This window comes from Oscillatoria sp. CS-180, assembly GCF_028330965.1.
Taxonomy (GTDB): domain Bacteria; phylum Cyanobacteriota; class Cyanobacteriia; order Phormidesmidales; family Phormidesmidaceae; genus Halomicronema.
Genome location: NZ_JAQMUB010000081.1, coordinates 115,344 through 230,686, shown reverse-complemented (window position 1 = coordinate 230,686; position 115,343 = coordinate 115,344). Strand labels below are relative to the sequence as shown.

General features: G+C 49.7%; 83 protein-coding genes and 1 tRNA gene. 30 read left to right on the top strand and 54 right to left on the bottom strand.

The annotated features are described in order from the left end of the window. Positions 1–508 precede the first annotated feature (508 nt). A complete protein-coding gene (hrcA, locus tag PN498_RS20045; RefSeq protein WP_272065096.1) occupies positions 509–1,612 on the top strand; it encodes a heat-inducible transcriptional repressor HrcA in 1,104 nt (367 codons plus the stop codon). A gap of 50 nt (positions 1,613–1,662) precedes the next feature. Here hrcA and PN498_RS20040 read toward each other — a convergent pair whose 3' ends face one another. Continuing rightward, the gene (locus tag PN498_RS20040; RefSeq protein WP_272065094.1) at positions 1,663–2,247 is read right to left on the bottom strand and encodes a rhomboid family intramembrane serine protease; all 585 of its coding nucleotides are present in this window, start codon (positions 2,245–2,247) and stop codon (positions 1,663–1,665) included. A 180-nt stretch (positions 2,248–2,427) separates the two neighbouring features. Between PN498_RS20040 and PN498_RS20035 the strand changes: the two genes are divergently transcribed. From PN498_RS20035 to PN498_RS20025, 3 genes are all read left to right on the top strand, one after another. Further along, entirely contained in the window at positions 2,428–3,021 is a 594-nt protein-coding gene (locus PN498_RS20035) for a DUF4126 domain-containing protein (RefSeq protein WP_272065165.1), read from the top strand. A 255-nt stretch (positions 3,022–3,276) separates the two neighbouring features. Continuing rightward, complete coding sequence (locus PN498_RS20030) at positions 3,277–3,462, top strand: hypothetical protein (RefSeq protein WP_272065092.1); 186 nt, start codon at positions 3,277–3,279, stop codon at positions 3,460–3,462. Positions 3,463–4,092: 630 nt separating this feature from the next. Further along, positions 4,093–6,255 carry a flavin-dependent dehydrogenase gene (locus PN498_RS20025; protein WP_272065090.1) on the top strand — a complete coding sequence of 721 codons (2,163 nt, stop codon included), beginning with the start codon at positions 4,093–4,095 and terminating at the stop codon, positions 6,253–6,255. A 367-nt stretch (positions 6,256–6,622) separates the two neighbouring features. On the opposite strand, the gene PN498_RS20020 is transcribed toward PN498_RS20025, so the two are convergent. The 12 genes from PN498_RS20020 to PN498_RS19965 form a co-directional block, all read right to left on the bottom strand. Then, positions 6,623–6,955, bottom strand: coding sequence for a hypothetical protein (locus tag PN498_RS20020; protein ID WP_272065088.1), 333 nt, complete (start codon positions 6,953–6,955; stop codon positions 6,623–6,625). Between the two features lie 24 nt (positions 6,956–6,979). Beyond that, complete coding sequence (locus tag PN498_RS20015) at positions 6,980–7,399, bottom strand: RusA family crossover junction endodeoxyribonuclease (RefSeq protein ID WP_272065086.1); 420 nt, start codon at positions 7,397–7,399, stop codon at positions 6,980–6,982. 569 nt (positions 7,400–7,968) lie between these two features. Beyond that, complete coding sequence (locus PN498_RS20010; protein WP_272065084.1) at positions 7,969–8,601, bottom strand: ABC transporter permease; 633 nt, start codon at positions 8,599–8,601, stop codon at positions 7,969–7,971. Beyond that, complete coding sequence (locus tag PN498_RS20005) at positions 8,601–9,563, bottom strand: ABC transporter ATP-binding protein (RefSeq protein ID WP_272065083.1); 963 nt, start codon at positions 9,561–9,563, stop codon at positions 8,601–8,603. The genes PN498_RS20010 and PN498_RS20005 overlap by 1 nt, the downstream gene beginning before the upstream one ends. Before the next feature lie 130 nt (positions 9,564–9,693). Further along, positions 9,694–10,614 (bottom strand): glycine betaine ABC transporter substrate-binding protein, encoded by a 921-nt coding sequence (locus PN498_RS20000; RefSeq protein WP_272065082.1) that lies wholly within the window; start codon positions 10,612–10,614, stop codon positions 9,694–9,696. 194 nt (positions 10,615–10,808) lie between these two features. Continuing rightward, complete coding sequence (locus PN498_RS19995; RefSeq protein ID WP_272065081.1) at positions 10,809–11,465, bottom strand: hypothetical protein; 657 nt, start codon at positions 11,463–11,465, stop codon at positions 10,809–10,811. 745 nt (positions 11,466–12,210) lie between these two features. Further along, positions 12,211–13,962 carry a TolC family protein gene (locus tag PN498_RS19990; protein WP_272065079.1) on the bottom strand — a complete coding sequence of 584 codons (1,752 nt, stop codon included), beginning with the start codon at positions 13,960–13,962 and terminating at the stop codon, positions 12,211–12,213. Between the two features lie 5 nt (positions 13,963–13,967). Beyond that, the gene (locus PN498_RS19985) at positions 13,968–15,164 is read right to left on the bottom strand and encodes an ABC transporter permease (RefSeq protein WP_272065078.1); all 1,197 of its coding nucleotides are present in this window, start codon (positions 15,162–15,164) and stop codon (positions 13,968–13,970) included. A gap of 3 nt (positions 15,165–15,167) precedes the next feature. Continuing rightward, positions 15,168–16,520 (bottom strand): efflux RND transporter periplasmic adaptor subunit, encoded by a 1,353-nt coding sequence (locus PN498_RS19980; RefSeq protein ID WP_272065077.1) that lies wholly within the window; start codon positions 16,518–16,520, stop codon positions 15,168–15,170. 400 nt (positions 16,521–16,920) lie between these two features. Then, a complete protein-coding gene (locus PN498_RS19975; protein ID WP_272065075.1) occupies positions 16,921–17,679 on the bottom strand; it encodes an ABC transporter ATP-binding protein in 759 nt (252 codons plus the stop codon). A gap of 173 nt (positions 17,680–17,852) precedes the next feature. Further along, the gene (locus PN498_RS19970) at positions 17,853–18,503 is read right to left on the bottom strand and encodes a hypothetical protein (RefSeq protein WP_272065074.1); all 651 of its coding nucleotides are present in this window, start codon (positions 18,501–18,503) and stop codon (positions 17,853–17,855) included. A gap of 51 nt (positions 18,504–18,554) precedes the next feature. After that, positions 18,555–19,520: a glycosyltransferase family 9 protein gene (locus tag PN498_RS19965; protein ID WP_272065072.1), complete on the bottom strand. Its 966-nt coding sequence runs from the start codon at positions 19,518–19,520 to the stop codon at positions 18,555–18,557. Positions 19,521–19,723: 203 nt separating this feature from the next. Between PN498_RS19965 and ispD the strand changes: the two genes are divergently transcribed. From ispD to PN498_RS19950, 3 genes are all read left to right on the top strand, one after another. Then, positions 19,724–20,413, top strand: a complete 690-nt coding sequence (gene ispD / locus PN498_RS19960; protein ID WP_272065071.1) for a 2-C-methyl-D-erythritol 4-phosphate cytidylyltransferase — start codon at positions 19,724–19,726, stop codon at positions 20,411–20,413. A gap of 1,087 nt (positions 20,414–21,500) precedes the next feature. Then, positions 21,501–31,763, top strand: a complete 10,263-nt coding sequence (locus tag PN498_RS19955) for a cadherin-like domain-containing protein (RefSeq protein WP_272065070.1) — start codon at positions 21,501–21,503, stop codon at positions 31,761–31,763. A 926-nt stretch (positions 31,764–32,689) separates the two neighbouring features. Beyond that, complete coding sequence (locus PN498_RS19950) at positions 32,690–39,496, top strand: cadherin-like domain-containing protein (protein ID WP_272065068.1); 6,807 nt, start codon at positions 32,690–32,692, stop codon at positions 39,494–39,496. 152 nt (positions 39,497–39,648) lie between these two features. Here the strand turns inward: PN498_RS19950 and PN498_RS19945 are convergent, their stop codons facing one another. Next, complete coding sequence (locus PN498_RS19945; RefSeq protein WP_272065066.1) at positions 39,649–40,716, bottom strand: 3-deoxy-7-phosphoheptulonate synthase; 1,068 nt, start codon at positions 40,714–40,716, stop codon at positions 39,649–39,651. Between the two features lie 478 nt (positions 40,717–41,194). Here PN498_RS19945 and PN498_RS19940 point away from each other — a divergent pair, with 478 nt between their 5' ends. The 3 genes from PN498_RS19940 to PN498_RS19930 all read left to right on the top strand — a co-directional run bounded on the left by PN498_RS19940 (position 41,195) and on the right by PN498_RS19930 (position 45,005). Next, positions 41,195–42,055 carry a phosphatidate cytidylyltransferase gene (locus PN498_RS19940; RefSeq protein ID WP_272065163.1) on the top strand — a complete coding sequence of 287 codons (861 nt, stop codon included), beginning with the start codon at positions 41,195–41,197 and terminating at the stop codon, positions 42,053–42,055. A gap of 103 nt (positions 42,056–42,158) precedes the next feature. After that, positions 42,159–43,199: a class II fructose-bisphosphatase gene (gene glpX, locus PN498_RS19935; RefSeq protein ID WP_442951434.1), complete on the top strand. Its 1,041-nt coding sequence runs from the start codon at positions 42,159–42,161 to the stop codon at positions 43,197–43,199. A gap of 510 nt (positions 43,200–43,709) precedes the next feature. Continuing rightward, positions 43,710–45,005, top strand: coding sequence for a glutamyl-tRNA reductase (locus PN498_RS19930; protein WP_272065065.1), 1,296 nt, complete (start codon positions 43,710–43,712; stop codon positions 45,003–45,005). Positions 45,006–45,115: 110 nt separating this feature from the next. Here PN498_RS19930 and PN498_RS19925 read toward each other — a convergent pair whose 3' ends face one another. The 3 genes from PN498_RS19925 to PN498_RS19915 all read right to left on the bottom strand — a co-directional run bounded on the left by PN498_RS19925 (position 45,116) and on the right by PN498_RS19915 (position 55,756). Further along, a complete protein-coding gene (locus PN498_RS19925; RefSeq protein ID WP_272065063.1) occupies positions 45,116–50,728 on the bottom strand; it encodes a PAS domain S-box protein in 5,613 nt (1,870 codons plus the stop codon). A gap of 307 nt (positions 50,729–51,035) precedes the next feature. After that, entirely contained in the window at positions 51,036–52,391 is a 1,356-nt protein-coding gene (locus PN498_RS19920; protein WP_272065061.1) for a (Fe-S)-binding protein, read from the bottom strand. 176 nt (positions 52,392–52,567) lie between these two features. After that, positions 52,568–55,756, bottom strand: a complete 3,189-nt coding sequence (locus PN498_RS19915; protein WP_272065060.1) for a DEAD/DEAH box helicase — start codon at positions 55,754–55,756, stop codon at positions 52,568–52,570. Between the two features lie 45 nt (positions 55,757–55,801). Here PN498_RS19915 and PN498_RS19910 point away from each other — a divergent pair, with 45 nt between their 5' ends. The 3 genes from PN498_RS19910 (at position 55,802) to PN498_RS19900 (ending at position 58,146) form a co-directional block, all read left to right on the top strand. Further along, positions 55,802–56,347, top strand: a complete 546-nt coding sequence (locus tag PN498_RS19910) for a GNAT family N-acetyltransferase (protein ID WP_272065058.1) — start codon at positions 55,802–55,804, stop codon at positions 56,345–56,347. Positions 56,348–56,492: 145 nt separating this feature from the next. Then, positions 56,493–57,107, top strand: a complete 615-nt coding sequence (locus PN498_RS19905; protein WP_272065057.1) for a hypothetical protein — start codon at positions 56,493–56,495, stop codon at positions 57,105–57,107. 145 nt (positions 57,108–57,252) lie between these two features. Then, positions 57,253–58,146 carry a S66 peptidase family protein gene (locus PN498_RS19900; protein WP_272065056.1) on the top strand — a complete coding sequence of 298 codons (894 nt, stop codon included), beginning with the start codon at positions 57,253–57,255 and terminating at the stop codon, positions 58,144–58,146. A gap of 123 nt (positions 58,147–58,269) precedes the next feature. On the opposite strand, the gene PN498_RS19895 is transcribed toward PN498_RS19900, so the two are convergent. Beyond that, positions 58,270–58,476, bottom strand: coding sequence for a hypothetical protein (locus PN498_RS19895; RefSeq protein ID WP_272065054.1), 207 nt, complete (start codon positions 58,474–58,476; stop codon positions 58,270–58,272). A gap of 276 nt (positions 58,477–58,752) precedes the next feature. Between PN498_RS19895 and PN498_RS19890 the strand changes: the two genes are divergently transcribed. Together PN498_RS19890 and PN498_RS19885 are read left to right on the top strand one after the other, a co-directional pair. Further along, positions 58,753–59,118 (top strand): hypothetical protein, encoded by a 366-nt coding sequence (locus PN498_RS19890; RefSeq protein ID WP_272065052.1) that lies wholly within the window; start codon positions 58,753–58,755, stop codon positions 59,116–59,118. A gap of 84 nt (positions 59,119–59,202) precedes the next feature. After that, positions 59,203–61,668 carry a glycoside hydrolase family 9 protein gene (locus PN498_RS19885; protein ID WP_272065051.1) on the top strand — a complete coding sequence of 822 codons (2,466 nt, stop codon included), beginning with the start codon at positions 59,203–59,205 and terminating at the stop codon, positions 61,666–61,668. 112 nt (positions 61,669–61,780) lie between these two features. Here the strand turns inward: PN498_RS19885 and PN498_RS19880 are convergent, their stop codons facing one another. The 3 genes from PN498_RS19880 to groES all read right to left on the bottom strand — a co-directional run bounded on the left by PN498_RS19880 (position 61,781) and on the right by groES (position 64,573). Beyond that, positions 61,781–62,005, bottom strand: coding sequence for a DUF2283 domain-containing protein (locus PN498_RS19880; protein ID WP_272065050.1), 225 nt, complete (start codon positions 62,003–62,005; stop codon positions 61,781–61,783). Between the two features lie 447 nt (positions 62,006–62,452). Then, entirely contained in the window at positions 62,453–64,084 is a 1,632-nt protein-coding gene (gene groL / locus PN498_RS19875) for a chaperonin GroEL (RefSeq protein WP_272065048.1), read from the bottom strand. A gap of 177 nt (positions 64,085–64,261) precedes the next feature. Beyond that, positions 64,262–64,573 (bottom strand): co-chaperone GroES, encoded by a 312-nt coding sequence (groES, locus tag PN498_RS19870; RefSeq protein ID WP_272065047.1) that lies wholly within the window; start codon positions 64,571–64,573, stop codon positions 64,262–64,264. Positions 64,574–64,790: 217 nt separating this feature from the next. On the opposite strand from groES, the gene PN498_RS19865 reads away from it, so the two are divergent. After that, the gene (locus PN498_RS19865; protein WP_272065046.1) at positions 64,791–67,658 is read left to right on the top strand and encodes a two-partner secretion domain-containing protein; all 2,868 of its coding nucleotides are present in this window, start codon (positions 64,791–64,793) and stop codon (positions 67,656–67,658) included. 24 nt (positions 67,659–67,682) lie between these two features. Here the strand turns inward: PN498_RS19865 and PN498_RS19860 are convergent, their stop codons facing one another. The 10 genes from PN498_RS19860 to PN498_RS19815 form a co-directional block, all read right to left on the bottom strand. Next, positions 67,683–67,937, bottom strand: a complete 255-nt coding sequence (locus PN498_RS19860; RefSeq protein WP_272065044.1) for a type II toxin-antitoxin system VapC family toxin — start codon at positions 67,935–67,937, stop codon at positions 67,683–67,685. Further along, complete coding sequence (locus PN498_RS19855; protein WP_272065042.1) at positions 67,922–68,062, bottom strand: hypothetical protein; 141 nt, start codon at positions 68,060–68,062, stop codon at positions 67,922–67,924. Before PN498_RS19855 ends, PN498_RS19860 begins: the two co-directional genes overlap by 16 nt. Next, positions 68,059–68,295 carry an AbrB/MazE/SpoVT family DNA-binding domain-containing protein gene (locus PN498_RS19850; protein ID WP_272065041.1) on the bottom strand — a complete coding sequence of 79 codons (237 nt, stop codon included), beginning with the start codon at positions 68,293–68,295 and terminating at the stop codon, positions 68,059–68,061. Before PN498_RS19850 ends, PN498_RS19855 begins: the two co-directional genes overlap by 4 nt. 33 nt (positions 68,296–68,328) lie before the next feature. Next, on the bottom strand, positions 68,329–68,619 hold the full coding sequence (locus PN498_RS19845) for a type I restriction-modification system subunit M N-terminal domain-containing protein (RefSeq protein ID WP_272065040.1): 291 nt from the start codon (positions 68,617–68,619) through the stop codon (positions 68,329–68,331). A gap of 672 nt (positions 68,620–69,291) precedes the next feature. After that, positions 69,292–69,364, bottom strand: a tRNA-Thr gene (locus tag PN498_RS19840). Between the two features lie 185 nt (positions 69,365–69,549). Further along, a complete protein-coding gene (locus tag PN498_RS19835) occupies positions 69,550–70,197 on the bottom strand; it encodes a response regulator transcription factor (RefSeq protein ID WP_272065039.1) in 648 nt (215 codons plus the stop codon). Positions 70,198–70,475: 278 nt separating this feature from the next. Further along, a complete protein-coding gene (locus tag PN498_RS19830; RefSeq protein WP_272065038.1) occupies positions 70,476–70,907 on the bottom strand; it encodes a (2Fe-2S) ferredoxin domain-containing protein in 432 nt (143 codons plus the stop codon). Between the two features lie 2 nt (positions 70,908–70,909). Further along, positions 70,910–71,317 (bottom strand): cell division topological specificity factor MinE, encoded by a 408-nt coding sequence (minE, locus tag PN498_RS19825; protein WP_272065037.1) that lies wholly within the window; start codon positions 71,315–71,317, stop codon positions 70,910–70,912. Between the two features lie 45 nt (positions 71,318–71,362). Continuing rightward, positions 71,363–72,163, bottom strand: coding sequence for a septum site-determining protein MinD (minD, locus tag PN498_RS19820; RefSeq protein WP_272065035.1), 801 nt, complete (start codon positions 72,161–72,163; stop codon positions 71,363–71,365). Positions 72,164–72,447: 284 nt separating this feature from the next. After that, positions 72,448–73,275, bottom strand: coding sequence for a queuosine precursor transporter (locus tag PN498_RS19815; RefSeq protein ID WP_272065033.1), 828 nt, complete (start codon positions 73,273–73,275; stop codon positions 72,448–72,450). Between the two features lie 181 nt (positions 73,276–73,456). On the opposite strand from PN498_RS19815, the gene PN498_RS19810 reads away from it, so the two are divergent. From PN498_RS19810 to PN498_RS19800, 3 genes are all read left to right on the top strand, one after another. Further along, a complete protein-coding gene (locus PN498_RS19810) occupies positions 73,457–73,996 on the top strand; it encodes an NADPH-dependent FMN reductase (RefSeq protein WP_272065031.1) in 540 nt (179 codons plus the stop codon). Between the two features lie 512 nt (positions 73,997–74,508). After that, positions 74,509–74,793, top strand: coding sequence for a hypothetical protein (locus tag PN498_RS19805; RefSeq protein WP_272065030.1), 285 nt, complete (start codon positions 74,509–74,511; stop codon positions 74,791–74,793). Between the two features lie 210 nt (positions 74,794–75,003). Continuing rightward, entirely contained in the window at positions 75,004–75,765 is a 762-nt protein-coding gene (locus tag PN498_RS19800; RefSeq protein WP_272065028.1) for a carbon-nitrogen hydrolase family protein, read from the top strand. Positions 75,766–75,789: 24 nt separating this feature from the next. Here PN498_RS19800 and PN498_RS19795 read toward each other — a convergent pair whose 3' ends face one another. From PN498_RS19795 to PN498_RS19770, 6 genes are all read right to left on the bottom strand, one after another. Next, entirely contained in the window at positions 75,790–77,265 is a 1,476-nt protein-coding gene (locus PN498_RS19795) for a CoA-acylating methylmalonate-semialdehyde dehydrogenase (protein ID WP_272065026.1), read from the bottom strand. 44 nt (positions 77,266–77,309) lie between these two features. Continuing rightward, on the bottom strand, positions 77,310–77,723 hold the full coding sequence (locus tag PN498_RS19790) for a DoxX family protein (RefSeq protein ID WP_272065024.1): 414 nt from the start codon (positions 77,721–77,723) through the stop codon (positions 77,310–77,312). Positions 77,724–77,948: 225 nt separating this feature from the next. Further along, the gene (locus PN498_RS19785) at positions 77,949–79,238 is read right to left on the bottom strand and encodes an NAD(P)/FAD-dependent oxidoreductase (protein ID WP_272065023.1); all 1,290 of its coding nucleotides are present in this window, start codon (positions 79,236–79,238) and stop codon (positions 77,949–77,951) included. A gap of 289 nt (positions 79,239–79,527) precedes the next feature. Next, complete coding sequence (locus PN498_RS19780) at positions 79,528–80,847, bottom strand: glycosyltransferase family 4 protein (RefSeq protein ID WP_272065022.1); 1,320 nt, start codon at positions 80,845–80,847, stop codon at positions 79,528–79,530. A gap of 975 nt (positions 80,848–81,822) precedes the next feature. Next, on the bottom strand, positions 81,823–82,371 hold the full coding sequence (locus tag PN498_RS19775; protein WP_272065021.1) for a DUF421 domain-containing protein: 549 nt from the start codon (positions 82,369–82,371) through the stop codon (positions 81,823–81,825). 160 nt (positions 82,372–82,531) lie between these two features. Then, the gene (locus tag PN498_RS19770; RefSeq protein WP_272065020.1) at positions 82,532–83,407 is read right to left on the bottom strand and encodes a hypothetical protein; all 876 of its coding nucleotides are present in this window, start codon (positions 83,405–83,407) and stop codon (positions 82,532–82,534) included. Between the two features lie 160 nt (positions 83,408–83,567). Here PN498_RS19770 and PN498_RS19765 point away from each other — a divergent pair, with 160 nt between their 5' ends. Further along, entirely contained in the window at positions 83,568–84,566 is a 999-nt protein-coding gene (locus PN498_RS19765; protein ID WP_272065019.1) for an SGNH/GDSL hydrolase family protein, read from the top strand. A gap of 348 nt (positions 84,567–84,914) precedes the next feature. Here the strand turns inward: PN498_RS19765 and mutY are convergent, their stop codons facing one another. The 4 genes from mutY to PN498_RS19745 form a co-directional block, all read right to left on the bottom strand. Then, complete coding sequence (mutY, locus tag PN498_RS19760; RefSeq protein WP_334312275.1) at positions 84,915–86,072, bottom strand: A/G-specific adenine glycosylase; 1,158 nt, start codon at positions 86,070–86,072, stop codon at positions 84,915–84,917. 35 nt (positions 86,073–86,107) lie between these two features. Beyond that, positions 86,108–86,449 (bottom strand): DUF760 domain-containing protein, encoded by a 342-nt coding sequence (locus PN498_RS19755; RefSeq protein WP_272065017.1) that lies wholly within the window; start codon positions 86,447–86,449, stop codon positions 86,108–86,110. Positions 86,450–86,640: 191 nt separating this feature from the next. Beyond that, complete coding sequence (locus tag PN498_RS19750; RefSeq protein ID WP_272065015.1) at positions 86,641–86,883, bottom strand: 2Fe-2S iron-sulfur cluster-binding protein; 243 nt, start codon at positions 86,881–86,883, stop codon at positions 86,641–86,643. Between the two features lie 89 nt (positions 86,884–86,972). Continuing rightward, positions 86,973–87,248 (bottom strand): DUF2470 domain-containing protein, encoded by a 276-nt coding sequence (locus PN498_RS19745; protein WP_272065014.1) that lies wholly within the window; start codon positions 87,246–87,248, stop codon positions 86,973–86,975. Between the two features lie 36 nt (positions 87,249–87,284). On the opposite strand from PN498_RS19745, the gene PN498_RS19740 reads away from it, so the two are divergent. After that, the gene (locus PN498_RS19740) at positions 87,285–87,671 is read left to right on the top strand and encodes a hypothetical protein (RefSeq protein WP_272065012.1); all 387 of its coding nucleotides are present in this window, start codon (positions 87,285–87,287) and stop codon (positions 87,669–87,671) included. Between the two features lie 99 nt (positions 87,672–87,770). Here PN498_RS19740 and PN498_RS19735 read toward each other — a convergent pair whose 3' ends face one another. Both PN498_RS19735 and PN498_RS19730 read right to left on the bottom strand, forming a co-directional pair. Beyond that, entirely contained in the window at positions 87,771–88,181 is a 411-nt protein-coding gene (locus PN498_RS19735) for a 4a-hydroxytetrahydrobiopterin dehydratase (RefSeq protein WP_334312274.1), read from the bottom strand. Positions 88,182–88,270: 89 nt separating this feature from the next. After that, entirely contained in the window at positions 88,271–89,455 is a 1,185-nt protein-coding gene (locus PN498_RS19730; RefSeq protein WP_272065010.1) for an NAD(P)H-quinone oxidoreductase subunit H, read from the bottom strand. 227 nt (positions 89,456–89,682) lie between these two features. Between PN498_RS19730 and rsmH the strand changes: the two genes are divergently transcribed. The 3 genes from rsmH to PN498_RS19715 all read left to right on the top strand — a co-directional run bounded on the left by rsmH (position 89,683) and on the right by PN498_RS19715 (position 92,885). After that, on the top strand, positions 89,683–90,558 hold the full coding sequence (gene rsmH / locus PN498_RS19725; protein ID WP_272065009.1) for a 16S rRNA (cytosine(1402)-N(4))-methyltransferase RsmH: 876 nt from the start codon (positions 89,683–89,685) through the stop codon (positions 90,556–90,558). A 210-nt stretch (positions 90,559–90,768) separates the two neighbouring features. Then, the gene (locus PN498_RS19720; RefSeq protein WP_272065007.1) at positions 90,769–92,439 is read left to right on the top strand and encodes a SpoIIE family protein phosphatase; all 1,671 of its coding nucleotides are present in this window, start codon (positions 90,769–90,771) and stop codon (positions 92,437–92,439) included. Further along, positions 92,439–92,885, top strand: a complete 447-nt coding sequence (locus tag PN498_RS19715; protein WP_272065156.1) for an ATP-binding protein — start codon at positions 92,439–92,441, stop codon at positions 92,883–92,885. Before PN498_RS19720 ends, PN498_RS19715 begins: the two co-directional genes overlap by 1 nt. A 226-nt stretch (positions 92,886–93,111) precedes the next feature. On the opposite strand, the gene PN498_RS19710 is transcribed toward PN498_RS19715, so the two are convergent. From PN498_RS19710 to pds, 3 genes are all read right to left on the bottom strand, one after another. Next, positions 93,112–93,813 carry a M15 family metallopeptidase gene (locus PN498_RS19710; protein ID WP_272065005.1) on the bottom strand — a complete coding sequence of 234 codons (702 nt, stop codon included), beginning with the start codon at positions 93,811–93,813 and terminating at the stop codon, positions 93,112–93,114. Positions 93,814–93,854: 41 nt separating this feature from the next. Then, a complete protein-coding gene (gene crtB / locus PN498_RS19705; RefSeq protein WP_272065003.1) occupies positions 93,855–94,784 on the bottom strand; it encodes a 15-cis-phytoene synthase CrtB in 930 nt (309 codons plus the stop codon). A 128-nt stretch (positions 94,785–94,912) separates the two neighbouring features. Beyond that, complete coding sequence (gene pds / locus PN498_RS19700; RefSeq protein ID WP_272065002.1) at positions 94,913–96,337, bottom strand: 15-cis-phytoene desaturase; 1,425 nt, start codon at positions 96,335–96,337, stop codon at positions 94,913–94,915. A 328-nt stretch (positions 96,338–96,665) separates the two neighbouring features. Between pds and glyA the strand changes: the two genes are divergently transcribed. The 3 genes from glyA to PN498_RS19685 all read left to right on the top strand — a co-directional run bounded on the left by glyA (position 96,666) and on the right by PN498_RS19685 (position 99,984). Next, on the top strand, positions 96,666–97,949 hold the full coding sequence (gene glyA / locus PN498_RS19695; protein ID WP_272065000.1) for a serine hydroxymethyltransferase: 1,284 nt from the start codon (positions 96,666–96,668) through the stop codon (positions 97,947–97,949). A gap of 247 nt (positions 97,950–98,196) precedes the next feature. Continuing rightward, positions 98,197–99,255: a glycosyltransferase family 4 protein gene (locus PN498_RS19690; protein WP_272064998.1), complete on the top strand. Its 1,059-nt coding sequence runs from the start codon at positions 98,197–98,199 to the stop codon at positions 99,253–99,255. Positions 99,256–99,525: 270 nt separating this feature from the next. Continuing rightward, positions 99,526–99,984, top strand: a complete 459-nt coding sequence (locus PN498_RS19685; protein ID WP_272064996.1) for a DM13 domain-containing protein — start codon at positions 99,526–99,528, stop codon at positions 99,982–99,984. Positions 99,985–100,357: 373 nt separating this feature from the next. Here PN498_RS19685 and PN498_RS19680 read toward each other — a convergent pair whose 3' ends face one another. Together PN498_RS19680 and PN498_RS19675 are read right to left on the bottom strand one after the other, a co-directional pair. Continuing rightward, entirely contained in the window at positions 100,358–101,440 is a 1,083-nt protein-coding gene (locus PN498_RS19680) for a CIA30 family protein (RefSeq protein ID WP_272064994.1), read from the bottom strand. Positions 101,441–101,909: 469 nt separating this feature from the next. Next, positions 101,910–103,562 (bottom strand): alpha-amylase, encoded by a 1,653-nt coding sequence (locus tag PN498_RS19675; protein WP_334312273.1) that lies wholly within the window; start codon positions 103,560–103,562, stop codon positions 101,910–101,912. Between the two features lie 451 nt (positions 103,563–104,013). Between PN498_RS19675 and PN498_RS19670 the strand changes: the two genes are divergently transcribed. Further along, positions 104,014–104,988: a COX15/CtaA family protein gene (locus PN498_RS19670; RefSeq protein WP_272064993.1), complete on the top strand. Its 975-nt coding sequence runs from the start codon at positions 104,014–104,016 to the stop codon at positions 104,986–104,988. A gap of 54 nt (positions 104,989–105,042) precedes the next feature. After that, the gene (locus tag PN498_RS19665; RefSeq protein ID WP_272064992.1) at positions 105,043–106,035 is read left to right on the top strand and encodes a heme o synthase; all 993 of its coding nucleotides are present in this window, start codon (positions 105,043–105,045) and stop codon (positions 106,033–106,035) included. Here PN498_RS19665 and PN498_RS19660 read toward each other — a convergent pair. The 6 genes from PN498_RS19660 to pntA form a co-directional block, all read right to left on the bottom strand. After that, positions 106,028–107,278 (bottom strand): hypothetical protein, encoded by a 1,251-nt coding sequence (locus tag PN498_RS19660; RefSeq protein ID WP_272064991.1) that lies wholly within the window; start codon positions 107,276–107,278, stop codon positions 106,028–106,030. The two genes, PN498_RS19665 and PN498_RS19660, sit on opposite strands and share 8 nt — an antisense overlap. A 659-nt stretch (positions 107,279–107,937) precedes the next feature. Then, a complete protein-coding gene (locus PN498_RS19655; RefSeq protein ID WP_272064989.1) occupies positions 107,938–109,065 on the bottom strand; it encodes a tRNA (guanine-N1)-methyltransferase in 1,128 nt (375 codons plus the stop codon). Positions 109,066–109,076: 11 nt separating this feature from the next. After that, on the bottom strand, positions 109,077–109,379 hold the full coding sequence (locus PN498_RS19650; protein ID WP_272064988.1) for a DUF2103 domain-containing protein: 303 nt from the start codon (positions 109,377–109,379) through the stop codon (positions 109,077–109,079). 77 nt (positions 109,380–109,456) lie between these two features. Next, positions 109,457–109,783: an ATP-dependent Clp protease adapter ClpS gene (gene clpS, locus PN498_RS19645; RefSeq protein ID WP_272064986.1), complete on the bottom strand. Its 327-nt coding sequence runs from the start codon at positions 109,781–109,783 to the stop codon at positions 109,457–109,459. A 544-nt stretch (positions 109,784–110,327) separates the two neighbouring features. Beyond that, positions 110,328–111,764, bottom strand: a complete 1,437-nt coding sequence (locus tag PN498_RS19640) for an NAD(P)(+) transhydrogenase (Re/Si-specific) subunit beta (protein ID WP_272064984.1) — start codon at positions 111,762–111,764, stop codon at positions 110,328–110,330. 44 nt (positions 111,765–111,808) lie between these two features. Then, positions 111,809–113,413: a Re/Si-specific NAD(P)(+) transhydrogenase subunit alpha gene (pntA, locus tag PN498_RS19635; RefSeq protein WP_334312272.1), complete on the bottom strand. Its 1,605-nt coding sequence runs from the start codon at positions 113,411–113,413 to the stop codon at positions 111,809–111,811. Between the two features lie 1,280 nt (positions 113,414–114,693). Here pntA and PN498_RS19630 point away from each other — a divergent pair. Beyond that, the gene (locus PN498_RS19630; RefSeq protein ID WP_272064982.1) at positions 114,694–115,245 is read left to right on the top strand and encodes a DUF2808 domain-containing protein; all 552 of its coding nucleotides are present in this window, start codon (positions 114,694–114,696) and stop codon (positions 115,243–115,245) included. Positions 115,246–115,343 lie beyond the last annotated feature (98 nt).

Below are 115,343 nucleotides of genomic sequence, written 5' to 3'. Positions count from 1 at the left end.
GCTTAGCGTGGTTTCCTGGAACTGCATACCGAGAAAACGATGAACTTCATGAAAAAATAAGCTGCTTTCACAAAGCCAATGTTCTCGAAAATCCCGGCCTGAGCTTGGTGATCAGGCATTTATGCTGTTTGTGTCAAAAGTTGATAAATTGTTAATTTTTTGACTGATTTTTGTGATTACCCTGTTGCTGCACTGTGCTGAGCGGAAGCTGGGTGAGCTTAGTAAGCTGCTTACAGGCAAAGTTTGTTGAGCAGGACTGACACGTAGTCCCCTTATATCCTCCCGTTAAGAGACGTTGAATCCGGCTTTCTTATACTTGAGGAGCAAGGGGTCGAACCAGATTCAACTGCGTTGAGTCCGTTGAGGATGATCGCCTGGCATGCTTCTGTGGGTGAAAATTTTCGCCCTGAACGTTCACAAAGTCCTACTGTTGTACTCAATTGCGAAGTGAATCTGCTAAGGTAAAATCCAAGATTTCATCTTGTAAAGCGTACGCTTTAATAACTGCATGTTGGCTCCCATTACCTTAAACCCACGCCAGCAACACGTTCTTTGGGCAACGGTCCGGCAATATGTCACAACTGCCGAGCCAGTGGGTTCAAAAGCGCTGACTCGGGAATATGACTTGAAAATCAGCCCAGCAACGGTTCGTCATGCGATGGGAGTCCTTGAAAAGGCAGGACTGCTATTTCAGCCGCACACTTCGGCAGGTCGAGTGCCGTCTGATTTTGGGTATCGACTCTACGTAGATAATCTAATTCATCCCTCTCAGGGCATTGCTCAGCAGGTTGATAGTCAACTATCTGGAACTTTGAACTGGGACGGTTGGAGTCTAGAAGCGCTATTGCGAGGAGCCGCGCAAATTCTCTCAACGCTGAGCGGCTACCTAACGCTGATCACGGTGCCGCAAAAACGCGATGTCACCATTCGCCACATTCAGCTTGTGCTGCTGGATTCAACGCAAATATTGATGTCCGTTGTTCTAGATTCTTTAGAAACCCAATCAATGGTGATTCAACTGCCGTCTCAGCACGAGACAGATGTTCATCAGCTTGATGCTTTGGAGCGGGAGCTCAAGATCCTGTCGAATTTTCTGACAACTCATCTCATCGGTCATCCTCTGATGAAGATTGCGGAGCTTGACTGGGGGAGGCTGGACCGAGAGTTTCAGCGATACATCAACATGTTGCAGGATGCGATTCAAATGCTGGCAGAGCGTAACCAGGCGCTAGAATCGACCCAGTTCGTAGTCAGTGGTTTAGGCGAAGTTCTGAGACAGCCAGAATTTTCTGAAACGCAGCAAGTGCAGGCGATCGTTCAGCTGTTAGAAGAGGAGCAGGATCAACTCTGGTCTCTCGTGTTTGAAACCAATTTATTTGAAGCCAATCCAGAAGACAGTTTGAACCGCCGCGTTAAGGTCCTGATTGGTTCTGAGAATCCATTAGAACCCATGCAGGGCTGTGCTTTGGTATCAGCGACCTATGGCAAAAGCCAAGCTCCTCTGGGAAGTGTCAGTGTTTTGGGGCCAACCCGCATGATGTATGAGAATGCGATCGCAGCAGTTGAAGCCGCCGCGAATTATCTGTCTGATGCGTTTAACGCTATTTTGTAGGCGGTAGGAACGGTCAGAAGTTGGCATTAACGCTGATCAGTGGGCGATCGCTAGCCCCGCTTTGAGCGGGCTAGCAGCCAGGCGGTGAGTGCGCCACCCAAGAAGCCGAACAGATGTCCCTCCCACGAGACGCCAGGCTGGTTTGGTAAGACACCCCACAAAAAGCTGCCATAAAAGACAACAACCAAGACAGACGCCGTGATCGCAAACGCGCTGCGATCAAAATAGCCCCGCAATAGCAGATATCCGAAGTATCCAAAAACGATGCCGCTGGCACCGATGTGCAATGAATTCGGTGCACCGATAAGCCAGGTACCCAAGCCGCTGACTAAAGCGGAAATGACCGTCACACTCCAAAATTCTGAGGCTTCGCCCAGCATAATGAGGCCACCCAAGGTCAGAAGCGGGAGGGTATTGGCAATTAAATGCTGGAAATTTCCATGCAAAAAAGGTGCCCAAAGGATGCCCTGAAGTTCACCAATTTGCCGAGGATAGATGCCATGAAGCACTAACCGCCCTCCCAGTAGCCCGTCATTGATACCCTGCACCGCCCACAGGATGACGATCAATCCACCTAAGGTCCAAATCGGTGGAGGGATGTCTTTCAAATTGTTTTTGTTTATTGGTAGTGCCATAGAGTCAAAAATTTACGATAGCTTTCAATGCTTTCAAACCCTATTCAGCCTTAAGTTTCGGAGAGCTATTGATATGTTTCCAATGGACAACTGTCTGACTCTCCTCCCTTTAAAATTGCGATGTCTTATGTTGAAAGAGATTCTGTACTTCAGCATAACTACCCAAGGGCAAGTGTGATTATCACTGAGTTATTAGCCGTTTTATCCATCTCGGCAGCCGCTGGGTTTAGATTGGCCTTACCGCTTTTGATCATTGGGTTTGTTTCCGGTAATTTGTGGGCCGAAGTACCGATCTTGTCTCAGTTTCCCCCTTCTGTTGTGGTTGGCGCATTGGTGAGTTGGACGCTGATTGAACTGGTGTTTTCAAAGCAGTCTATTGTGCAGCGTTTCATACAAAGCGCAGAAATGTTTCTGAGTCCTGCCGTAGGGGCGATCGCTGGGATTACCGTTGCTCGCACATTTAACGTAGACACTGGGCTAATGTTCCTCTTAGGGGGGCTAGGTGGACTGTTGGCCCTAGTTATCCACCTGGTACAGGTTGGTTGGCTATATCGTCTCAAAAGGCCCTCTCCGTGGCTCATTTTTGCCGAAGACTTCCTCTGTGTCTGTCTCGTTTTGTTCGCTTTTGATGCCCCCCAACAGGGTGGACTCATTGCCTTATTGCTCCTTTGGCTGGCGTTGCGAACGTCTCGTGGGTGGCGGAGATGGTATCAGACTCAGGCAAGTCCTCGCGATCGCAACCACCCAAGGCGTCTGAAGCGAGAACCTGATTAATCATTGCCTTATCGTTTTTCTTATACTTTTGATAATTAATTTTGATATCAAAAAAACTTTGAATTGTCTCGCAAGGCAGGGTTTGAAATCGCTGAGTTTTCCGTGTTTTCCTCAGACTATGGCAGTGAGATGGCCAGAAGCTGTAACAAAATTTCTGAATATCAAAGATCGAGCGCGTGATACTGGCAGTTACCAAATATGAAGACTATATTGATACAGACAGGTTTAAGATGACGTTTTCAAGAATACTTTTGTATGTTTAAGCCTTCAGTGCTATGCAAGCTAGCTATCTGTCGCCGTTTGGTCGTCATTGTTGCGATTTGGAGCGCTTTTCTCATTGGCGCTAATGAGGTGCGCCGAGCTGCCCAAGGTGACAGTGTCGTGTACGAAGATGTGAAGCGACTTGCCGTCTATAGTCTCGCTCTGCGGTTGAATCGTTGATTGATTTGGGGCGCGATCGCATCAGATCATATCTTGCAGTTGAGCTGATGCTGACTGCTTTAACCCTTGCTCTCTAAATTCGAGGATTTTGAGGTCGAAGTTCCCAATCCTAGCTGATTTAAGGGCAAATGTAAGATGTTGTGTTGAATGCGAGATGTCGATAAATGGCTCTTAGCGGTTGTGCCTTGCAGAAGACGGAAGCGATTGGCTGCCTCGACTCATAGCCGTCGCCAGTTCTGTTAGGACAAGACGGCGAGCCGTTTGGCGAGGCGCTAAGGACCTGGATCTAATGGTTGTGCCAGCCTAGATGGCTAAAGTGATATGTCATTCTGGACAACTGCTTTTTATAAAGACGCTAGTGCTTGAAGTTAAGCGCCGTCTGTGGCTAATTCTAGGGCTGAAGAATGAATCAGGATTCCAGACAGGCTAGCCCTCGAATTTCCGGGTTTGTTCCCCCCAGATCTGACTATGCTCTGAAATTGGCTTGTACTGCAAGCAGTGAACGCATAGGGTTTAATGTAGGAAAGATAACAAAATTGAGGTGACAGGCGATCGCGGTTTGGTCCTAGCGGAGTGGCTGGAACGCCTGAGAATCCTTTTTAAGAACGTCTGGTCTTAAAGATTGCCGTAATGAAAGAGCTGCTTTATATAGAGGTGCCAACGCCAAATACAGCCTCTGTTCGTGCTTGGCTACAAAACACGTTCGTAGCGCCAGCAGGCAAAGTCACTGCAACGACTGAAGGCGTTCTGGTTGAGTTTCCCAGTCGAGACAGTCGGATGCCTTTGCCAACTGCTCTGTCCATTTTTGTGTGGTCTTTGCAGCGGACAACGTATCTCAAGGTGTTTCGCTGGAGCGAGCGATCGCTGCCGCAGGAGTCTCGTCTCCTACAGCAGCTTGAGCAGCAAATTCGTCAGGCCTTTCCTCCGGATTACGGGCAGATGCCCGCGTTTCAGCCAGAGCAGCAGACTATTTTTGAAGCTTTAGCAACAAAGTTTCCGAAAACCGTAACTTATTTTCAGCGGATGCCTAATGGTGAAGCTGATCTGGAGCGAGTTTATTGGTGGGAAAAGCGCTGGCGTGATAGCGTGCGATCGCCCAAAAAGCCCAAACAAGTAATTTTTCGAGCAGACAATACCGCCTTAGAGGCCCCTCCCGCTGAGTCAGGTGAGCAATACGACCTCATCTATGTTGGTGGTGCTTTGGGTGTTATCCATGCCGCTGTGATGGCTAATTTAGGGTATAAAGTTCTGCTCATTGAGCGGCTTCCTTTTGGTCGGATGAATCGCGAATGGAATATTTCACGAGTAGAGTTTCAGAGCTTGATTGATCTCGGGCTGTTCACTGCTGAAGAGTTCGAATCGCTAATTGCCCGCGAGTATGAGGACGGCTACAACAAGTTTTTCGACGCAAACAATCCGTCTGTTGCTAAAGCACCTGTCTTGCATACGCCAACGGTTCTTAATATTGCGCTCGATTCGGAAGCTGTCTTGAAGCGCTGTGGAGAAAAACTAACGGCGGCAGGCGGCACCATCTGGGATGAAACTGAGTTTGAGTCAGCCCATGTCAGTGACACAGAGGTCACTGTTCAGGTTCGGCGACGGGGCAGTGGAGACGCTGAGGTGGTCCAGGGCCGTCTGCTTGTAGACGCGATGGGGACGGCATCGCCTATTGCTTGGCAGCTCAATAACGGGCGCGCCTTCGACAGCGTATGTCCTACTGTTGGAGCCTGTGTTTCGGGCGGTTTTGAACCAGAGGTTTGGGATTCAACCTACGGTGATGTCCTCTTTAGTCACGGTGATATTTCACGTGGCCGTCAGCTCATTTGGGAACTGTTTCCCGCGCGAGGAAACGAACTGACTATTTATCTGTTTCACTATCATCAGGTTGACCCTGATAACCCTGGTTCGCTGCTGGCAATGTATGAGGACTTCTTCCATATTCTGCCGGAGTATCGCCGATGCAATATGGACAAACTGACCTGGCGAAAGCCAACGTTTGGCTATATTCCAGGGTATTTCAGCTTGGATAAGGACGATCGCACTGTTGCCTTTGATCGGCTGGTGGCGATCGGCGATGCGGCATCCCTTCAGTCTCCTCTAGTTTTTACTGGGTTTGGTTCTCTGATTCGGAATCTGTCGCGTTTAACGAGTTTGCTAGACGTGGCGCTGCGCTATGACTTGCTCCAGGCTAAGCACCTGAACCAAGTCCGCGCGTTTCAAAGTAATATCGCGATCACGTGGCTCTTTTCCAAAGGCATGATGGTGCCAACGGGCAAGAACATTGCTCCAGCACGCATCAACTCCATGCTCAACACTTTCTTCGGCATTTTGGAGTCTGAAACGCCCGATGTTGCTGAGCGCTTTATCAAAGACAAGGCCAGTTGGAGCGAATTCAATCGTATGGCGCTCACCGCTGCCAGCAAAAATCCCGCTTTGCTGTCTTGGATTTGGGAGCTAGCAGGCACAAAGGATCTCATACGGTGGGTTGGCAGCTATCTAAATTACACGCTGCAAACTTTTTTACTGTGGCTTTTTGGCTGGTTCCCCAACTGGTTAAATCAAAATCAAGCTTGGCTGGAAAGGAACAATCCAGCTCTGTTTTTCTGGATGCTGGCCCAAAGCCATCAACTGACTTATGGCATGGGACGCCCACCGAGTATTCAACGGGTCAAAATTGAGCCTAAATTGCCCCCTGAGCCAAAACCACCGAAGCGAGTTCGTGTGTCAGCTCAGACAGTACCGTCGGGTGCTAGCAGTAGCCCTGTTGCACCACCCGAATCTCCCTCGTCGTGAGGAGTGTCGCCATACGTCAATAGAGCTTTGGCCATCTAGTGGTCTGCCAAGTTGGCAATTGTGAGTGAGTTATCCCTGCAAGTGTTGAGACAGACAATACGCTTCTCTTGGTTCAGCCAATAGCGTGCATTCGCCCCCTAAATTCCCCACTCTGGGGACTTCCGGGGATTGGCTCCCCCGAATGGGGGCTGGGGGCCAAAGCAGTCAGCCTCAACTCAATTGCAAGAGCTGGATTGACTCACAATTTCAATCTTGACGCTGCACTAGGCTAAGGCACCAAATAGCGTTCAGGGGCTTAGTCCATCGCTAGATAGCTTGCCGTTTTGTCCTAATGGAACGGGTGACGGTTATCCAAAGAGTCTGCTCGCTAGGGTGTAGTGCTAATCTCTGGTTCTTTGGGATTACGAGGATTCGTAACGACCAGCTCAAATTGCCAGCCGGGAATTTCAGTGATTTTTGCGGCCATCCGGCGTAAATCTTCTGAGCCGTTCCGAGTCAAGCTTTGACGTGTTCGTACTTCAACCGCAATGACCTGATCGTCTGTTCGGGCAACTAAGTCAAGCGGACATTTTGATAGCGTGTCAGGCAGATCCGCCGCTTCTGGATAAACCGTAACGTCATACCCTTCGCTGCGGTATTCTCTGGCAAGGGTGAGAACCCGACGGTGCTCCAAACTTGATTGGTGGCTGCGGAAACCCATAGAAGCGATCGCCTCAAGAACTCACTACCTCAGATCAGATGGATCTGGAGCAACTTCGATCATAACATGGACAAATTCTTCGCCTTTAATGAAGCCTTCCGCCAAGGTTAAGGAGATTCCTTTAACTCTAAATGAACCGTTCAAATTGCGGCGGCGACTGGTGACATCTGTGACCTGGTAGTCGTACTCATAGACAATGCCCGTTAGGGCTGCCCGTATGGGTTTGACAATGTTGTCGCTGTCTGGGACATTTTCCTCTTTACCGCTGGGAGTATCAAAATAATGGGTCAATTTGATACGCACATTGTCGTCAACAGGATTATCATTCGGCCATGATTGATTAGCTGCCCGACGCACCGCCGCAATCCACACCTGCAGTTTGGATTTATCTTTAGTTTGGTTAGAGATAGGACGACCAGTCAGAATAAACTCGAAGGGCAGCACAGGATTTTACACAAAAATACACCACAGGGTAGAAACAACCAGAGCAGACGGAGGAAGGTCAACAACAGGAAAATCGTGAAAGCGTACGGGACTCAATACTTCTCAGCCAACGAGCTGGCCTGAACGAAAGTGCTTGGAGACCAGCAGGGTTTTACACTTCAAGGGGTAAAAGTTATACCGGCAAGATTTACGCAAACGATCTACAGGCAGGATAGGCAATGCTATCTTATGCTCTCTAGGAAGCAAATAGCTCCATGAATGAGTCCTGACCCACTTAACTCAGACATCAAACAGAGCGGTTTTGTCAGGTTTAGGCGTTTTCTGGCAACGAATATCCCCACGTCGGTTGGTGTCGAGGAACGAGACCCAACATCCTCAAAGCCTCTATTCGTTGGGTTTCCCAATGTCGACCGTAACCTACCGCCTTAGCTTTCTCAGGTCATTTCTTGTTTAGAACTCTCCTTAAAGGATCTGAATAAGGTCCCAATAGTAAAACTGTTCTGCTCAATTCTACTGACGTTGGAAGCTGTCAAAAAGTTCTACACCCTAGTGCGGGCTGGACTGCCGAATTAATGCTTTTCAGCTTTGCGGGTGGGATGACTACGCTGTTCCAGCCAAAGGAGCACACTGTTCACGGCAAAGGCAAGCACTGCAACGGCAATTGAACCCGCCCAAAGTTTGTCAATGCGATTGGTTTGAATTCCGTCAAACAAGAGTTTGCCCAACCCACCAGCGTTAAACTTGGCGCCAATCGTGGCGATCGCGATCGCGACTACTGCTGCAATTCTCACCCCGGCAACAAAAACGGGTAGCACTAGAGGAACCTGCACCCACCACCAGCGCTGCCAGTTGCTCATGCCCATGCCCTTAGCCGCTTCTAAGACTGCTGCATCAATGCCAGATAAACCGACCGTGAGATTGCGAACCAGGATGACCTGTGTGTAGAGCACCATCGCTACAATGACCGACGTTGCATTAAGGCCAAAAATAGGCACCAGAAAAATAATTAGGGCCAGGCTAGGAATCGTGTATAAGATGCCCAGAATGCCAATTACCGGGACGGATAGCCACTGATAGCGAGCAATGAGGAGTGATAAGGGGACAGCTACAAGGACGGCAATCAGGAGTGTGATGCCCGTCATTTGAACGTGTTGGACCAGAAGCGTCAGCACCTCGCCCGGATTATCAAGTAAATACCCCACTAGCGGTTTGCCTCCACCGCGCAGTTACGGATATGGTCTAGGGTCAGCAAGCCGACCGGTTCGCCGTCTTCTAGGACTGACAACTCGGGTGCCCCTGTTCTTAGAATAATCGAGAGTGCGTCTCTTAAGTTGTCCGCAGTTTCAACTGAGGGCTTGTTGCCGTTTTGGTAATGCTCTGGCAGCGAAATCATGGCCGAATTGACGGGTAACAGTCCTAACTGTCGCACCATGTCGTCTGCGCCTAAAAGCTCGTGGACAAAAGGTTCGCTAGGTTGGGTCAGGAGATTAAAGGGGGTATCGAACTGAACGATACGGCCAGCATTCATAACCAAAATGCGATCGCCCAATCGCAATGCTTCATCCACATCGTGGGAAACAAACAAAATCGTTTTTTTCAACTGTTGCTGAAGCCGAATAATTTCGTTCTGGAGAGATGTTCGCGTAATTGCATCGATTGCCCCAAAGGGTTCGTCCATCAGCATATAGTCCGGATCTCCAGCCAATGCTCTAGCGATACCAACCCGCTGCTGCTGACCGCCAGATAATTGTGCCGGATAGCGATCGCGATACTCATTTGGCGGCAGCTTTACCAAATCCAGTAGCTCGTCTATCCGCGCCTGAGTACGAGGGTTCGGCCATCTCAAAAGCTTTGGCACAACAGCAACGTTCTCAGCAACCGTCATGTGAGGAAATAGGCCAGACTGCTGAATGACGTAGCCAATTTTCTGCCTCAGCTTGGTCGGTCTGAGGCGCGTAATGTCCTGTCCATCAATGCAAATCTGCCCCGATGTTGGCTCATAAAGGCGGTTTACCATCTTAAGCAGCGTCGTCTTGCCACAGCCGGATGGGCCTAAAATAACGACCAGCTCGCCAGCCGCAATATCACAGGTAACCTGATTCACTGCGGGCCGAGACATACCTGGAAATTCCAGGGTGACTTGATTGAATTGAATATTACCCATGAGAGTGCAGAAGAATTAACAGATGTTAGGAAAGGGAGAGAGTTGAATGCTGAGTTTTGAATGGTGAATCAACAGCTTCGATTAACAGCTGAAAACTCGCAAAAATTCCGGCTAAAGCCAGGTCACCCTGTTATTCCGCATCCGTCTCTTCTAAGAAACCATTCTCTACCAAGAACGTTTGAGCAACCTCTTCAGGTTCACGTTCCTCTCCGGTGACTGCATAGTTGAGAGTTTGCATCACTTCGTCGGTGATGGCAGGAGACAGTTCATTCAAAATAGTTTCAATTTCAGGTGTAGCGTCCAGAGCCTCCTGGCGTACAACCGGAGCCACTTGATAAGGCGGGAAAAGTTGCTGATCATCTTCTAAGACAACCAGATCAAAAGCGCTGATCTCACCGTCGGTACCAAAAGCTACGGCAACATCTGCTTCCCCGTCGACTAGGCCCTTATACCGTAATCCTTGATCAACAGCTTTGTATTCTTTGAGCTGAAAGTCACCGTATGCGCTTTGAATACCAGGTAAACCATCTTCACGGACTTCGAACTCTGGCGGACCAATTAAAGTCAAATTATTGGCCTGCTCAGCAAATTCGGAAATTGTGGTGATGCCCAGCTCATCCGACCTCTCACGGGTCATTGCCAATGCTTGGGTATTGTTCATTGGGGCGGGTGTCAGCCATACCAGGTTGAACTGTTCCTGATATTGACTTGAAACGGTGTCAAAAACCTCATTCGGGTCACTACTCACAGGTTCTTTCAGAACAGTCAATAGACCTGTCCCCGTATATTCTGGATAGAGATCGATCTCGTTACTTTCCAGAGCGGCTTGCGCGACAGGGGTGCCACCTAAATTGAGTTTGCGCTCAACTGCATACCCTGCGTCTTCCAGCATCAGGGCATACATTTCGCCTAGAATCAGCTGTTCAGCAAAATCTTTCGAACCTACTCGAATAACATCGCCACTGGTATTGCCTCCTGCACAGGCCACAACCGTTGTAGCAGCGCAAATAAACAAAGCGACGAAAGAAAACCATCGACGTACTAATTTCATGAAAGCAGTATCCGCTCGGAATCTGTGTCGAAAATCGTTTGCTTTTGAGAATAACACCTCATCTCAAGGGTTTCCTCTCACCCAATGGAGAAAACCGATCTGAAAAAGTCATAGATTATGCAGCCTAACAAGCGATATCTTTTATTTAAGACGGCGTATCAGAAAACTAAATTGTTCAAAACGGTTTCTTTGCTCTATTCCGGGTCGTAAATATCTTGTGGATATACCTGACGGGTACGTCTAGGAGCGGGTAAAAATTGGCCCTGATAGTAGGGATTAGGGGGGACAGGAACCTCAGTTGAATACACCACTTGGCTAGCCGGTGACTGGCGATTACGAGATTGAAAAGCAACTAAAACAACCAGAATGACCAGGACGATCGCACCGCCAATTAAAACGACAACGACGAGTCCGGCGCCAACCCACAATAAGGAAGACTGAGTGCGATCAGTTTCTTGCTGAACGCCCGCAAACTGTTGTTGTTGAGAGGTCAGTGCGTTAATTGAGGTTTCATGGGTATTGACGCGCGCTACGAGAGCTTGGGCTTCTTGCTGTTGCCACTGAATTTGGGCTTCTAAATCTTTGAGTAGCGCATCTTGCTCAGTAATTTGTTCTTCCAGACGTTGATTGATCTTCTGTTGCTGTTCAAGCTCTTCAAGAACGTCTTCTACCTGAGGTGCAGCAGCAGTAGTTGATGTTGTGGGTACAGGGGCAACTTCTTCGATCGGCAATGCGCTGAGATCTTCAACGATCGGAGGGGATTTTGACACAGTAACGCGCGCTATCAGCAAAATTAACGCTGCAGCGCCAGTCGTTGCACACCCTGCAATAAATGCCGACGAATCGCTCATAGAGATGGAATAATCCTGTAGATCCAGTTACATAAGTGTTGATTTAGACTGTGAAGCTGCGATCTCCAGGAACCTTAGTAGGTTAAGGATAACGCGCAACATTCAACTTAGTGCACTCTGTTGAGACCCAAATTCAAGAAATCGTGCTCTATAATTACAATTCTTTTGCAAAGAACGGGTCACATTTAGGGTGCTGAGGTCACATTTAAGTACATCCTGCTATCGCTGTGTTTGTGCCACACCTAGCTCAGAATTCAGCACGTATTCTGAGCTAATGCACTGAGCCTCATTCGATCGCTCAGTACATAGTCACAGGTTCAGTGCCGTGTCCTCACAGAATTGATGTTCATGAATCTCTTCGAAATGCTCTTCCTCAAAGGGTTCTGGCGATTTGCCCAAATTGAAGAGCTGAACTTTTGGTGAGAACACCTGAATTTAACTGAACTTTTCCATATTGTTTGCGTAAAGCGTCTAGGCCACTATGTAGGCATCCTGTAGACTCGCGTGTGCTCCTTGAGCACGAGCTGAGCTGGAAGTTCGTTAGAAGGACCAGCTCAGCTTTTCGTTTTAAAGGATTAGAACAGCGCAGAATCACTAGATTTTCCACTTTGCGGTTCGATGACAGCCGTACAGCTCATGGGCGTGAAGTTGTCGCGAGGAGTTATGCGGCAGGCGGATTAAGGGGCTATCGCCAGGCTGTGCGAATACACCGGAGTACGTTGATGACTGGTTGTGGCAGGTGTCCCTATTCGTCAAGTGGGGTTAAATCGGGTTCTTGGATTTCGAAGGTGTCTAAGGCGTCGGGTGTGAGCAGCACGGGTAGAAAATCAACGGCGTTGCTCCAGGTTTCCAGGGTGAGGCCAACTGCTTCATCTAGAGCAACAATGCTGTCGAGGAATTGAATACGAGCTGAGAGTTCGCTATTTTCGGCATCTACCAGGTTTTCTTCTTGAGTTGTAATTTGAAAGATGTCCCGAATGCGGCCTCTTAAAAAGAGCTCGCGGGTTACATCTAGCTGTAGTCGAGCGTTCTCCGTGGCTCGCTGTGCGGCTTCAACCCGCGCTAGGTTGGCGTTAACGGTGTTGAGCTGATTAGTAATTTCATTGCGGATGGTGGTCTGCTGTTGAGCCAAGCGATTGTCCTGCTGAACAATTTCCACTTGGCGCTGAACTAAGTCAGTTTCCAGATTAGGTTCATCAAAGGTGCGGCGAGCAACAAGACCGATAGTCGTTTCTGAAAAGTCGCCTAGGCTGGCACTCCCTTCAATATCAAGACGCCACCGTAGACCATCTTCCGCTAGTTTCAGATTAAGTTGAGCGATGTCTTGCGCTAGCTCAGTTTGCAAATAGTCGGGGCGCGTTTGATAGGCGATCGCCACCAAGGTTTCCAAATCATAGTCTTCAACCCGTGCGATCGCTACTGTGAATAGCTCGGTGATAGTTTCTGGAGATGCTACAAACACAAGGTCACGATTAACCCCAATTTGATCTAACAAAGCCGTATTGGCTTCTTCCAGCTGATTTTGAGCCAGGAGCAAATCTCTCTCGGCATCGGCTACGGATCGCTGTGAATCCACTAAGTCAAACTCTGCCCTACGCCCTGCTTCCACCAATGCCCGCAAGATGGTTAGCTGTCGCTGTCGTCGGTCTAGAGCTTGCCGTTGAATTCTGACGGATTCCTGGGCTTCAATCAGGTTGGTGTATTGAGTCACCGTCGTGCTGACGGTCGTTGTCAATGTTTGCTGTAGCTCCAGAAAATTCTGAGACTCTTGCAGACGAGCGATATCGACAGGCGCTTCATTGACTGCCGTTCCCGCCCCTCGGAGCAGCGGCTGAGTCAAGTTAAGGCGCACAGAAGGGGTATTGCTCAGGGCATCCAGGGTGAGATCAATCTCAGTTCCCTGGCGCGTCAGGAGAAGTGCTGACGCGCCAGCGCTTTGGGTCAGCGTCGTGCGATCGCCCAAATCCGTCGATGTGCCCCCAATGGTATTGGGTAAACGAGCACCACCTCCAAAGACCTCTTCAAAGCGCTGATTCAGACCAATGCCGACAGTGGGAGTAAGCTGCGGATCAAACCGTTCTTCAGCAGCCTGAAGTTGCTGCTGTTCAATCAGTCGCTGCAGCTGACGATCGCGTAAATCACGATTGCCCACAATGACCAGATTGAGCAACTCAGGGAGGGTGACCGCAACGCGCGATCGCCCATCGGTCGTGACCGCATCAAGGGGACTAACGGTTTCCTCCAGCTCCAATGCCTCATCAACATCAGAACCTTGCTGTTCCTCATCCGTTAATGTGTCTGGATAAGTAGACCCTTCTGCGGGAGACCCCGTTTCCGAGGGCAGCGGCTCAAAGACAGGCCCCTCTATGGAATTGGCAATTCCTGTCCGAGCTAAGGGGAGAGCCAATAACAATACTGCGCTAACTCCTCCCCACCAGTACCTATGCTGATTGATGCTCTGCTCTCCCAGCTTGCTCCAATGCTCCCTTGCGCTCATGTCACCTACTCTCCCCTCAAGGCTTGAACCACATCAATCTGCGTGACCCGCAATGCTGGAAAGAAACTGGCCCCGACGCCGACGGCAAACGCTGCTCCCATGGAGATCGCTGCTGCTTGAGGACGAAAGGTATAGGGTGCTTCAAAGACCTGAGTGGTGGCTATTCTGGTTAGCCCATGAACGGTGGCGATCGCAGCTGTGCCGCCAACTAAACTGAGAAGGGCTGCTTCTACAATAAACTGCATCATGACTTCCCAGTCAGTAGCGCCGATGGCTCTCCGGAGACCAATTTCGCGAGTGCGCTCCATGACGGCAGCTACCGTAATATTGGCGATGCCAACCCCACCAATCACCAAAGCCAGGAGACCTACAACCTTGAGAATGCGGTTACTGGTTCGCTGCTGCTGCTCTTCGCGATATAGATCGGCTGCATTGCCCCAGATGCCGACTTCAAAGCCGGGATAGCGCTGGTTGAGAAAAGCTTCAATGCCGGCTTCGACGGCTTCATAATTCTCCAGTTCTTGGATCGCGATTTGAGTCGTCCCCCAGCTGTATTGGCCAGCGATCGCGTTGGCATAGTTCTGAGTCAGCCATACTTCTGGATTAGGTTCACGACCTGACCATCGCTGCTTAGCCTCCGTCACGCCAATCACCGTTAGCCGAATCGTGCCTAGAAATAGTCCTTGATTGACGGGAGATCCTTCAGGAAAAAGCTGCTCAGCTAGAGTGGTATTAATGATGGCGACCGGATAATATTCGTCAAAATCGGTTTGCTGAAAGAAGCGACCTTCAATGACCTTGCGTCCTGTCGTTTCCTGAAAATTTAAAGATACGCCTTCGATGTCAGCATTCAGCGCCACTTGTCCCTGATGGCGTACTTGGCTGGCACTTAAACCGCGTGTCCTATAGCTTATGCTCGCAATTCCGGGGACCTCCTGCTGCATCACAATGAAATCTTCTTCCCCTAGTTCCGGTGCTGTCTTAAGTCCTGTAGGGTCGTACATAAAATAGGTGACAAAAGGGTTGTCCCGCTGGGCCAGTTTTTCTTGAAGCTGCGCGCTCGTAATCGTTCCAATATTGAGTGTGGCGTTCACTGCGGCCACGCCCATAAAAATGCCTAAGGTGGTTAGCCCGGACCGTACCCAGTTGCCTCCCAAATCGCGAAAAGTAGTGATAACCAAGTCAGTTGGAGACAGCGCCATGATTCAGTTTCCTCCTGAGTTCTGCTGGCCAGAGGACGTTTCTGCTTCGCGTTCTGAGGGCGCGTTGGTTTCAGGTGGTGTCAGCGGGCTGCCCGGCACGAGGTCGGTCTCTGGCGGAACTGCAACGACGATTTCATCCCCTTCCTGCAGGCCCGACAGAATCTCAATAGTTTCTAAGGTCTCTAGCCCGACCGTAACTTCCCGCTGTTGGGCCAGTCCTTCAGCATCTTTGACCCAGACATAAGGATTGCCAGCATCTCGCTGTAGGGCCGTTACAGGAATCACCAGTACATTTTGTCGCTCCTCCAGAACCACATCGACGCTGACGGCGCTGCCTGGAATGAGTGAATTGCTGGGTTCGTTCAAAACCGCTTCGGCTTCAACCGTGGACTGCTCAGAATTGTTCTGATCGGTAACAGCTTGGGGAGAAACTCGCTGAATCCGCCCTTCGAAAATGTCTGGGTTGGGGCCAATCACGCTCACTCTCACCGGCATCCCAATGCCCACGTTAGCCGCATTAAGCGTTGTCATTTGCAGGCGAATCGTTTCTTGTGTCGGATCACCAATGCTCAACAGACGCCCTTCACGCTGCACACCGTCTCCAGGTTTAACGTCCACCTTGAGGACGATCGCATCGATCGGCGCAACAATTTGATTATCTTCCAGCTGTACCTGCAAGTTAGCGGTGTTGATGTCGTCCTGGCGTACCCGTAATTCCGCTTTAGTGACTTCAACTTCGGCATTCCTGACCTCCGATTGAGCCTCTTCGAGCGATCGCCTGTCTATGCGAAAGTCATCTTCAGAAATATACCCCTGCTCTAACAGTTCTGCCGAGTCCTGCAAGCGACTCTCGGCATCTGTGAGCCGTGTTAACCGTTCCTGCAAAACTTCCTGTTGGCGTTGAAGATCCAGCTGATTGATTTGGTTCTGCACGAGCTGATCATCAAGCTGCTGCTGAAGCCTGCGATCGCGCAGCTCTAGCAAGACCTGTCCCTGACTAACCCGTTCCCGCTCTTCGACTAAGACTTCCTGAACGGTTACATCACTGGGAGCTTTGAAGGTCTGTTGTCCGCCCAGTTCCACAATGCCCGCTTCGGTAATACTGACTTCCAAATCTTGGCGATTGACCGGGGCCATAACGACCGCGATCGATTCAGGCGGCGTTTGCAAAAAGGTTCGATATCCTAGCCAACCCCCTATGCCCAAAAGCGTGACGAGACCAGAGCCGATAATCCACCGCAGCCCTGTCTGTTCTTTACGAATAGGGGCTTCTAACGGTTCAGCGATATCAACATCAGAGTCTTTAAAGGGGGCAGAAGATGCAGACTGAAAGTCCTCAGGCGTGGTTGGTTCCACAGTAGTGTCCTAGTCAAGTGTCTTATAGCTTTGGCCATCTAGGCTAATGCACCCAGTTGCATCCGGGTGCTTAGCGGACAGCCCGATGGCCCGCCGTCTTGTCCTAACAAAGCTGGCGACGGCTATACCTGAACCTTTTTCATTCTGCTGAGGCCGGTTTTATTCGTCAACCGGAGGGGGGTTGGACGTAGGAGATGGTTGCTTTTCGGCGTCTAATCCACTCAATGCGAAATATAGCCCCGTGCGGCTAAGTACATCTGCATGCCGCTATAGGATACACAGCCTTAGCCATCTGAGCTTGTGCACCTAACAGTGTCCGAGTCGTATCCGAGTGCTTAGCCCATAGCCCGATGGCTCGTCGTCTTGTCCTAACGGAACTGTCGACGGCTATAATTAGCCTCTACCGTCCTATCGTTGACGTGCTATCGCCCAAAATTCGGCCGTCGCTGACCTGAATGATACGTTTGCTGTGACCGGCTACGTCGTGGGAGTGGGTGACCATGATGATGGTGATACCGCTCTTGTGAAGTTCGCTGAAGATAGCCATCACGGCTTCAGCAGAGTGGGTATCCAAGGCGCCTGTTGGCTCATCAGCAAGGAGCAAGAGGGGACGGTTGACGATCGCCCGAGCGATTGCAACACGCTGTTGTTGTCCTCCAGAAAGCTGGGTGGGGCGTTTGTCCAGTCGTTGCCCGAGTCCCATACGTCGGAGAGCGGCAGCGGCTAAACGACGTCGTTGTTTGCGATCGATACCCATATACATCATTGGCAGCATGACGTTTTCTAGCGCACTCAGATTATTCAGGAGTTCGTATCGCTGGAAAACAAACCCAATTTTCTGATTACGAATTCGAGCTAGTTGATTTTTACCCAAGCGAGAAACGTCAACGCCATCTAGCCAATAGCGTCCATTGGTGGGCTGATCGAGACAGCCGATGATATTCATCAGGGTGGTTTTGCCAGAACCCGACTCGCCCATAATGGCGCAATATTCGCCAGGATGAATGTTTAGGCTAATGCGATCGCACGCCCGCACCATCGCCTCTCCACTACCGTAGACTCGCGAAATCTCGCTGAGCGCAACAGCAGGACTGGAAGACGAAAGTGTCCCGCTATAGCCGTTTCGGCGACTATGACCGTTCTGTGGCGAAAGGGACATTAGACTCCACAATGGATCAACCACGCTAAAGCTGTAGACTGGGCTGAGGCTAAGGACGCCCGATACAACGACTATCAGCGTTGGTTAACTCCATGAAAAGGCAAAACCTTTTTCAACACCAATCTACACGGCTCGCGATGTTAGCCTCAACGCACTATGACACAGAACGTCTATTATTCATCGTTTTCAGGTACCGCTTCGTCAGATTCATCGATTTTCTGGGACTGATTTGCAGCGGCGGCTAATGCTGTTTTAGTGCCTGGAGCTTCAGTTTCTTCAGGGCTGTTGTATTTAGCTACGACATTGGGAGGTGTTGGCTGCACAGGCGGTTCGCCGACTTCGGGTGGCTCCGACGGAGGGGTTGGACTGCTAGGTGAACTTTTAACTGTTGGTTCAGATTGACTAGGCGAACTCTCTACCGTTGGCTGAGAAATAGAGGGCTTAGGCTTAGGCAGTTTGGGTGCGGGTGGCTCAGCCTGAATGCCTAACTGCTGTTTGGCCCGATAGAGCAAAGTCTCAGTTCCTGAGGCCAGTGAATCAGCCGCCGACTTGCTCATATTAGCGATTGTCTTAGGTTCTGTCTCAGTATCGTCAGGTTGCTGGAGACCCTCATACCAGTCTCTTGTCCTCTGCCCGAGGTTGATGGAGCTTTTCCAGAACCATTCCCCAGCGACAAAGACCAAGCAGATGATTAACCACAGCAGCACCCCAGTTTCTCGTAGAATATCCCACGTAAGAACGACTGCTTTTTTGTAAGTAGCACCAGTGTCGGCGGCGAACAACAGTTCACCCACCTTGTTGGCTTGACCTTTGATTTTCTCCACGGTTTCGGCTCCTTAGGAAAATATCGACAGAGTAAGCGATCGCGCCGTCTCCTACCCTTCTCCCCAGACCTTCTTCAAGACCGTTTCGACAGGAATGTCAGCCAGGTCTTTTCCACCTGATTCCACACCCAGAAATCTTTGTTCACTAGTATCAACAGGGGGCAAACGACGCTCAGGGCTGTTTTGACCAAATAGCACCAGGGTAAATACGCTGAGAGCAACACCTAGCTCTGAAACATAGCTATCCGTTGCTAAAACTAGGTTTGCCCCTGCTACTAAAGCAGCAGTTTGTCCCAGGTTATCAGGGCGGATAACAGTTAGGTTAGGCGCTGACTGTGTAATCAGTTTAACCGTGTCAGCAGTCTCTGGCTGCTGCAAGAGAACTAGAGGTAGACCCGGCTGGCGCTTCTGAAAGTCTTGAGTAATAGAGATCCAGTTTTCCACAGGATAACGATCATCCTTAGCCCCCTCAGCTAACCCTGGATAGATTAAGACATACCCCTGCTCATCAATTCCCTGAGACTGAATTTGGTTATTGACCCAATCAATATCCCCCTGAGGTACGTTGATGGTTGGATCAGGACAGGGACCGACTACTTCCAAGGGAATGATCAGATCGTGATATTGAAAAGCTACATACTGCTCGGTTTTTAGAGGGACTGTCGTCGTTAAGAAAAGCGTGTTGGCACCACTTTGATAGCCAATGCGGTTAGGAACCCCACTGAGCCAGAGCAACAGTGCAGTTGCCCAGTCAGTTGTGGCCGTGATGACAACGTCATATTCGCGATCGCGCATAATGCCCAACAGATTGGCCCAATCTGCAGGACTGTTGTTTTTTTGAAATGTGTAAGGAATCGTTGCCTGAACAACCTTGGAAACTCGGTATGCCGCTGCTGCTGATGGCTCTACGACTACTGAAATTTCTGCATTCGGAAACGTCCGCTTGAGATGCTCAAGCGTTGGAAAAAAAAGAAGCTGTTCGCTAATTCCACCGGGAACGAGAGCCAGTATATGCATAGCCTTCAGTCCTGCTAGTCCGTCCCACATTTTAGAGGAACGTGGCTCCTAAGAAAGCGTTGTTACCCACAAAACTACCAATTATTAATCTTGCCTTCCAACAATACGTTCCAGTTTCCTAGCTCAGCTCTCCGGCTTTGCTGCTCCTCATTCCCCATTCACGGTACTGTAATGAAGCCGACCATTATTGAAGGAATAGACTGGTGCATTTGCTGATTCCCGCTGCGGGTGTGGGGCGTCGCATGGGCAGCGATCGCAACAAGCTACTGCTGAGGCTAAAAAATGAGCCCCTTCTAGCATGGACACTGCAGGCGGCTGAGGCTAGTCAGCAAATGACTTGGATTGGCATAATCTGTCAGTCTGTCGATGAGCCAGATATCAAAACTATCCTGCAAGATTTAGCGTTGACAACACCCATACAGCTAATCCAAGGAGGCAGCACGCGACAAGAATCTGTCTACAATGGCTTGCAAGCGCTACCGACCGATGCAGACCAAGTTCTAATTCACGATGGAGCACGGTGTTTAGCAACCCCAACGCTGTTTGACCGTTGTGCTGAAGCGCTTCAGTCTTGTTTGGGTTTTGTGGCTGCGGTCCCTGTGAAAGACACCATCAAAGTGGTGGATGACACAGCAACGGTGCAAAATACACCTGATCGAAGTACGCTCTGGGCGGCACAAACCCCCCAGGGTTTTCAGGTCGAGCAGCTCAAGGCGGCCCATGCCCAAGGTATTGCTTCAGGATGGACGGTCACAGACGATGCTGCCCTATTCGAGAGATGTGGTCTTCCGGTCAAGATTGTTCTAGGGGAAGAAACCAATTTCAAGGTGACGACTCCAGAAGACCTTAAAATTGCAGAGATGGTGCTGAGCGATCGCCTCGATGAGTCATAGCCAGTACGCTAAGACAGCAATAGGTTCACCCTACAAAACATTGGGAAGGCTGATCCGCCTTTTTGAATTCCGCAGAGCTTTGCTCTTCTTGTTCGCCTTTGACGTTCTCGAAGAGTCGAGTATTTTGCATTTTGAATTCCGCGTAGCGGTACCAGTCAAAGCGAAAAAGCAGGTCGCTAAGATCGCAGGTAATAATTCCGTTTTAGTGTTCTTCTGCGTTAAGACAAATCCGTTAAGAGCATGATCAAATCTGAGTACTAAAGGTCTTTATAAAGCAAGCGTTTGCAATATTCTGCAATCCTCAGCATTGGCCGTTTTATGCGGATCCACGTAGATGTTTTAGGAATGTAACATTTTACTAAAAAGTTCCAGTAGGTCTATTTTTAGCATTTATGATTGTATGCCTCATTTTTGAATCCAGCTTGCTGGTGTCGATTGATCTCGGTGTCTCTAATTCTAAAGAGATTACTAAAAACGCTAGATAAGGCAGGCCGTTTTTGGTGCAGGCAGGAAAAAACGCTAAAAAAATAATGCCTAAATGCGTGCTTTAAATGACATTCTGGGTATCATTATCATCGTCCGGATTGAGCTAACCCCCTGACCTCTTGAATGTAAGGAGAAGATGTTGGTTTGAATGATGGCAATGATCTCTGTGAAGCTTGCCATGAGAGCGATCGCGGCAATATTTAGAGAGCTTGTCTAATAAAAACTTAATCGCCTTCTGCTGAGTTAAAGAATGAAGTTTTAGCTGAGACAGTTGTTTGCTTGGGTTGATTTGTTTGGTTTTTGCGAGTTGAAACAGGCAGCCTGACGTCGTGTTTTTTGCAACTGTAGGGAAGGTTAGCTATTCTTCTTTGCCCCACTCAAGTGGAACAATGGGGCTGGTGTTTTTGCATTTATGTATAGGAAAAAGGTGCTTTAGAAACCTTTTTTCTTGGTGTTTGGTATTCGGTGTTTTTTGTGTGTTTCTCGGGAAGTCTTTTATTAGGATTTCGGCAATGTCTTGACCGCTGTTTATCAGCAGGCGGTTGAGTAAATGCAGTGACCTTAAAACGCAGCGTATAGAATTTTTTTTGGGATGCGGACCATGGCGATTAGAACGAAGTCCATCGTTTTTGTTGATGCAGGTGTTGAGGCTCCATTGCAGCTAGCAGCGGGGATTGCTTTCAACGCTGAAGTCTTGATTTTGTCTCCGGCTAAGGACGGTGTTGAGCAAATAGCTGCGGTGGTTGAGGCGCGGTCCGATGTTTCTGAGGTTTGCATTGTTGCTCACGGCTCGTCGGGTGAGCTGATTTTAGGAAACGCTCGCCTAAACCTAGAAACACTGCCGCTTTATCGTTCTGTGCTGCATCAATGGGCATCCCAGGGGCGGTTGGTTGATTTGCGCCTCTATGGCTGCAACGTTGCTGCGGGAGATGCGGGTGCAGAATTTTTGGCAGCTTTGCGATCGCTCACTGGGGCCAACATCGCGGCGTCTTCTCGACGGGTCGGTCACGCTAGCAAGGGCGGTTCCTGGACGCTAGACGCCGCTGTGGGTCAGCCCCGCAACACTGCTCTGTTGACTGCGGAGGCGATCGCGGCCTACCCCGGAGTTTTGGCAGGCAGTAATAATTTTGTTGATGCGCCTGAGTTGGTCCTAGTGGATGGTCGTGTCGTTGATACCGATGACACGACAGGTGCTGATTCCGAAGCTGGTGAACCGTTTCACGATTCCTCTATTAGTGATCTGTCTCCCGAATTTCAAGCGTCTTTGAACGACTCCATCTGGTGGCGTTGGACAGCCCCAGTATCGGGTCTCATCAACGCAACTACAGCAGGGAGCGGCATCAATGCAGTCGTTGCCGTGTATACGGGAACGGCCATCAGCAATCTGTCCTCCGTAACCAATCAGGTGTCTCCAGGGGGGAGCAGCGGCAGTTATACCTTTACGGCCAGTGCTGGAACGACTTATTTCTTTGCCGTAGATGGTGTCCGGGAAGCCCAAGGCCCCATTCAGTTAACGCTAAATGTGCCGCCTGTCATTACGCCTGGCCAAACCTTTCAGATCGGTGAGGATGCGACCGATGGCGCTCTCGTTGGCACCCCAATCGCTGTCAGTAAGCCCGTGACCTGGTCTATCGTGAGCGGCAACCCCGATAACGATGGCGATGGTACGGTGGCCTTTGCGATTGATGCTGCTGGTCAGCTATCAGTGCAGGATGCTGGTGACCTCGACTTTGAGGTGTTTGACTCTTTCTACAGCTTGGGCGTTAAAGCGGATGACGGCAGCTTTTCAGATACCGAATCCGTCTTTGTGGACGTGTTGGATGCTCAAGACACGCCAGTCCTGATTGGCCTAAGTAGTCCTGCCAGCGTCGACGAGGGGGCGCTAATCACACTGTCGGGTTTGTTCTCTGACCCGGATGCTGAGGACACTCAAATTATCACCGTGGATTGGGGTGATATGACCAATCAAACGGTAATCAGCAGTGATGGTCTTGCGATTGATGCTTCGGGAAACACCAGTTTTGCCCTCAATCACCTCTATCGAGACAACGGCGATTTCAACATTTCCGTCAGTATTAGCGACGGCGTTAACACGGTTGCGGATACTCGTGCCATTACAGTCAACAATGTTGCGCCAACCATCATTAATGGCGATACGCTGACTCTGGATATCGTTGAGGATGCTGAGGTTGCGTTTCAGCTCAAGGCGACTGATCCGTCTACTTTAGACGTATTGACCTACACGGTGGTCAGTGCACCTGCTAGCGGCACCTTAACACCGAATCCACCTGCTGCACCCGCCAATGCTAGGGACCGCAATCGTCTTTTTACCTACGACCCCAGCGACAATTTCAGCGGCACGGACTCGTTTCAGATTCAAGTCCAAGATGATGATGGTGGTGTCGATACCGTCACTGTCAACGTCAATGTTGAAGCGCAACCAGACGCGCCAGAGGGACTAACGCTAGTACCGACTCCAGCGGCGATCAACGAGGGAGAAATTCTGACGCTGAGCGGCAACTTCGCGGATCCAGATGCTGACGATACATTCACGGTCACTATTGATTGGGGCGATGGCAGTGAGCCAGCCGTATTGACTAACGAAAACCTAACCTTCAATGCGGTTTCAGGCCGATATTCTTTCGCGGTTGATCATCAATATTTTGACGACACGGCGACAGGCATTTTGGTTACGGTGGTGGACGGCTCTGGTGCCGTTGCCAATGGCACGACGGGCATCACGATTAACAATATTGCGCCGACGATTATTCCGGGACCGGATGGTTCCCTGTCGGTTGATGAAGACGGCACTGCCACAATTACCTTCACGGCCAGCGATCCTGCCGATACCAACTTCACCTGGCAGATTATCGACAACGGCACTGATGGAGCTGGTGGAGACGAGTTAGGCGTGGCAACGCTTTCTGAAAACTCTACGGGGGCTGAGCAAACAGTTACTTACACGGCGGCTCCCAATCAGAACGGCCTGGATAAGTTCACGATTCAAGTGTCTGACGGTGTTGATGTCAGTACTTCAACTATTGTCGTTGGCGTGAATCCGGTGAACGATGAACCGACCAACCTGACCACAACATTGACGCCGACGGGGGCGATCGTAGAAGGTAGCACAATCACTTTGGACGGCAGCTTCTTCGATGCTGATAATTCTGCTGATCCGCTGCTGGATGACGTGCATACCGTCACCATTGATTGGGGGGACGGCAGCGCTGTCACAACCCTTGACGATGCTGCGCTGATTGACGCCACCACACCGACGGTTTCTTTTGCCGGCGTTACCCATACCTACGTCGATGGTCCTGGCACGTTCACAGTTACGGTGACTGCAACGGACGCTGCTGGAGCCAGCGTTTCTACCACCCAAGAGGTTACGGTTGAGAACGTTGCGCCCGTCATCTTGGATCCTGATCCCGATCCAGATGGCAAGACAGCAATCACCCTGCCTGAAGACAGCAGCACAACGCTGACTTTAACAGCTACCGATGTCGGCATCCAGGATGTCCTAACTTGGAGCGTGATTGGACCGCCCAGTAACGGTGCTGTCTCCCTAGCTCCAGGTGCAACACCAGGCGAACAGACGTTTACCTATACGCCCAACCTAGACTATGACGGTGATGATACGTTCACAGTGCAGGTGGATGACGGCAATGCGGGTACGGACACCCTGCAAGTGCTGGTTACTGTTACACCAGAGAACGACCCGCCGCAGATCATTACCAATCAGTTCAATGTTACGGAAGGGCAAGCGCTGCCAATTGATATTGGCGTCTTGGATGCGATCGATATTGATACGCTGGACGATTCTCAAATCACTTTCACGATTACAGGACTGTCAGCAGGTGACGCCTTCACCGTCGGTGGCGTAGAGCAAAATACATTCACCCGCGCTGATATTTTGAATGGCGTAGTGGCGTTCCAGGACAACGGCGATGAAGTCACCCCCGCCTTTACAATCGAGGTTTCCGACGGCACCGCTACCGTATCAGCACCGGCTAACGTTACCCTGACGACCGTCAACGATGCCCCTGAAATCATCATTGCCGATCCCTTTACGGTCGCTGAAGGGGGTCGTGTCCCGGTTCGTGCCCAAAACATCAGTGCCACTGACGAAGAGTCGAATGATGCAGATCTGATATTTACGGTCTTTGACTTGGTTGCTGGGCAGTTTTTGGTCGCGGGTGTACCGGGCAACACCTTTACGCTACAGCAGATCAACCAGGGCACCGTTCAGTTTGAACATGACGGTAGTGAAACGCCACCGACCTTTACCCTGACGGTCAGTGACGGTGAATTAGAGAGTCAAGTTAGCTACGTTCCCGGATTCTCTGCGGTCAATGATGCGCCGACCTTCTTGGCGAATACGATCGCCATCAGTGAAGGCGGAGAGATTCCCATTACCACGGCTGAGCTGAATGCGACCGACATTGAGACGCTGCCCAACGATCTGGTTTTCTCCATCAGTAATTTGGCGGCAGGGGAGTTTTTGCGAAACGGAGCGGCGATTGACGTCACGACTGAGACCTTCACCCTGGAAGAAGTGCTGCTGGGTGCGATCGCCTTTAGGCACGACGGTTCAGAAATACCACCGTCCTATTCTGTCACCGTTACGGATAACGGCGTGCCGGTTCAGGCTGCAAGTCAGGACGTCACGGTCGTGTTCACTCCGGTCAATGATGCCCCCGTCATTGCTGATCCAGTTTCCGATCCGCCATTCACCCTCAACGAAGACGGCACCGTCCTCATCACTCGGTCCATCATCGATGCCACCGATGTTGATAATCCACAAACGGACTTGACCTTTACGGTCTCTAACGTCACGGATGGCTTCTTTGCCTTAACAACGGACAAAACGGTTCCCATCACAAGCTTTGAATGGGAGCAAGTCGATAGCCGGCAGATTGTCTTTGTCCACGATGGCGTTGGCACCACTCCCAGCTATACCGTCACGGTTACAGATATTGCGGGTGGTTCCGACACGAAGGATTTTGTGGTTGGCTTCAACGAGGTCAACGATGCACCGACTTTCCCAACCAATACCCTGACGATCAGCGAAGGGGAGCGGGTCTTTCTCACCACGGCCAATCTGCTGGCAACCGACGAAGAATCTTCGGATGCTGAACTGACGTACACCATTGACAGCTTGGTGGCAGGGACCTTTGAAGTGAATGGAGCGCCCATCGCGATCGGCGACAGCTTCACTCAGCAGCAGGTTGTAGACGGTGCGGTGAGTTTTGTTCAGGACGGGACTGAGGTTCCTCCTGCCTACTCTTTAGTGCTCACCGATGGCGGCATTGATGACGGCGCCGGCGGCATTAAAGACATCATTGCTTTGCCGCCTAGCGAGGCCATCATCGGCTTTACCGCAATCAATGATATTCCGGTCCTGACTACGGACTTTCCCATGATTAGCGAAGGGGAAACGTTGCCCATCTCCGCAGCAGTCTTGTCTGCTACGGATGAGGAAACGCCGGATACCGCTCTGGTTTACACCGTGACGACGACGGTGGGTAGCTTCCAGCTCGATGGAGCCGATACCAATACCTTCACCCAGGCCGATATTACGGCTGGACTGGTGGACTACGTTCACGACGGTAGCGAGGCGGGACCAACTATCACAATTTCGGTCAATGACGGTACACCTGAAGGCACTGCCGAGGCCGTCCTGACGCCGACATTTGTCAACCTCAATGATGCTCCAGTTTTAGTTGCTAATAAGTTGACGATTGACGAAGGCGCTACCGTTCAGCTGACGACAGAAATTCTCAGTGCCGAGGATTTAGAAACGGCAACGCCTGACCTCGCATTTAGTCTCACTGACATCGATAACGGCTTCTTCACGGTTGCTGGAGCCGGCATCTTCGGTGAGGGACAGCCTGATACGACGGGATCCTTCCTGCTGCGAGACGTCATTGAAGGGCGCGTAAGCTTTACCCACGATGGCAGCAACTTTGCGCCGACCTACACTGTGCAGGTCTTTGACAACGATGCTGTGGATCAAAAGAGTGCTGGCCCCGCACCCGCAGAGATCGTCTTCAACGCGATTAATGACAACCCGGAACTTGATCCGGCGATCGTCAGCCCGGTCTTTACGATCAACGAAGGCGGCACAGTTGTACTGACTACGGCCAGCATCAACGCCACGGATGAACTGGGCGAGACGCCCCAGGAAGCTCTACAGTTCGGCGTCACGAACGTGGAGAATGGTTTCTTTGCCTTTGCCTCAGCGACCACGGTGCCTATCTCCGCCTTTAGCTGGCAGGATGTCAATCAAGGTCGAGTGGTCTTTACCCATCAGGGCAGTGCCGCTCCCAGCTACACGCTGATTGTGGGCGATGAGCAAGGGGGAACAGACACCGAGAACTATACAGCAGCTCTGATTGAAGTTAACGATCCGCCTACCTTTCCAACTAACGTTCTGACGATTAGTGAAGGGGAGCGGGTGGTGCTCACGACAGCCAACCTGTTCGCCACAGATCAGGAATCTCCTGATTCGGAGCTGACTTACACTATCGATAGCCTGACAGGCGGTACGTTTGAGCTGAATGGGACCGCGATCGCGATCGGCGATAGTTTTACCCAGCAGCAGGTCATTGAGGGCGCGATCAGCTTCCTGCAAGACGGCAGTAATACAGCACCAGCCTATTCCCTCGTACTCAGTGACGGTGGTATTGACGATGGCGGCGGTGGCACCAAAGACATCATTGCGCTGCCACCGAGTCCAGCCGTCATTACCTTTACGGCAGTCAATGATGCGCCCATCCTGACCGCGGCACTCGCGACCGTCAGCGAAGGGGAAACGATCCCGATTACGACGGCTGTTCTGACGGCCACCGATGAGGAAAGTCCTGATTCCACACTGGTTTACACGGTCAGCGCGACTGTGGGTAGCTTCCAATTAGATGGCGCACCCGTCAATACCTTTACCCAGGCGGACATTGAAGCTGGGCTAGTGGATTATGTTCACGACGGCAGCGAAGTTGGGCCAGTCATCGAAATTGCCGTTAGCGATGGCAGCCCTGAGGGCGTTGCCACAACGACCCTGACGCCAACGTTTGTTAACTTCAACGATGCGCCTACCTTTGTCGCCAATACATTGACGATTGAGGAAGGCCAGACCCTTGAACTGAGCACGGCAAACTTGAGTGCCAGCGATCTAGAGACGATCGCACCCAACCTCAGATTTGAAGTCAGCACGATTGAAAACGGCGTCTTCACTGTCGAAGGGACAGGCATCTTTGGTGAAGGGCAGCCAGACACTACAGGTTCCTTCCTGCTGCAAGATGTGATCGAAGGGCGCGTCACCTTCACTCACGACGGCAGCAACTTTGCTCCTACCTACACCGCTGAAGCCTTTGACGATGATGCTGCTGATCCAAAGAGCACTGGACCGGCGGTTGCGGAAGTGTTCTTTACGCCCACGAATGACGCTCCACAGCTTGATCCGGCGATCGTCAGTCCCGCGTTTGAAATCAACGAGGAAAGCGTTCAACTGCTGACCACTGCCAATATCAACGCAACTGACGAAGAGGGCGAAACGCCGCAGGGGGCCCTCCTGTTTACGGTCTCGAACGTTGTCGGCGGTTTCTTTGCAAACTCCACAGCTACTACTGTTCCCGTCGATTCGTTTACCTGGGATGAGGTGAATCGCGGACAGGTTGTCTTCAGTCATACGGACAGCAACACTGCGCCGAGTTACACACTCACTGTTCAAGACGAACAAGGGGCAACAGACGTTGAGAATTACACAGCAACGCTGTTAGCCGTTAATGATGCACCGCAGTTCATCGCTAATGACCTAGCGCTGACAGAAGGCGACACCATTGTCTTGAACAGCAATAACCTATTCTCCAGTGATGAAGAGACTGGGCCAGCCGGACTCACCTACACCATCAACAGTTTGGTAAATGGTCAGTTCTTCCTAGGGGCCGATGAGCTTATTGTTGGCGGTACCTTCACGCAGCAGAACGTTTTGGATGGCCAGGTTAGCTTTGTTCATAACAACACGAACGACGCACCCAGCTATGAACTGACCCTGACCGATGAGCCCATTGGAGCGGATCCTGCCATTTCCATTGGTCCCAGCACCGTTCGAATCCTGGATTTCTTCATCGTCAACGATCCGCCTAGCTTCGTGGTTAACTTTCCCACCGTCGAGGAAGGGGCTGTCATTGCCATCGACAACACCATCATCAGTGCCAGCGATGATGAGAGTGCCGCCGCTAATCTGGGTTTTGTGGTCACGACGATCGCCAACGGCGAATTTCGTTTGGATGGTGCCATCACGGGCTTCTTCACCCAAGAAGACATCAACAACAGTCGGGTTTCCTTTGCTCATAATGGCAGCAAAAACCCGCCAAGCATCACGCTGACCCTCTCCGACAACGGTGTGCCTGCACCTGAAAGCGTCACCCAGGTGATTGAACCTGAATTCGTGACGATCAATACGGCACCGACGTTCACAGCCAACAGCTTCAGTCCCATTGAGGGCGACTTCACCGTTCTAGCGCCGACGGATTTGGCCGCAACGGATATTGAGGACGAAGCGAGTCTGTTGCAGTTCACTGTGGATTTAGCCACGCTGGAGGGTGGACAGTTCTTCCTCAATGGGGTGGAATTGAGCACATTGCCCGAGGGCGATCGCGCCTTCACGCGAGCTGACCTTACCTTCAGCCGCGTGGTCTTCAAGGACGATGGCGACGAAGTTCCTCCAGTCATTTCCTTCACCGTCACTGATACCGAAGGTGGCAGCACAACGGCACCCGCAACCGTTAACTTAATTCCTGTCAACGATCCGCCTGCGGTTACGGTCAACACCTTTGAGATTGGCGAGACCGGGCTACTGGTTCTGAATGATGGCGATACCGTCAACCTCCAGGCTGAAGATGCCGAGACCCTTGACCCCGCCGGATTGACCTACACCATCAGCGAGCTGGTGGCAGGCACCTTCTTCTTTGACGACAATCCTGAAGCGCCCATTAACCAGTTCACCCAACTGGATCTGAACAATGAGCGTGTTGTTTTTGTTCAAGACGGCAGCAACGTTCCACCCAGCTTCAACATCACGGTAACGGACCCAGAAGGCGGCTTGGTGACTGTTCCAGCCAACGTCACCTTTACCGCAACCAATGATGCACCCATCGCAGTTGATGACTTTGGCAACGGCTTCGGCATTGACGAGGACACCTTCCTCACTACACCCGTTCTAACGCTGAATGATATTGACGAGGAAGGGGATTTGCTGACCATCATTGCCCTCAATGGCGCGCCAGTGGGCGTCGGTGACGCGATTACCCTGGCGTCAGGGGCGACGGTGACGCTAAATGCAGACAATTCTGTTGGCTACAATCCGAGTCGTGCCCTGGAGTTTTTGTCTCCGGGTGAACAACAGGCCGAACCCTTTACTTACACCATCAGCGATGGCAATGGCGGTGAAAGCACAGCAACGGTGACGGTCATTGTTGACGGTGTGAATGATGCACCTGTTGCCGTGGAGGATCTGGCCGCGACCAACGAGGCTACACCGATTGTTCTCAATGTCTTAGAGAATGACACGGACTTTGACCTCAACGAAACCCTGTCAATCACTGAAGTCGGGGTCGCAGGTCTACGGGGACAGGTCTTTATCAATGGTGATGGCACCTTGACGTACGACCCGACACCGATTGGGGGTGCATTGCGCGGTGACGAAACCATCAACGAAACCTTCGCCTATGCCATCACTGATACTCGTGGAGCGGTGGCGACCGGCAGCGTAACTGTGGCCGTTACGGGCGTTGATGATGGCCCCACGGCTGTCGATGATAGCGGTGAAGGCTTTGCTACCGATGAAGATACGGCCTTTGTTACCGGAAATGTTTTGGTGAACGACATCAATCCGGAAGTGGAGGGGCTGGCGATCGCCGATATCGATACCTCCCAAACTGCAGGTAGTGTGATCAGCAATGGGGATGGCACCTTCACCTATGACCCAGCAGGTGCATTTGATGGTTTGCCAGAAGGTGGACTAGCAACCGATAGCTTTGTCTACACCGTTGTTGACAATGCAGGCAATTCATCTGCGGCGACGGTGACTATTAGTATTACTGGACTCGTCGAAACGCCAGATTCCTTCTTCGATTTTGAACAGTTCTTGCGGTCTCAGGATCCGGCTACCATGTCTCCTGCTGAGGAGGTGGGCGGTTTGCTGCTGGCGCAATTCTTCGACGAAAATTTCTACCTTAGCCAAAATCGAGATGTGGCTGTTTCAGTTGAAACGGGTCGAACACCCTTCGGCTATCAGCACTTCCTCTCGTTCGGCTTAGCGGAAGGTCGTGACCCCAGCATTTTGTACAACGAGGAGTTTTACGTTGGCAGTAATCCTGATGTTGCAGGGGCGATCGCTGCGGGTACGTTCTCCAGTGGCTTGCAGCATTTCTTGCTCGTCGGCAACCGAGAGCAACGAGACCCCAGTAACTTCTTTAGTCAGGCCGACTACTTGAACAATAATCCTGACGTGGCGGATGCCATTAATGCTGGGGCGGTTAGCAGTCCTTTCGAACACTACGTTGAATTTGGCGTAGATGAAGGACGAGGCCCCGTGCTGAATCTCTATTCTGAGAGCTTCTATCTGGCGACTAATCCTGATGTGGCTGGAGGGGTAGCCGCAGGTAGCTTTGCTGACGGCTTCGAACACTTTGTTCGATCTGGGCAAATCGAAAATCGTCCGCCGAGCAGCCTATACAACGAAGGCAGTTATCTAGCGCTTAACCCAGATGTCTCAGACGCTGTGGCTGCAGGTGCATTTACGAGTGGTTTCCAACACTATGAAATGATGGGTCGTTTCGAAGGACGAGGTGTTTTTGCTTAATTCAAGTATGTCGTAATGAGCCATATCTACCTTGTCAGGAGTTCTGTTCTGATGAGGTAGTTGATCGGTAAAGGAAAAGGCGCAGGATGAAGTTGAAAGGATGAACTGGCGACGGCTATAAATCTCTTGTTTTCCAAGCCGTAAGTTTTCTGTAGCCTCGTCAGTTCCATCAGGACAAGACGGCGAGTCATCGGACTATGGGCTAAGCACTCAGATGCTATTAAGTGCACAAGCTTAGATGGCTAAAGCTATCTATTGCAATCAATACCCAGACGCTCTTTTTATCGTTGGGATTGTTCAGCATGAGAGGTCAAAAACAATAAGAAAGTAATCGATTTAAGACTGTTAGAGTTAAAGCTGTCTGTGAATTCAGCGATCGCGCTACTGATTCTGAAAAGCCTATAAGTAGTGCCGTGTTCTGAATGACATAACGTTCATCTCAGAAACATCTTTTATTCTTCTTGGACTATTTTAATAGCTGGCAAACGGGAACATACTCAATTATTTTTACGCCTTTAAGATTGATGGAATTACTCCTTATTCTCAGCCATCTGTTCTGAGAGTGCTTTCTATTCTTGACACTTGCTCGGGAAGTAAGATTTATTACAAGTATGATGATTGATTTTTGGCTGGCAGTTCTTTTGGTATTTGAATTTCCAAAGTAACCGTCTAAACTTGAAATCGCGAGTCGGGTCTGATTGACTAATCGGAGCAGGAAAAAACCTGCGTCCAAAATCTACAGGATGCGCTAAAGTTGGGATGCCATTTTGGTGTGCGAAGCAAATTTTTGGGCTTTCTTCTGGGAGTTTGTCTTTGCGATCGCGGCATCTCGTAGAAAGTTTGATGTGGAGAGAAGCGGTTTTAGAAAGCCGTTAAGACAATTAATTAAGCTCTCACAATTGAGTTGATATCAAGAGTGAAATCCAATGGCAGCACCTCAAATTACGACGAACCGACTCGATATTGAAGAGGGACAAAATATCCCTGTCTCAACCAGTGAGTTGAACGCTAGCGCACCTGGCGTTTCTACAAACGATATTCGCTTTGAGATCATTCCAGCCGTGGGTGCTGGCGGCGAGTCGCTGCTAGCAGGAAGCTTCCTGCTGGATGGAGCGCCTACGACTAATTTCAGCCTGGAAGAAATTTTGCAGGGTAGGGTTGATTTTAGTCATGATCGCTCGAATGTTGCACCGCAATACACCGTTGTGGCAAGTGCGGCAGGAGAAGTTTCTGAGGCGAGTGCCCCAGAGATTGTATTCGTGGCCCGCAACGATAGCCCCATTTTTTCGATCAATGCGCTGTCAATTTCAGAGGGTGAAACCGTTACGCTGAACGCGATCGCAGAGGCGCCCAACTTAGTGACGACTGACGAAGAATCACCGCCCGAGCAGTTGACCTATGAAATCCTATCGGTATCTAACGGGAATTTTCAAATTGGTGTTGGTGAAACGGCGACTGAACTGGGAGTGGCCGACCGCTTTACTCAAGCCGATGTCAATGCGGGGCTAATTGCCTTCAAGCATGATGGCAGTGAGACGGCTCCTAATTACAGTCTGCGCGTGATTGATACTGGCATCGCTGATGATCCGACACCCAAAGGCACCAGCCGCGAAGTTGCACTACAAAATTTTGCCCAAATCAACGACGTCCCGGTTATTACTGCCAACGGTATTGCCCTGACAGAAGGCGCTACGGTGAGGCTGAATAGTCAGAATATTGCAGCCACTGATGTCGAAGATGACGATGCCGCGCTCGCCCTTGTAATTACCTCAGTCACAGGCGGACGCTTTGAGCTGCTTGACCCTGCAGGAAACGTTGTATCCGTGCTCGCGTCGCCGGATACAGAGCCGGTTCCCTTTTCACAAAACAGCATCTTACAGGGGCTGGTTCAGTTCGTTAACGATCCGGCTACCGATACTCCACCCACATACACCTTGCAGGTCAGCGATTCTGGGATTCCCGATCCGGTTCAGGTGGCAACAGATGAAGCTGAAATTCTTTTCACCGCTGTCAACGATTTGCCGCTACCACAGATCGTTTCCCTCATCATCGCGGAAAACCAAACGGTTCCGCTGACAGGTGAGAACTTGCAGGTCATTGATGAGGAAACGCCGCCTGATGCCCTGGCCTATCAGGTCAATGAGGTGGTTGCCGGTCGCTTCGTCCGCATTGCCGATGGCACCACCGTCACGGCCTTCACTCAAGCTGAAATTAATGCTGGGAACGTCATTGCCTTTGAGCATGACGGTAGTCCGGTTGCGCCTGCCTTCACACTAGCTGTAGCCGATGGTGGCGGCAATGTGATTGAGATTAGCAGCGGCGATGGAATTCAGTTTCAAGCCTTCAATGATCTGCCTGTGGTGCAGCGATCGCAGCTTACGCTTACTGAAGGTCAGACGGTCACCCTCACCAGTGCTGAGAACTTGCAAGTGCTGGATGAAGAAAGCTCTCCGGCTGAGTTGATATACACCGTTCAGATTGCTAATGCAGACCCGGCTAAGCCTGATCGCTTCATCATCAACGGCGTTGAGACGCTAGAACCAACGGTTACGTTCACCCAAGCAGACGTCAATGCGGGCTTAGTACAGTTCGTACACGGCGGTTCCAATGTTGCTCCAAATCTGACCCTGTCCGTCACCGACACGGCTCTGTCTGATACGGATGCACCCAATCCTCCTGTTCCGCTTGATTTTGTGGTCACGTTTCAGGCGACCAATGATGAACCTATCTTCGCGGTCAATACCCTTTCGATTACGGAAGGCGGCACCGTCGTCCTCAACAGCATTGAGCCCAATTTGGTGACGACCGATGAAGAATCCCCTGCGACGGAACTGACCTACACCATTGATAGCTTCAGTGACGGTACTTTCCAGAGCTTAGGCGGGGACGCACCAGCAAATCTGGCGATCGGTAGCACCTTTACCCAAGCCGATGTGGATAACGGCCTGATTCAGTTCACCCATAACGGCAGCGAAATCCCGCCTGCTTACCGTTTGACGGTTACCGATACGGGAATTAACGGAGACCCTGGAACAGTCCTCGGCGTTGCTCGCGATCTGCAAATTCCAGATGGCGGATTTGTTACTACAAACGATCCGCCTGTGCTGGTGAACAATACTCTGACGCTCAGTGAAGGGGACATCATTGTTCTCGATAGTGACAATCTCAGTGCGACTGATCCAGAAGACAACGACGCTGATCTGCAATTCACCGTTACCAACATTGTCAACGGCAGGTTTGAGCGAGTCACCCTCGTTGGCGGGGTTGAGCAGATTGAAGTGCTGGCGTCACCCGATCTGCCTACTCCGATTAGCTTTTCTCAGGATCAAATCCTACAGGGGCAGATTCGTTTTGTTAACGATCCGGCGACCAATGCTGCGCCCAGTTACACAGTCACTGTCAGTGACCTCACTACGCCACCCCTGGTAGACAGCCGCGACGCCGAGATCCTATACACGCCGCGAAATGATGCTCCCCTCTTCTCGGTAAACACGCTGACGATCGCTGAAAATGCGACCGTTGTTCTCAACAGCAACCCAGAGGCTCCCAATCTGGTGACCACCGATGAAGAAACACCGCCGGAAGGGTTGACCTACACCATTGATGGGTTCAGCAATGGCATGTTTCAGCTCTTGGGAGGAGAGGCTCCCGTTGATTTGGCGATCGGCAGCACCTTTACGCAGGCTGATGTCAATAACGGTCTTGTCCAGTTCATGCATAACGGCAGTGAACTGGCTCCCAGCTACAACCTCACCGTGTCTGATACGGGACTAGACGGCGATCCGGCGACGATCGAAAGCGTATCTCGCACCGTCGAGATCCCGGATGGGGGGTTCATCCTGGTCAACGATCCTCCGATCTTGGGCAACAACCAAATCACCTTGTCCGAAGGAGACATGGTTGTCCTCACCCTTGAGAACCTCAGTGCTGCGGATGTTGAAAGCGATGACAACGCCCTACTCTTTACCGTGACTCAGGTGACGAACGGGCGGTTTGAGCGAGTCACCATAGTGAATGGTGAAGAGCAGGTTGAAGTGCTGGCGGCACCTGACTTCGCCCCACCGATTAGCTTCAACCAGGCGGAGATTGCTCAAGGCCAAATCCGCTTTGTCAATGATCCGGCGATCGATGAACCGCCCACCTACACGGTTGAGCTCAGGGATCTCGACCCTGAATCACCGCTATCAGTCATCGGTGATGGTGTCGTCAATTTCACAGCCCTCAATGACGAGCCTCAGCTAGCAGCCTTCTCCCTGACCCTGAGGGAGGGCGACACGATCGCGCTAACACCGGAAGTATTGTCTGTTGTTGATGAAGAGCTTCCTCCCGAAGCGGTTACCTACACCGTTGATGCGGTCACTGGCGGTCGCTTTGTGCGCGTAGCCGATGCCAGCGACGCAACTAGCTTTACCCAAGCGGAAATTAATGCCGGGAACGTCATTGCCTTTGAGCACGACGGTGGGAACGCCGCTCCGACCTTCAGCTTGACGGTCAATGACGATGTCAACACCCTCATCATCACTGACCAAACGGAGCCGGGGGTCATCTTTACGTCTGTGAATGATGCTCCCCTTGTGGGGGCCAGTGCCTTTGACGTCGAGGAGGGGGGGCGCGTTGTGCTGACAGAAGCCCTGCTTAGCACAACGGATGAGGAGACGCCGCCAGAGGAATTGGTCTATACGGTGGCGATCGCCAATGCCGATCCCAATCAGCCGGATGGCTTTGAAATCAACGGTCAACTATTGACCGATCCGGCTGTTGCCTTTAGCCAGGCCCAGGTTAACGCTGGGCAGGTGGCATTTGTGCACGGCGGCTCTAATTTTGCGCCTGATTTGACTGTGACCGTAGTAGACACGCTCAACTCTGATGAGGGAGAGCCGATTCCTGTCGAAGTAGACCTTCAAGTAGGCTTTATAGCCTTTAATGATATGCCTATTGTCACGAACACTTTGCGAATTAGTGAAGGAGAAACCGTCACCCTGACACCTGAATTCCTCCTAGCAGGTGACGAAGAAACTCCCCCTGAAGGACTGATATACACCATTGAAGCCGTCCTCAACGGCAGCTTTCAAGCTTTTGATCCAGGCCAAGGGAAGGCAGTAGGACCCCTTGACGTTGGCAGTATCTTTTCTCAGGCAGATGTCAATGGCGGAGCCATCCAGTTTGTTCACAATGGCGACGAAGCGGCTCCCAGCTACACGCTTACGGTGACCGATACGCCTTTGGTGCCTGGCGAAGAACCCAACAGCGTTTCCTCTACTGTTGAGATTCCAGAAGGTGGGTTTGTCAACCTCAACGACAATCCGGCTCTAGAAGCCAATACGCTCACCATCGAAGAAGGGGGCACCGCTGTATTCACGAAGTCAAATCTCCTGGCAGCCGACCCTGACAGCAATCTCAGTCAGGTCACCTTTGAGATTACCGATGTTCAGGGCGGTACATTCTTCCTGAGAGGCACTGAGCTGATTGAAGGCAAGACCTTCACCACTGCTGCTGTCTCCTTTGGCGAACTGTCATTCACAGACGATGGTGATGAACTTGCACCGAGTTATTCGGTCATCGTTCGCGATGTGGAAGGGGGTATGGCTGAGCCTGTTCCAGCGACCATTGAGTTCATTCCCCTGAATGACCCACCTGAGTTGACCGCTAATACCTTCGAGATTACCGAAGGTCAACGACTTACGCTGAATGATCCGACAACAGGGGTGATTAACCTGCAAGCAACGGATGCTGAGGTGGCTGCTCCCGAAGCGATTACCTTTGAAGTCAGCAACGTGGTTGGGGGAACGTTTGTTGATTTCTTCGCTCAGCCCATCAACCAATTCACTCAAGCGGAACTGAATGCAGGCAATATTATCTTTGCCCATGATGGTTCTGAGACGCCGCCTACCTTTGATATCACGGTCTTTGATAACGGAGGCGAACCCGTTGTTGTACCCGCCAACGTCATCTTCACCCCAGTGAATGACGGGCCGACGTTGGTGAACAATCAGCTGACGGTCACTGAGGGCGTCGGCACTCCGGTAACCTTAGAAAACTTCTCGGCAGCGGATGCCGATACGCCTCCAGACGTGCTGACGTTTGTCATCACAGAATTGCAGGGAGGGGGCTTTGCTATCCGAGAGGGCGATGCCCTAATTCCCACAACCACCTTCACGCAGGGGCAACTGGCTGCAGGTGTTGTTGAGTTTGTTGACGATGGTGACCAAGTTCCTCCCAGCTTCAATATCAGCGTTAGCGATGGCGAGATTCAAACGGATCCAGTTGCAGCCGTTATTGGAGAGCTGATCAACACTAATGATCCGCCTGTCGCTGTAGACGACGGAGGTGAAGGCTTTATCACCAACGAGCAAACTGCCTTCACAATGGCTAGTGTGTTGGCCAATGACATCGATGAAGATCCCGGTGATTCGGAAACCCTGGCAGTGATTCAGTTGAATGGACAAGCTGCCACGGAAGGCGTCCCGATCGCCCTACCATCGGGAGCCGTCATCTCTTTCGCGTCTGGCGGCAACATTAACTACGACCCGAACGGTCAGTTTGTGGCTCTAGTCTCCGGTCAATCTGCGGCAGATTCGTTCACCTACACCATTACTGATAGCTCTGGCGCAACGTCCACCGCGACGGTCAACATCGAGATTGCGGGCATCGACAATACGCCAACGCTTGATTTAAACCGTCTATCCATTAGCCGGGGGCAAACCCTCGTTCTGTCCGGCATTAATCTTTCAGCTTCTGATGCTGACACGCCACCGGAGGCTTTAACGTTCACCGTCTCAGATGTAGTCGGCGGAGAATTCTTGCTGAATGGTGCAGCAACTGAAAGCTTCTCCCAGCAAGATTTACTCAACGGCACTGTGAGTTTTGTCCAGGATGGTAGTGAAACATCTCCTGCCTACAACATTGTGGTCAGTGACGGCTCAACTTCAACGGAACCGTTAGCGGTTACGGTCGATCAGTTTGTTCCTGTCAATATTGGCGCGATCGCGGGCGGCGTTCTGGACTATGAGCAATTCCTACGGCTGCAAAATCCCGACGCTGTTATCCCGGTGGATAGTATTAACGACTTACCCATTGCCCAGTTCTTTGACGAGCAGTTCTATCTCACGCAGAATCCAGATATTGGACAGGCTGTCGGGGCAGGCACGTTTTCATCCGGATTTGAGCATTTCCTCACGGCGGGTATTGCTGAGGGACGCAATCCCAGCGTTCTGTACAATGAGGACTTTTACTTAGGGACTAACGAAGACATTGTTATTGCGATCGCAAACAACATGGTGCAAAGCGGCCTAGAGCATTTCTTGCTAACAGGCGCATTTGAGTTACGAAGTCCCAGTAGCCAGTTCACCCAAACAGAGTATCTAGACGAAAACGTCGATATTCAGAATGCGGTTCGTGATGGCGTGTTTAATAGCGGGTTCCAGCACTATATTCTGCAAGGGGCCAACGAGAATCGCTCACCAGCGTTGTATCTCTATAACGAGGAGTTTTACCTCAGCAACAATCCGACCGTGGCAGCCGACGTGCAAAACGGATTGTTCACCGATGGCTTCGAACACTTTGTTAGCTTTGGTCAGATTGAAGGGCGACAGCCTAGCATTCTATATAACGAAGCTAGCTATCTTGGTCTCAATCCTGACGTTGGAGCGGCAATAGCAAACGGCAGTTTCACAAGCGGGTTTGACCACTACGTTGAAATCGGTCGATTTGAAGGCCGCACCGTATTTGCATAGCGAAGATCGTCAGGAGCCTGTAGGGTTATCAGTGGTATGACCCTACAGGCTCCTTTGTGTCGTTTATTTGAAATCCATAGCCGAACAGGCGATCGCTCGAACGCAAGACCTATTACGAGTGATCGTCCATGCCTGACTTTTGCTAGCGTTCGTTATTTGGTCGAGGCTGAGAGGGAAGGTGCGATCGCAGTTGCCAGTTTTCGTAGCATGTCGGCAGTCGTCTCAAAATCCACACAGGCATCGGTGATGCTTTGCCCATATCTGAGCTGGCTCAAGTCCTCAGGAATGGATTGCTTGCCGGCAACCAGGTGGCTTTCGACCATTACGCCCAAAAGGTGGCGCATCCCTGACTTAACTTGCTGAGCAACATTTTCCAACACGACAACCTGCTGGTTGTGGTCTTTTTGAGAGTTCGCGTGGCTACAATCCACCATCATGCGAGGATTAAGGCCCAAATCGGTTAGCTCTTGAGCGGCCTGCTGCACGTAAACACTGTCATAGTTGGGACCATGCTTGCCGCCCCGTAAAACAAGATGCCCATCAGGATTACCTGTGGTGGTGACGATACTGGCTAATCCATGATGGTTGATGCCTAAAAAGTGATGGGGTCGGCTAGCGGCGAGCATCGCGTTCATCGCTGCCAGCAAACTACCGTCCGTATTGTTTTTGAATCCAATCGGCATTGACAGCCCAGAGGCCATCTCTCGGTGGGTTTGGCTTTCCGTGGTGCGGGCCCCGATCGCCGTCCAGGAAATAACGTCAGCAATATATTGAGGCGTAATGGGATCTAACAGCTCGGTGGCTGAGGGTAACCCCAAATGGGCTAAATCTAATAGAAGTTTACGGGCTAACCGCAAGCCTGTATTGATGTCGTAGCTGTTATCCAAATGGGGATCGTTGATGAGTCCTTTCCAACCAATATTGGTGCGAGGCTTTTCGAAGTAAACCCGCATAACGATTTCTAAGGATTCGGATAGTTCCTGCCGCAGGGAAGCGAGCTGTTGGCCGTATTCCAAAGCCGCATCAACATCGTGGACAGAACAGGGGCCGACGATGACCAGCAGACGACGATCTTCGTTGTAAAGAATATTGCGGATGCGATCGCGAGTTTGAGTAACCAAGGTGGCTGCCGTTTCCGTAATCGGCAGTTCATGGTGTATCAAAGCCGGACTCGCGAGTGGGCGTGTCTCAACAACGTGCAGATCCTGAGTCTTGTGCATGAACTTGGTTATTGGCAGATCAGAGTTTTCAGTATCCCCCACCCTGGCGATTCTTTCCAAGCGAGTTGTGAGGAACTTTATCCTTATCAATTGTATTCAACTTATCTAAACTCGCGAATTATCAGAAACGATGACAAATATGATTAGTCTGACTAGGCGATTAGGCAGGCTAGGCGATCAGGCAGGGCTGTCGCCACTATGTCAAAGTGATGGCACCACAGCGGCTCTAATGCTACTTGGATTCATAGGCAAGCGTAGGCAAAGACTTTTTCTTAAGTCCTGCAATAAAGGTATGATGCGCTCTAAGTTGCTTTCATAAGGTAGCTTCAATATATCTGTGGTGCAGTTTCACTAATCGTCTTACTATTGTTAGCTTAAAGACATTGGAAAACTGTATTGGCCTGTTTCCTCGTTCTCCCTAGGCTTAGAGTGAGCAGGTTGATTTTTGTTAGCAGCTGGTGTCCTATTGCCGTCTGAAATGCCCCTGACCCGAACCGTTAGTGCCTTAGTTGCGCTTCTATTTGCCTTCCTGATTGTTGTCTTAGGGGGATGGTACTTCACCCTAGCCTTCGGCGTGATTGTTTTTTTGGGACAGCGTGAGATTTTTCAGCTGGTTCAAGCGAAAGGCATTTTACCAGCAGCAAAAACAACTCTATTCGTCAGTCAACTTCTATTAGTGTGTGCCCATAGCTCTCCCACCTTGGTGAACGCAGTTTTACCGTTAGGCGGCACGTTTATTTGTTTCTATCTGCTGTTTCAACCTAAATTTGCCACGATCGCGGATGTTGCTGCTTCTATTTTGGGCCTTTTTTATGGCTGCTATCTTCCTAGCTATTGGATTCGCCTGCGGGACTTGGATGCTGTAGCAACGCTTCCGTTAGAGGGATTCTGGCCAACTTGGCCAATACAGGTTCAAGCCCTACCAATGGGGTTGACGGCTACATTGTTGGCCTTCTCGTGTATTGCCGCTGCTGATATTGGTGCTTATGTCATGGGTCGCACCTTTGGCAAAACACCCCTCTCAAACATTAGTCCTAAAAAAACGGTCGAAGGGGCTGTCTTTGGCATGGCTGCCAGCATTCTGATCGGCATGGCAGGTGCTGCTTGGCTGGACTGGTCTATATGGCTCTCGGGTGGAGCGCTGGGTGCTCTGATTGGAATTAGCAGTTTGCTGGGTGACCTCACAGAATCTTTGATGAAGCGCGACGCTGGCGTGAAAGATTCGGGACAGTTAATCCCCGGTCATGGCGGCATTCTTGATCGCACCGATAGCTATGTCTTTACGGCGCCAATTGTCTACTATTTTGTGACGCTGCTGCTGCCGATGCTGCCCCAGTAAAAAGAGGGCCACTATCCCCTGATCCCCTCCTCTGATAGACTGAATGACTGAGATAGCTCTGGTCAGACCCACGTAAAGTCGGCAGTTTTGGAGGATAAGGGCCTTGTTGGAAACCACACTAGGTTTAGAAATTATTGAAGTTGTTGAGAAGGCAGCGATCGCATCTGCCCGCTGGATGGGTAAAGGCGACAAGAATACTGCCGATCTCGTGGCTGTAGAAGCCATGCGGGAACGCATGAACGATATTCACATGCGAGGCCGCATTGTGATTGGCGAAGGTGAGCGTGATGATGCCCCGATGCTCTATATCGGCGAAGAGGTCGGCATTTGTACTCGTGAAGATGCTAAGGAATACTGTAATCCCGACGAACTGATTGAGATTGACATCGCTGTTGACCCTTGCGAGGGAACTAATCTCTGTGCCTATGGTCAGCCTGGCTCCATGGCCGTATTGGCAATTTCTGAGAAAGGCGGTTTGTTCCATGCGCCTGACTTTTACATGAAAAAGTTGGCCGCCCCTTCTGCAGCTAAGGGCAAGGTTGATATTCGCAAGTCTGCGACAGAAAACCTGAAGATCATTGGAGAGTGTCTAGACCGGGCGCTTGATGAGCTAGTTGTCGTGGTGATGAAGCGCGATCGCCACACTGACCTCATCAATGAAATTCGGGATGCAGGGGCACGAGTTCGCCTGATTAGTGATGGTGATGTCTCTGCGGCTATCTCTTGTGGCTTTGTAGGAACTAATACTCACGCTTTGATGGGAATTGGTGCAGCTCCTGAAGGCGTTATTTCAGCTGCTGCAATGCGCTGCTTAGGCGGACATTTCCAAGGACAGCTCATTTATGATCCTGCCGTTGTTAAAACAGGACTCATCGGTGAAAGCAAAGAGTCTAACGTTGCTCGCCTGAAGGAAATGGGCATTGAAGATCCTGATAAGGTCTATGAAGCAGAGGAACTAGCCTCCGGTGAGACTGTGCTATTCGCAGCCTGTGGTATCACCTCAGGAACGCTGATGGAGGGTGTTCGTTTCTTCAGCGGCGGTGCTCGTACGCAGAGCTTGGTTATTTCCAGCCAATCCAAAACGGCTCGTTTTGTGGACACTATTCATATGCCCGAAAAGCCCAAAGCGCTTCAGCTCAAGTAAGCTTGAACATTGTGCTAGGTGAGCCACTGTTCTTCTAGATGAAGCGCCCATCGTGGGTGCTTGAAAGGCATAACCTAATGTTGTGAATCAGAGATGCGATTCGTCGTGTCTCTGATTCTTTATGGAAGCAAATAGAGAGCCAATTGCGTCTTAAAGCTTGAATTTAATAGACTTTTGTTGAGTTTCCTTGAGTCAACTAGCGTTGTTCTTTACTTTCAGAAATGCTGGTAATGAAATAACAAGCTTCACTGCCTCACATCTTTTTGTCAGGTCTTTAATTTTTCGAGGCTTACCCAGTTCTCGATGTACCGACTGTGCTGATTTTCTATGACTCTGCGTTTGATACCCCCGCTATCTATAGTCTTTTCTCCAGCTCAGGAGAATTGGCAGATCATGAAACCAAACTGGATAAGGATGCTCTCCCTTTGAGAGCAAAACAGGCACAATAGAAAGTCTGTGTGAGTTGCTTTTTATCAAGTCGATAACAAAATTATTTCGTTAGGAGGATGCATGAACATTGCTGTAGTGGGTCTGAGCCACAAAACTGCACCCGTTGACGTTCGGGAAAAACTGAGTATTCCTACCCCACAAGCTGCAGAGGCGATCGCTCAACTCCTCAGTTATCCGCACATCGATGAAGTCTCCATCCTAAGCACCTGTAATCGCCTAGAGATCCATATCGTGACGGAGAAGGCCGATCAGGGTGTACGAGAGGTCATTCAGTTTCTGTCAGACTACGGCAAAGTGCCCCTCGCTGCCTTACGAGAGCATTTGTTTATCCTGCTGCATCAAGACGCTGTAATGCATTTATTTCGAGTGGCAGCGGGGCTAGACAGTTTGGTCTTAGGCGAAGGTCAAATCTTGTCTCAGGTCAAACATGCTCACAAACTTGGGCAGCAGCATAAAGGTGTAGGCCGCATTTTGAACCGTTTACTCAAGCAGGCCATTACTGTGGGTAAGCGCGTACGGACCGAAACCAGTATTGGAACCGGAGCAGTCTCTATCAGTTCGGCAGCGGCAGAATTAGCTAAGCTCAAGCAGCCTAACTTAGAAGCCTGCCGCATCAGTATTTTGGGAGCCGGTAAAATGGCTCGCCTTTTAGTGCAGCACTTGCTGTCTAAGGATTCTTGCCAAATCACGATTCTCAATCGTTCTATCAGCCGAGCGGATGATTTAGCCGCACAGTTCAATGGTGCAGGCATTCAAACCGGGACCCTCGACATCATGATTGAGACCGTTTGTGCGTCAGATGTTGTGTTCACCTGTACGTCTTCGACTGAACCTATCTTAGATAAGGCCAGGCTAGAGGCGGCTTTGATGCCTCATCAAAAGCTCATGCTGTTCGATATCTCAGTGCCTCGCAACGTGAACACGGATGTGAATGACTTAGAAAATGTCCATGCTTTCAACGTGGACGATCTGAAGGCTGTTGTGGCTCAAAATCAAGAGAGCCGTCGCCGTATGGCGATGGAAGCGGAAGGATTGCTCGAAGAAGAACTTGAAACGTTTATGGATTGGTGGCGATCGCTCGACACGGTTTTCACCATTAGCAGTCTTCGCAGCAAAGTAGAAACGATTCGAGAACAGGAACTAGAGAAAGCCTTTTCTCGATTAGGGGAGGAATTTGGCAGCAAGAAACAGCGGGAAGTGATTGAAGCACTTACGCGAGGCATCGTCAACAAAATCTTGCATGATCCCATGGTTCAATTGCGCGCTCAACGAGACATTGAAACTCGCAAACAGGCCATGCATACGCTACACACCCTGTTTGATTTAGAGCCTTTGTCGAATGAAACGTTTGGCTAGAGCGGCCTGTTCTGTTGGGCATGTAGAGTTCACTCCAGAGATCAGAGCAGCGTATGTTTGTCGCGACACTTGCAGGGATAACCCACTCACAATTTCAAAATTGACAGCCCCTAACCCTCTACCTGAGGCAAGGTAAAGAAAAAAGTCGCTCCTTGATTGACGCTACTTTCAGCCCAAATTGAACCCTCATGGCGGTGAATAATACGGCTGACAATGGCTAATCCAATCCCTGTCCCTTGAAATGCATCTTGCCGATGTAGCCGCTGGAACGGACTAAAGAGCTGGTCTGCATAGGTCATATCAAAGCCGACGCCGTTGTCTCTGACGAAAAATGCATGATCCGTACTTCTTTGTCCAATGTGAATTTTGGCAGGAGTGCGATCGCGGCTAAATTTGACTGCGTTGCTAATCAAGTTGGTGAAAACCTGTTGTAGTAAGGCAACGTCCCCATGAACGGTGGGTAGTGGTGCAACGGTAATTTGAAGACGGTCAGGGTTATTCTCGGGACTGTCTTCTAGTAGGGCGATCGCATGGTTGACCAAGGGGTCTAGCGCGACAGGTTGTAAGGTCAGTTCTCGTCGTCCGACCCTCGATAGCACCAGCAAGCCGTCAATTAGCCGCCCCATCTTATGGCTGCTGCTCTCGATCACCTCTAAATAATGCACGACCTTCGGATCAGACAAAGCTGTAGACCCGGCTAATTGCCGCTTTAACGCCGCAATAAACCCGTTGATGTGTCGCAAAGGTGCTCGCAGGTCATGGGAGACAGAATAGGAAAAGGATTGCAGTTCGTGGTTGACTATGGCCAACTGCTTGGCCTGGGCTTCTAGAACTTGTCTTGCCTTAATCAACTCCGTAACATCACGGGAAGAATTGATCAGGGCGTAAGCTTCGCCGTCGCGATTTTTAAGCGGAATTTTGTAAGTGTCGAGGTGAATTGTTTCAGAGTGTGTTTCGATGGTGTCTTCAATATGGAGTACCTGACCTGTTTTGAAGACCTCCTGATTTTGAGCATCATAGGCTGTAGCTCGATCAGATGGAAAGCATTCGAATAGCGTTTTGCCCTGATAATTTTGACGGGTGCTTTCGCTGGACAGCTGGACCGCTTTATCATTGCCAAACCTCATGGTGTGGGTAGCGCGATCGACCACATAAATTAAATCGGGCAAAGAATCCATAAAGGTCATCAGCTCTGCGGTACGGAGTTCAACTAAGGCTTCGAGCTGCTGATTCTGCAACTCCAGAACGGTGTTCAATCGCCGCACCTCATTTTCAGCTCGGCGGCGTTCATCGATGTCACGGACGATGACCAACACTTCAGTCTCATTTAAGGGCACGATGCGAGTTTCTTCCCATCGGGTTATACCATCCTGATGCACCTCGTACTCGCTAATTTGCGTTTCCTGCATGATCAAAGCCCGCTGGGTACTGAGTAATCGCTGTTCGGCAAGATCAATTGGAAGGGTATCGCGAATATTTTGGCCAATTGATTTATTGTCGGGTTTGAGCACAGGAAAGGTTTCGGGATACTGAGCTGCTAAGCAAATCCCATCTTGTGTCATCCGGAGAATTAGGTCGGGTAAGGCTTTTAAGATGGCGCGGTTCAGAGCCTCGCTTTTTTGTAGAGCCTGTTGCGTTTCTTTCTGCTCAGTAATTTCAATAACAACGCCGTCCCAAAGATAACTGCCATTGGGTTCTCGAACCGGACGAGCTAGAGTTTTGAGCCATTTCACGGCCCCTGAAGGTGTCACAATGCGACAGTCTTCTGATATCGGCGTGAGTCGGCTCTGCGAAGTCCTCAGCGCAGACAGCATCCGCCGCTGATCATCAGGATGAATGAGATTCCAAATAAGTTTATGGTTCTGGATGCCCGCTTCGGGGTCTACTTCCAGAATCTCTCGGCAGGCTGCACTCAAATAGCTGAAATAGGTGCGACCACTGGACTCGCGGTGATAGCGATAAATGATGCCTGGCATGTTGCTAGCTAAGCGACGAAACCGAGCTTCGCTTTTTCGCAGAGCATCCTCCGCTAGCTGACGCTCAGTGACATCGACACCGATACCCCAGGAGCCTAAATTAGGAATGGGGAATAATCCTGAAAGATTAGACCAAGCAATGATGCGCTGACGATTGTCCTGACAAGTGGTCGCCCACTCTACATTTCGATAGTTGCTGTTCTTTCCTTTCAAGACTGATTGCAGCCTTTGCCGATATTCAGGATCGGGATAAAGCAGCGATAGTGCATCTGGATTTCCAATAATGTCGTCAGCGCTGTAACCAGTCACTCGCTCGCATTCTTTGTTCCACAGCGTCACGAAACCATCATCATCGATCGCATTCAGCATGACGGGCATATTGTTCAAGATATTACGCCACTTAGCTTCCCTGTCCTGTAAGGCTTGATTTGACCGCTGCCGCTCTAGCTCTGCACTGGCCCTAGCGGCGAAGATTCGTAGCAGAGTCGTCGCGTTATCCAAGTTTTGAATGGGCTGGTCATGAATGACGCAAATCTCACCGATGACCTGACCATCTGAGCTTAAAAGTGCAATGCCTAAGTAGCTCTCAGCGTTCAGCGCCACTAAGTCTTGATTGTTGGGAAATGTTTCCCGCAGCTTCTGCGGGCAGCAGTAAAATCCCTCTCTCAAAGCGCGTTTGCCAGGACTATCTGATAGGCAAGAAGACAGAAATGACTGGATTTGACCGTGACTCCAAAATACGATGGGGAGCAACTCGTTCTTTGGCGTGACTTGGCTGATGAGGATGTGTTTGACTGCCAGACTTTCAGCAAGATGGCGAGCCAAAACCGGGAAGAAATCTTCTCCTACAACAGACGCTGTGCCTTCGACCAGGCTACGGAGGGAGTTTTGAGCCAGCACTTGCTCAGTGACGTCGTTGTAAACAACAGCGAAAAAAGCGGGATAGTTTTCAGCGCCTTGCACTACGGTAACTACCATTTGCACGTAGCGTGTGGAGCCATCGGAACGTATGAATCGTTTATGTCCCCGATCAGGTAGTGTTCTATCAGCCGTAAGCGGTGAACCTAAGGCGACGTCATCGGCGATATCTTCTGGGTGAGTGACCTTCGCATAATGCTCTCCGATGAGTTCATCTGCTTCATGGCCGACAAGTTGGCAAAATGCCGGATTGACTCGCAGATAAGCGCCACTGAGCGAGATCTGAGCCATGCTGACAGCAGATTGCTCAAAGATTGCCTGAAAGGTTTGCTCACTGCGGTGTTGAGCAATTTCAGCGGTAATGCGATCGCTCACATCTCGGCAATTCATGACAGTGCCTTTCACAACGGGGTCGTGTAGAAGACTCGTTACCGTTGCTTCGAAATATCGCCACTGCTGGTTTTGATGGCGAATTTGATACTGAACGATGGGTTGCCGAACACTGGGTTGAGCGGCTGCAACGTGAAGCGTTTGGCTAACCTGCTCAATATCCTCAATTGCAATCAATTGAAAAAGGGAAGTATTTTCCAATTCTTCAGGAGAATAACCCAAGACTTGATTGACGGCAGGAGTAATGTACTGAAGTTGTCCATTTTCATCCAGCAACATGACAATATCTGAGGCATATTCAGTCAGCAAGCGAAAATAGTGCTCCTGCTGCCTCAGGGCATCTTCTGCCTGATGTCGCTGATAGACGTTGGCGAACAGATCTCCAATGAGCTTTAACAACGAAATTTCATGGGCTGACCAAGATTTTGGATGAGGTCCACAAAACTCGATGTAGCCAATTAGTTGCTGACTGTGATGCATAGGCACCCAGGCCACCGATCGCCCATTTTTCACGTCTGCCACAAGCGGATTGCTCATAGCCGCAGGGGATAAATCAGCGCTGTCCTCTAAGGTGATCACTTGGCGTTGATCTAAGGCCGCCACAAACTCAGTAGACAGGTTGACGGTTGTCCAACTCTCGTCGTGTGATAAGTGTGGGGTGAATGATACGGTATGCCACTGGCTGAAGACTGTTTGAGACCGGTGATTGTTAGATAGCAAATAGATACAGCCGTGTTCCGCCCCGATGGCTTCAGCCACTTCGCGCAAAGCTTGATGAATACCGTTGACCAGTTCATCAGGTTTCAAATTAACCAACTTTGCTGAAAGCCGGCTAAGAAGCTGCTCACATTGCAGGCGTTTTCGTAACTCATGTTCTAGTGCTTTTTGTGGACGGATATCGTGGGCAATGGTCGAATAAAACTTGATGTCTCCTTGCTCATCGCGGTGAACAATGATGGTTTGAAACACAGGGATTTCTACGCCATTCGATCCCAATAGCGCTGTTTCTCCCTGCCAGGTTCCTTGCTTTTGAGCTAGAGGTATAGCCTCATCGGCAATCTTTTCAAAGGCCCAAACAGGAGAAAGCTCTTGGATACGGGGTGTTTGTTGAGGCACCTTCAACTTTGACGGCATCAGATTGACAAAGGCCGGGTTAACGTAATGAATCTCACCCTCAGGTGAAGCGGTACCGATGAAATCAGGTGTTGACTCAATGATTTTCAGAAGTTCTTGTTGACGAGTTTCACTTTCCTTAAGGGCCGTTAAATCACGAATACTGGTGACAATACCCGTGATCTCACCCGATGCTTCTCGATATGGGGTCTGTGTGATGCTGCGAAACCGTTTACCGAGATGGGGAAATTCGAACCACTGTTCATAGCGAATGATTTCGCCATTGAGGCTGCGATCAATTAGAGGCTGCAAGCGATTTCTGAAGTCGTCTTGCCCTAATACTTCAGCAATGGTTTGTCCTAGAATTGGCTGCCCGGTATAACCGTACCAGTCGCGATAGGTTTTATTGATGATTTGATATCGATAATTGCGGTCAACAAGGCAGATGCCGTCGGTTGCAGCCTCTATCATGCGGGCATAGCGTTGTAGGACTTGCCGAGTAGACACGCGATCAGTAATGTCTTCGTAGCTGCCAAAGATGCCAATGATGTCCCCTTTTGTGTTCTTGAGAGGCAGCTTGTTGGCTGAAAGCCAGCGTAAATTGCCATCATGATGGTGCTGTGATTGTCCTTCGTAAGAGACGGATTGGTCAGCGGCTATGACAGCTTGGTCCTGATGGCGAAATGCCCGAACGGATTCGGGATACTGCGCTAGTAGCTCATGGTCTGTCTTACCAATAATGTCAGCGGGATCGGTATAGCCCATGTCCTTAGCAAAGGGAGGATTGCAGCCCAAAAAACGACCTTTAAGGTCTTTCCAAAAGACACGCTGCGGCATATTGTCGAACACAAGCTGCAATAGCAATTGTTGAGAAGTTCGCAGGGAAGATGGGTGAGCTGCTTCGACTGAATGGAGGAATGCGTCCTGAAGCTGCGATCGCTCAGCAAGGTTAGTCAGCGTTGCCAGTCCATAGGGCTGCCCCCTCTCATCTTGAATTGTCGTGGCTGAAAACTCAGCTGTAAAAACCATGCCCTGTTGAGTCTGAAATTCCAAGACGCTAGGTGTCAACCCGGTTTGCCAATAGCCAATGGAATAATCAGTTAATTGAGCCCGACAGCCCTTCGTCAAAAATATATGCCAGGGATGACCGATCACAGCCTTTCGTGAATATCCCAGTTGAGCCAGCCAGCGATCGCTGACAGCAACAATACGACCCTCGGCATCAATAGTCTGGAGTAGAGCTGGAGACTGTTCGTATAGGACGCGATCGCTGATCATGACAAGAACTCCGGAGACGAATGCTAAATGCTCAAAATTAATGGGCAAGGCAAGGCAAACCAACGTATTCCATGCCGGTTTTGATCCCTAAAGCCACGGATTATCAGGGCTGAAGGTTCTCAAGACCTGAAGGGCACAGCCTACAGTCAAAGATGTCAGTCTAGTGAGAAGGTGTTATCAGAATGCCTCTATCTATTGACCTCTTTTTGGGTCAAAAGGCGAAGAGAAAGAGGCAGAAGGATGAATCAAGTCCTTGTCTAGCTTGAATTCTAACGTTATCAACTGTCTTGCTTCCGCTGATAACGTCTATACGTTCCCTATAGAAAATTTTAAGACTATGTCGCTTCCTTTTGGATTAAAGCGATAACTTTTCGCCTTGGATGGACAAGTCAAGGAGTTCTATCGGATGTTTCAAGGGCAGCTGTTGATCGTGCTTTTCGAGATGCTTCAAAATCTGTAGAGAACAGCCGGGATTAGATGAGGCAATGAGTTGAGCGCCCGTGTTGATTAAATTCTGGGCTTTCATCTGGCCTAACTCCTCGGCTACTTCAGGCTGCAACATGTTGTAGACACCAGCGCTACCGCAGCAGAGCGCGGCATCAATGGGTTCTCGGACTTGAACCTGAGGAATTTTTTTGAGGAGCTGACGAGGTTGAATGCTGATCTTTTGCCCATGTAAAAGGTGACAAGCATCTTGGTAAACCAACGGCAGGGGACCGTCCGTAAGCGGATGTAATTCGGCAGTTAGGCCCACTTCTGCAAGAAATTCCTGTACATCGCGGACGCTGGCAGAGAAGGCCTTGGCGCGATCGCGATATTCCTCGTCATCTTGCAGGATATGACCGTACTCCTTTAAGGTGTGACCGCAACCCGCCGCGTTGATAATCACATAGTCGACCTCAGTATCTTCAAAGGCGTCGATCATCTGTCGGGCTAGGGCCTGAGCTTGGGCTTCTTCGCCCTGGTGTGCGGGCAGCGCTGAACAACAACCCTGACTCTTGGGGATCACCACTTCACAACCGTTGGCTGTGAGCACTCTTGCCGTCGCCTCATTCACGTTGGAGAAGAACACCCGCTGTACACAGCCTAAGATCATCCCTACACGATAGCGACGTTTTCCTTGCGCAGGAATAACGTCCGGCAAATTGTCTTGAAAGGATTGAGCGGTGACTTTAGGCAGGAGGGATTCCATGGCTGCCAAATTAGGAGACAGTCGCTGCAAGAATCCTGTTTTCTGAATGAGCTTGGACAATCCCAGAAGTTGGTAGATCCCCAAAGGTGGCAGCAGTAACCGGATGCGATCTGGGTAAGGAAAGAGCTGGAAAATCAGTGTTCGTAGGAGCTTCTCAGGCAGCGATCGCTCATGATTGCGCTTCACCTGGGGACGCACTGACGCAATGAGTTGATCGTATTGCACCCCAGATGGACAGGACGTCGTACAGGCCAAACAGCCTAAGCAAGAATCAAAATGCTGAACGGCAGTGGGTGAAAACGGCACCTCTCCCTTATTGATGGCATCCATCAGATAAATGCGACCCCGAGGCGAATCCATCTCCTTGCCAATAACCCGGTAGCTAGGACAGGTTGTCAGGCAAAAGCCGCAGTGAACGCAGGCATCAATGAGACCTTGCTCGGGCGGATGCTGGGGATCAAATCCCTGCTCAGGAGGGTGGACTGGTTGAGGAGACGTCGAAGGGTCTGCCGTTTGCATATCTAAAGCAATCGTAAAGCTATGTGCCTTCTAGCCTATCGCGTCGCTCTTAGGAATGTGCCAACATCGGCCCCAGGAACTGCGATCGCAGCGGATCATCTTTCAATAGTGTTCATAGTAGGGTTCACAAGGCCAAAGGCGGGGCTTCGCTACCGGCCAGCGCACCCATCCACGCTTTAAGCCTCGCCATCATCAATCACTGCGTCCCGATCCAACAGCAGCAAATTTCGCAAAGAATCTGTATCTAGCTCAGTCAGCCACTGTTCCCCAGCGCCAACAACCTGCTCAGAAAGTGCCTTCTTGGATTCAATCATGTCGTGAATTTTTTCCTCCAGCGTGCCGTTACAGACGAACTTATGCACTTGGACGTTTTTAGTCTGACCAATTCGAAATGCTCGGTCCGTTGCTTGGTTCTCCACAGCCGGATTCCACCAGCGATCAAAGTGAAAGACATGATTAGCCCGAGTTAAATTCAAACCCACGCCCCCGGCTTTCAGAGAAAGGATAAACAGGCGAGGACCGCTGGGATCATGCTGAAAGCGATCAACCATCTCTTCCCGCTTATTTTTGGACGTACTGCCGTATAAGAAAAGCGTTTCCTGTTTGAAGATCCTTTCAAGATGAGCCTGTAATCGTTTGCCCCATTCCGCAAACTGGGTGAAGATGAGTGCTCGATCGCCCTCATCCAGCAGCTCAGCAACCATTTCGTCAAAGCGCGACAGCTTGCCAGAACGTCCTGCTGCGACTAATCCCTCTTCGTCTAAAAACTGAGCCGGATGATTACAAACTTGTTTCAGCTTTGTGAGCAAGCCTAGAATCTGTCCCCGACGCTGTACTCCCTCAGCTGCCTCAATGGATTTCATCGCCTTCTCGACGCTCGCTTGATAGAGCTGCGCCTGTTCTCGCGATAAGCCACAGAACACAGTCATCTCTAGCTTTTCAGGCAAATCTTGAATGATTGTCCGGTCTGTCTTAAGCCGGCGCAGAATGAAGGGTTGAACAAGCGATCGCAGCGTTGATAGCGAAGCTGTGTCGCCATAGCGCTCAATGGGGGTCGCAAAGCGCCGCTGAAAAAAATTCTTGGGTCCTAGATAACCAGGATTGAGAAAATCCATAATCGACCACAGTTCTGCTAATCGGTTTTCAACAGGGGTACCCGTTAGGGCAATGCGGAACTGAGCGTCAATCTGGCGTACCGCCTTGGACTGCTTGGCGTCAGGGTTTTTGATATTCTGCGCTTCATCTAGCACGATGCCCAGCCAATCCACCCGTTCAAAATCTTTCAGATCTCGCTGGGCCAAAGCATAGCTGGTGAGCACGATGTTGGCGGACTTAGCTTTGCGGGCAAAAGCGGCAGCATGCGATCGCTTGTCGCCGTGATGCATTAGCACCTTGAGTGCGGGACCAAACTTGTGGATTTCTCGCTCCCAATTGCCCAATACCGATGTAGGACACACGAGTAGGACAGGCGCATCCAGCAGGTCCTGCTCTCGCAGAGTCAGCAGGAAGCCGATAAGCTGAATCGTTTTACCCAGACCCATATCATCGGCTAAGCAAGCTCCCAGGCCCCACTGTTCTAGAAAAGAGAGCCAAGAGACTCCTCGCGCCTGATAAGGGCGTAGCTTGCCGGTAAATCCTTCGGGTTCAGTAACAGGTTTCAGGGTTTGGTTGCCCTCAGTTAGGGTCGAGATCAGGTCTTGAAGCATGCCCGCAGCTTCAAACTTCACCACCGGCAGCTTATCAATGACTTGAGTATCTCCCGTGCTGAGGCGGAGCGCATCTTCGACACTAAGTTCAATGGGATCGTTCCGACGCTTGAAAAAGTCCCGTGCCGTTCGAATATCTTGCGGACGTAGTTCAACCCACTGACCGTCGATTTCGATAAGGGGAGTTTCTTGAGCTACCAGCTTTTCAAAATCTTTCTGAGACAGTTTTTTACCGGCTAAGGATAGCTCCCACTCCACATTTAGTAAGCTCTTGAGGCCGAGACGCTGTCGCTGTTTACGATTCGGTGCTTCGGCCTGAACTTGGATGCCCAAGCGATTGTCCTGAGCTTGAGAGGCCAAACCTGGCGGTAATAGCACCCCAAAGCCTGCATCTCGCAATCGTTCAACCGTGGCCTTGAGAAACACGAAGGTCTGAGCTGGATCAAGGGCAACTCGGATAGGTCGCTGCTGCTGTAAACTCTCACGGATAATGTCACTGAAGCGAGCCGCACGACCCAGTCCAGCTAGAAGCGTTTCCTGAGGTGTCTGCACTACTTGCCCGTCGATGACGGCTTGATCGACAGGATACTGCCAGACAGTTTCCGCAGAAATGAGCGATGTCTCATCGTCGCGAGACTGCAAATAGTAACCCAGATGCCAGCTCCCACTGTCCGTTTCAGGTGGCTCTAGCTGAAAGCAAACGCGAAACCGATTCTGTTCAGTATTGCTTTGCAGGGGCGCAGTCCACGTCGTTAGGGCATCTCGCAACCGGGCTGCCGCGATCGCGCTACCTTCCAACTCATCATCATGGCTGCTCAGGGATTCTAACCACGGGCGTAAGGGTAAATCGGGGCTAAGCACGTCAGTGCTGTTAACAGGTTGCGCCTGCGATCGCACTTGAGCATCGACAAGCTGCTCCAAAAAATCGCATAGTTGGGCATTGGCCTCTGCTGGCATAGAAACGCTGACACCCCCCACAGTGCCTTTACGAGGCTTGGGAATAGACCGATATAGGCGGCAAATCAGGGGCATCGTTTGACTAAAGAGCCGTAGACGATGACTATCAGTATCGCTATCTAGCAAAAGCCGCCATTGTCCATGGGTCTTTTTATTAGGGGAGAGGGCGATCGCGGGCAAATACTTCCCTCGCGCTTGCAAATCCAGACTCCACCGCGCCACATGCGACCAGAACCGTAAGTCATCCCCAATTTCGACACCCGAAATTTCGGTTTGTCCAAGCGGCAAACTCTCCAGAAAGGCCGCTGCCTCCTGATCCGAAATCTGCACCCCGGCAACCTTCCAAGGGTGCAACGCGACCCCGTCAGAGGAGTCACTTAGATCGGCTGCAGAGTGATGCGGCACATAAGTCTCTTCGGCAATGGTTGTTGGCAGTGACAACATCTGCTCGACCTGACGAGTATTGCCCTTTGTGCTGGTCCGGCGTTTGGCGGCGGTTGCTGTTGCCTCGACCCAGAATGTTTTTGGCAACCCTCCAACAGCTTTAAGACCATCTAGCAGATCAGGTAAAGCCGTGCAGAAAGGATGATCTTGCACTGTCCATTCGGTCGATAAACGCTCGGCGTCTACACGTCGCCAAGTTTCGCCCCAGATAAAGAATTGCTGGCTTTCTACCAGCCAGCTTCCATGTAGGATTGCCATGTAACACTCGAATCAACTAACAAAATTTACGCAGCCTAATCACCAGTGGATCTTCCAATTTATCGTCAAACCAAATCTTCCATACCCATCGTGCTGGATGAAATGCGTCCTGATGAATCTGAAACGGTCAGGACTCTCTTCAACCAAATTGTGCTTGAGGGGAACAGCTATCCGCAATCAAATCCTCTCTCGGTGGAAGCCTTTGCTAATTACTGGTTAAAAGGCGATGCCTTTGTTGTCCGCTGCTTGTCAAAAGAGCAGGTATTAGATGTGAGCAATCTCGTTGCTGCATTCTACATTAAACCCAACTTTCCCGGACGATGTAGCCACATCTGTAATGCTGGCTTTATTGTAGCGCCTGAAATGCGAGGGCAAGGGTTAGGCCGCCTGATGGGCGAGGTGATGTTGGAGCTAGCTAAAGAGCGGGGATATCGAGCCGTGATGTATAACCTGGTTTTCGAGACTAACATTGCATCTCTCAAGATTTGGAAATCGATGGGCTTCCAGGAGCTTGGCCGAATTCCCGAAGGCGCATACCTAGCGGACGATCGCTATGTCGATGCGGTGATGCTATATAAATCGCTGGTCTAGTTTGAGGCAGATCGGGTAGCGAAGCTGAGTGCAATTGTGAAGTATCCGTATCGATCTGTTTGGGATTGGCATACAAAAATACTACAATTTTTCTTAATTCAAGCCACGCCCTGAAACTTACCTTTGTTGCACTGTTGAACAGGACATGATTCAAGCTGCACCCTGCACGTCTGCGTTATTGACTCCTCCAGAAATTACGTCCCCAGAGTTGAAGTTCCTGCTGCTGTTGCTGAAATATCCTAATTATCGAGCACCAATCGCCCAACTTCGGTCCCACGCCAAGTCATCCATAGCCGCCCGCGATCGCCTCTGCAAGCAGCTTTGTCAAAAAGGATTGATGGGGTATGAAGACGCGATTACCCGGTTTGGCTTGACCGCAACTGGACGGACACTGCTGAAGTTAGATCGGTCCGTCTTGCCGGTCACCCCCGATGAGAAATACGTCATGAAATCTTGCCAGGAGAGCAGCATTACCCCCGGACAGATTCACCCCAGGGTTCCAAAAGATCAGCGGCAGCAGCTCATTGCTCGTCTGGCAGACCAGGGATTGATTCGCATTACTCAACGGCAGCTCGGTGACGTTTGGATTACCGAGGCAGGACAGCGGTTTCTGCGAGAAGACTGTATTCCCCAGGGAAATCACCCAGTGGTGAGTTGGACACTGTTAAGTGACTATCTCCGTTTTATGCGTCAAACCAATGAGCGGTCAGTCATGAGTCACGCCAATCGTGAGGATGCTTCGGATCAGACCCCTGTCTAGGGCATTAGGTGTGAGAGCAAGTTGGATTCAGAATAATATCCGTCTGGAAAGAATACTGGCAAGGGATACAGCCCTCAGCCTAATCCGAGGAGCTAGCTCAGCGGTAATGGGTATAACTATAGGTGTGTCTACAGATTGATTATTTATGCTTGCTTGCCAAAGTCCAGCTCCTCTACGTCCAGGGGATGAACTGCTGGTGATTGCACCGAGTGGTGCTTTGCGGGAACTGACTGCATTTCAAGCTGGGATCGCGATTTGGCAAGCTCAAGGGTTTCGAATCAGATTGTTGCCGGGTTTCGATCAGCAGTGGGGTTATCTTGCCGGTAGTGATACGCACCGTCGCCATCAGCTGTTGACGGCCTTGAAAGATCCTGCCTGCCGAGGGATTCTCTGCGCCCGAGGTGGGTTCGGGGGGACGAGGCTGTTGGAGACATGGCAGTGGCCCGACGTATCTCCCAAGTGGTTGATTGGCTTTTCTGACATCACAAGTCTGCTCTGGAGTCTAAGTCAACAGGGTATTGCTGGAGTGCATGGGCCATTGTTGACGACCTTGGGACAAGAGCCTGTCTGGTCACGACAGCGCCTGTTCAACTGGGTCACTGGCCAGAATATTCCGCCATTAAAGGGAATTGGATGGGGAACAGGACAGGCTTCTGGTCGCCTCTTGCCGGCCAATCTCACGGTGGCAACGCATTTACTAGGAACGGTTCATGCACCTGATCTAGAAGGGGTCATTTTGGCGATCGAGGATGTGACAGAGGCTCCCTATCGTATTGACCGAATGCTGACGCACTGGCGCATGATGGGAAAATTTGCTGGTATTCAAGGTATTGCGATCGGGCGCTTTAGCCGCTGTGAGGCCCCTGTCAATGTCCCAAGTTTGAGTGTAGAAGCTGTTCTCCGCGATCGCTTAGGTGATTTAGGGGTGCCCATTGTGGCCGATCTTCCGTTTGGTCATGATGGTGTGAATGCGGCGTTGCCAGTAGGCGTTCCAGCGATTCTAGATGCTGATGCAGGCACTCTGGCTGTGCATCCATGAGGCTCATATCTGAAGTTGCATTTTCGGCATGAGAGGTGGAGCCGATAAAAAGGGGTGAAAACGATGTGCCTTCACCCCAGGTAAGCCATATTTGAATGCCGATGTCACCAATAGCCTCGGTTCCTAAAACCCTTGACGAGAGATCATCTTCTCAAGATCGGCTTGGGTTTGGTGAAGCAGGTTCTCTCTGCGATCGCTATTTTGACTCAGAGAGGGAACGAGATTTTTTGCCTGTAACGCCATATGGAGTTGAAGATGAGCAACATAGTCGCTACAAGCTTCGTGAGAAGATTCGATAACTTCCGCAGAATTTTCAGAAGATGCCAGCACGTGTGATTCTCCCCGTAATGGAATGCAACATTTCTATGATTTCGAAACTAGCACAGTGCGGAAAACCAAACGGAAAGAGTGAAATGATCCGTAATGAAGCGGCTTTCCATTTTCCTAGAAGTTCCAACCTAAAAAATTGCTGAGAGGTCTCGGCTGACCGCAAAAAAATACACTATCCTGTTCATCAAGCTTAGTCATTAACGACCTAACCGTTTTTCCAGCGGATTTGGGTTCACTAATGGCCTGTGTATGCAGACGTTGAGACTGTAATTACTTGTGAGTCAATCACCCAAAATTGTCCATCTCGATATTCTAGATACCGACTACGCCAAGATTGCAGCTGGCGAGAGAATTTCAGATGAGCGTAAGCAGCGATTAGCGTGGGGTGACGCTACGTTCAGTCGGTTGAGTAAACAAATTGCTCGTTACCGCTATGACAGCTTAGATGAACAGGGACGTGATGATTTGCTGTGCAATATTGCAACGACAGCCGGCATCTTCACGGTGGCTGACATGGAAGATATTAACGATCGCCTACGCAGGACTGGATGTTTCTATTTGACGCAGGGCGAGCGCCAACAGGTCATCAACTGGTTGCAAGACGAACTCGCCGTCAATTTAAAGGTGAACCCTGACGAGTGATTTCAGGATGAGCTTTTCCTCAACCTCTTGTCGATCGCCCAAATAGTTCGTCATTCTAAGAAGGCGGTTTTAAGCAGGCATAGTATGAAACGGGCGATCGCACTTTTGGCGATGCTGGCACAATTCTCAGGTTTGTCTTTGGGGAACGTTAAACCGTTTCCACAAATGCTTGGCGATCGCTGGTCAGCTCGCTCTGTCGACAGTCCTTTGCTCGCTCAGTTGACTGAAGGAGAAACGCTGTTGTTTGCGGCACTCAAATCGCGACAAAGGGCCAATGGCCTTCCTACCGTAACTCAGGTTTATCCGGTGAGTGCAGATATGCTGGCCGTTGAGATTGAAACTGGCAGCGTCACCTATGGACAGCAGCGGCGATATCGGCCTCGGTCAAGTGACCAAATAGAAGACAATGGTGTGCTCAAGCGTGACGGACAAACCATCGGTCGAGTTGTGGGCCGCGATCGCACCATCCTCTATCCCCTTGACCAATACCAAGGCCGTGACGTCCCGCAAAGCTGGCTCGACAATCTTCGTAGCTACCGCCTGACTTCCCCAACGGATAGTGATTTTCAGCCAGGGCAGCGACCAGAAGAGGTTTTCCGTAAAAGCAAGCCCATCGATATGGCGGATACGGCGAACGGACAAAAGTTTGCCATGCGTCACACCGTTTATTTGCAGCTGTCTGATCCTCTGCAAACCGGCGAGACTTACGGGCTGGTCTTTGAAGGGCAGTCTCTTGACGCCAAAACATTTGTCTACAATCCCCAACAGCAGCACAGTGAAGCCGTGCATATCTCTCACATTGGCTTTCATCCCGATGATCCAATCAAGGTAGGCTTTCTTTCAACCTGGATAGGATCTGGCGGTGGCTTTGACTACTCCGAAGGGATGACGTTCTGGCTAGTGGATACTCAAACGGATGACATTGTCTATGAAGGACAAACCCGCCTGTCCGCTGCTCAAGACCAATGGGAAGATGCTTATCGCAATTACAACGAAACCGACGTCTATGCCTTAGATTTTCGAGACTTTCGAGAAGTGGGGGTCTATCGGCTGTGTGTGGAAACAGTTGGCTGCTCCCATAGTTTCCCGATTCAAGAGTCTGTCTGGCAGACCCCCTTCGTGACTTCAATTCGTGGGTTGTATCACCAACGTAGCGGCATTGAGTTGAAGAGTCCTTACACGCAATATCACCGTCCGCGTGCCTTTCATCCCGATGATGGCGTTGTCGTTTATCAAAGCGACGCCAAATTGATGGATACTCGCATGGGAATTGGTTCCGAAAATGCCTTTGAGGCGCTGACGGCGGGGGTGAGTGAAACGCCGGTCCCTGATGCTTGGGGAGGGTATTTCGATGCGGGAGATTGGGATCGCCGCATTCAGCATTTGGGAGTCGCAGAATCGCTGCTGGATTTAGTAGAGCTGTTCCCTGACGCAATGGCAGCGGTTGATCTCAATATTCCTGAATCCAATAATGCGCTGCCGGATGTGCTAGATGAAGCCCTGTGGGGCATTGATGTTTTTCGCCGTCTACAGCATCCCGATGGCGGGGTGCCGGGCGGGATTGAGTCAGCTGAACATCCGAGACATGGAGAAGCTAGCTGGCAGGAATCTTTACAGGTCATGGCCTATGCGCCTGACGTTTGGTCGAGTTACTGGTACGCTAACGCGGCGGCTCAAGCGGCATCCGTACTGAAACAAGTCGCTCCTGCTCGTGCCGAAGACTACGAACAGTCTGCGCTCATGGCGTTTGCCTATGCAGAACAGGAGTCTCTTGATTCACCTGAGGGAGGCTGGCCTCATCAAGTGCGCGATCGCCGCAATCTTGCTGCTTTAGAACTGTGGCGGTTGACTGGACTGGATCGCTTTCATCAAGTCTTTCTAAACACCACCGTTTTTACGGACTCTGATCAGTCCGTTTCCGGCAGAGAGCATAATCAAGGCCGTGCCGCTTTTCGATATGCTCAGTTCGCCTCGGCAGAGGTGGATTCGCAGGTCCAGGCTAATGCTCGACAAGCATTGCTCAAGAAAGCCGATGAGGTGGCAGCCATCACCGAGAAAACAGCTTTTCAGTGGGGCAAACACCATCCCAATGCGCCTGTGGGCTGGGGGATCGGCTGGTCTTCTCCGTACGAGGCTAGCGTTTTGGTCCAGGCGCATCATCTGGAGCAAAGCGATCGCTATCTCGAAGCCATCATTCGGTCCTCTCAGGCACCTTTGGGGGCTAACCCGGACAATCTGGTTTACACCACGGGTCTGGGATTGCGATCGCCTCAAAATCCTCTCGTTATCGATCAGCGCATCATGGGTGTCGATCCCCCACCGGGCATCACCGTGTATGGTCCTATCGACATTACCCACGAAATCTATGACGATTATTGGTTTGCTCGCTACCAGATGAAAGACAACATGTTTCCAGAGCCAACCGACTGGCCGATTACTGAACTGTATGTGGATGTCTACATCAACGTGGCGATGACGGAGTTTACGATTCACCAAACAATCGGGCCATCCGCTTACGTTTGGGGTTATTTAGCAGCTCAGGAGCGATGATCCGACATTTCGCAGGTTCCCTTTTTCAACCTGCGAAATGTGGATTAAGACACAACGGTATCCAAAAGCCATTTTTTGAATCAATATGACCCACCGGGCGCAGCACTTTGTTTTAAGCCGCACCCTCTCTCCCTGAGAGCAATTCGGCAACCAGTGGCTTTGATTTATTGAGCTGACTAACTCCCAAAATTGAGAAGCTTAGAAGGTTGCCATCTGAATCTACCCGTTCCATAACAGCATCATTTTCTGATTCCTGCATATAACCAGGAGCCTCAGAAAAAGTGACTTCCAGATAATCAGCTTCAGGGTCAAACCAAACTTTTACTCGCTCTGCCATAGGGTTTCCCTTTTAGGTTTATTTGTGAAGTAGGCAGTAATAATAAAGGCGTCATTGGGCAGATATTTGGCTACGACACAAAGCCATTTATCTCCAATCGCTGTTTGGGTATAAAACCGATAGCATAGTGCCACCGTCTGATCACTACGAGACTGATGTACCAATTTTGGATGCCTAAGAGTATCCAAAATCTTTGGTTCCATCCAACCATCTTAGGATGAGAAAGACTGTGTGCTAGTCGTTCTTCAGTTAAGCGGACTTCTCTACCTTGGTAGTCGAGAAGGACAGGCATCAGTAACTGCACCTCTAAGATAAGTGATTTGTAGCGGCGCTTCGAAAGATCGCTCGGAGACAGAGTTTGAATTCCGTTCCAGATGAACACAATCCCCTGACAAAATTTTGCCAGGGGATTTTAGCTATCTATTCGTAAGTCAGCGATCGCCGATCTTAATAGTCGAAGTCGCCGCCCATGCCAGCACCAGCACCAGCGCCTTCCTTAGGCTCAGGCTTGTCGACCACAATACACTCAGTCGTCAACACCATACCCGCAATAGACGCTGCGTTTTGCAAAGCAGAACGAGTCACCTTAGCCGGGTCAACGATACCCGCAGAGAGCATGTCGACGAATTCGCCGTTGGCAGCGTTGTAGCCAACGTTAAAGTCCTTCTCTTTAACACGCTCAGAGATCACGGCACCATTTTGGCCAGCGTTCTCTGCAATGCGCTTGAGAGGAGCGGTTAGGGCACGGGTAACGATTTGAGCACCAATGAGCTCTTCGCCGCTGAGGTTCGTGCTAGCCCAGCTCTCCAGCCCAGGAGCCATATGCGCTAAGGTTGTGCCGCCACCAGGAACGATACCCTCTTCAACAGCCGCCTTAGTTGCGTTGATCGCGTCTTCAAGACGCAGCTTACGGTCTTTCATTTCAGTTTCCGTTGCTGCACCGACTTTGATGACCGCAACGCCACCGGAGAGCTTAGCTAAGCGCTCTTGCAGCTTCTCTTTGTCGTAAGAAGAATCGGACTCGTCAATTTGACGGCGAATTTGCTCACAGCGAGCCTTAACAGCCGCCTCGTTGCCCTCAGCAACCAGCGTTGTATTGTCCTTGGTGATAGTGATGCGACGAGCTTGCCCCAACATGTCAACTTTGGCGCTCTCCAGCTTAAGACCGGTGTCTTCGCTGATGACCTGACCACCAGTGAGAACGGCCATGTCTTCTAGCATAGCTTTGCGGCGATCGCCAAATCCAGGAGCCTTAACAGCTGCTACATTCAGCACGCCTCGGAGACGGTTCACAACCAGCGTTGCAAGTGCCTCTTTCTCGATGTCCTCAGCGATAATCATGAGAGGCTTGCCTGCCCGTGCCACCTGCTCCAGAATAGGCACCAAGTCTTGGATCAAGGTGATCTTCTTATCCGTGAGCAGAATGTAAGGCTCATCCAGGATGGCTTCCATGCGCTCGGTGTCAGTGGCGAAGTAAGGAGAGATGTAGCCCTTGTCGAAGCGCATACCCTCAGTGACTTCCAGCTCAGTCGTCATGGACTTACCCTCTTCCAGAGAGATAACGCCCTCACGACCAACCTTATCCATTGCCTCAGCAATCATGGTGCCGACTTCATCGTCATTACCAGCGGAAATCGTACCCACTTGGCTGATAGCACTGGAGTCTTCAACAGGACGAGCCTTCTGTGCAATTTCTTCCACTAGATAGGCTGTTGCTTTATCTACGCCGCGCTTCAGGGCGATCGCATTGGCGCCAGCTGCGACGTTCCGTAGACCTTCTTTCACCATTGCGTGAGCCAATACAGTTGCAGTGGTGGTACCGTCACCTGCGGCATCATTGGTCTTGGAAGCTGCCTGACGAATCAAAGAAACGCCTGTGTTCTCAACGTTATCTTCCAATTCAATTTCTTTAGCGATGGTGACACCATCGTTAATGATTTGAGGTGCGCCGAACTTTTTCTCAAGAACGACGTTACGGCCTTTGGGTCCCAAAGTCACACCGACCGCTTCAGCCAGCATGTCCATCCCTTTCTCTAGGGCGCGGCGGGCGTCTTCGTTGTAAATGATGCGTTTAGCCATGATCGAAATCCTTTCCTGCGAGGAGATGTGAGTAAAAAAACTGAGAAATGTGAAGCCAGAAATCAAACAGTGCCAACGTTTTGAATTTCTAGCCTTGAGTTATCAATTCAGCTTCAAAACTAAAAACTAAAAACTGGCTACCAAAGCCAACAACTCATTCCTGACAGCAGACTGTCGTTATCCCAAGGTTGCCAGGATATCTTTTTCGGACAGTAGAACGTATTCGTCACCCCCCAGCTTGAGATCGGTTCCGGCATACTTGGAGTAAAGAACCTTATCTCCTGCACTGACTTCAGGGGCTTGACGGCTACCGTCGTCATTGCGCTTACCCGGACCGACAGCCGTAATTTCGCCAACCTGAGGCTTTTCTTTTGCGGTATCGGGCAACAAAATACCGCCAGCCGTTGTTTCTTCAGATGCGCTGACTTTGACCAACACGCGATCGCCCAAGGGAGTCACGCTAGACGCACTCAAAGTAATAGCAGCCATTACAAATTCTCCAGAATCGCTAACACCAATGTGATTGTGTGCTTGCCTAGAAGAGGCAACTTTCTAACATTACCTTCTGAGTTAGCACTCTCACACTCCGAGTGCTAATTTAGAACCCTACCGGGGCTAACCACAACAGTTACTTGGGTGTGGTTTCCCGAACTTTGGTGAGCAAGCGCGAATAAGTTGATATCAATGCGTTAGACATGTGCCCGCTATGAAACTACGTTGGCTTGCTACGCTGTTCGCTGTTGGAGGCGGTCTGAATTTAGTCGGGCCAAGTTTGCAGAGGGCGATCGCGAGTCCGATCATTCCAGAGGCGGGAAGTCCGACACAGGTTGTCCAGTCGGGCAACGAGTTTACCATCACTGGGGGTGTCACGTCTGGAGATGGTCAGGCTCTGTTCCATTCTTTTGAGCAGCTGGGCCTGTCGCAGGAACAGATCGCAACGTTCTTAGCACAGCCCGAGGTGCACTCTATTTTGGGGCGTGTTGTGGGGGGCGACGCCTCCTATATTGATGGGCTATTGCAGGTAAGCGGCACAACGGCTGACTTGTACCTAATCAATCCAGCAGGCATTTTATTTGGGCCCAATGCCCAACTAGACCTCTCAGGCTCTTTTGCGGCAACGACGGCTAGCGGCATTCAGTTTGAGGATGGCATTTTCGATGCGATCGCCGCCAATGACTACAGCCCGCTATCGGGATCACCTGTCGGATTAGTTTTTACCGATGTGACAGGCAGTATTGTCAATGCAGCTGATCTGGGCGTCATGCCGGGCGAATCGATCATGCTGGTGGGCGGGCAGGTCATTTCGACAGGCACGCTGACGACACCGGGCGGAGAAATTACAATCGCCGCAATCCCTGAAGCTGGCGTTGTTCGTATCAGTCATCCTGACGGAGTGCTCAGTCTTGAATTAGCAGCTCTGCCAGCAGGGACTGTTCGGCGAGATGCGTCGGTGACGCCCCTATCATTACCAGCGCTACTAACAGGTCCCAATGGAACTGCGGCAACTGGATTAATGGTGCAGCCAGATGGCACAGTTCTCTTAACCAATGACGGTACGGCTATTCCGAATCAGGTTGGCACTGCGATCGCCTCTGGTTCACTCAATGTCTCCGATTCGGTCGGCGGATCTGTCACAGTCGTGGGTGATCGTGTTGCCCTCCTCGATGCCACCGTCAATGCATCTGGCAATCATGGTGGGGGCTTGGTCCGAATTGGTGGCGATCTACAGGGCAGTGAAACTCTATTCTCATCCCGTTTGACGGTTGTGGATGCTGATAGTGCGATTGCGGTGGATAGCACCCTGCTGGGCAATGGCGGACAAGCGATCGTTTGGTCAGATGAAATAACAGCTTTCTATGGTGATATTTCTACTAGAGGGGGAACAACAGGGGGCGATGGTGGATTTATTGAAGTGTCAGGTCGGCAAGCGCTGACTTTTCGGGGCGATGTGGACACAACTGCTGTGCAGGGAACCACAGGCACTCTACTCCTTGATCCCGAAAACATTGTCATCCGCGACGGTCTGTTGGATGGTGACGACAGCGATCTGGATGACAGCCTCTTGAGCGAAACCACGATTGATAGTGCTGATCTCGGTCCAACAGAGATTTACGAATCGGAGTTAGAAGGACTAGCGGGTTCCACAGACATCTCTTTGCAGGCCAGCGACACCATCATCATTGATGACCTCAGTGATGATGCGCTCACGTTTGATACCGATAGCCCTAACCCAGGCAGCATCACATTCATTGCCGGAAACGAATTTCGCACACTGGACACTAACGATGTCATTGAAGCACCGATGCGATCACTCACAATTACTGCCAACACCATCACAACCGGGCCGTTAGATACTTCCGAGCCTAACGATATGGGCGGTGATGTAACCCTGACTGCGGCAGGCGCGATCGCGGTTGGTGATGTGATTACGCAAGGTGACGCAATTGGTGATGGTAGCGGTGATGTCACGATCACAGGCGGCAGTGTTCGAACAGGGAGAATTGATGCAGGCGGCGGATTTTTGGACGATAGCCGGGTGGAACTAACAGCCACGGTGGATGACGTTATCGTCGATACGATTACAGCCGGAGGAGGTGGGCTAGAGATCAATGCTGCTCGACGATTTCAAGCCCTAGAGACATTTGATGCGTTTGTCCGTATTACCCTTGATTCTTCTACTGATGCGGCTCTAATTGACTTCTTGACACAAGGAAATCCTCAGCCGCTCATTGATGCGGGCTTAGTGGATACCACCGAACAGGTTCTGTTCACACTCCCTACAAGCATCTCAGTCAGTCCCGATTCCGGCGGCGGTGCGATCGTCATTCGTCATGGAGGCGCAGCTAACACCTTCAACGATGGCAATATCTCTATTGAGGGCACGGGCAACTTCCCCGAGATTCAGTTCGTTGCAGGTCCTAACGACGATCACACCATTGAGATTGACGCTAGCATTCCAAGTGCCAACTTCGTCGGGTTTACACCGCTTTTCCCGAGCGGCATGTTTCCAGAAAACGCCAGTGGGGCAACCGGCGCGATTCTGCGTGGACAAGGGGATGCCACTCTGGTGACGTCATTTCAAAATATTCCTTTCGTTCCAGGGGCGGACATGCCCGAAATTGATCCACCGGTTGTCGATCCACCGGTTGTCGATCCGCCAGAAAACCCAGAGACTCCAACCATGCCGCCCGATATTCCCAGCGGCGGAGAGATGCCTGACACTGGGGCTGAGACTCCTCCCGACACCGGTGGTGAGTCCTCCGAAGTTCCTAGCGGCGATATTCCTGACAGTGCTGGTGACGATGTTCCTGATAGTTCTGGTGGTGAAGGAACACCTGACGGTGGAGGTGGCGAAGACACATCCGATGACTCAGGCAATGCTGAAGCAGAGACTAGCGAGCTAGATAACCTGTCAGATGAGGATTCTGAAGAACCGACAAATTCTTCTGGAGCCGCCCGAAGCTCTTACATCACAGACGAGCGAGAACCCCAAGACTGTCAGTCAACGATTAGCGATCGCTCTCCAGAAGCCGTCGAGATTTCTACAGTCTGCCCTTTACCTAACTCTGAGTAGGACCCACATGCTGCTGAGCGTTGGTTAGAAAAGGGGTGCAGTTTGCCTGCAACGCGTCGCGACATGGATAGCATCCGGCAGCTCAAGTTGAGTTTTAGCTCTTGCTTGAGCGGCATCAATGAGAATTGAGCGATTCACCGGAACAACGGCTAGGTGTTTCGTGCTTCTAACAAACTGCTTACAGATCACTTGCTGCTCGGCATCGTCTCGCTGCATCGGTTTAACTAACACCTCTGCCAGCGTTAATTTGCTGGTGACCGCAGCTAGTATACATCGCACCCTACAATTTCTCGAATCAGCCGTTTGAGGCTCTTGGCTTTGCCAAAAACTTCCTCGAATCGCTCTCGGCTCTCAATAGTCAATACATCCAGGATGACGTTGCTATCAACCAAAATGACGGTCATGCAGGGTCGCGGGTGTAGTGCAGAATTTCGTCAGTACTCAGGTTGGCGGTGGCTCGACCGCGCAGGTTGGCGATCAGTTGTGCACCTTTTGATGGGGGTTGTGGTTGTTGCACTTGCAGGGTGTTACCCACAACCTGTATCTGTACTTCAGCTCCTGGAGACAACCCAAGCTGAGCTAATAATTCAGCCGGAATTGTAATTTGCCCTTGTTCGTCAAGATGCAGTGTAACCATCTTCAAACCTCCCAGGCTTCTCCTATCATCGCACTATTCTTTTATCTCCCTAAACCGCACAATCCGCAGCATCTCTTCCGAGTCGTCCAGGTTTTTGAAGTGGGACCAGCGGAGGTGCTGTTGACCAGGACCAAAGGTGGGGTTTTGTATGTCGCAATCTAATCGTTGGGCCTTACGCTCCTTGGCCTGCTCCAGGTCGTCCAGGCGCTTGATAAATAGCAGGTAGGAGATCTGCTCAATCACCGACAGCGGGTTGCTGATGCCGTTATTCCAGAACGTCGTCCAAAGTCTATCAACCTTGGATTTCAAGTCGCCTGTGATCATTCGCGTTGACTCCCTTCCAATATCACAGTCAAGACAGTGATCGCCTTTTGAATAGGGCTCTCAAAGACGCTGACTACTGTTTGGCTATTGTGGCTTAAAGCCTTCATGGCTGTCACTTTTGCAACCTTTGCTCACAATCAGTTAGAGGCAAGGCCACGCTCAGGTATTGCGGAAAACGAATGGAGCGGGTGACGGTTGGCCTATCGCTTGAGCCAAGCCAGCTTTTCCCGATACAGCGCAGCTTCCTTGGCTTTGTGGGTTCGCTCAATACAATGCTGTAAGTCACAGCGCTCAGAGCACTGGTCCCACACTAAGACCCGGCACTAATTTCAGACACATCTTGGAAAAATCCCGGTGTGCTACTTCATCAGAAAAAAACACCGTCCGATTTACCCCCTTCCCACCAGTTCTCTTGATGTCAGCGATATTCGTGAGCAAGTAGAAACTTGCCGAGACGATGTAGCTTGGAGTGAGTTGCCACTTGCAGCAAAGCTTCGGGTCTTAATCAAGGAACGATTGGCTCAGATCCTTCAGGAGAATGGAGATACCTAGCAGCTGTGGACGATGCTTTGTTATTGCATAGCTTTTAGTACAGGGAAAGAGACCAAAAACGCTTGCAAATCCAATTAAAAGAAGTCCCTGAAGCTTTACACAGCAGGGCTTTTAGAGAGAAGCTGGTGACAGGACTCGAACCTGCGACCGGCTGATTACAAATCAGCAGCTCTACCAACTGAGCTACACCAGCACACTGGACATATAGCATACCAAACTAAACGCCTTCGAGTAAGGCACTTGGCTGAGAAAATGCAGCTTTTTAAAGTGTATAGTTTAAGCCCTCTGGACTTTGCACCAAACAGCATCTGGAGGCTCTGCTGTCTTCGTGCGATCGCTCATCTGATCGGTCTGACAAACTAAGAGGAGTGGCCTATCTTAAGCTTTGTTGTTTTCAATTGCCCAACGAGCGAGTTCAGTACGATTGTGTAAACCAGTCTTACCCAGCATGTTGCTGACGTGGCTTTCAATCGTTCGCTGACTTACCTGTAGCTCTTCCGCAATTTCTCGGTTCGCCATGCCTCGGGCCACAAACTGCACCACTTTGAGTTCGGTTGGAGTGAGTTCAACATCAAAAGGTACGCTGATGGTAGGAGCAGAAGACGAACCTCGCACCTGTTGACGAATCAGCCGTGAAGCCTGCTTCAAGGAAGACTCCACTTGGGCAACCAACTCCTCTGGCTCAAATGGCTTCACCATGTAGACATCAGCCCCAGTATTTAGACCCTTGACCCGATCTTGGCTCTGCCCCTTGGCCGAGAGAAACAATAGCGGAATCCATTCAGTTTCTGGATTTTCACGCACATGTTCCACAAACGCATAGCCGTCCATCTCTGGCATCATGACATCACAAATGATCATGTCAGGACTGTTGCCATTCAAAATATCGAGAGCTTCCCGACCGTTTTCTGCTGTGATGACTTGGTATCCCCGAAATTCCAGATAGTCTTTGACTAGCAAGATCAAATTAGGATCGTCATCAATGAGCAATAGTGTCTTCTGATCCCCGGCATTCCCGTCTTTCATGTTGACCTGCTTATCTAAAAACCAATGTCAATTAACCCTACTACAGAGTACCCAACCTGATGAAATAGAAGACGCAGAGAACGAAAAATCATCGAATCTGCCAACTGTGTATAGTTTGTTTACGTATGTACCACCTATGTCTGATTCTTAGTGATGAGTATCCTAACAGCTTCAACAATTCATGTGTCTATAGATTAGCTAAAGCGTTTACGGTTTGAACAGAACACCGCTCAAGAGCGCACTCTGTTGGTTGCAGAACACTACATTTATGTGGCTTCCTAAGCATCTTCGTGCAGTGTCGGTAGTGGCGCCAGGGGGTGGGATAGAAAGGCATATTCCTCAACAACTCTATTGTGGATGAGGTGCTCCTGGATAATTTGCTCGATCGTCTCAGGATGGGCACTGTGATACCAAACGCCGTCAGGATAAACGAGTAGAATCGGTCCTTGTTGACAAACTTGTAAACAGTTAGCCTTAGTCCGAAAAACGCAGATTGGCTGGCTTGCAGTTGGAGTAGTGAGCTGTAGCTCTTTAAGCCGTTGCTTCAAATAGTTCCAGGCTGTGATGCTGGCAGCTCTATCACAACATTTCGGTTTGGTTTGGTCAGCACATAGGAAAACATGACGAGTGATGGACGGCAGACCCAATGATTTCACGGTCTGTTTGAGAGCCGTTGTAGAGGGTTTGGCAGAGTCTGAAGGTGTTGCCATACTCAAGTCTCAACTGGCGTATCCGAAGCTGCTGGAGTGTTCACGGTGTCCATAGGTTCAGCTGTTTCTGTCTCAGGAGCGATCGCTTCTACAGCTGAGGAATCCTCTTTAGGGGAGGTCTCTTTTAGAGATTCATTCTTATCTACAGGACGAATTCGACGGATTGGCAAATTGGCGATCAGGGCAGTCATACGTTCATCATTTTCCAGGGTGAATTCCAATCCCTCAGTCTCAATCTCGACATATCGAGAAACGACTTCCAAAATTTCCTGGCGCATCTTTTCCACCATTTCAGGCGAAAGATCGGTGCGATCGTGGGCTAAAACGAATTGCAAGCGACGCTTGACCGCTGTACGGCTTGTCTCTGTACGACCTCTGTTGAAAAGCCGTTCTAACAGTTCACTCAGCATGGGCAAATAATCAAGAGACGGACAGGTAGACTTGCGGCGATTGATTTAGCCTCTAAAAAGGCGACGAAATCTTGAAAACAAATCATCGTGAGGGGCACTGAGATCCATAAAGGGTACCTTCTCCCCCAGCATCCGTCTGGCAATGTTAGCAAACGCAACTCCAGCAAGAGACAAATTTTTCTCCAGAATTAGCGGCTCACCTCGGTTTGTGGAAACAATAACGCGCTCATCGTCGGGAATAATGCCCAAAAGAGGAATCGCCAAGATATCTTGCACGTCTTGCACCGACATCATTTGTTCTTCTTGCACCATGGCAGGCTTAATGCGGTTGATGACCAAGCGCTTCGCCTTAACGTCGTTGGCTTCGAGTAGTCCAATGACTCGATCAGCGTCTCGAACGGCAGAAATTTCAGGTGTCGTTACGATAATGGCTTCTCGGGCAGCTGCGATCGCGTTTCTAAATCCCCCTTCGATTCCAGCTGGGCAATCAATGAAGACAAAGTCAATCCCTTCAGCTTTAAGCTTAGACACCAGCTCAGACATCTGTTCAGGATTAATAGACTCTTTAGACCGGTTCTGAGCAGCGGGCAACAAAGCTAAATTGGGTTGCCGCTTATCTTTAACCAAGGCTTGTTCTAATCGACAGTCGCCTGCCAACACGTCAAGCGCAGTATAAACAATACGATTTTCTAGCCCCAATAGGAGATCGAGGTTTCGCAAACCAAAGTCAGCATCAATGACAACGATCCGTTGACCCTTCTGAGCCAATGCCATTCCCAGGTTGGCAGTACATGTGGTTTTGCCAACACCACCTTTACCAGATGTCAAAACAACTACGCGGGTCATAGAGAATCTAATAGGTTTCTGCGAAAAGTCTACTGTTTGTTTCTGCGTCAGTTGGTCGTTACCAAATACAGACGTATTTGTGTTTGATTATCGCTTACTGTGGACCCATTTCAGAGACATCTCGTGCCATGGAAAAAACACACAGAACCTGCCTTAGATCATCACTTCTCAAGCGATCGCATTACGCCCAGTTGAGGTTGCAGCCTATCACAGAAAGCCGCAGTATCGACGTTACGCATAGGCAAAAAAACTTTGACTGACCCGGAAAGCCTGTAGATTTCCTTTCATCCATCCCTAGATCGAGGTTTTTCAGCCATCAGAGACGCTTGGCTAAAAGGAGAATCTACACGCAGGTATCGAGACAGCCAATAAACGCAGACATAGAACGGCCCGGTATCGAGTAGGGCAGCAATGAGCTTAAAAGCATAGCCATACCCCACAAACGTAATCAGTTGCGGCCAGAGATTTTGAGCCGGATCAATGGGCAGAACCCCCGCGAGGAAATGGCTAATCAAAATAACGGCAGTGGTATCAACCAATTGACTAATTAAAGTAGAGCCATTGTTGCGCAGCCAAAGATATCGGCCTTGTGTTAGTTCCTTCCAAAAGTGAAAAAGCTGGACGTCTACAAACTGAGCTGTGAGATAGGCAATCATGGAAGCGGTAACAGTGCCAAAGGTCAAGCTGCGAATTTCAAAAAATACAGGCAGGCGGTCAGCCGCATCTCGAACAATATCGCCGGTTATTGGATCAATCGATTCGAATCCAGGCAATACGCCGCCTAACCAAATAATGAACACAACCCAAAGATTGAGCAATAACCCCATCCCAACCACTTGATTAGCACGCCGCCGTCCGTACAGTTCAGAAATCAGATCTGTGCACAAAAACGTCAAGGGGTAAGGAAGCGCTCCAACAGCGACCGTTACAGCAAAATCATCCCAGGTGAAAATTTTCACGAACCGACTGATACCCAGGATGTTTAGCATCCCTAAAGTCCCTAAAAACAGCCCTGACAAAACTAAAAACACCACAATCCGCCGCTCTTGAACGTTGTCAGGAACGATATCAGCAGCAGAGGGAGATGTTCGGTCTTCGACGCTAATCGCCATACGACCTCAGAGGTATACGCTTTGCGACTCTACAAAAATAAGCCATAAAGCCTTTAATCATCGAACCATCAGAAACAACTCTGCAAGTTCGGACAACCACCTAACTCACGATTAGGCTATTTGATGCTAGAGTTAACTCATACTCATTATGACTTTATATTAGAAGGCGGCAGGAGGTTTCATGGTTAAGTTGGTAGGCATTGCTGGAAGCTTGCGAAAGGGATCTTATAGCCACCAAGCTTTGGCGATCGCAGTTCAAAAAGCCCAAGCATTAGGCGCAGAGGCCACTGTATTGGATCTGCGTCATCTTGATTTGCCGTTTTGTGATGGCAGCAAGGAGTATGGCGACTATCCAGATGTTGCAAAATTGCAGCAAACGGTCAAAGAGGCAGACGGTTTGATTTTAGTAACGCCGGAATATCACGGCAGCGTTAGCGGAGTGCTGAAGAATGCGCTGGATCTAATGAGCTTTGATGAGCTGTCGGATAAGGTGGTTGGTGCTATTAGCGTGCTAGGCGGACAGTCTAATAGCAACGCTTTGAATGATCTTCGAAAGATTGCTCGCTGGGTGCACGCCTGGGTGATTCCTGAGCAGGTTGCGATCGGGCAAGCTTGGAAAGCTTTCAACGAAGACGGCAAATTAGTTGACGAGAAGCTTAATGAGCGGTTGAGCCAGTTTGTAGAAAGTCTGGTAACCAACACTCAAAAGCTCAAAGGATGAATGGAGTCTGTCAAGAAAACTATTAAGGATAGATGGCTGAAAATAAACCAAGACGATGAGGGTCTATGGTGTGTAAAAGATGACCTTCACCTTCTGCCTACTGGTTGAGAAGTCTCTATGGAACGAATGAATTTTAAGTTCTCACTTTTGAGTTTTGAATGATTGAGTCATCGGCGAATCCAAAGCTCAAAGTTGACACTTAAACAAGTTCCCGTTCCTATGACAACCCTGCGCTTCTGGTTTTGTTGAAACTTCGTATCAAACATTACTTGCTTCTGGGAGATAAATACACTACCATCAACAACCATAGCTGTCTCCGTGCAGCTTGATCCCCGGAAGCTGGTTGACGGCACTGGGATGGTGTTAGCGCACCTCCCAGCACCTTACCCGCAGACAGTCCCCGCCTGTCGTTACGGGCTATGCCTATTCTAGGCTGCCCTACACTCGCTACTGTCTAGGAACAACTGAGACTTCGGGAATCCACCAAACTCGATTCTTTGGAGGAATCCCCTGTGATACATATCCAATACTTTGCACCGTCTTCTCATATGGAAACGGTGCCACCTTCGTTACCTGAGGAGTCGTCGGATTCACCGAGACGACATAAACGGTTGCGACTATACCTGGTTGGTACAGAAGCCGATACTCAAAGCGCTATTGATCTGTTTCACCTACGACGCTGTATTGAGCGCATCGAATGGAGTCCTAAAATTGACGTGCCAGAAAATGGCGTCTTGATTCGGCAAGATCCGGGCGACGTTTTAAGATATTTGCAGCGCGATCGCATATTCGAATAGCGCAAATCTCTGCACCCTGGCACGACAGTGGATTCTGCTGGGGTGCCAGGGTGCAGATGACAGACGCATGCTGGGGCACCCAATAGTATTCAGGTACTTGGCGTATAGCCAGATGCGTATAGCCAGATGGCTTGCCGGGCTTGTCCTAACGGGATTGGCGACGGCTGTAGAAGCAATGCCTACCGTTCCTATCCTTTGGAGAACAGGCCAGTGAGAATTTGTGTCGTACAGACAAAACCTACCAAGGGCGATATTGCTAAAAATATTGAGCAACACAAATTTTTTTTAGAACTAGCCATTGCAGAGCAAGCTGATCTGGTTATTTTCCCAGAGCTGTCCCTGACAGGATACGAGCCTTCCCTTGCGGAAGGACTGGCAATGCATCCAAGCGATCGCAAATTAGACGAGTTTCAAGCCATTAGCGATGCCCAAAACACTATCATTGGCGTTGGCGTACCCACCAGGACCAATCGTGGGGTTTGTATTAGCTTGGTTCTCTTTCAACCAGAGCAGGAGAGACGAGTTTACTCCAAACAATACCTACACTCCGACGAAGAACCATTCTTTGTAAAAGGGCAAAGTTTCTCCGCGTTCAATGTCAAAGGCTGCAAGATTGCTCTCGCCATCTGTTATGAATTATCAATCTCAGACCATGCAGAACAGGCCCATAAAAGTGGTGCGCAAGTTTACGTTGCCAGTGTTGCAAAAACGATGAGCGGCGTTGAGCAAGCTAGTGAACGGCTCATCCATGTCGCTCGTCAGTACTCAATTCCTGTCTTGATGTCGAACTGCATTGGGCTAGCAGATGATTTTGAAAGTGCAGGACACTCATCTATCTGGAATCGTGAGGGTACTCTCATTGAGCAATTGGATAGCGCAGGTGAGGGAATTCTCATCTACGATACCAATACACAGAGCGTTACTAAAGCACAAACTAATTTTGACCCCACCATCGTCTCGTGTAGCTCATAGCTCTGATCCAACTGCTGAAGACAACTAGAACTGACGACTCCACTCTTTGGGCCAGCGCTCAACAACAACCTTGGTTTGCGTGAAGAATTCCACCGCGTGATGGCTTTGCCCGTGGAGATCGCCAAAGAAGCTATCTTTCCAACCGCTGAAGGGAAAGAATGCCATTGGTGCTGCAACGCCAATGTTGATGCCAATATTGCCAGCTTCCGCTTCGTAGCGAAACTTGCGGGCAGCGGCTCCGCTGCTAGTAAAAAGACATGCCATGTTTCCCCAAGGACTTTGATTAACCAGCGCGATCGCCTCATCAACCGTCTCCACCGACATCAATCCCAACACTGGCCCGAAAATTTCTGTATGGGCAATCTCGCCATCAGGGGGAATATTGTCTAAAACAGTGGGCGTTACAAAATTTCCATGATCTAGCCCAGTGATTTGAGGATTGCGGCCATCGACTAGAATCTTGGCTCCCTCATTTACCCCGGACTGAATCAACGACTCAATACGGGCTTTGCTCTGAGCAGAAATGACGGGTCCCATTTGGACGTCTGCATTAAGTCCATTGCCTGTGACACGAGTAGCCGCTGCGTCTGCGATCGCTTCGATAAACCGTGTTTGTGCTTCGCCTACAGTCACGGCCAAAGAGGCTGCCAAACAGCGCTGTCCAGCGCAGCCAAAAGCGCTATCTGCCACGATTCGAGTTGTCATCTCCATGTCAGCATCAGGCAGGATAATCACCGGATTCTTAGCCCCTCCCTGACACTGCACCCGCTTACCATGAGCCGCAGCTTGGGCGTAGACGTGGCGAGCGACTGGAGACGAGCCTACGAAACTGATGGCACGAATTTTCGGATGCTGAAGAATAGCATCTACTGTTTCCTTGGCTCCATTGACAAGATTGATAACTCCTGGTGGAAATTCTGCCTGATCGATCAGCTCAAAAATTAGCTGTAGGGTCATCGGCACTTTTTCAGAAGGTTTTACCAAGTAGGTGTTGCCACAGGCGATCGCATAGGGCATAAACCAGAAGGGAATCATTGCTGGAAAGTTGAAGGGGGCGATCGCAGCAGCTACCCCTAAGGGCTGACGAATCATAAATTCATCGATTCCCCGAGCAATATCTTCCAGAACAGTGCCCTGCATCGTGGTTGGGATACCGCAAGCAACTTCAACATTTTCGATTGCTCGCTGAAGTTCTCCCCGTGATTCTTTAAGTGTCTTGCCGCACTCCTGCGTAATGAGACGAGCGATTTCATCGGCATGAACTTCTAGTAGCCCCTTTAGCTTAAATAGCGGCTGCACTCTCTCTGTTGGTGGCACTCGTCGCCAAATCTCAAAAGCTTCGGCAGCTAAGTCTGTAGCTTGGTTAACTTCCTCTGCTGGGGATAGTGGCACATAGCTCAGAATTTCTGCTGTGGCAGGATTCTTTACGGGAATCTGTTCATTTGCACTAGAAAGCCGCCATTCTCCGTTGACATAATTCTTGAGCAGCGCTTGAGACATTCTTCTGGTGGGGAGACCCTGTATCTAAACATGTGATGTCTAGTCTATTCCTTCGTGGAACTCATTTCAGGGTGACGAGCGGCAGAGTAAGTATCTCCGTCTAAACTCACTGCTCCTGCGCCAGCGTAAATCACCATCAAAAGCCCTCCAATCAACCCCAAATTCTTCAGAAAAGGCGTCAACTGACTGGTATCGGCAATAGGATTGTGAAAAACCAATGTTGCGGGGATTAGAAACAAAACGAGCAAAGTTGCACCGATGCTTACTTTGTATCCCAAGATGAGGGAGAGGGCACCCAAAAGCTGGAACACGATAGTGCCAATAGCCAGTACAGGAGCCAAGGGCAATACCTGAGCGATTGAGTCTACGAATCCTGAAAAACCGATAGCATGCTTAATTCCCGCATTCAAAAAAATGAGCGCCAGGGCGATGCGGGCAATGAGGGGCAGATATTTCATCACAAATACACTCAACTTTTAGGGGTGAATACGCTGGAGTCAATCGAACCTTCAAGTAGCTGTTTTGGCGATCGCGACGTTCTAAACTTTCGTTAATCGTCCGAAACTATCACGAAACTAATTCAGCCGTTATCGGTATTCCATAAGATAGAGATTCGGTCTTATCAGCATCTTAAAAAGGCGGGAGACTTACCCCTTCCATCGAAAGTATGAGATTGTCTGCCACTACTTGTGTCCCCGAGAGGAAGCGGTATGACGGATTTGAGATGAGACTTGCCGAATAGCGCGATCGCCCAACAGATAATTTTGTATCCAGGTCAGCAATACAAACAATCGGTTGCGATATCCCGGTAGATAAGTGAGATGGACGATTAGCCACATGATCCAAGCCCCAAAACTACCAAAGTCGATACCTGCAATGCGTCCTACCCCTCCATAGCCACCAACAATAGCTAAGCGACCTTTGTTCCAATACCCAAAAGGTTGGGGAAGTTTGCCTTTGAGCTGTCGACGAATATTGTACGCAGTCGTAACCCCTTGTTGTAGGGCTTCGGGGGCGACCCCTGACAACGGCTTTCCAAGCCTTTCGAAGTAAGCTACATCACCAATAGCATAAACATTCGGATGACTCATCAATTGGAGCGTATCACGGACAACCAGCTTTCCCTTCGACGCTTCTTTCACAGGTTGCGCTAAGTCCGGTTGAGCAGCCTGAATACCAGCTGCCCAAACAACCGTTGCCGTATTAAAAATCTGCTGGTTTGATAGGGTAGCAGATGCAGCAGTTACTTCGGCCATCTTGACATTTAGATGTACCTCAACACCCATTCTTTCCAGTTTTCGATGAGTATAATTGCCCAATTGCTGAGAAAATTCAGGCAAAAGACTGGAGGCAGACTGTACTAGAACAATCCGTTCCAATCCGATTAATTCGGAAAAATCACGTCGAAAGGCTCCCTGTAGCAGTTCCGCAAGTGCGCCTGCAACTTCTACACCTGTTGCCCCCCCCCCAACAATGACAAAGGTCAAGAGCCGTTGTCGCTCTTCAATCTCTTTTACGATCGCAGCCTGCTCAAAGCAACAAAGGATATGGTCACGCAGCGCGATCGCCCCTTGCAGTGATTTCAGCGTAAACGTATGCTCCTGAGCACCCGGCACCCCGTGATAGCTGGGCTGAGTGCCTGTTGCAATAACCAAGTACTCATACGGAACAAGGCCAGCATGAGTGCCAACGAGCTTGTTGTCGAAATCAATGCGGTCTACAGCAGCCTGCAAGAAGCGGACATTCTTCATCCCTCTCAGTTTGGTCCGAATAGGATAAGCAACTAGAGTTGGCTCTAACTGACCAGTCGCGACCTGATAAATGAGAGGAGTAAACGTACTGTAATTATTACGGTCTATAAGGATGACGTCTGCATTCGCTCCAGATAGAGACTGTGCTGTCTGGAATCCACCAAATCCAGCACCGACAACAACAACGCGATCGCGCTGCACCTGACGGTGATCTTTAGCCATAACGTCCCCTTAACTGGGAAAGACTTTTCGTCAAGCTATGTGACACCATGAGTGTTCTGTATCTATCAAAAGACAGATCATCGGTAATCGTTTACCTGTTGATCATAGACGCAGATAGGCCAGTGCTCATCTCAAGATAGTTTTGTAAAACTCACGTTGTCACAATCTGATTGAATTTCATCGCCTAAGCCGCTTGAAACTCTAGATAAGCCATTGCCAGTTTCGTGAGAACGATGGCGACACTGACTTTATCAATCCAATATTTCACTAGTTCATGATTTTAGGTGAACTAGTGAATACCAGGTGGAATCTGAGCGTTGGGTAGCGGATCAATGGGTGCTAACTGAGCTGACACTTCGGGAGATAGAGACGGTCCCTCTTGTTCAGACACCAATCGTCTAAACAAGTTTTCATATCGATTCAATGCTTGTTCAAAGGAATACTCGTTCAGGGCATGAATTCGCCCCTGTTTGCCTAATTGTTCGCAAATTTCAGGGTGTTCATACAAGTGTTGAATGGCTTTAGCCAGTTCATTAGGGCTTTCTGGCTCGACAACTAATCCGCCACCGCTAGCTCGAACAGCTTGGGCCGCAGTGCCATGGGTAGGCACCGCCGCTAGGATGGGTCGTCCACTAGCCAGCAAAACTTGAGTTTTTGAAGGCATGTTGAAACCAACAACGTTACGCTTCTGAGTGATGAGACCAACATCTGCTGCTGCTAACATTTCTGGCAGTTTTTCCCTTGGCGCAAAGGGGCGCAATAGGACATTGTGAACGCCGATTGACTGTCTCAACTGGTCTAAATCAGCGAGTTGGCCTTCCTCTCCGACGATGACGAAAACCATGTCCTCGATGTGCTGTAGTTTAGCGGCAGCACGAATAATGCTTCGAATACCTTGAGTACGAGCAATATTACCGGAATAGAGAACGACAAATTTGTTGTCTAATCCATTAGCTGTACGAAAAGCATTGTCGTACTTATCTAGCGGACGGATAAAGTTCACATCTACCCAATTGGAGATGTTTTTCATCTTGCTATCAGGAACGCCCTTTTTGAGCAGATTTTTTCTGAACCCTTCTGCAATGACACTAATTTCAGTTGCTGTTGCGTAAGCAAACTTCTCTAGCGCTTCGAACAGGCGAATCGCTAATCGATTCGTAATTAGACCTGTTTGCACTGCTGCCTCAGGCAAAATGTCTTGCAGGTTAAGCACGGTTGGGCAACGATAGAGCAACTTTAATAGAGCTACCGATACCGAAGCAGGAAGTGACGGACTGGTGTAAAGAATGATATCGGGACGCCATCCTTGAAGGGCTTGAGTGAAACTCAAGCCAACAAAACTACCGTCTAAAAGAACTCTGGTTAGCAATCCAGGATTAGGGCGAATCCACACATAGCACCGTTGAATTGTGACCCCGTTTCTTTCTTCTGTGTGGTAACGCTTACCGCGATAAGCAGGATAAATCTGACGCTCAGGATAATTGGGCATTGCAGTCACAACGCGAACCTCATGGCCCCGCTGCACCAAACCTTCAGCCAATTCAGTCATCAGAGGCGCAATCCCAATTGGCTCAGGATGATAGTTGTAGGAATAAATTAAGATTCGCATGGATGCCGGATATCCTTCGGATACAACTGACAGATCGTGTTGAGGGCTGCTAACTCTGATTTCGTCGCTAGACATGGAGGACTTCTGTCTGGAATACAAAGACGTATGTGCAGCCAAAAAGAAGCCAACTCCATACACTGAGATATGCCTGACAAAAAGCTACTGACCCGGAGGCGATGGTCAAGCTTTATACGAAGTCAAAACTCTAGTTAAGATCCCAACAAGTCAATTCTACGAAACTCTCAAACTAGAAATTTGCAGCTACAAAATAAGAGAATTACCGTTGATGATTAGTAAACAGCAATGTTTTTTACAGGCCCATGCGTATAAATAGCCCATTTTTGGGGGTGTTCGTCATCGGTAAACAAACGCAGATGATTTCAGCGATAAGATTAAGTGCTTCATAAAAAAACTAGTGTCCATATAGAAACTTTAAATATCTCTAAATACAATCACTGAAGAATTTTGAATTGAGCGTAAAGTCTGAATCATGAGGGTAAAGGATTTACAATCAAACTTTAGTAAAATGCTTTAAATTTAAGAAAATGAAACTGTTCAAGAAAATAAAACTGTTCAATAGAAAGATACAGTTGCTTCAATTAAGAACAGTTGCATGAACAACATTCCGGCCAGATCTAGGAAGCTATAGTCCCGTATCAAGGAGCTTTCGGTCATTGGCATGGGATTTTTAGAATTTTATTGAAGTTGGCTTCAGCTCAAAGAGGTCAATCAGTAAATCCAAAAGATATTCATTGAGAGCTAGCCGCTTCAAAGAGGTGATCAAAAAGCTGCGAGATTCTGTTTCAGTGTGAGTTTCCTGCAAGGTCGCTTTAGCTCAGTTCAGGGCCAGCAAGCTAGCGTTGACACGGGTATTGATGGCCTCCAGTGAGCGAGCCTGACAACTAGCCATACGGGTTAATTGGTGAGCATCGTGGAAGACAAATTCAATGCCTGAAGAGACTATCACCTTCGAAACTAACTCATTAGAATACGTACCGTTTTGACGTTATTCTCCACGGGAACCTCAATAACCTGAGGAGACGATCGCGAGATGATACTGATGTTGCCGCTAGGTTCCAGCTTGGCCAGTTCGACCTGCTCTAAATCAGTAACACTGCCTGATGATCGCATCGCCACCTTCAAGTCCTGTTCTGTCAGGTGCGATATTTGCAAGCCTTTGCGGTTAATTTCACCATTCTGCACAAGGGTATGGGAACGTCCTTTGACCCAGGGTTCCAATCGAGGCAAGTGGAACGCAAGGGCGGACAGTAGCCAGTGCATGCCAACTAGCGTGACCCCAGCTGCCAGCGTTGAAAAGAGGTCTGCTGAACCGTTGATAGCACGACTTAGCGTTGCTCCTAATGTGATGCTGAGGATCGTGTCGATCGCTGAGTATTTTCCGGCAAATCGGCGATCGCCCACCACTCGAACCATGAGCCATGACACGGCATAAACGACAATGGCTCTCATGCACATCTGCACACCTGAAAGTGACGAAGTGTCTAAACCCAATAAACTGTCCATTGAATGCCCCAATTTTGTACGCCATAACTCGCCTAGGAAGTAACCCTGTAGCTAAATCTGATCGTCTAAAGCTCAGGCTTGCGAGATTGCTGCTTCGTAGTTTATTGAGATTGATCAGCGTGGTCATCCACCCAATTCGAGATACTAGGGATCCAAACCGTCAAGACGCTCCTAACTTAGGCTTCTGCGCCAGCAGATATGAATTATATAGATTCTGAAAAACGATGTAGAACATGGGACCCAGTGCGATCGCAGGGGTCAAAAACGTCAGACAGACCCAAATGCTAAAAAGCGTATTTTTCTGTCCCAAAGATTGCCCCATTTCTTGTCCCCAGTCTTGACCACCAAGCCAGCGTCCCATGCCAAAGTTGAGAGCGCACAGGGTTAGAGAGACGGCGGCAATCTCCACGACAATCGTCCATGATGAGGTTGATTCGGTTTCGATGAAATGGGTTGCTTTTGCAGTTGCAAGGTAAATAGCAATCATCCAAAAGTAAAACGCAGCTGATTTGAAGGGTTGCAGACTGCTGACAATTTTGGGCGCTGTTTTCTGCAATAGCTGAGCACAGGCAAGTGGCAAGAGGACAATAGTCAGGGTATTGAGAAGAGCCATGATATTAATGCCAGCTTGCTCAACTGGACTAATGATAGGCAATACCAGCGGCAAGGCGATCGCAGAAAATGCATTAGTTACGACAACGGAAGACATCACATAGTCGACTCGGCCTTCAAGAAATCGGGTCATGACGGGGGCAGCCGCCGCTGTTGGAGCCATGGCAATCACAAAAGCCACTAAAGCTATTTCTGAACTAAACCAGTTACCAATCCAGGCTGTTAATCCTCCAATTGCCATCATCATGGCAATCACAATTCCCAAACGTGGGCTGAGCGCCGACTTAGCATCAATCTTCAAATCGAGTAGAGAGCAGAAGAGAATCAGCATAATGAGATAGCGAATCAGAAATGAGTAATGGTGTCCCTGGGGGAACAAAACACCAAGGGCGATCGCACTAAACAAAAAGACCGATTTCTTCATGCCAATTTAGATTTCTATCTAATTGCTAACAGGCTACCCTGCTGCGGATACCTTAAATCGTTCAGTCTGGACGATAGATAATAGCCCGCATGAGGCTTACTCTTCCTGCCCTAACGGGCATCCTCTAAACTGTTAAGGCACTTTGGGGAGGCTGGTGCGGGTGAAAATCGCTCTGGTGATTGTCGTGGTCATTGCCCTTGGCATTGGCGCAGCGGAAGTTGCTCTACGGTTGTTTTTGGGCTTCGGCAAGCCGCCTTTATATGTAGCTGATCCACAAGTTGGATATCGGCTGAAGCCGAATCAGCGTACTAGACGGTTTGGCAACCTCTTTGAAATTAATGAATATTCGATGCGAGGTACTGCGATCGCACCTAAAGCTGCTCCTCAGACGCTGCGCGTGTTGCTGCTGGGTGATTCGATTGCTAACGGTGGCTGGTGGACTGACCAATCCAAAATTGTGTCGGTGCAGATGCAGCGACAGCTCCAGAGTCGTCAGTTAGAAAGTTACAGCACTGTTGAGGTGTTGAATGCCTCGGCTAACTCTTGGGGGCCGCGCAACGAGCTGGCTTATTTAGCAAAATTTGGTACGTTTGATGCTCAGGTAATTGTGGTGCTCCTCAACACAGATGATCTATTTGCAACGGCACCCAGTTCTGCTCAAGTAGGGCGCGATCGCGCCTATCCCAAACAGTATCCGCCTTTAGCCTTGGTTGAAATTATTGGGCGTCTGAAAAAGGCTCCGCTTAATCCTGAGCTGGCAGCAGTGCAGCAAGAGGGGGGCGATCGCGTCGGTGCCAATCTTGAGGCGGTAAGACAAATTCAGCGTATTGCTCAACAGTCAAACTGTCGATTGATTGTGGCAATGACGCCTCTACTTCGAGAAGTTATTCCTCCTGGTCCACGAGATTACGAACTAAGAGCACGGCGACGAGTCACTGCTCTCATGAAGTCTGAGAGAATTGTCTACCTTGACTTACTAGCAGCCTTTCAAACAACCTCTGATCCTGAATCTCTCTATCGAGATCATATTCATCTCAGTCCAAAGGGATATGCAATGGTGAAGCAAATGCTAAGCGATGCCATCACCATGAGCATAGATACCTCGTCAGAGTCACAGACGCGATTACCGGATAGTTTGCTGGATGATCCCTGGCGATAAGAACAATCCGTGCATTCAGAACTTACTTAAATAAGCTTGGCTGCTACGCTAGCGTTAGTAAGCAGTGCCAACCCTGCCTGTAGATGCGCGTCCTATCACGGTGTACAAGTGAAATAAGTCCACTCTACTCCCTGTCCCCTATTCCCTACTCCCTGATTCCCTAAAACACTAAGATGTATACCTTAACTAAGCTGCACAGGGCTATAAGCACATGAATAAGGTGTAGTACTGATAGCGCATACTCTTCTACACGGCCTTAAGGAACGGGAACTTATTTAAGTATCAACTTTGAGCTTTGGATTCGCCGATGACTCAATCATTCAAAATTCAAAAGTGAGAACTTAAAATTCATTCATTCCTAAGCGCGTCAATAATCTGAATGTTGGCCTTAGGGAAAGGGAACTGCTCAAGCTCAGAAACGGAAACCCAGCGAACTTCGTCACATTCAATAGGCTGAGGGTCGCCCCCAGTATGACGGCAATGGAAAACGTTCAAAGTAACTTTGAAGTGGGTGTAGGCATGGTCGATGGTGATGAGGCGATCGCCCACCTCTACATCAATCGCTAACTCCTCTTGCAGTTCTCGTCGGATGCACTCTTGAACGGTTTCTCCAGGTTCAATCTTGCCACCAGGAAATTCCCAAAGTCCTCCTAAAAGACCTTTTTGAGGGCGACGGTCAATGAGGATTTGTCCTTGATCATTCCAAACCACGGCTACGCCAATTCGCTTGTGAGACAAGGGGGCGCGGGCTTCAGTCATTGGGATCTCCAAATGCACGTTTTGAGTGTAAGCCTCACAGGATACTTGCCAAGGACAAAGAAGACAAGCTGGACGACGTCGGGTACAAAGCGTTGCTCCTAAATCCATCATGGCCTGATTGAAATCACGGGAATCACTAGCAGGCAACAATGCTTCTGAAATGGACCAGAGCTGTTCTAATGCTTTACTGGGTGGGACTTGTAGAGCGACTAGACGAGCCAAAACACGTTTGACATTACCGTCCAGAATAGGAACAGGTTGATTGTAGGCAGCACTGAGAATCCCACCCGCAGTCGTTCGGCCAATACCAGGCAGCGCTACCACCTGTTCGTAATTCTGTGGAAATTGTCCGGTGTGGTCTTCTACGATAATCTGGGCTGCCCGATGTAAGTTGCGAGCACGGGTGTAATAGCCCAGACCTTCCCATGCTTTTAGTACAGTCTGTTGATCAGTCTTAGCCAGGTCAAACACGGTTGGAAACTGCTGCAGCCAGCGCTCGTAATAGGGCAGCACTGTTTTAACTTGGGTCTGCTGCAGCATGATCTCCGAAATCCAGATGGCATAGGGATCGCGAGTTCTCCTCCAGGGCAAATCTCGTCCTTGCTGTTTGTACCACGCAAGTAGAGACTGCTGTAGATGAGAAATTGGTAGGTTTAAAGCAACAACGCTTGGCAAGGGTGTTGTGGACCTTGCCAAGCGATCGCCTTGTTGTTTGCTCTTCTCAGAAGCGCTATTACTCTTAACCACCCAACCTAATTCTGCATGTTCTCACAGAACTAAGCCTACTCTGAATCTAGGTCTGAGTCAGCGGAGACTAAAGATTCCTCAAATGCCAAGCGCTGTTCAGCCCCTTTCAGGAAATAGCCGCTCATCATAGCTGAAGCCAGTAGACGTCCTAAATGCTCCCGACTGGTGGTAACAGAGATGTCGAAGTGTTGAGCTGGCAATCCGCCTAATAGGCCAATAATGTTATGTTCCATAGCCTGCATAACATCTTTTGAAACAGGGCGAGAAAGTTGGGAGACAGTCTCAGGACTCATAGATTGGACATAATCCATAAGTGCATTGCCGTCACCTTGCTTGTCTCCCCAAAAATCTGGGGTGTTGCCTGATGGGTTGTTCACGTTCATTACCTCAATCGGCTGTTAACGGACTAACTGCGTCGAAAAAACGATTAACAACAATTGTTGTACTTAACAGTTGTCCCTAATTTAACAAGATATACGCCTGACCTAGGGTGGGTAGAACCGAACCATTACCGATATCCTTTTATCTACAAAGATATCGATAAGACAACCCCTGTATTTTTTGGCAATCACCATGTGGGATCTACGTAGAGATTAATAGTTAACTCATCTTTACCAGGCGGGACCGAATGGATGCAGGAGCAAATGGGGTCTTCCATACCTTCAATCTCGACTTCACAGGCATGGCATGATCCCATCAAACATCCTGTTGGAATCGATACTCCAGCTCGTTCAGCGACTTGCAGAAGTGGCTCTCCCACCTTCGCTTCAACCATAACGTCATCAGGAACGAATCGAACTTTGATGGCCATTTTGTGAAATACGCTCCGTATGTTCGGTAGTTCAAAGCTCTAAGCACAGCTCTTTCGGACTTATGTAAACTGTCAGCGTATTCTGGGAATTAGCTACGAATCTGTTTCAGCATCTCGACCAATACGTGATGAGCATCTTTCGCATCTTTTAGAGGATGATTGAAAGACACTCTTACAGGAACAGTGTCGCCATCCACTTCTGCGGTGAGATTCATGCCTTCTGGATCAATAGAATCCATTTTTGCAGCCGTTGCTGACTCTGCTTGGCCATAGACTTTGGCATAAACCAGCACAGCATCGGCATGGTCGTCATTCATATGTTTGCAAATGCGATCGCTGACCGCAGCAGTGATTGATTCTGACATGATAGATCTCGTAAATGACGTTCACAAATGGACACAATGTCTGTTTCGATGATACCGCCTTTACCTGAGAAAGCCGTGCATCCCTGGCCGTCGGGTCATATCTTTCAAAGTCCAGGGGCGCATCTCACTTATCGGGTTATCGGTCCTTGCTGTCGCCTCTATGATCGCGAACAACTGCCCTGGCCCTGCTGTCGCTTGCAGTGGCGCAGCAAAGAGCCCAGCTGGCGACGTATTGGTCGTCGCTTTGTCCCCGATATGGCGACCCGCAAATCGCCTTCCTACAGCGTGGAAATTCTCGGGCAGGGATACCGTGGCGAATCTTTCGTCACGACGCTCTATACAGCTCAACTGTCCACTGAGGAACAGAACTGGTGGTACACCAAGCGTCTGAGTAAACCTCAACCGACCACAGAAGACGGCTAAAACCATAAGTTGAGTCTGGCTGGTTGAACCCATAACCGTTTCTGACTCTGTAGGCCCGTGCAAGCAGCCCTCAGTTTTTTAGCCTTGCCCTCTTCGACTTTAGAGCTGAGAAATGGTTTCGGCTAATTGAAAATCCAAATTCGTCAGACCACCTGCATCATGAGTTGTCAGACGAAGTGAGAGACGATTGTAGTTGAGTATGATGTCGGGATGATGTTCTAGAGCTTCGGCTGGCTCAACTAAGGCATTAATGAAGGCGATCGCCTCAACAAAATTGTCGAACGTGCGATCGTAAAATAGCGTTCTTCCGTCTGTTGTCCAATCTGGCAAAGCCTGCATTCTCTGGCGGATTTCAGATGCACTCAACAGCGCAGTTGTCGCCAAAGTATCTGAGTCCACTCCTTGATTAAAGGCAACGGGAGAGGCCTGAATGGGAGCAATCAAAAGTAGCGAAAATAGCACACCCGTTAAAGATGCTCTTGCCAAACCACACAAATTCAGACCCGCCATGACGATTCCCTCAAAGCTGTCAGCTCATATCAAAAACCCTTCCCTCAGAGCATTAAGCGACGGGGAAGGGCAACACAATTCAATTCAGCTTACCGATCAACCGATCCCATAATGATGTCGATGCTGCCGAGGATAGCCATAATGTCGGCAACTTTAACGCCCCGCAGCAGATGAGGCAGGATCTGAAGATTGTTGAAGTCAGGAGCACGAATCTTGAAGCGCCAAGGGAAGACATTGTCCTCACCCATAATGAAGACGCCCAGTTCGCCTTTGCCTGTCTCAAGCCGGACGTAATGTTCACCTTCGGGGATTTTGAAAGTTGGCGGAATCTTTTTACCCGCAAACTGATAGTCAAAATCGTTCCATTCTGACTTTGGACCCCCCGCCATACGCTTTGCTTCCAGGTTTTCGTAAGGACCACCAGGAATCTGCTCACAGGCTTGGCGAATGATTTTGACAGACTCACGCATCTCAGCGATCCGAACGACATAACGCGCCATACAATCGCCCTCTGTGGCGTACTGTACGTCCCAGTCCAAGTCGTCATAGCACTCGTAGTGATCGACTTTGCGTAAATCCCACTTCACGCCGGAGCCCCGTAGCATTGGACCAGACAACCCCCAAGCGATCGCATCTTCCCGAGAAATCACGCCAATCCCTTCAATGCGGCGGCGGAAAATGGGGTTATTGGTAATCAGCTTTTCGTACTCATCAACTTTGGGGATGAAGTAGTCGCAGAAATCTAGACACTTATCAATCCAACCGTAGGGCAAGTCAGCGGCAACGCCCCCAATCCGAAAATAGTTGTTGTTGATCAGCCGCTGACCTGTTGCTGCTTCCCACAGGTCGTAAATCATCTCCCGTTCGCGGAAGATGTAGAAGAAGGGCGTCTGGGCACCGACATCTGCCAAGAAAGGCCCTAGCCAGAGCAGATGGTTGGCAATGCGGTTAAGCTCAAGCATGATGACGCGAATGTAGCTCGCACGCTTGGGCACTTCAATATCTGCAAGCTGCTCTGGAGCATTAACGGTAATCGCCTCGTTGAACATGCCCGCCGCATAGTCCCAACGGCTCACATAAGGCACAAATTGAACGTTAGTGCGGCTTTCAGCAATTTTTTCCATGCCCCGGTGCAGGTAGCCAATCACGGGTTCACAGTCAATGACATCTTCGCCGTCCAACGTCACGATGAGGCGCAACACCCCATGCATAGAGGGATGATGTGGCCCCATGTTGATAACCATGGGTTCGGTTTTGGTTTCAATGCGTGTCATGAATACGCCTGGGATGATATCAACGAATGCAGAGGCCCTGTAAGGGCAACTTGAGCGAACGACTCAAACGTAAACTTAAGTGTTTAGTGTTTTAAGCCGATCTTCATTTATTAATATAAAAGGTCTGACCCTAGAATTTCTACAGATTTCCATATCATATGGTTTGAGTATGACTATGGCTGAGACTTCGCTGCCATAGCTGCCCCGCACTCTTCATGGCTGACGCAATGCTTTCTTCATATCACGTTCCAGTGATGCCTCAGGCAGTAGTCGAAGGGTTGAACTTGCCGACGTCTGCAGATACCCCTGTAGTCCTAGATGCAACCGTTGGTGGGGGAGGTCATAGCGAGCTGATATTGCAGGCCTGTGAGGCCCTCAAGTTAGTCGCTCTTGATCAAGATGAAGTGGCCCTGGCGGCAGCTCAACAGCGCTTAACCAGGTATGGCGATCGCGTCACTTTTCATCATACTAACTTTGCATCTTTCCAGCCCAATCATGCCTTCCAGGGCATCTTGGCCGACATTGGAGTGAGTTCAGCCCAACTGGATACGCCCGAACGAGGGTTTAGCTTTCGTAAAGAGGCTCCCTTAGACATGCGGATGAATCAACAACAAAACTTGAGTGCTGCGGACGTCGTGAATCACTGGAATGAGACTGAACTTGCCAATACAATTTTCACCTATGGCGAAGAACGGCTATCGCGACGGATTGCTCGTGCCATTGTAGAGCAGCGACCTTTCCAAACAACGACACAGCTAGCAGACGCGATCGCCCGATGCGTTCCTAAAAAATATCGCTACGGTCGTATCCATCCTGCTACACGCACATTTCAGGCCCTACGCATTGCAGTTAACGCAGAACTAGACGTCCTTAAAAGTTTTCTATCACAAGCTCCCAGTTGGTTGGTAACTGGAGGACGCCTAGTGGTGATTAGTTTTCATAGCCTGGAAGATCGTATTGTGAAGCAGGCCTTTCGAGGCGATGAGCGCCTTAAAATTATCACCAAAAAGCCTCTAGTTGCAACGGAGGATGAAGTTCAACACAATCCCCGTGCCCGATCAGCAAAACTTAGGGTGGCAGAGCGAATCGAGCTAGACGAATAGCCTTTTTATCGGTCTCAGAGAAAATGCTGAGAGGCGCGATTGTTCAAGTATTAGATTGGGCAAGCTTGATTTAGAATTCTGTGTGTCGTTTGGGAACACCTCGTTTGCAATTTCACAATTATTATGAGTTATCCCTAGTCGACGGTGTGCCTCCATCGCTAGAGGTCTGTCCGATGCTATCCAAAACCCTAATTCCAAAAGGATTTCCCGATGATTTGGGAAGATGACGATACGCTAAAACTCATGGTTGTAGACGACGAGCCAGATAATCTGGACTTGTTGTATCGGACGTTTCGTCGAGAATTTGAAGTTTATAAAGCAGGAAATGGCTTTCAGGCATTAGAGTTGCTGGCAGAAAAAGGAGAGATGGCAATTATCATCTCTGACCAGCGGATGCCTCGAATGAATGGGACAGAATTTCTGAGCCGTACTGTGGAGCAGTTTCCTGACACTATTCGTATCGTACTCACAGGATATACCGATGTTGAAGACCTGGTTGAAGCGATCAACTCTGGGAAGGTCTTTAAATACATTACTAAGCCTTGGGATCCGAATGAACTGACCTCGGTTGTGTTTCAGGCTGCCGAAACCTACAAAGTAGTCAAAAAGCGGACCCATACTCTAATTCAGGCACTAAAGCGAGAATCGTTCTTCAACGAAGTGATGAGTGCTATTCGCGAATCGCTGGACTATAACAATATGCTCCAGACGATTGTGACCACTTTGGGAAAGACTTTCTCAGCTAATTACACTGTCTTATACGCCGTTGAGTCTGGCGATCGCCCCACTGTAGAAATTGGCAGAGCGTTCAGTTTTAACAACGATTGCTGTCCCCTAGAGGATGTCACGGGTTTACCGCAGCATAGTTTGTCCCTAAGTGAATCTGTACTAGAGACGGGAGAGCGTAAGCGCGACAGTCTTGAACAGCCTTCTAGTTTGGCTTCGGTAACGTTGCCCTTGCGATATCAACAATCCGTGCTGGCCGTTGTGACTTTGTATCATCAAGCCACAGCTTTTGACTGGGCAGAGGAAACGACGCAACTCCTAGAAACCGTTGCAGAGCAAATAGCACTGGCCATTTCTCAAGCGAAACTCTATCAGCGCCTGCAAGCACAAAGCGCTAAGATGCGGGCCGAACTTGAGGTTGCCAGACAAGTCCAAACCAATCTGTTGAGACAGACTGTCCCATACCTTGAGAATGTACGGATTCAGGCTCGCTGTTTACCTGCACGAGAAGTTGGTGGTGACTTCTACGAAATCTTTTCCCATCCCCGAGGGAATATTTGGTTAGCTGTTGGAGATGTTTCTGGGAAGGGGGTACCAGCCGCTCTGTTCATGGCAAGCGCCATTTCTGTGCTGCGGCGAGAACTAGCCCAAGAGGATCCTCCTTCACCAGAGCGGGTAATGCAAAGTCTAAATCGCAGTCTTTGGGATGATCTCGTCAGTAGCAACTGTTTCATTACGCTAGTTTTAGCGTGTTACAACCCTGCTACCCATCGGTTGACCTATGCGAATGCTGGACATATCTATCCGTTAGTTTGGTCGCCCGAGGCTGTGCGATCGCAACTAGAGGAACCTATTTATCTAACCACGCGCGGCGTTCCACTAGGCATCTTACCAGGATGGAGTGCTCGTGCAGACCATGTTGATTTGAGGGCTGGGGACACACTGCTGCTGACAAGCGACGGTCTCACTGAAGCAACTGTCACGATTGATGCCGAAGTCGGTGCGACAGAAATGCTTAGACAAACTGGGTTGTGGCGGCTCCTAAACGAACAAACATCGCCGCTCGACCTAGATACCCTTTTGCAACGAATTCAAGCGGGCCGTTCAGAGCAAGAAGACGATCAAACAGTCCTATCTCTGGAGGTGACAGGATGATAAGTTCTGAACTCCAGGTTCCCAGCGATTTGAAATTTATCTCGATTATCGAAGACTGGCTTCTAGGCTGTCTGCGATTAGAACTGGCGGAATGGCCTGATTGGCCGAAGTGGGAAAATCGCCTTCGCCTCGTGATGGTTGAGGCCTATTCCAATGTTGTTCGGCACGCTCATCAAGACAAACCCCATATTCCTGTTTTGCTGAAGCTCGATCTCCATCCCGATTTTCTACGCCTCGAAGTGTGGGACCAAGGGCCTGGATTTGATATCGACAGCTATCTGCCGCCTACACCTGATGCTCAACAAGAAGGCGGTTATGGTTGGCTCATTCTCAATCGACTGATGGACAAGGTGGACTATCAAGCCGCAGCCCGTGGGAATATGAATTGCTTGAGGTTACAAGTCAATCTACCTACCGATCTGACACGTCTGTCCACGTCTGTTTAGTTGATTTGGGAATATAGCCCTGTGCAGCTTGGTCAAGTCCATCTCAGGGTCTTAAGGAATTAGGAAATAGGGAACAGGGAGTGGGGTGTGCTTGATTCAAATGCATGCCGCTATAGATATAGCTTTAGCCCTATAGGCGTGTGCACCCAACAGCATCTAGGTGCTTAGCCCATCGCCGACTGTCCTAGTGAACTGACGACGGCGACATTTGGGAAAATCGCTACGCTTAAGCCTGACCATAACAAGCCGTCGGCTGACGTCCAGTCTTTTGTGAAATCAGCCAAGCCCAAAGCTGATCGCCATAGGAAAAATGCCACCATTCATTCGGATGTTGTTGAAAACCAACGGTTTCCATACAGCGGCGAAGCTGATGACGGTTCGCATGAGCGGTTTTGCTGACAGCATCTGTCAGTGGTTGAAAATAGTCGGGCTGCGATCGCGGTGAAACTTCATCAATGGGCGAACCCATTTCTACAGCCTGACCAGCTTCGTTAACTAACGTGATATCGACAGCGGCTCCGGTGCTATGAGGGGGCGGCGTTGCTGGATTTTGGCTAGGGAGGGCCCAAAATTGATAGACGGTTTCCAGTAAGGATTCTTGCTCAGAGTCGGATAGTGCCTCGATGGTTACTCCCCGCTGTTGAGCAAGGGACTGAGCGGTATAATCCACCATGAACTGCTGGACTGAAATTGGACGGTAGGCATCGAAAATTTGAATCCGCCAGCCAGGACACTCGCTTTGGAGATGATTTTGAGCCTGCTGCAGCTTATTGGTGACTGTCTTTCTTAACCAATAGGGTGAGCGATCGCCATAAGGAGCGCCGAGGGCTTCGTAGGGATGAGGCGTCACGATGGCAAACGTTTCTGGTGATATGGGCACCAACGGATCGCCGCACTCTTGAATAGGAATCTGCTGATAAGGTTTCACAACGATAGCGCAGAACAGTTGACAGCCCTTGTTGACAGCCCTTAGAGAATTCGGGAGCGCACAAGAGCACCCGGTAAACACATGAGCTTTTGTAGCGTGGGAACGTAGGCACGCTTGCTAAACACGTCATAGCCGTTCTGCTCGATTACCGTCAAGATCTTGCTATACAGCACCTGAGCTGCCCAAACGGGCCAGCGAGCATCGGCGCTCAGTTGGCTGATACCGGCTTCTGCTTCCGCGTAGAACTTACGAGCACGCTGAATTTGGAACTTCATCAACGCTCTCCAGCGATCGTCAATCACGCCATTCATCAGGTCTTCTTCGCTGTAGTCAAATAAAGCAAGATCTTCGAGGGGCAGATAAATACGCCCCCGTTTAGCATCTTCGCCTACATCACGCAGAATATTGGTGAGCTGATTAGCAATGCCAAGGGCGATCGCCTCCTTAGTGGGGTTCGGCATTGGCCCATAGCGACGCCAAGGAGCCGTAGCCTGCTCTAGATCAACACCCATAACGGTGGTAGACATTAAACCGACGGTACCAGCAACGCGGTAACAGTAAAGCTCAAGCTCTTCGAATGTGTGGTAGCGCGATCGATCAAGGTCCATGCGCTGCCCCTCAATCATGTCTTTGAAGGGCTGAATGTCGAGAGGGAATCGCTGCAGGGTATCGACTAGTGCAACATCGGTGTTTTCCACTGGATGCCCCTGAAAAATGGAAGCGAGATGGTTCTCCCAACGATCAAGTGTTTCTTCAGTGGTGAGGGCGGCCTGAGGCCCATCAACTAACTCATCAGTACGACGACACCAAACATAAATGGCCCAAATTGCCCGGCGCTTTTCTGGGGTCATCAACAACGTGCCCAGATAAAACGTTTTGGAATATTCCGCTGTAATCTGACGGCAAACCTCATAGGCGTCCTCAGTGGGAACCAGTTGTTCAGACCGCAGTGAGTGTGACAATTGCAGCATCAATCTATAAAGCTGGAGACTCGAAACATATCAGATTACAGCACTTGAGATCCGCGAGAGACGGACTGGCTTCCTATCACAGAATACGGTAAAGCCAGCCCAATTTGACCTCTCATTACCGGATTTCCCTAGGCAACAGAAGCTGGTTGGCGGTCTAGCTTCGTTTCAGGCGAATTCTTGGCATCCTGACGGCTAATGGCCTGCGCTGCCAGCTTACCGGAAAGTACGGCACCTTCCATACTGCCTAGATAACGCTGCATGGTGTAGCTGCCTGCTAAGAAGAAATTCGCGATCGGAGTAGTTTGATCAGGACGGCGAGCCTGAGTGCCCGGTGCTGCTGTGTAAACTGATCGCGGCGTTTTGACGATTTTTGATTTGAGCAGCTTGGCGGGTTGCTGGCCCAACAAATGATGGGGGAAGAGACGTTCCAGTTCAGCCATTGTTGCTGCCAGAATTTCGTCATCGGATTTGTTAATCCAATCCTTTGCCGGAGCTAACACTAGCTCCAACATGGACTTGTCAGGATCTGAATATTCCTGACAGGTGTTACTCATGTCGGCATAGACGCTGAGCAAGTCTGAGCGGGAAAAGAGAAGCTGATCGACATCAGTCATCTTGCGGTCGAACCAAAGATGAATGTTGATGACTGGAACGCCCTCTAGCTCTTGCATCTTCTGAAAAAAGCTGATTCCTTTCCAGGGTTCTGGCATTAGTGCCTTCATGACATCGACGGAGGTTGCAGACACATAAGCATCCGCCGTAATAATCTCATCTTCAGCACCATTCAACCCTCGCACTAGGAAGCCTTGCACTGTGCTGTCGGCATTGAGCAGAATTTGCCGCAGGGGTTTGTTGAGATGAACTTCGCCACCGTGGTCCGTAACGTAGTCAACAATGGGCTGGCAAAGTCGCTCGGGGGGCGCCCCGTCTAAAAAGGCAACCTTTGACCCGTAGCGCTCTTGCAAAAAGCGATTGAGGGCAGTCAATGGAACCGTGGCCGAAACGTCTTCTGGATTGATGAACGTCAGCGCTTTGGAGGCCGCAATAAAGATATCGGAATTGACGCGATCATCCACTCCCTGTCGCCGTAACCATTCCAGCAGGCTATACTGATCCATCTTCTCGACATACTTTTGCCCTCGGACGATCGCTGGTAACAGTCCAATGGCAAACCGAATTTTCTGCTCCCAAGTCAGCATGTCGTTATTCCGCAGAATAGACGTGATGACGTTGATAGGGGCAGGGATGTCTGGCACATCAAATCGAGACAAAACCTCCGGCTTCTCTGGCTGATTGAAGATCAGCGTGTGTTCTTTCCATTGCAGACGGTCAGAGATACCCAACTCTTCCATTAGCTGAAGCATGTTGGGGTAAGCGCCAAAGAAGACGTGTAGCCCGGTTTCATACCAGTCTCCGTCTTCATCTTTCCAAGCGGCGACCAGTCCACCCAAGACATCGCGGCTTTCTAACACAATGGGCTGGTGCCCAGCATCGACTAAATACTTCGCGCAGGCTAGCCCTGCCAATCCTCCACCTGCGATCGCAACTCGCATGAATGCCTATTCCCCTTGCAAATGTTTCGGCTTGCCTTTACAGCATTTCAATCATTATATGTTTCATTTCGTTACAAACCCAGAAGATCTTTATTCTTCTGAGAATGTATTTCATTTTGAATCTTAGATAACCCTAACAAAGGGTAGTCTGCGGCGGATAAAACTCATAGAATGGTGAACCCAGACTAATTATTTCATTTCATGAAACCTGTGTTAGCGGCTGATGATCTGAGGCGGTCTTCGTCGGTTGCTAACAGCGACAGCATTCTGGGATGACTACGCGATTGGTTAGCTGAGTTGTTGAATTTGATTATTGGGATTGAAGGCTGTGACGCAATCAACTTTGGACATACTTCAGAACGGCGATCCGCTCATTGCAGAGATCGTGCAGCGTGAACTAAAACGGCAGCGTGACCACCTAGAGCTAATCGCGAGTGAGAATTTTGCTTCCCCAGCAGTAATGGCAGCTCAAGGGTCTGTCCTCACCAACAAATACGCTGAAGGGCTGCCGGGTAAGCGTTACTACGGCGGCTGTGAATTTGTTGATCAGGCAGAGTCAGTTGCTATTGATCGCGTCAAAGAACTGTTTGGTGCAGCCCACGCAAACGTGCAGCCTCATTCTGGTGCCCAGGCGAATTTTGCCGTATTTCTGGCCTTGCTGAAGCCTGGGGATACTATCTTGGGGATGGACCTCTCTCATGGCGGTCACCTGACTCACGGCTCCCCAGTTAACGTCTCCGGTAAATGGTTCAATGTGGTTCAGTATGGCGTGAACCCAGATACCGAGACCTTGGATTTTGACCAGATTCGTGCTCTTGCCTTAGAACACAAGCCCAAGCTGATTATTTGTGGCTATTCTGCTTATCCACGAGTGATTCCCTTTGAGACATTCCGGGCGATCGCAGACGAAGTCGGTGCTTATCTGCTGGCGGATATTGCTCACATTGCAGGACTGGTTGCGGCAGGTGTTCACCCCAACCCCATTCCTCACTGTGATGTGGTCACTACCACCACACACAAGACCCTGCGCGGACCTCGGGGCGGTCTAATCATGACCCGCGATGCCGATTTAGGCAAAAAATTCGACAAAGCTGTTTTCCCGGGTAGTCAAGGCGGACCGCTAGAACACGTCATTGCCGCAAAAGCAGTCGCCTTTGGGGAGGCGTTGCAGCCCGACTTCAAGGCCTACTCTCAACAAGTGGTAGACAATGCAAAAGCCATGGGCGATCGCCTACAGGCTCGTAAGTTAAAGCTGGTTTCTGACGGAACGGACAATCACTTAGTGCTGGTGGATTTACGCTCGGTCGGTTTAACGGGTAAGCAAGCAGACAACCTTGTCAGCGAAGTCAACATTACGGCAAACAAAAACACTGTTCCCTTTGATCCAGAGTCTCCCTTTGTGACTAGCGGTCTGCGTCTAGGATCACCGGCTATGACAACGCGCGGCATGGGACCAACTGAGTTCACAGAGATTGCTGATATTATCGCGGACCGGCTGACCAGTCCTAACGATGCAGTTGTGCGTGAGAATTGTCAACGGCGCGTAGCGGAGTTGTGCGATCGCTTCCCGCTCTATCCTCACCTAACTCTGCCAAAGCCCGTCATGGCATAGACTCAATTTGCCTGAAATGGCACTGATAACAACTGAACTCCATGTAGGAGAAAACAGTAGACAATCGTCTTAATCTGTCCTATCCTTCATGGAGTTTTGTTTTGAAATCTATTCCCAAAAAATGTTAAGAGAGTCAACTATCTATAGTCGGGTGGGGAATAGCTCTTACCGAAGGATTTAGTATTAGTCGCGAATATTTCGTCGTTCTTGCAAATTGCCAATCTTCAACGGCGTTGAAGGAAGTTATATGCCCTTTCAGCTCTATCATCTGTTGGCCTTCGTGATATCCGGTGCGGTTGTTTTGATATCAACCCCCGTCGTTCGTCGCATTGGCTTGAGATGTGGACGAGTTGATTTGCCAGGTGGGCGCAAAGTTCATACTCAACCGATGGTGCGACTGGGTGGAATTTCTATCTTCCTGGGGACTTTGATTTCGCTGCTTCTGATTTGGTGGTCCGGTGGTTTCATCGATGCTTCAGGAACTCATCTCAGCCCTACTGACGAGTACGAGATTTGGGGAGTAACTTTAGGAGGCTTTGCCTTTTTCCTGATTGGCTTACTAGATGATTTATTTGGGTTGTCAGCGTCCAGTCGCCTGCTTATGCAAGCGTTGATCGCAGGTATTGCCTGGCACGTTGGCGTCAGTATCGACTTTCTAAGTATTCCTTTCGTTGGTTTGGTTTCCCTCCCTATGTGGGTTGGTTTGCCCGTTACAGTCGTCTGGCTCGTAGGTTTAACCAACGCTATTAATTGGATTGATGGGCTAGATGGCCTTGCCGCCGGAGTTTGTGGCATCGCGGCCCTAATCATGCTTATCGTTAGTCTATTCATGGATCAGCCCGCTGCTGCTCTCATTGCGGCGGCTCTCGCGGGTGGTTCTCTCAGTTTTCTTCGATATAACTTCAATCCAGCCAAGATTTTTATGGGAGATGGCGGCTCCTATTTCATTGGCTTTACTTTAGCTGGCGTCGGCGTTATTGGATTAACTAAAAGCGTCACAACTGTTGCCGTCTTTTTGCCTTACTTGATTCTGGCCGTGCCCATTTTGGATATGTCCGCTGTTATTGTGGATCGGATTCGCTGCGGCAATTCGCCTTTTGTTGCTGACAAGCGTCACCTGCATCATCGCCTTCTCAAAGCCGGACTGTCTCATCGCTGGGCTGTTCTTTTCATCTATGCGCTAACTCTGTGGGCGGGGAGCCTGGCACTAGCGTTCGCAGCTATCCCCAACGGTTTTGCTTTTGCGGCAGGCGCCACAGGGCTTTTGACCTATACAGGCTGGCGGGTTAAGCAGCTTTCCCGTTAAGAGGCTGAGGAATTTTCAGAGGGAAGACTCTCGCTTGTTCTCTCTATCCTCTGTGAACTGCACTTAACCTTATGAGTAAGGCTGTAACCTGAGTACTGTTGTGGCAACTTTCAGAGACTTCTCAGAAATTTTTTCCTCGTTGTTCAGATTGGCTGTTTACAGTCGAAACACTCGAATCCTGAGGCTTTTATGCTGAATTTCAAACGAACGCTCAGCTTTTTAACATTGTTGACTACCGTCACGGTAATAGCCTGTACTCCTTCCCCGACAGTGTCTTCTGAAAGCGAATCTGAACCAGCTGAATCCGTACAAACTGAGGAAGCAGAGACGGTCCCCACCTCCGAAACAGCTCCTTCATCCGTTGACGAAACGACTGAAGCGATCGCCAGAACAGGCCTATTTGAATCAGCGGAGCACGAGACCAGCGGAGCAGCTGAGCTGATTAGTGAAGAGGGGCAGCAAACGCTGAGATTTGACGCCTCTTTTTCAACTAGCAATGGTCCTGATCTGGTTGTAGTATTACATCGCTCTGCTGATCTGATCGAAGAAACTACGCCACCTGCGTATCCCTTAAATGAAGCAGACTATGTAGTGATTGCGCCCTTAAGCTCGACCACAGGTGTTCAAGAGTATGTCATCCCTGCGGAAATCAACGTAGAAGCTTTTGAGGCCGTAGCTATCTGGTGTCAAGAGTTCAACGCAACGTTTGGAGCCGCACCACTGCAATAGTGCCAGAGATGGTGATAGTCCACAACCAGTAGACTCGCTAACAACGGCAAGTTTAGCCCCTAGTACAACTACGGCAGAAATAGGCTCACCATTCAAAACACTAGGAAAGCTTATCTGCTTTAGTTTTGAATTCTCAATTTTGAATTTTGAATTCCGCGTAGCGGTACTAGTCGATATAGCTAGGCTTCTTGAAAACGCTGGACCGACATCGTTAGGAATTGGTTCAGCGTTTATTCTTTTGCCTTATGATCCTGTGCAGCTTGGTCAAGTGCATCTCAGTGTCTCAAGGGAGCAGGGAATAGGGTGTGCCTGACTCAAATGCATGTCGTTAGTAGCTATGAAGGTAGGATTGTCACCGTCACAAGCTAAGCTGCTATTTGATAACAGATCCCAGCTTCTCAGCAAAACTAGGCTCAGTCTTAACCAAAACCTGATGCGGCAGACCGCTCTGCGCCAGCATAGTGATATAGGTCTCGGCTTGGGATGGAGAAGATGCGATCGCCACAAATTTGGGAGCAGAAGCCGCACGGTAAACGCCAATAGACCGAATGTCTAGAAAAAACGCACCAGGCCGAAAGTGAGGATTTTTGTTGCCGTCATACTCAAACTTACTGAGCATGAGCTGAAAGGAACAAACCGTTTTGGGGTCAAGAGGAGGGGCCGTCGGTTGAGTTTTCGCGCGAAAGGTGGGACTTAGCGCAGCGAAAGGCACGTCAATCCCTATCCACTGTTCAGCTTCGGTATCAACTGAAGTGCAATAGGCCAAGCTGTCCCAGCTGTTACTGTTACGCAGAATAACTTTGTATCGTTGACCATCTCCTCGGAGTACCAAACGGATACCCTGCCAATTTTGCAGATTGAAAGGGGGTTCAAAGTTACGGGTTCGCACTGACGCAAATCCACCAGAATTAGCGGTAGATACATTGCCAGCAAAGCGAGCGTATCCAGGCAAAATACTCAATCCACTAGCGCTGGCTCCTCCCATAACAACGTCGTCTACTGCTCCCCAAATTTCACCTAAGCCATCAGACGAGGCCATACGAAAGTCGAATAGCAAATGTTCTTCGCTAGTGGGCAGGGAAGTCAGGTCATCAATTTGAGCAGATAAGCACTCTTCGTCATCAGGAACGCCTTTCCATACGATCGCCTGTGTGTTGACAATTCGATTGGGAGCTGTCTCTGGAAGCGGGGAGTCAGCTGGCTGGATCTGCGATCGCACCTGCTTTCCCTGATTGCGGAGCATTGTGGTCAAGGCATCTGCCTCTGGTCCTTCATCAGAGAGTAAAACGATCTCAGACTCCGGCTGAATTTCTGAGGTGGCCGGCGCTTGAGGATTCGAAGCTGCTCCAAACATCTGTTGTAACCACCGGATATTGCCTACAAAAGGAACTTCGCCAAAGAAGTTGAGGGTATCTACGAGCCTAAAAGGATTCCAGCGATCGCTCGACTGTGTCATAGTATATCCACTCTAATTTAACGTTAGTGCTACTTGGCACAGATGCTGTTCTTAGTACCTCTACTATTGACCTGCTGCACTGCATCTGACCCATAGTCAATCACTATCATCTCCCGCATTAGCAAAATTAAGTGACAATATCATTCTTTGGGCAGACATCTATCGTTTGCAATTCGTTGGTATGTAATACCTTTTCGAGAAGCCCTCATGATGTAGATGAGTGACTCTCAGCACGTCTCCGGAGAAAAGCGTAGGTTTCCTCACGACAATCAAGCTACAACTTTAGGGGAGTCAAATTATCAGCGGGCGATGTAGAGCGAGCCTAAACTAGCTGTATCGTAAACCTGTCATGCAGAATCTATAGCTTTAGCCGTTTAAGCTTGTGCACCCAATAGCATTCAGGTGCTCACCATAGCCAAACGGCTTGCCGTTGTCCTGACGGAATTGGCAATGGCCATACTATGCAAGGTTAGAGACCGATATCGCCTAATCGAAATAGTGCAGGGTTTTGCTCGACCCAAACTGAAACTGACCCACCATTGCAGCAAAACTCGGCCCAACCATGCTCATTGGTGAAGACAGGCTTCTTGATGTGTCCAGTAATGTCATAGAAAGCTGTGCGCGGTTTGCCAACCTCCATCCATTTGTTTCCTGCAGGACCATCACTCAAAACAACGGCCATTGCGTAAGGATGATGCTCAGTTCCTAGGCGTGTCCAACCTATGGTGTTGAAGTGATCGATATAGTCGTATTGAGGACCATAGGCAAAGTTCTGACGAGCAAAAATCAAGCGATCGATGATCCACTGATGAGACGCCATCCAAATTTCGTACTCATTGCCATCTGGTGCTTTATCTCTGTAGTGAGCACCGTAATAGTCGGCATAGAACACGCAGGGATAGCCCTGTTCCCTAAGCAGAATGATGGCATAGGCTAGCGGTTTGAACCACGCTTCGACGACTGACTCTAGAGCTTGTAGAGGCTGAGTATCGTGATTCTCAACTAGCGTCACAGCAAACAGCGGCAGTTCCTTCATCAACGTGCCATCAAAAATACGCCGCATGTCATAGTTCCCACCACTTTTACTTGCTTTGTGGAAATTGTGATGCAGAGGAGCATCGAACAAATTGAGACGTCCACCCGAATTGCCGATATACCAACTCAAGGTGCCGAAGTCATAAGTCCAATATTCACCGACACAGAACAAATCACGGCCTGAATGAGTTTCCAGATGATCAAGCCACTCATTGAAGAAGTCGCCATTGATGTGTTTGATGGCATCTAACCGAAACCCGTCAACACCGATACTGTTCAGCATCCACTCACCCCAATGCTTGAGTTCACCTCTCACCTCGGGATGGTTAATATCCAAATCGCTGCCCATAAGGTAGTCATAGTTGCCGATTTCTAGATCGACTTTGGTCTCAAAACTTTTATCGGCCATTTTCCAGACGGCCTTAAAGTTGGGTTCGTAGAGATTGTGATCGACTGCATCGAAGTGATACCAGCGCCACTTCATTCTGGAGTATTTGCCGTCCCGTTTTGGAAAATCGAATCCTGTCCAGGCTTTGATTTTGCGAGCTTGTCCGATTATCCTCGTACGGTTATGGGGATCATAGGGAATCGCATCAAATTCTTCTTCGTAATCGGCAGCCATCTTGTGGTTGAAGACGACGTCAGCATAAACTTGGATGCCGTTTTGTCGACAGATTCGCACCGCATCAACATATTCGTCCTTAGTGCCGTACTTAGTTCGGATCGTCTTTCGCTGTTCGAATTCCCCTAAATCGAACAGGTCATACACGCCATAGCCAACGTCATACTGCCCAGCAATGCCTTTGTAAGCAGGCGGTAGCCATAAGGCTGTAAACCCTGCATCGGCCAAGGCTTTGGCATCTTGTTGAAGCTTCTTCCAGTGCGTGCCATCTGGAGGAAGGTACCAATGAAACCACTGCATCATCGTGCCGTTAAATTCAGCAGGCGCTTTTTTGCCTGCGATCGCTGAAGCATTGGAATCTAACCAGTCCTTTAGTGTCCCCTGAGCAGTGCCAAGGGTCTGAGGATTAAGGTCGGTACCGAAAGTTTTGAATTGCTCTTTGAGCTGCTGAAAGGGAGATGGCATAGCTGGTAGATGCTAGATGACTAATTTGAGACGCAAGGATATCAGTCCAAGACCTTATACCCCAAGACAATCCATATTCATGAGTATGCAGCAAAAGTCTAATGAGGAAATTAAGAAAGAAGTAGCCGTGACGAATCCTGATGACGTTTACTTCAGCTATCTAACATAACCTCAGTAGTCTGACGCTTGATAGCTAGCGATCGATTTAGCTGACAACGTCCTTTTTGAAGCGACGCAATAAATCTAAATTCGAAAAAAGTTACAAGAGTTATTAAAACGTCCGATAAATTCCGAAGAAAACCCTAAAGCTTCCGAGGAATTAAAAACCCCCTTTCTAAAGTGGTAACTAATTCATCCGGTCCAAATACTGAGAACTTGTGACATCTGCGGTAGCAACTGAATCAATGTTTTGAGCATTTGGACAGGGGATTTTGATTGCAGCTAGTATCTTATGTCAGCCAATATTCCCTTCGATATCTCCTCTACCTCTGGCCGAGACAATCACCAGCCGCAGCTCACGGCTCAGGTCCGCATTCGTCGCCTGGTCTGGAAAATTGCAGTCGCAACCTTAGCTCTGATGGCTGTCGGTAGCGCGACGCGCGTTATGAACGCCGGACTGGCTTGTCCGGACTGGCCGCTGTGTTATGGACAACTCGTCCCTCGACAGCAGATGAATTTACAAGTGTTCTTAGAATGGTTTCACCGTCTAGATGCCTCGCTCATTGGCTTAATGTCAATTTGGTTGGCGGTTCAATCCTGGTGGTGCCGTCGTGATCTTCCGCAGTGGCTGCCTTGGGCGTCTTCCGGTGCACTGGTCCTAATTTTGGTGCAAGGGGCCTTGGGCGGACTTACAGTAACTGAGTTACTCAGATTCGACATTGTAACTGCCCATTTAGGGACTGCTCTAGCGTTTTTGATTTCGCTGGTAACTATCGGCTTTTGCCTACTCCCTTATCAAGGTTTGGGCACTTCAGGAAACTTGTTTGCGATTGGTCTTATATCAGCGGTACTGGTCTATTTTCAATGCCTTCTGGGTGCACTTGTTGGTTCTCGTTGGGCGGCCCATCAATGCTTGGGTCTGTCTCAACTCTGCCGAGTGATGAACAGTCACTTGATCGGTGTTGTCCCTCCGACGATCGCGATTCTCTCTTTGCTTTTGGTCGCTTGGCGAACACCTGCACTGCATACCTCGCTGCGCCGCTTGACGGTTTTGATTGGTACTCTCTTGTCTCTCCAAATCGTGCTTGGTATTGCAACGCTACAGATGCATCTACAAGTCGAACCGCTGACGGTTACTCATCACACAGTAGGAGCCGCGCTGACAGCTGCATTAGTAGCGTTTACGGTTTTGGCTTGGCGCGATCGCACGCAGCCTGCTATGCCAACCGATTTCAACGAAGACTTTTCAAGTCGTGATTTAGCCTAACGGCTGCCTACAACTTTCCTTTATCTTGCTTTCTCAATAAGGACTTCCCTGCACATGCAGACAACTCCCACCTGGCAAAGTCAAACACCTCATCATGAAACCTTCTGGCAGGTGTGCCAAAGTTATTGGCAACTGACAAAGCCTCGGATTATTCCGCTTTTACTCATTGAAACTGCTGCCAGTATGTTGGTAGCGGCTCACGGCACCGTTGATCCTGTGCTGCTGATTGTGACTCTGCTAACGGGTGCATTGGCAGCTGCTTCAGCTCAATCGATTAACTGCATTTATGATCGCGACATCGACTTCGATATGGAGCGGACTCGTCACCGTCCAATTCCCTCAGGGCGAATTCAGCTGCGAGACGCTTTGATTTTCGCAGTTGTACTTGCTGCTATCGCGTTCTCATTACAGACGCTTGTTGGTAATTTGCTGAGTGCCGTTTTAGAAATGGCCGGAATTGCTGTTTACGTCGGCGTTTACACTCACTGGCTGAAGCGATCATCGACTCAAAATATTGTTATCGGCGGTGCTGCTGGCGCGATTCCACCCTTAGTGGGTTGGACTGCCGTCACAGGTGAACTGAGCTGGGCTGCCTGGCTGTTCTTTGCCATTGTGTTTATTTGGACTCCTCCCCACTTCTGGGCCTTGGCGTTGGTCATTCAAGACGACTACGCCAAAGTGGGTGTGCCAATGCTGCCTGTTATTGCTGGTGACGAAGCGACGGCGAAACAGATCTGGGCTTATACGCTAGCCCTGGTGCCCATTACTTTGATGATGACCGTGCCTCTAAACGCAACGGGTTGGGTCTATGGCGCGATCGCAGCCTACCTGGGCTGGATATTTATCAAAAAGGCTTGGCTGCTATTGCAGGCCCCGAGCGATCGCGATCAGGCGAAATCACTGTTCAAGTTTTCCATTCTTTACATGATGGCGCTGTCCGCTGGTATGGTCGTGGACAGCCTGCCGATTACTCGCTCGCTAGTATCAGCTCTATCCCATGAGGTTTATGAGTTTGCTGCAACGTTGATGCCTTTGATGGTTAGCTAGCAGTCCTATCCGTTTGTGGAGTTTGTGGAGCGCCACACTCTCGGCAGTATGGTAACAGACGGTAAGTCTGCTGATGACAAACTCCACACTCTTGAAGTTGGTTGTAGCCGCAATGGGGGCAATAATGATCCTGCTGTGTCAACTTCCTCGCGCAACGGATGCAGCGGCTCTTTTGTACCCGTCCTGAAGCTTGAACTTTAGGATTGAAGACAATTTTCTGAAGAAACTTGATCAGGCCAAAACCGACCAGCGGAATCAAAAGAATGTAGACGTAGCTTATTAAAAACAGCAGACTGCCGAAAATGATGTTGGCGATCGCAGTGAGAGCACTAAACAGGGCACCAATCTGAAAAATTTGGAACAGTCTGATGATCAGAGGTACCAAAAAGATCACCAGCAGGTGCCAACTGAGAAGTGCAACTAAGCCATGGTTGTTCCGTTGAGCTGAGCGATGCACCAACCAGCTAATCGTGATCAGTGGCAGGAGAAAAAGGCCTTGAAAGATAATTTCAACGGTTGGATGCCAGAAAGTCGCGCGGTTGTATGGGTTTTCTAAACTCGCGAACTGTGCTTCACTCTTCAGCAGCTCCACGAGCTGCTGACTCTCAGTACTTTGTATAAGTCGTACTTCAAGGATTGAGATTTCCTCTCTCAAGGTTTCAATCTGAGCAGTGTTAGCATTAAATGTCCGTTTTGCTTCAGCAGCTTCCACTTCATTGATGGAGCGATCGCGCGGCTGACCAGCAATGTCCTCTAACAGCGTGGAGTCATATTGATCTCGAATCTGCCGATTAGCTGCTTCTAAATCACTGATCGTTGTTCGACGCTGGTTGATGTCTGCGACGACCTCTCGATTGGCCGAAGTATTCAGTTGATCCCAATAGCTGGCGTACTGTAGACACAGGTCCGACACCTGCCCCAGATGATCTTCTGCCTCGGAGCGATAGGTTGACTGAAGCGAAGTTTCACGGTCATCCAGAGGAACCGCGTTTCGAATCAGCTCGATATCTTTCTCGGTATCTGTATTTGTTCGATAGTTAGACCAGTTGGCATAACAGGGGTGTTGCTGAGCCGGGCTAATGGGCCAATGCCCAACATCGCTAAGGCCCGAAAAAACCATTCCCAGAATAAATAAATCGACTAGGACGATGACGATTAAGCTGACCTTGTTGATAGGCTCGCTGTTGACGGTACTGGTTCGTCTAAAGAAGTAGCGCCACCAACGCCTAAATCGCCTTAACAAAATGCCTCCTTTGCACTCTCGGCTCTAGCAAACTACCGCCTACTTATAGACCGCGAATTCAACAGAAGGTTGCCGTCTAGGGCACACCATCAATTAATCCTAGAAGCTTGGTGGCACAAGCAAGCATTACTGTGCCTGTTTCTCAAAATTTATCGACTAGGGGCTGAAACCTACTTTGATAAGGTATTTGAGCGCTTAACGATGACAGTCTCTAGTATTTTCCATCGACTAGCAAACCGAAATTCCGGCCAGTCTGTGCAAACTGGGATAAGACATTTTGCAACTCATACTGTTTGGTCTATAGAACAAGCCCTTTAAAGAATAAGTAACCCCCATCCTGACGGTGGGGGTTAGTTCATATATGTCTTTTCGTATATGACCCTAAATTAGCCCGGCAAATTTAGAGATAGGTAAACCTGAAGTAAATTCAGAGACAGCTTTTGTGAAGATGAGAAAAAATCCAATGGCAGGATAATCGAAGTCCAATTATGTAAGCATTCAAAACAATAACCTCCAAAGGCAGTGACCCTTGGAGGCGCATTCATATAATTCTTTCCTCATACGTGCCCAGCATAAAGTCACGATTTTGCTATTGGGTGAAATTTGCATGAAATCATAGAGTTATTTTGTGAAGCTAAGATGAAGTTCTGTCGTCTTCCTTAAGCTTTAGAGGATTTGGCCGCTTTGATGCAGTCAAAAATATTGGCATCAGACTTAATCGCTTGAGCGTCCAAGTGAGTCCGGCTGACCCGGAAACCGCGATCGCGCAACACAGTCATCAGGTGTTCTCGCTTAGGAATATCCATTTGACCACGGCGACCAATTTCGGGCAGCGTGAAGTAGTACGGTGGCATCTCAGCTTCGTCTTGCATGATCTGCAAGAGTTGGACCTGCTTATGCCAGCCCCACTGTTGAGCCAAATCGCTCATCTCAGCTAGGAATGCGCAATCGTGCAGTGCTCCTAACCATAGAGGGCCATTAATTGTCAATGGTGTAGAAGACGGTGAGGACAGCGGCGAACTGTGATGACACACCGCTTTTCCCAACTGTCGCCATGAGAGGGTTTGGTAGTGTCCGCAGTGATGGCAATAGCCTAGAAAACCGTACTGCTTCAATGGCTTACTCTGCCCCGTACTCAAGCGCACCATAACGCGGTGAACATGCCCGTTATATAGCGAAAAAATAGGTTGAACGACCATTCCGCGAGAAGCTGCTTGCTGTAAAGCACTACCGATGAGTAGCCGGGCTCCTTGCTCGTGACTAGCAGGATGAGGACGGGCATAGGCCCCATATAGTCGCACGCTATGGTCGGGATTATGGCCTCCAGTGGTGCGAGTATCGGTGCTGGTGAGATACAAAAAACCGTCTAGACGAGTGGCCCACAGTCCTGTTGCAAGATAAGGTGCTCCGCCCCCAAAACTATCAATATCCACAAGATCGTAGAAGTCCCGCTGCTGGTAGCAGGTAAAAAAGACATGATTCGCATCCTCGTGGGTAATGCGGTAAGACTGCGATCGCATACCCGCTTCTAAGTTTTGCTGCAAAAGGTCGTGCAGTTCAGGGTTGCCTTCATTAGCCCAGACCCAATCAGCTCCGGCCTCCAGCTGATATCTCAAGGGCCGCACACCACAGCCTGTCATGGCATCCAATACCCGAAGTTCCTGTCGCTGCTGGCGATAGACTGCTGCTGCTAATACAGCGAGGTCCCGACCAGTCTGGCTTTCCCGACGGTAGAAGGATCCCTCAATACGAAACTTTGCCTGCCCTTCTTGGCACCACTCAGACATTCAAGAGCACCCTATCGGCGAGCCTTGATTGCCTGCTCAATCGCAGCTTCTAGCGCTCCCTTTTCCAGGTCAGTTAACACAAACACTTCTTGGGCTGTTTTTCCCTTACGGGCAATTAATTTGAAGCCACCTCGAATCGGAACGGAAACTTTCAGCCTGAGATGAGGTGAATGGCTACGAACGGTTGATAGTCGTCCAGGTGTAATCGTCTGAACTTGGCTTGCAAGGCTTAGGAGGGCTTCCAACACGGGGATCAATCCAGGAATGTGAGTGGAATGGTTCCAAACTAGACGTCCTGGCGTCGGCTTACCCATAACATTGACTTCCTCACCTGCAATCTATTGATATGACCTAACTGTAGCGATCGCTCACACAAGCTTAACCTCCCCAGCTAAGCCTGCTCCAGAGGGGCCATCGTCAAGCCAGCACGGCTGAGCTGACTGTGATAAAGTTCAGCCTGTTCTAGCGGACCAACCCATACAATCGCCTGCCCATCGTTATGGATCTGATGAGTTAGCTTCCAAGCACGGTCATTACCCATACCAGGAATATACTTTGTTAAACAATCTGCGACGTGCTGAAAAGTATTCACGTCATCATTCAGCACAATGATTTTGTAGTTTGGATAAGGTTTTCTCGTGACCTGACGAGTCTTTTCTGGAGCCACAGTTGGGGACGCAGTCGCCGACATCGGCATCACTAAAGTAGAGACTGTCATTGCAATACTGTTGAGTGGGGTGAAATATACTTTTAGGATTTACGCAGGATGCCAATAGACTAGACGTGCAGCCTACATTAAGCCAGCTCTAAGAGTCAGGAACTCCGTTCGCGTAAGTCCCGATTTTTTCGATTTGTTATTAGTGTATCGAATTCTTCCTGAAGCATTGCAAGGCTAAGACGAATTCACGGGTGCAGATTTTCAATTTTGGATTAGAAATTTAGATGAGAAACTATGGGGTGGCACCTTTGCAGTGTCAATGTAGTCTTTGCCAGTTCCATCAGGACAAGGACGTTGGGCCATCTGGCGATGCGCAAGGACCTGAATGCTATTGGGTGCACAACCCTAGATGGTTAAATCGATATCTGGTAGCAGCGGGCAAGTCAAACAAGACCACTCTGTTCCCTGTCACCTATTCCCTTCCAAGAGGACTCAAGCGACACGATTGAGACTCTATAGCAAACATAAAGAGAAATTAGCCCAAAAAAACAACCCTGTGAAGAATAACGCTTCACAGGGTTGTCAAATCAGCAGAAACGTTTTCTTATCTCGAAGTTGCCAGCACTGCTTCCTGCGATTTACTCGCTGTGGATGATTGAGTCAACTGGCTCAAAATTGCAGTGACGTTAGCACGGGCATCGCCGAATAGCATAGACGTATTTTCTTTGTAAAAAAGAGGGTTTGCGACACCGGCATAGCCTGCGGAAAGGCTACGTTTTAAGACAACCACTGCTTGAGATTTCCACACTTCCAAAACAGGCATTCCTGCCATAGGACTGTTGGGATCTTCCAATGCACTGGGATTAACAGTATCGTTAGCGCCAATCACGAGAACAACGTCGGTTGACGGAAAATCGTCATTAATTTCGTCCATTTCCAGCACGATGTCATAGGGCACGTTTGCTTCTGCTAAGAGCACATTCATATGCCCTGGTAGTCGTCCAGCAACCGGGTGAATGCCAAAGCGAACTTGAGTGCCGCGATCGCGCAAAAGCTGTGTGATCTCAGCAACTGCATGCTGAGCCTGAGCCACTGCCATGCCATATCCGGGCACGATGACAACGCTAGCGGCATCTTTCAGGAGGTCAACCGTTTCTTCCACAGAGACAGGCGTTGCTTCCCCTTCAGTCGTGGTACTGCCCTGATAATTGGTGTTGCCAAAGCCACCCAGCAGCACATTAGCGAAAGAGCGGTTCATGGCCTGACACATGATATAGCTCAGGATCAAACCGCTGCTACCCACCAACGCACCTGTGATAATCAACAGGTCGTTGTTCAGCATGAAGCCCGCTGCCGCTGCCCCCCAGCCCGAATAGCTGTTGAGAATGGAGATAACGACTGGCATGTCTGCTCCACCGATCGCAATCACTAGAGTAATGCCTAGCATAGAGGCGATCGCAGTCATGATCCCCAGCGGCAATAACCCTGCTGCTTCACCGACTGTCATGTAGTAGTAGCCCAGGCCAATCACCGCTGCTAGCATGCCAATGTTTAAGAGATGGCGGCCCGGTAACAGCACCGCCTTGCTGGAGACAATGCCCTGCAGCTTGCCACAAGCAATAAGCGAACCGATAAAGGTGATACTGCCGATGAAAACACCGACAAAGACCTCTACTTTGTGGATCGTGAAATCAATACCCACCAGGGACGCATCTGGATTGAGATAGCTGGCATACCCCACGAGAACAGCCGCCAAGCCACCAAATCCATTGAGCAAGCCAACCAGTTGAGGCATAGAGGTCATCGCCGCGCGGGTAGCAATAAGGCCGCCAATCCAAATGGCTGGAATAACCGAAACCGCCAAAACACCGTATCCGGTGACCTGCGGGCTGAGTGCCGTTGCGCCCAGTGCCACCACCATGCCGGCGATCCCATACAAATTACCGCGTCTTGCCGTCTCTGGGTTTGAGAGACCCCCCAGGCTGAGAATGAAGAGAATGCTGGCTGCAATATATGCAACCGTCAACAGATTATTAGACATACCAAATCCTGTGTGCTGTGTTCAGGTGCAATACAGTTCGCCAACTACTTGTGAAACATGTTCAGCATGCGCTGAGTAACGAAGAAGCCGCCGGAGATGTTTAAAGTGCTGACAAAGATTGCGATCGCACCCAGTACGGTCACCGTAGAGGTTAGCGGCCCAGAAATTTGCAACATGCCACCAATGATGATGATGCCGCTAATCGCGTTTGTCACACTCATGAGAGGCGTATGCAAGGCTGGAGTCACATCCCAAATCACTTTCCAACCTAAGAAAATCGCCAGCACAAACACCGTAAAGTGAGAAATGAAGGATTCAGGTGCAGCTACTCCAACACCAAACAGTGCTGCCCCAATTATCAGCGGCCAAATCAGCTGCTTCAGTGGATTCGGCTTAGTTTGAGCGGGTGTCTGCTCTGTTTGAACAGACTGAGGAGTGGGCTTCGAAGGTGCAGGTCTTTCGAGAGGGGGCGCAGGCCACGTAACCTCACCCTCAAGCACGACCGTCGATTGGCGAACAACAACGTCTTCCATATCAATGGTGTGGTTGGCAGCTCCGCCAAGATCGCTTAAGAGGTGGAACAGATTAGTGCCATACAGCTGACTCGCCTGATTTGCCATGCGACTTGCTAAATCAGTCAAACCAACAATGGTAATTCCGTGATACGTGTAAATCTCATCGGGTCGAGTGACTTCACAGTTGCCGCCCTGCTCAGCTGCCATGTCAACGACCACTGATCCTGGCTTCATGGCCTCGACCATCTCTTGAGTCACCAAACGCGGTGCAGCCTTGCCGGGAATAAGAGCCGTTGTGATAATAACGTCTACTTCTTTGGCCTGCTCAGCGAATAGGGCCATCTCTGCGGCGATGAAGGCTGGACTCATGACTTTGGCATAGCCCCCCGATCCCTCACTATCCTCTTCAAAATGAAGCTCTAAGAACTCAGCACCTAGGCTTTGGACCTGTTCCTTCACCGCAGGGCGAGTGTCAAAGGCACGAACGATCGCGCCTAGTCCCCGTGCAGTGCCAATGGCTGCTAACCCTGCTACCCCAGCACCAATCACCAATACTTTGCAAGGCGGAATTTTACCCGCAGCGGTAATCTGTCCTGTAAAACCTCGACCAAACTGATTCGCCGCCTCAATGACGGCTCGATATCCGGCTAGATTAGCCATTGAACTCAGCGCATCCAGCTTCTGAGCACGGGTGATGCGAGGCACAGCATCCATCGCCATCACCGTTGCGTTTTTCTGAGCGAGTTTTTCTAAAAGCTCAGGATTTTGGGCCGGCCAAATGAAGCTGATCAGCTTGCCGCCAGGACGTAGCAGTTCTGTTTCATCACGGTTCAGATCAGGGTGCCACTGGGGCGATCGCACCTTCAAGACGATGTCTGATTCAGCCCATAGAGTAGGAACGTCTTCGACAACGTGACACCCTGCGGCTTGATAGGCACTGTCTAGAAAACTGGCCGATTCTCCTGCGCCCGCTTCAACCCAAACTTCAAACCCCAACTTCTGTAGCTTTTGAGCGGTATCTGGCGTGACCGCTACCCGGCGCTCCCCCTGTGCAATTTCTTTTGGAATCCCCAGACGCATCGATGGACGTGATTCTGGGGACGCTGTCGTATCTGGCGCGATCGCAGCTGTCATAGACCATTTCTCCTAAGTTAATTTGTACTGTCAGGTGTTCATAGGCCAAATTGATGCTTTTTCAACTGAAGATCATTCGATCTTTAGAAAAAGCTTGTCAAACTCTAGATGTGAAATCGCCCTGCTAAAAGTCGTGCTAAGCAGAAACAGGGCGAAAAACCTCATCCCGGAATATTGACGCTCAGACCTGTCGGACAAAAATTGGCAAATGCTCACCAGAGGTCAAACAGTTCATCGCGGATTCATCAAAACTTACAAGCCTGAACTTGCAACACTTCACGCTGTTCAGCCAGTTGAAACAGGCTAGCAAAACGCTTTCGACACCTACTTGCTTCGTGAACGACTTTGCTTCGTGAACGACCGCAACCCTTACTAATGCTTCACACGCTTCATATTTAGAGATAAAGAGGCATCAAAATCACTGCTCCAATGCCTCGTTTTTAACTCGAACCTCTCAAAATCGAAAGGTTGATCAGCCTTTTTTTACATTGTTCAACTGTTTGATGACATACATCCCAAAACGGAGATACGAAACTTAACATCATGATGCTAAATCATTCATCTTCGCAGTCCCTTAACATTTATAACCAATGAAACGTCGTGTTCAAGACATTGATAGGTTACTGCAAATAAGCTTTTCTATTTTGCGAAACAAAAGTTTTTCTCGAATTTTTCATCAACCTGTCGTTGCTCATCTCAGCCGGTATAAACGGAAAATCACAATTATTAATTTCGGATAGAGATGCATCACTTGTGGACCGTCAATTTTTTGTAGAGGTCCATCAGCCCCGCTGTTCCCCTTGAGAGATTTCAGCTATTAGCAAAAAGCTTCCATTTAGCCACTGGTTCAAATCAACTTATATTTTGTTGGCAGGGAGATTTTTCTTCAATACTTCAATGAGTGTGATGTAGAGCATAGATCAACGGCATGGATATATGGATATATAGCCCCGCTGTTTGAGTTCTGCCTGAGAACGACCTAGTAGGGAAGAAGAATTGATTGAGAACAACACGTCACAAGCATCTCTTATCCAGGCTCAGCATAGGCATTAAGACTATTTGAGAAGTAGTCGTTAATGGTAATATTGCATGCTATGGGCTAGCCAAAAGCGCTGGAGACGAGTTTACTATGAGGAACTCTCACAGGCTCGTTCGCCCTCATGTTAAAAGTGGACACTTTTCTGAGATGCCTGTCGTCGGAGGCAAAAAGCTGAAGGGGCGTGCACAATACCTTAAAAGTACGTGAATCTGGTAAAAACGCGATTTTAGAGAGGTTATCAATGAAACTAAAGCAGTGGTTACATCGAAGCTTGTTAGGCGTCCTGGCTGCTTCGGGGCTGGCGATCGCTGGCAGTACTGCGATCGCTCAGACAACAGAAGGGCTAACGATCTTTGGGGGCGTAGATTCTGAGTTTCGTCTGGGCTACTACATCGATAACAACGAGCGGCGCAGCAACGATGCCCGCTACTACCTGCGAGTGGCCGGCGGTAAGATTCCGCAAGACATTCTGGAGCTGCAAATTAGCTACCCTGAAAAATTTGAAGAACAAGGCGGCTACTTCACATCAGCTCGCATTGAACTTCGTGAAGGAACTGGTCGAGGTGGCGCGACCATTGAGGCCGACGAGATTATTGTTGATCCCGAAGCTAATGTCTTCGAGATTTACCCTAGTGAGCCAATTCCAGCAAATACAAGTTTCATCGTCGTGCTACACGACGTTCGTAACCCCAATCGTTACGGGAACTACTTCTTCACCCTTGATGCCTTATATCAAGGCGGGCCTTTACGAGAATTCGTGGGTGTATGGCCTTTAGAAGTTGCCGCTGAGTAGACGCTGTGACGGTTAGGTCTCGGCAACCCTTTCTCATTTGGTGTTACTATTAAAAACTGCGTCTTTAAATTTGGTGCGGACTTGCTGTTGCGCACATG

Excerpts from the sequence above, each read along its gene's own strand:
- groL (WP_272065048.1), bottom strand. The coding sequence starts at position 64,084 with ATGGCTAAACGCATCATTTACAACGAAGACGCCCGCCGCGCCCTAGAG.
- PN498_RS19655 (WP_272064989.1), bottom strand. The coding sequence starts at position 109,065 with ATGTCTGAGTGGTGCCAAGAAGGGCAGGCAAAGTTTCGTATTGAGGGA.
- PN498_RS20025 (WP_272065090.1), top strand. The coding sequence starts at position 4,093 with ATGAAAGAGCTGCTTTATATAGAGGTGCCAACGCCAAATACAGCCTCT.
- PN498_RS19905 (WP_272065057.1), top strand. The coding sequence starts at position 56,493 with ATGATTCAAGCTGCACCCTGCACGTCTGCGTTATTGACTCCTCCAGAA.
- PN498_RS19745 (WP_272065014.1), bottom strand. The coding sequence starts at position 87,248 with ATGTCAGAATCAATCACTGCTGCGGTCAGCGATCGCATTTGCAAACAT.
- PN498_RS19900 (WP_272065056.1), top strand. The coding sequence starts at position 57,253 with ATGCTTGCTTGCCAAAGTCCAGCTCCTCTACGTCCAGGGGATGAACTG.
- PN498_RS20040 (WP_272065094.1), bottom strand. The coding sequence starts at position 2,247 with ATGGCACTACCAATAAACAAAAACAATTTGAAAGACATCCCTCCACCG.
- PN498_RS20030 (WP_272065092.1), top strand. The coding sequence starts at position 3,277 with ATGTTTAAGCCTTCAGTGCTATGCAAGCTAGCTATCTGTCGCCGTTTG.
- hrcA (WP_272065096.1), top strand. The coding sequence starts at position 509 with ATGTTGGCTCCCATTACCTTAAACCCACGCCAGCAACACGTTCTTTGG.
- PN498_RS19740 (WP_272065012.1), top strand. The coding sequence starts at position 87,285 with ATGTCTGTTTCGATGATACCGCCTTTACCTGAGAAAGCCGTGCATCCC.
- PN498_RS19770 (WP_272065020.1), bottom strand. The coding sequence starts at position 83,407 with ATGAAGAAATCGGTCTTTTTGTTTAGTGCGATCGCCCTTGGTGTTTTG.
- PN498_RS19845 (WP_272065040.1), bottom strand. The coding sequence starts at position 68,619 with ATGATCACAGGCGACTTGAAATCCAAGGTTGATAGACTTTGGACGACG.
- PN498_RS19670 (WP_272064993.1), top strand. The coding sequence starts at position 104,014 with ATGTCAGCCAATATTCCCTTCGATATCTCCTCTACCTCTGGCCGAGAC.
- PN498_RS19865 (WP_272065046.1), top strand. The coding sequence starts at position 64,791 with ATGAAACTACGTTGGCTTGCTACGCTGTTCGCTGTTGGAGGCGGTCTG.
- PN498_RS20005 (WP_272065083.1), bottom strand. The coding sequence starts at position 9,563 with ATGGGTAATATTCAATTCAATCAAGTCACCCTGGAATTTCCAGGTATG.
- crtB (WP_272065003.1), bottom strand. The coding sequence starts at position 94,784 with ATGCTGCAATTGTCACACTCACTGCGGTCTGAACAACTGGTTCCCACT.
- PN498_RS19940 (WP_272065163.1), top strand. The coding sequence starts at position 41,195 with ATGCCCCTGACCCGAACCGTTAGTGCCTTAGTTGCGCTTCTATTTGCC.
- PN498_RS19985 (WP_272065078.1), bottom strand. The coding sequence starts at position 15,164 with ATGGCGCTGTCTCCAACTGACTTGGTTATCACTACTTTTCGCGATTTG.
- groES (WP_272065047.1), bottom strand. The coding sequence starts at position 64,573 with ATGGCTGCTATTACTTTGAGTGCGTCTAGCGTGACTCCCTTGGGCGAT.
- pds (WP_272065002.1), bottom strand. The coding sequence starts at position 96,337 with ATGCGAGTTGCGATCGCAGGTGGAGGATTGGCAGGGCTAGCCTGCGCG.
- PN498_RS19920 (WP_272065061.1), bottom strand. The coding sequence starts at position 52,391 with ATGCAAACGGCAGACCCTTCGACGTCTCCTCAACCAGTCCACCCTCCT.
- PN498_RS19675 (WP_334312273.1), bottom strand. The coding sequence starts at position 103,562 with ATGCCATCTCCCTTTCAGCAGCTCAAAGAGCAATTCAAAACTTTCGGT.
- clpS (WP_272064986.1), bottom strand. The coding sequence starts at position 109,783 with ATGACAGTCTCTACTTTAGTGATGCCGATGTCGGCGACTGCGTCCCCA.
- PN498_RS19690 (WP_272064998.1), top strand. The coding sequence starts at position 98,197 with ATGCCCTTTCAGCTCTATCATCTGTTGGCCTTCGTGATATCCGGTGCG.
- minD (WP_272065035.1), bottom strand. The coding sequence starts at position 72,163 with ATGACCCGCGTAGTTGTTTTGACATCTGGTAAAGGTGGTGTTGGCAAA.
- pntA (WP_334312272.1), bottom strand. The coding sequence starts at position 113,413 with ATGACAGCTGCGATCGCGCCAGATACGACAGCGTCCCCAGAATCACGT.
- PN498_RS19630 (WP_272064982.1), top strand. The coding sequence starts at position 114,694 with ATGAAACTAAAGCAGTGGTTACATCGAAGCTTGTTAGGCGTCCTGGCT.
- PN498_RS19790 (WP_272065024.1), bottom strand. The coding sequence starts at position 77,723 with ATGAAATATCTGCCCCTCATTGCCCGCATCGCCCTGGCGCTCATTTTT.
- PN498_RS19945 (WP_272065066.1), bottom strand. The coding sequence starts at position 40,716 with ATGCACAAGACTCAGGATCTGCACGTTGTTGAGACACGCCCACTCGCG.
- PN498_RS19965 (WP_272065072.1), bottom strand. The coding sequence starts at position 19,520 with ATGCATATACTGGCTCTCGTTCCCGGTGGAATTAGCGAACAGCTTCTT.
- PN498_RS19720 (WP_272065007.1), top strand. The coding sequence starts at position 90,769 with ATGATTTGGGAAGATGACGATACGCTAAAACTCATGGTTGTAGACGAC.
- PN498_RS19955 (WP_272065070.1), top strand. The coding sequence starts at position 21,501 with ATGGCGATTAGAACGAAGTCCATCGTTTTTGTTGATGCAGGTGTTGAG.
- PN498_RS20020 (WP_272065088.1), bottom strand. The coding sequence starts at position 6,955 with ATGGGTTTCCGCAGCCACCAATCAAGTTTGGAGCACCGTCGGGTTCTC.
- PN498_RS19850 (WP_272065041.1), bottom strand. The coding sequence starts at position 68,295 with ATGGTTACACTGCATCTTGACGAACAAGGGCAAATTACAATTCCGGCT.
- rsmH (WP_272065009.1), top strand. The coding sequence starts at position 89,683 with ATGCTTTCTTCATATCACGTTCCAGTGATGCCTCAGGCAGTAGTCGAA.
- PN498_RS19780 (WP_272065022.1), bottom strand. The coding sequence starts at position 80,847 with ATGCGAATCTTAATTTATTCCTACAACTATCATCCTGAGCCAATTGGG.
- PN498_RS19915 (WP_272065060.1), bottom strand. The coding sequence starts at position 55,756 with ATGGCAATCCTACATGGAAGCTGGCTGGTAGAAAGCCAGCAATTCTTT.
- minE (WP_272065037.1), bottom strand. The coding sequence starts at position 71,317 with ATGCTGAGTGAACTGTTAGAACGGCTTTTCAACAGAGGTCGTACAGAG.
- PN498_RS19995 (WP_272065081.1), bottom strand. The coding sequence starts at position 11,465 with ATGAGCGATTCGTCGGCATTTATTGCAGGGTGTGCAACGACTGGCGCT.
- PN498_RS19930 (WP_272065065.1), top strand. The coding sequence starts at position 43,710 with ATGAACATTGCTGTAGTGGGTCTGAGCCACAAAACTGCACCCGTTGAC.
- PN498_RS19750 (WP_272065015.1), bottom strand. The coding sequence starts at position 86,883 with ATGGCCATCAAAGTTCGATTCGTTCCTGATGACGTTATGGTTGAAGCG.
- PN498_RS19650 (WP_272064988.1), bottom strand. The coding sequence starts at position 109,379 with ATGGGTAAGCCGACGCCAGGACGTCTAGTTTGGAACCATTCCACTCAC.
- PN498_RS19775 (WP_272065021.1), bottom strand. The coding sequence starts at position 82,371 with ATGGACAGTTTATTGGGTTTAGACACTTCGTCACTTTCAGGTGTGCAG.
- PN498_RS19975 (WP_272065075.1), bottom strand. The coding sequence starts at position 17,679 with ATGTCCCTTTCGCCACAGAACGGTCATAGTCGCCGAAACGGCTATAGC.
- PN498_RS19665 (WP_272064992.1), top strand. The coding sequence starts at position 105,043 with ATGCAGACAACTCCCACCTGGCAAAGTCAAACACCTCATCATGAAACC.
- PN498_RS19885 (WP_272065051.1), top strand. The coding sequence starts at position 59,203 with ATGAAACGGGCGATCGCACTTTTGGCGATGCTGGCACAATTCTCAGGT.
- PN498_RS19855 (WP_272065042.1), bottom strand. The coding sequence starts at position 68,062 with ATGACCGTCATTTTGGTTGATAGCAACGTCATCCTGGATGTATTGACT.
- PN498_RS19950 (WP_272065068.1), top strand. The coding sequence starts at position 32,690 with ATGGCAGCACCTCAAATTACGACGAACCGACTCGATATTGAAGAGGGA.
- PN498_RS19810 (WP_272065031.1), top strand. The coding sequence starts at position 73,457 with ATGGTTAAGTTGGTAGGCATTGCTGGAAGCTTGCGAAAGGGATCTTAT.
- PN498_RS19990 (WP_272065079.1), bottom strand. The coding sequence starts at position 13,962 with ATGAGCGCAAGGGAGCATTGGAGCAAGCTGGGAGAGCAGAGCATCAAT.
- PN498_RS19730 (WP_272065010.1), bottom strand. The coding sequence starts at position 89,455 with ATGACACGCATTGAAACCAAAACCGAACCCATGGTTATCAACATGGGG.
- PN498_RS20000 (WP_272065082.1), bottom strand. The coding sequence starts at position 10,614 with ATGAAATTAGTACGTCGATGGTTTTCTTTCGTCGCTTTGTTTATTTGC.
- PN498_RS19680 (WP_272064994.1), bottom strand. The coding sequence starts at position 101,440 with ATGACACAGTCGAGCGATCGCTGGAATCCTTTTAGGCTCGTAGATACC.
- PN498_RS19785 (WP_272065023.1), bottom strand. The coding sequence starts at position 79,238 with ATGGCTAAAGATCACCGTCAGGTGCAGCGCGATCGCGTTGTTGTTGTC.
- PN498_RS19830 (WP_272065038.1), bottom strand. The coding sequence starts at position 70,907 with ATGGCAACACCTTCAGACTCTGCCAAACCCTCTACAACGGCTCTCAAA.
- PN498_RS19880 (WP_272065050.1), bottom strand. The coding sequence starts at position 62,005 with ATGGCAGAGCGAGTAAAAGTTTGGTTTGACCCTGAAGCTGATTATCTG.
- PN498_RS19795 (WP_272065026.1), bottom strand. The coding sequence starts at position 77,265 with ATGTCTCAAGCGCTGCTCAAGAATTATGTCAACGGAGAATGGCGGCTT.
- PN498_RS19735 (WP_334312274.1), bottom strand. The coding sequence starts at position 88,181 with ATGGCGGGTCTGAATTTGTGTGGTTTGGCAAGAGCATCTTTAACGGGT.
- PN498_RS19815 (WP_272065033.1), bottom strand. The coding sequence starts at position 73,275 with ATGGCGATTAGCGTCGAAGACCGAACATCTCCCTCTGCTGCTGATATC.
- PN498_RS19835 (WP_272065039.1), bottom strand. The coding sequence starts at position 70,197 with ATGAAAGACGGGAATGCCGGGGATCAGAAGACACTATTGCTCATTGAT.
- PN498_RS19640 (WP_272064984.1), bottom strand. The coding sequence starts at position 111,764 with ATGTCTAATAATCTGTTGACGGTTGCATATATTGCAGCCAGCATTCTC.